This window comes from Streptomyces sp. NBC_00154, from assembly GCF_026342835.1.
Taxonomy (GTDB): domain Bacteria; phylum Actinomycetota; class Actinomycetes; order Streptomycetales; family Streptomycetaceae; genus Streptomyces.
On record NZ_JAPEMI010000001.1, the window covers coordinates 5,135,126 to 5,250,468 of the forward strand.

Genomic DNA, 115,343 nt, shown 5'->3' on the forward strand with positions numbered 1-115,343 from the left:
TCGACGCGCTCGACGAACACCCGGGGGGAATGCCTGGGGATCCAGTAACTGACCGGGTTGTTCAGGGTGTTGACGGGGGCGCCGCGTACGCCGAGCAGCTGGCGGGTGGGCTGTTCCCAGTCGCCGATGCAGGAGATGTTCTGGTTGCCGAACCGGTCGATCTGGCCGGCTCCCATCATCACGTGGCGCCTGCCGCCGGTGACCATGGTGAGGTGCAGGCGGTACGGCAGCCAGCCCTCGGGCGTGCCGTCGAGGCCGACGATCATCGCCTCGCCGTCGGTCAGCAGCAGTTCGGGCGAGAAGGTGCGCTTGGCGAGGCGGGCGCCGACGGACGGGATCAGGCCCATCGGGCTGGCGAGCACCTCGCCGTTGTCGCGCCAGGCGTCGGCGCAGGCGATCACGCAGTACTCGGCGCGGGTGACGGTCCGGGTACCGGGGGCCGTGGTCTCAGGGGTCGTCACTTCTGCTCCTCGTGCCAGGTCCGGACGGCCGATTGGTAGTTCTTCTCGCTGCCGTCCACGGGCAGGAACCGGGCGGTGAACGCCGCCCAGGCGGCCGGGTCGGCGGCCGCGGTGGCATACGCCTTCTGGAACGCCTCGTCGCGCGGGTAGTCGGGGGCGCAGGAGGTGAAGTGCGCGCCGTTCGGGGTCTCGACGACCCCGGTGACCGAGTGCCGCTTGACGAGCAGGGTCTGCGGGGCGGCCCGCGCGGTGAGTTCGGTCGTCTCGACGAGCCGTTCGCAGGAGACGTACGCGGTATCGGCGGCCTCGCAGAACAGGTCGTCGAAGTACGGGTCGGGCCCGAGGTACTGGCCGTTGCCGGCCCGGTCGGCGCGGTTCAGGTGGACCAGCGCCGCGTCCATCCGCAGGGCCGGCATCGCGACGAACTCCTCGCCGTCCGCGTACGGCGAACGCACCGTACGCAGACCGGGGTTGACCCGCATGACGTCCGATCCGATGCCGGCCCGGACGGGCAGGAACGGCAGCCGGTTCGCGGCGGCGTGCAGCCCCCACATGAACATCGCCTCGTCGACCTCCGTCAGTTCGAAGCAGCCGCGCTGGCGGGCCGCTCTGAAGTGCGGTTCGAGCGGGATCGAGTCGAGAGTGGCGAAGGCCGCGACCAGTTTGCGGATCCGGCCGGCGGCCGCGAGCAGGCCGACGTCGGGGCCGCCGTACGAGACCACGGTGAGATCGGTGATCCGGGACCGGAGCAGCGCACGCACCAGCGCCATCGGCTTGCGGCGTGAGCCCCAGCCGCCGATGCCGATCGTCATGCCGCTGCTGAGCCGGGAGACGACCTCGTCGACCGTCATGGTCTTGTCGGTCACCGTCATGCCTCCTTGCCGAAGGTGTCACGGACGCGGTCGGCGGCTCCGCTGAGGTTGGCCTCGAAGGTGAAGCCCTGCTCGAAGCGGTAGCTGCGGCGGACGTCCACCGGATCGATGCCGTTGATGGCGGCCTTGGCGAGCCGGATCAGATACCCGTCCTTCCGGGCGATCTCGCCCGCCAGCTCCAGCGCCGCTTCGTGGAGTTCGGCGCGCGGGACGACCCTCCAGACCGAACCGTGGGCGTGCAGCTCGGCGGCCGTGACGGTGCGTGAGGTGTAGTACAGCGCGCGCATCAGATGCTGCGGGACGAGCCGGGCGAGATGCGTCGCGGCGCCGAGTGCGCCCCGGTCCAGCTCGGGCAGGCCGAACGTCGCGTCGTCGCTCGCCACGATCGCGTCGGCGTTGCCGGCCAGTCCGATGCCGCCGCCGAGGCAGAAGCCGTGCACTGCGGCGACGACCGGCACCTCGCACTCGTACACCGCGGCGAATGCCTCGAAGCAGCCCCGGTTGGCGCCGATCAGGGTGTCGTGCCCGGAGTCGCGCTGCATCTCCTTGATGTCGACGCCCGCGTTGAACCCGCGCCCGGCGGCGGCCAGGACGACACAGCGGACCTCGGGGTCGCGGCCCGCCGCGCGGACTGCGTCCGCCAGGTCGTACCAGCCCTGCACGGGCAGGGCGTTGACGGGCGGGTGGTCGACGGTGACGACGGATACGCCCTTGACGGGGCTTGCGGTGGAGACACCCATGAGCGGATCAGCTACCTTTCCACCAAACATTTGTTAGGTGTGGAAGGTAGCAGCCTGCCCCCGCATCGCCAACAAGGAGATGTGAGATGACCGCAAGCAGCGACGGACACGGCACGGGGCTCTGCGCGGGCCGTGTGGTGATCGTGACGGGGGCCGGGCGGGGGCTCGGCCGGGCCCACGCCCTCGCGTTCGCCGCCGAGGGCGCGAAGGTCGTGGTCAACGACCTGGGTGTCGGACTCGACGGGGCCGGCGGGTCGTCCCCCGGACCGGCCCGGCAGGTGGTCGACGAAATCGAGGCGGCGGGCGGCGAGGCGGTGGCCCACGGCGGTGACATCGCGACCGGGGCGGGCGCGGCCTCGCTGATCGGGGCCGCGCTGGACACCTACGGGCGGCTGGACACCCTGGTCAACAACGCGGGCTTCCTGCGCGACCGGATGCTCGTCAACCTGGACGAGGACGACTGGGACGCCGTGATGCGCGTCCACCTCAGGGGTCACTTCCTCACGCTGAAACACGCGGCGGCGCACTGGCGGGCCGAGACCGGGGAGGGCCGCACCCCCGTCGCCCGGGTGATCAACACCAGCTCGGGTGCGGGGCTGCTCGGCAGCGTCGGCCAGGGCAACTACTCCGCCGCGAAAGCCGGGATCGTCGGCCTGACACTGGTCGCCGCGGCGGAGATGGGCCGGTACGGGGTCCAGGTCAACGCGATCGCTCCGGCGGCCCGCACCCGGATGACCGAGCGGACCTTCGCGGAGACGATGGCGGCGCCGGGGGAGGGGACGGGGGCGTTCGACGCGATGGCGCCCGAGAACGTGTCACCGCTGGTGGTGTGGCTGGGCTCGGCCGCGAGCGACGGGGTGACCGGAAGGGTCTTCGAAGCGGAGGCGGGCCGGATCACGGTGATGAACGGCTGGCGCCCGGGCCCTTCCGTGGACCGGGGCGCGCGGTGGGCGCCGGCGGAGGCGGGGGAGGCGACACGGAAACTGCTGGCGGAGGCGAGGGCGGGGCGGCCGGTGTACGGGGTGCGGTGACGGGCGGAAGGGTGCCCGGCAACGGTGGGAGAATCAGCCCCTCCGGCGATCGATGAGCGGGGGTCCGGGGCAGCGCACCCGGTTTCGGGAAGAGGTGAGTGGAGGACACCACCCGCCACGGGCGCGGCGCACCGACCTCACCGCCCAAGCTCACGTGTCGCAGTCCAGCACCGTGCGGCAGAGCCCACACCGCACCCGCACCCGCCCCCGCACCGCAACCCGGATCCGCTGAAGGCACGTCGGGCACGCGAACGAGACCCGCAGCCCGTCCGGTCCGTCCTCGAAGGCGTACGGAACACCGGAGGCAGGGGCCGCAGCCCCGCCCGGATGGTCCCGGGCGTACCGGCGGACCTTCGCGTAGCGCCGTCGGCCCGCCCAACCGGCCGCCACGAGCGGTGGCTGCCGGGCGTCCTGCTCCGCCCGCGCCCGCCCCGCTGCGAACGCCTCGTAGGCCTGCGGGCTGGTGAACCACGGTGAGGGATCCTCGTCGAAGGCGAACGCCCGCTTGGCCAGGACGTACCCGAACTCCTCCGGGGTGAGGTAGCCGAGTTTCTGGCTGGACGTGCCGTCCTCCCGGAACGCGTCGAGCAGCAGCCAGCCCGCGCCCAGATACGTCGTCGCGGTGTCGGTGAGGATCTCGTTGTCGCGCGTACCGGGAAACTCCAGGCCGAGCCGGTGCAGCAGCACATGCATGACCTCGTGCGAGAGCGCGGCGCCGATGTCCCTGCGGTGGGTACGGAAGCGGTCGTTGAGCTCGATGAAGTACTCGGGACCCGCCGCGAGTTCGACACTTCCCGCATGCTCCATCGCCCGGAACGCGACGATCATGCGGGCGTTCGGCAGATGCAGGTGCTGGACCATCGCCCGCGCCACCCGCTGCGCGCCGAGATGCAGATCGTCCTGGTCGGAGAAGGCCGCGTCGGCGGGCGCGAGGCTCGGGGCGTAACTGCGGACACCGTCGTACGACAGCCTCCGGTACAGCGCGGTGATCGCGGACCGGACGGTGTCGAGATGAGGGAAGCCGTGTACCACCGGACTGTCGTTTGTCACGTCCGCACCCCCTCCGTGACGCTCAACCGGCCTCCACTGTAAGCGGATGCGGGCCGATCGGTGGCGAGGACGGGGGCGAGGACCGTCCGCGACATTGGCCGAAAAGTGGACCTTGTGGGGTCGGTGATCGCTTCCCGATAATCCGGCCATGCCCTTGTCGGGTACATGACGACTTCGGGCACGTGCCGACCCGCCCCCACGCACCCCCCCCACGAAAGAAGGCACTTCGTTGAAGCAGCTTCTGCGCACCCTGAAGAGATGTTCCGTCATAGCCGCGGTGGTCCTCGCCGCCGTCAGCCTGCAGCCCGCCGGAGCGTCCGCCGCCCCGACGCCCGTCGTCGGCGGAACCCGCGCCGCCCAGGGTGAGTTCCCCTTCATGGTCCGGCTCTCCATGGGCTGTGGCGGTGCCCTCTACACCAAGAGCATCGTGCTCACCGCCGCACACTGCGTGAACGGCTCGGGCAACAACACCTCCATCACCGCCACGGCCGGCGTCGTCGACCTGCAGTCCGCCGGCGCCGTCAAGGTCAGGTCCACCAAGGTCCTGCAGGCCCCCGGCTACAACGGCATGGGCAAGGACTGGGCGCTGATCAAGCTCGCCAAGCCCATCGACCTGCCCACCCTGAAGATCGCCACCAGCACCACGTACAACAACGGCACCTTCACCATCGCCGGCTGGGGCGCCGCCACCGAGGGCGGCGGCCAGCAGCGCTACCTGCTGAAGGCCACCGTGCCGTTCGTCTCCGACGCCGACTGCCAGGACGCGTACGGCACCGACCTCGTCCCCGGCGACGAGATCTGCGCCGGGTACGTCGACACCGGCGGGGTGGACACCTGCCAGGGCGACTCCGGCGGCCCCATGTTCCGCAAGGACAACGCCGGAGCCTGGATCCAGGTGGGCATCGTCAGCTGGGGCCAGGGCTGCGCCGAGCCCGGCTACCCCGGTGTGTACAGCGAGGTCTCGACCTTCGCCGCCAACATAGCCTCCGCGGCAGCCACGCTCTGACGCCGCAGTATCAACTCCGAACAACCCCGGGTGTGCCCATCCGGACGGGCACACCCGGGCCCAGCTCCGCGTACGGAGCCCCCGCACCCTCCACCTCCAGCACCCACACCTCATTGGCGCCCTCCCGCAGCACCGGACCCGGCACGTACAGCGTCCGCTGCGGGCCCGCTGACCAGTAGCGGCCCAGGCAGAAACCGTTCACCCAGACGAACCCGCGTGTCCAGCCCGGCAGTTCGAGACCCGCATGATCCGCGTGACCCGGTTCCGTCAGTTCGAACGACCCCCGGTACAGCCCGGTGCGCCCCTCCACGACATCCCCGAACGGCACCCCGGCCACCGCGCCCGGCTCCTCGAACGCGGCCAGCCGCAGCGCCCTGGCCCGTACACCGTGCAGGTACTGCCGCTCGTGCAGCACCCCGCCCGTGATGCCCTTCGGCTCACCCAGCCGCGGCCCGTAGTTGACCCGGCCCAGCGACTCCACCCACAGCTCGACGGACGCAGGTCCGGCCACGGGCGTCTCGAGGGTGGCGTTCCCGTCGCCCAGCACGCCTTCCCGGACGCCGTTCACGTACACCACGGCCCGGTCCCGGAGCCCCGTCACCCCCAGCGTGTAAGGCTGCCGCGGACCCGGCACATCCACCTGATAGCGCACCAGGCCCCGGTCGACGCCAAGCTCCTCGAACGTCGGCGGAACACCGGACTCCGCCGGTTCCGGGTCGCCCAGCGCCTCCAGCACGCCGGACAGCGACACCCACCCGGTCAGCTCCGCCCGCACCGGCGCCGCGAGCCCGGCCGGCTCCGGCGGCAGATCAGGAAGCGGACCGTCCGCGAACTCGGCGAGGACCTCCCGGAACAGCCAGAACTTCTCCGTGGCCCGCCCGTACTCGTCGATCGGGGCGCCGTAGTCGTACGACGTCACCGTCGGCAGGAAATCCTCGTCCTGCAGCGAACCGGACCGATTGGCCCCCGCCCAGCCCGCGAAGTTCGTCCCCCCGTGCGCCATGTAGATGTTCACGGACGCCCCGCACTCCAGGATCTCCCGCAGCGCCTCGGCGGCCTGCGCCGGTTCCCGTACGACCGGCGGCGCACCCCAGTGCGCGAACCAGCCGCACCAGAACTCCATGCACATCAGCGGACCCTTCGGCTGATGCCGTCGCAGCACCTCGAACGCCTCACGCGCCCCCGATCCGAAGTTCGCCGTGGCGAGCAGACCGGGCACGGAGCCGCCCGTCAGCATGTGGTCCTCCGGCCCGTCGGACGTGAACAGCGGCACACTCACCCCCTGTTCGCCCAGCAGGTCCGCGAGTCGTCGCAGATAGACGGCGTCGGTGCCGTAGCTGCCGTACTCGTTCTCCACCTGAACCATGATCACCGGGCCGCCGCGGTCGATCTGCCGTTCCACCACTTGCGGCAGCAGCTGCGCGAACCACCGCTCGACCGCCCCCAGATACCCGGCATCACGGCTTCGCACCCGCCGCCCGAACCGTCCCGTCACCCAGACCGGCAGCCCACCGTTCTCCCACTCGGCGCAGATGTACGGACCCGGGCGGACGATCGCCCACAGTCCGGCGCGGTGCGCCGCGTCCAGGAACCGGCCCAGCGCCGCCACGTCCCGGAACACGCCTGGCTCGGGCTCATGGACGTTCCACGGAACGTACGTCTCGACGCAGTTCAGGCCCATGGCCCGAAGCATCGAAAGCCGGTGATCCCACTGCGCCTCGTGCACCCGGAAATAGTGCAGGGCCCCCGACAGCAGGCGTACGGGGTTCCCGTCGAGCCGGAAGTGGTCGTCCCCCACGGTGAAGTCAGCCATCGTGCTCGTACTCTCCTGTTGCGCCGGTCCCACCCCCGAAGCCGCGCGCCCCGAGGCCGCACGACGGTACGTACCACGGAGCGCGCGGACCCGGGAGGAATGCTGCAGCCACCCTCACCCCCTGGCGTGCGGCCGGTCCATGGACAAAGATCGCTGCTGTTTGGACACAATGCGCAGATCACCGAACCGGCCCCGGACGAGCCGAGCGGAGGAAGGAAAGCCGATGTCGACGTACCACACCTGGATGCGCTTCTTCACGCCCAGCCCGCTCCACCACCGGCTGGGCCTCGTCTGCCTGGGCGTCGGCCTGCAGCACGGCGCGCTGCCTACGGTCGGCCCCCGCACCCTGGACCACCATGTGGCCGTCGTGATCCATTCGGGCAGTGGCTGGTTCGCCGGCCCCGACGGCCGTCGGCTGCCCGTCACCGCCCCCAGCCTGATCTGGCTGACCCCCGGCACCCCGCACCACTACGGCGCCGACCCGGGCACCGGCTGGGACGAGAGTTTCGTCGACTTCACCGGCCCCGCCACCGCCACGTACACCGAACTCGGCTACATCGAACCGGACCGCCCGCTCGTCCCCCTCGCCGACACGGCGGGCCCGCGTGCCGCGGTGAGCCGGATCGTCCGCGCGGCCCGACGCGGCAACCCGCTGCTGGAGGTCGAGACCGGCGCCGCCGTCCATGAACTCCTGGTCGCCCTGCGCCGGGCCCGCGCCGATGTCAGCCCCGACGGCGATCCGGTCCTGCAGGCCCTCGCCCGCGACGCGTTCCAGCCGCTCTCGGTCGCCGAACACGCCGCCCGGCACAACATGACGCCCGCCGAACTGCGCACCGCGGTTCGACGCGGCGCCGGCTGCAGCCCCAAGGACTACCTCCTGGGCATCCGGCTCGGCCGCGCCAAGGAACTCCTCGCCGCAACCGAACTGCCCGTCGCCGCGGTCGCCCGCCGCGTCGGCTACGACGACCCCGCCTACTTCTCCCGGCTGTTCGCCCGTCGCGTCGGCACCGCCCCGGTCCGCTTCCGCGAACAGCAGGGCCGCGCCGTACCGGGCGGCTGGAGCGACACGATCCCCGACCCGGACCACCCACCGATGATCAGCCCCTGAGGGCTGTCCCCTGGCAGGGCCCCGGAACCGGCCGTCTAAGCTCGTCGACCATGACCACCAGCGACACCGACGAGTCCGTACGCGCGGAACTGAACCGGCTCCGCGAAAGCATCGACAACATCGACGCTGCTGTTGTCCACATGCTCGCCGAGCGCTTCAAGTGCACCCAGCAGGTCGGCCATCTCAAGGCGAACCACAAACTGCCCCCGGCCGACCCCGACCGCGAAGCCGAGCAGATCGCCCGCCTGCGCCGCCTCGCGGAGAACGCGAAACTGGACCCGGCCTTCGCGGAGAAGCTCCTGAACTTCATCATCGCCGAAGTGATCAGGCACCATGAGCGGATCGCCGGCGACCCTCCGGCCGGCGACGCAGTCTCCGAGGGGTGACCCCTCGCGTCTCCCCGCCGGCCTCGCCGCCGGGGCTGCCGAGCGGGACCTTCCCGTCGGGGCGCCCGGCAGCCGGTTGCTCGCTCGGCAGGGCCCGGTCGGCGCACCTGCGGCCCGGGCCGTTGGACCCCCGAACCACGATGGCGTTGGCGAGGACCGTGATGAGAAAGATCATCCTGATGATGTCGGTGTCCCTCGACGGATTCATCGAGGGGCCGGACCGCGACATCGCCTGGCACCTGGTCGACGACGAGCTGCACAGCCATTTCAACGACGAACTCGCAGCGATGGGCGGCTTTCTGAGCGGTCGCGTCACCCACGAGCTGATGGCGGGTTCTGGCCGACGGCCGACGCCGACCCCTCGAATGCCGGGCCGATGGCGGAGTTCGCCGGTATCTGGCGGGACATGCCCAAGCTGGTGTTCTCCAGGACCCTGGAGCGGGCCGACTGGAACACCACCGTGGTGCGGGACGTCGTCCCCGAGGAGATCATGGCGCTCAAGGCACAGCCGGGCGGGGACCTGTCCCTCGGTGGCGCCGATCTCGCCGCGGCCTTCAGGGAGCACGATCTGATCGACGAGTACCGCGTCTACGTCCATCCGGTCCTCATCGGCCGGGGCAAGCCGCTGTTCCGGCCGACGGACGCGAAGAGCGATCTGCGACTCGCCGGGACCCGGAGCTTCGGCAACGGGGTCGTCCTGCTCCACTACCGGCGTGCCGAGGAGATCTCCGCGGCAGGGTGATGACCTCCCGCGCGGACACCCGTCTGCGGGGAGACACCGCGCGCCGGCACCGCGGCCCGGGCACTGATCGCACCGCACAGCACCGGGCGGGCGGCCGGCGACGTCGCGAGCGCGGTGCGCGGGGCGGTCAGGGGGAGATCTCCTCCAGCGGCCGGTTGGCCGTCTCCTCGGCGAGGACGCCCGCCACCACCGCACCGGCCAGCGCCACCGCACCGAGCATCACGAAGACCGCGGCGACGTTGTTCCCGGCGCTGTAGACCGCGCCGACCAGGATCGGGCCCAGGATCACGCCGAGGCGATTGACCGCGCCACCGACACTGCAGCCGAGGGCGCGCATCCGCGTCGGGTACAGCTCCGGCGTGTACAGGTACAGGCAGATGTTGGAGCCGAAGAAGCCGACGGCCGACAGCGAGGTCCAGATCAGGACCTGGGCGGGGCTGTGGGCGCCGAGTGCGGCCAGGGTGAGCAGAAGCGCGGCGGAGCCCCCCAGGAAGGTGGCGAAGATCTTGCGGCGGCCGAGGATGTCCACAGTGAGCGCCACCAGCAGGCAGCCGAGCAGTCCGGCGACCGAGGTGACCGTGGAGTAGAGCAGGGCGTCGGAGAGCGTGAGGCCGTACCCGTCCTTGTAGATACTGGGCAGCCAGGACGTCACGCCGTAGTTGACGAAGTAGCCGGTGAACCAGATCGCGCCCACCACCAGGGTGCGGCGGCGGTAGCGGCCGGTGAACAGGGAACGCAGTCCGGTGGCGGTGCGCTCCGCATCGGTGGCCGCCCGCGCCGTCGGGGGCCCGGGGAGTGCCGGGGGGCCCGGGGAGTACCGGACCGGTGGCAGCGGTTCGCCCGTGGCGGCGGACACCTTCGCCTCGATCTCGTCCATGACCGCCTCGGCCTCCGCCGTCCGCCCCCGGTCCGCCAGCCAGCGCGGCGATTCGGGAACCGTGCGCTGGACGAGGAACGCGAGCAGTCCGGGCACGGCCGCGACCGCGAACATCACGCGCCAGCCGGCCGCGGGCACCAGCCACGCGGCGGCCAGGGCGCCGACGGTCAGTCCGGCCGGGAAGACGAGTTCGTACAGCAGGACGAAGCGGCCCCGCTTGAAGCTCCGGGTGATCTCGCTGATGAACGCGGCGGCCACCGGCACCTCACCACCGATCGCGAGCCCCTGCACGAAGCGCAGCGCAAGGAACGGGGTGAGCGACGTGCAGGCGACGAGGGCGAGGCCGGCCAGCCCCGAGGCCGCCACGCAGTACGCGATCACCCGGACCCGGCCGAATCTGTCGGCCAGCCGGCCCGACAGCAGCGCGCCGATGAGCATGCCGACGGAGCCGACGGTGAGCACCGACGTGGCATCGCCGTCGGTCAGGTGCCACTCCTGCCGTAGCTCGGGCAGTGCGTACGCGATCAGCAGCTGGTCGAAGGCCTCGAAGAAGGTGACGACGCCGACGACGAGGCGGACGGTGACGTGCCAGCGGGAGGCCGGCAACCGCTCGAAGCGGGCGGCTATGGCGTCACGGGCGGTGACGGCTTCGCGGGTGGCGGCGGTGGGCCGGGTCATCGAGGGTTCCTCCTGCTCCGGGTGGGGACGGAGCGGTTGGGGAGCCAGGTGTGCGGGAGAGCAGGGGTGTACGGGAGTGAGCTGAGCGTACGGGGACGGGGTGGTGGTGCGGGGCTCGTGAGCTTGTGAGACCGCCCACCACTGCCGCCGACTGCTCTCTAAGGTGCCTAGCTTCTTAGGGCTTAAGTTTTATCGGTCCGAGGGTGGAGGTCGTCAAGACCTCCAGGGCAAAAGAGTTTTTACGAAGAGGCCTTGCGGTGAATTACTTAAGCGCTTAGATTTTTAGCTCTGAGGTAACCGTATCGACTGCAGGAGGCCAACTGATGCTTGCCGATGAAGTGTTGGTCGCAGGGCAGTGGCGGCAGGGCCGCGGTGCCCCCATCAGGACCGTCGACCCCGCCACCGGCCAGGTCATCGCCACCGTGCACGCCGCGTCCCTCGACGACGTCGAGGACGCCGTCACCGCCGCCGTCCACGCGGCCCACGACCCGGCCTGGCGTGAGCTGCCCGCCCATCTGCGGGCCCGGCTGCTGCACCGCATCGCCGACCTCGTCGAGCGCGACGCCGACCGGCTCTCCGCCCTGCAGACCGCTGACACCGGCAAGTGCCGTACCGAGACCCGTGCCCTCGTACTGAGCGCCGCGGGCACCTTCCGCTACACCGCCGCCGCGCTGGAGACCGCCGAGGACGCGATCACCCCGTCCCGCGGCCCGTACGTCACGATGAGCGTCCACGAGCCCATCGGCGTCGTCGGCGCGATCACCCCGTGGAACTCGCCCATCGCCAGCGACGCCCAGAAGCTCGCCCCCGCACTCGCCGCGGGCAACGCGGTCCTCCTCAAGCCCGCGGAGTGGACCCCGCTCGTCGCCCTCGCCCTCGGCCGCCTCGTCCACCAGGCACTGACCGAGGCCGCACTGCCCGCCGCACTGCTCTCCGTGCTGCCCGGCCGCGGCAGCGTCATCGGCGACGCGATCGTCCGCCACCCGGCCGTCGGGAAGATCACCTTCACCGGTGGCACGAACACCGGCCGCACTCTCGCGCACGCCGCCGCCGACAAGCTGATCCCCATATCGCTGGAGCTCGGCGGCAAGTCGCCGACGATCGTCTTCGACGACGCCGACCTCGAGCAGGCCCTCGCAGGCGTCATGTACGGCGTCTTCTCCTCCAGCGGCCAGAGCTGCATCGCCGGATCGCGGCTCTTCGTCGCCCGTTCGCGGTACGAGGAATTCGTCGGCGAACTCGTCGCCCGCACCGAGAAGTTGCGCGTCGGACCCGGCACCGACCCGGACACCCAGGTCGCCCCGCTCGTCCACCACAAGCACCGTGACAGCGTCGCCGCCTACGTCGACCTGGCCCGCGAAGAAGGAGCCACGGTCCGGTGCGGGGGAGCGGCCCCCGAAGGCGACACCTACCGAGACGGCGCCTACTACCTCCCCACCGTCCTCGACGGCCTCCCCAACACCGCCAGGGTCTGTCAGGAAGAGATCTTCGGACCCGTACTCGTCGCCCTGCCCTTCGACGACGAGGAGGACCTCGTCGCCCAGGCCAACGACAGCGTGTACGGCCTCGCCTGCGGACTGTGGACCCGGGATCACGCCAAGGCCTGGCGGGTCGCCCGCCGTATCGACGCCGGAACGGTCTGGATCAACACGTACAAGCAGTTCAGCATCTCCACCCCGTTCGGCGGGCTGAAGGACAGCGGCATCGGCACCGAGAAGGGCCGCGACCTGATCCGCGGCTACCAGCGGCAGAAGTCCCTCTACTGGGGCACCGGCACCACGCCGCTGCCCTGGGCCGCCAACTGATGCCGACAGACGAGGAGCCGGAGAACCACATGACTCACGAGAACCGCGGGGCGTACGAGAACCTCCACGCCCGCCCCACCGCCGTCCCGCTCGAACCCATCGCCCGGCTGCGCGCCCTGCGCTCCGTCGAGCTGCACACCCCCGCCTTCACCGAGTCCACCGACTTCTACACCGAGGTGTGGGGCCTGGAACCCGTCGAGCAGGACCGCGACGCCGCCTGGCTGCGCGGCACCGGTGAAGAACACCACGTCCTCGCCCTCACCCGCGGCGAACGCAACGGCCTCGGCCGCATCACCTTCGCCGTGGCCACCCCCGCCGAGATCGACGAGGCCGCCCGCCGCCTCCTCGCCAGGGGCATCGTCCCCGTCGCCGGACCCGGCCCCCTCGACCAGGTCGGCGGCGGATACGGACTCCGCTTCACCGACCCCGAGGGCCGGCTCATCGAACTCAGCGCCCAGACGCACGCCGTCACCCCGCGCGGCCGGGACGCCGCCGTCCCCGTCGGCGTCACCCACACCGTCCTCAACACCACCGACATCGACGCCGCCGTCGCCTTCTACACCTCGGTCCTCGGGCTGCGCGTCTCCGACTGGTCCGAGCACCAGATGGCCTTCCTGCGCTGCAACGCCGACCACCACTGCATCGCCTTCAACCAGGCCGCATGGGCGTCGCTGAACCACGTCGCGTACGAGATGACATCGGTGGACCACTTCATGCGCGGCCTCGGCCGGCTCCGCCACCACGGCATCAACCCCCAGTGGGGGCCCGGCCGGCACGGACCCGGCAACAACACCTTCTCGTACTTCACCGACCCCGCCGGACTCGTCTGCGAATACACCTCCGAGGTCGCCCAGATCGTCGAGGACGCCTGGATCGCCAAGGTCTGGCGGCGCACCCCCGACCTCTCCGACCTGTGGGGGACCGCAGGTCCGCCGTCCCAGAAGATCCGCTGCCACATGGCGGGCGAACCCGACCCCGGGCCACTGGCCCCCGCCACCGACGAGGTGTCCGCATGACCGCCACCACCACCCGCCCCACTCCCGTCGCACGCCCCACGCGACCCGTGCGACGCATCGGACTCGTCGGCTGGGGCGCCATCGGCCGCGTCGTCGGCACCGCCCTCGCCGAGGGCCACATCCCCGGCGCCGAACTGACCTGCATCGTCGACAACCGGCCCCTCGTCGACGCCCCCGCACCCCAACTGTCCTTCGAGGACGCCCTCACCGTCTGCGACCTCATCGTCGAAGCCGCAGGCCAGGCCGTCGTACGGGAGTGGGCCGAGCGGGTCCTCGACAGCGGCGCCGACCTGCTGATCGCCTCCACCGGAGCACTCGTCGACCCCGAACTCGTCGACCGGCTGCGCGCAGCCGGCCCCGGACGCGTCTACTTCACCGGTGGCGCCGTCGGCGGACTCGACCTCCTGCAGGCCGTCACGGGGCTGGGCGCCCTCACCTCCGTGCGCCTGACCACCACCAAACTGCCCGCCACCCTCCACCAGCCGTGGATGGACGCCGAGCTCACCGAACGGCTGCGGACCACCACCGAACCGGTGGAAGTGATGCGCGGCACCGCCCGCGACGTCCCGGTGAAGTTCCCCAAGTCCACCAACGTCGCCGCATCCGTGGCCCTCGCGACCGGCGACCCCGACCTCGTCGAGGTCGTCGTCGTCGCCGACCCGGCCGCCACCCTCACCCGGCACGTCATCGAGGCGGACGGCCCGCACGGCACCTACCGCTTCGAGGTCGCCCACCGGCCCGACGCCACGAACCCCGCCACCAGCCAGGTCGTGCCGCACTCCGTGCTGCGCAGCCTCGCAGCCGTCGTCGGCCGGGCAGGACAGATCCTGTGACCGCCACTCTCACCACCGAGCCCGTCCACACCCAGGAGACCGGGAACCCCGACGCACCGCTGCTGCTCTGCCTGCACGGCATCGGCTCCTCCTCCGCCGCCTTCGCCCCGCAACTCGCCGGACTCTCCGACCAGGTACGGGTCGTCGCGTGGGACGCCCCCGGGTACGCGGCCTCCGCCGACCCCGGCCGGGCCCCCGGCCTCGACGGCTATGCCGACACCGCAGCCGCGCTGATCCGTGACCGCGGCGGCCGCGCCCATGTCCTCGGCGTCTCCTGGGGCGGCGTCATCGCCCTGCGCCTTGCCGCCCGCCACCCCGACCTCGTCGAGTCCCTGATCGTCGCCGACTCCAGCCGCGGCTCCGGCACCAACCCGGACAAGGCAGCCGCCATGCGCGCCCGCGCGGCACAGCTCGCCGCCGAAGGCCCGGACGCCTTCGCCGCCGCCCGCGGCCCGCGCCTCGTCTCCGCCGACGCCCCGGCCGAACTCGTCGAACGCGTCGTGGCGACCATGGCCGCCTCCATCCGTACCCCCGGATACGGCTACGCCGCCGACGCGATGGCCGAGACCGACCTCACCGACGACCTGCCCACCATCACCGCACCGGCACTCGTCCTCTGCGGCGAACAGGACACCGTCACCGGAACCGAGGAGTCCCAAGCCATCGCGGGCGGCCTCACCAAGTCCGTGTACGTGACCCTCTCCGGCGCCGGACACCTCTCCAACCAGGAACGGCCCGAGGCCTTCAACGCCTGGGTCCGCGCCCACCTCCACGTCGTCGCCCGCACCCCCGCGTGACGACGGCCCGCCCCCACCCGCACCAACGAACCGAGGAGCAACCCGTGCCCATCGACAACACCCCCTACGAGACCGACGGCGACCTCGCGAAGTACACCGACTCGCTCATCGCCACCAAGGACTCCCGCGAGCCCGACTGGAACACCCTCTCCTTCCAGGCGAAGGCCGGCGACCAGTACAAGCGCGCCCAGATCCGCTACGTCGGCTCCGGCGCCACCGGCAACCACGAGAACGACAACCGCATCATCCCGTCCGGCGGCTTCACCTTCTCCAACATGCTGCTGCCGCCCGGCGCCGAAGGCCCCGAGCACACCCACCACGACGTCGAGGAAGCCTTCTTCGTCCTCGAGGGCCAGGTCAGGGTCGGCATCCACCGCGGCGCCGACGAGGTCGAGTACCGCACCCTCGGCTACCGCGACATGATCGTCGTGCCCGCCGGAGTGGCCCGCTCGCTGAAGAACGAGGGCGACATCGACGCCCTGTTCTGCGTCATCATCGGCACCCAGAAGCCGCAGGTCCCGACGTACCCCGAGCACTCCCCGATGCACGGCATCACCCGCGACTGATGGCCACCGACGACACCCCCCGTACCGCGGACAGCTCCCGTACGGTCGTCGTCACCGGCGCCGGCCGCGGCCTGGGACTGGCCGCGGCCCGCCGGATCGGCCGCGACGGCTACCGCGTCGTCATCGCCGAACTCGACGAACGGACCGGCAAGCAGGCCGCCGACGACCTGCGCGCCGACGGCATCACCGCGGACTTCCACCTGCTCGACGTCGCCGACCCGGACTCCGTCGACGCCCTCGCCACCACCCTCGCCGGCGACGGCACCAGGCTCCACGGCCTGGTCAACAACGCCGGTCTGGCCAACGCGGTCGGCGGAAAACCGTTCCACGAGATCGACGTGCAGGCGTGGGACCGCATCATGACGGTCAACGCCCGCGGCCCCTGGCTCGTCGCCCGCGCCCTCCTCCCGCTCATGACGGCGGGCGGCGGCCGGATCGTCAACCTCGCCTCGGACGCGGCGCTGTACGGGTCGCCCCGACTCGCCCACTACATCGCCTCCAAGGGCGCCGTCATCTCCCTGACCCGGGCCATGGCCCGCGAGACCGGAGACCTCGGCATCACCGTCAACGCGGTCGCCCCCGGACTGACCGAGGGGGAGTCCTCCGTCGACATCCCCGCCGAACGGCACGAGCTGTACCGGCTGAACCGGGCGATCTCCCGGCCCCAGCAACCGGCGGACCTGGTCGGCCTGATCGCCTTCCTCGTCGGCGACGAGTCCGGCTACATCACCGGCCAGACCTTCGCCGTCAACGGCGGCTTCACCATGCACTGACCCCACGGGCACACCGCCGCACCGGACCACCCCCACGGGGCCCCGGTGCGGCGACCGCCCCAGGACACCCCCCTCACACCAAGGAGTACGAGATGGACCTCGGCCTCGCCGACCGCAGCATCCTCGTCACCGGCGGCAGCTCCGGCGTCGGCCTCGCCACGGTCCGCATGCTGCTCGCCGAAGGCGCCCGCGTCGCCACCTGCGGCCGCCGCGCCGACGCCCTCACCGCCGCCCTCGACGGACTCGCCGGACCGGACAGGCTCCACCACGCCCCCTGCGACGTACGCGACGAAGCGGCAGTCGAAGCGTTCACCGAAGAAGCCGCCGACCGCTTCGGCGGCCTCGACGGACTCGTCAACAACGCCGGCGCCTCCCGGATGAAACCCTTCGCCGAGACCACCGCCGACGACTGGCGCGACGAACTCGAACTCAAATTCTTCGGCGTCCTCAACCCCCTCCACGCCGCCCTGCCCCACCTGCGCAAGTCCGGCAACGCCTCCGTCGTCAACATCAACGCCGTACTAGCCAAGCAGCCCGAGACCCGGCTCATGACCACCAGCGCCGCCCGCGCCGGCATCCTCAACCTCTCGACCTCCCTGTCGAAGGAACTCGCCCCCGACGGCATCCGCGTCAACTCCGTCTGCCTCGGCCTCGTCGACACCGGACAGTGGGAACGCCGCTACGCAGCATCCGGCAGCCTCCTCGACTACGCCGCCTGGCAGGCCGAACTCGCCGCCGACCGAGGCATCGCACTCGGCCGCCTCGGCAACGCCGACGAAGTCGCGTACGCCATCACCACCCTCCTCTCACCCCGGGCCTCGTACATCACCGGCACCACCGTCGACGTCTGCGGCGGCGTCAACCGATCCATCGCATAACACCCACCCCCCACCCCCGTTCACGTACCTCAGGAGCGCAACGACATGACCCAACCCAACGGCGGCGACCTGCTCGTCGAGACGCTGCGCGGACTCGGCGTCGACACGGTGTTCGGCATCGTCAGCGTGCACAACCTGCCGCTCGTCGAAGCCGTGGACCGCGACCTGCGCTTCGTCCCCGTGCGCCACGAAGCCGCCGCAGTCAACGCGGCCGACGGCTACGCCCGCGCCACCGGACGCCTCGGCTGCGCCCTCACCAGCACCGGCACCGGAGCGGGCAACGCAGCCGGCTCCCTCATCGAGTCCCTCAGCTCAGGCACCCCCGTCCTCCACATCACCGGCCAGATCGACAGCGAATACCTCGGCTCCGGACGCGGCTTCATCCATGAGACCAAGGACCAGCTCGGCATGCTCCGCGCGGTCTCCACCCACGCCGTCACCGTGACCGACGCCGCCGACGCGGGCGACATCCTCCGCGACGCCGCCGCCCGCGCCCTCACCGCCCCGCACGGCCCCGTCAGCGTCGAATGGCCCATCGACCTCCAGTTCGCCCCCCAGCAGCTGACCGGCACCCCCGTACCCGCCGGCTCACCCCCGGCCCTGCCCGACCCGGCACTCCTCGACGAGGCCGCGGCCCTCCTCGCCGCCGCACAGCGCCCCCTCGTCTGGGCCGGCGGCGGAGCCAACAGCGCCCGGCCCGAACTCGCCGCACTCCTCGTCGCGCTGAACGCCGGACTCGTCACCTCCAACTCCGGCCGCGGCTCCGTCCCCGAGTCCGACGAACGCGTCCTCGGCAACTACGCCACCGCCCCCGCCGGACGCGCCCTCCTCGCCGAAGCCGACGTGCTGCTCTCCATCGGCACCCACTTCCGCTCCAACGAGACCGCCGACTACAGCCTCGAACTGCCCTCGGTACACATCCAGCTGGACCTCGACCCGGCCGCCCCCGGCCGCGTCTACCCCGCCACCTGCGCCCTGCACGGCGACGCGGCCGCCGTCCTCACAGCCCTCCTGGAACGCATCAGCAGCAGCGGTACGGAGACGGACTGGCCGGCCCGCGTACGCAAGGCCCGTAACGACGCCCGCAGCGCACAGCGCCACGCGATCGGCCCGCAGGCCGCAGTCAACGACGCGATCCGCGACGCCTGCCCGCCCGCATCCGTCATCGCCCGCGACGTCACCATCCCCTCCTCCACCTGGGGAAACCGGCTGCTGGAAATCACCGACCCGGCGACCAACGTCTTCCCCCGCGGCGGAGGCATCGGACAAGGCCTCGCCATGGGCATCGGCGCCGCACTCGGCCGCCCCGACACCCCCACCGTCGTCATCGCAGGCGACGGCGGCCTCGCCGTCCACCTCGGCGAACTCCTCACCCTCGCCCAGGAGAAGCCCCGCCTCACCCTCCTCGTCTTCAACGACGGAGGCTACGGCGTCCTGCGCAACATGCAGGACACCCACTTCCCCCGCCGCTCCGGCGTCGACCTCACCACCCCCGACTTCGCCGCGCTCGCCGCCGCCGTCGGACTCCCGTACGCCCGGATCGCCACCGAAGCCGACGCCGGCCCCGTCATCAAGGAAGCCACCGCCTCCGACGGCCCCACCCTCGTCGAGATCGACCTCGCCGCACTCGGCCCGATGAACACGCCGTTCACCCCGCCCGTCAAGCTCCCCTCGACCGCCACCGGACAAGGAGGCAACCCGCGATGACCACCACCGGACAAGAACCTCAGCTCGACCTGCTCGTCCACCGCATGACCTGGGAAGCCGACGGCGTCCTCGGCATCGAACTCACCCACCCGGACGGCACCCCCCTCCCCGCCTGGCAGCCCGGTGCCCACATCGACGTACACACCGGCGGACACATCCGCCAGTACTCCCTGTGCTCCGACCCCGCCGACCCCACCCACTGGCGCATCGGCATCCTCAAGGAACCCGCATCCCGCGGCGGCTCCGCCCACATCCACACCCAGCTGCGGCCCGGCCAGACCCTCCGCGTCCAAGGCCCCCGCAACCACTTCGAACTCGACGCCGACAACAACGCCGGAAGTTACCTCTTCATCGCAGGCGGCATCGGCATCACCCCGATCCTCGCCATGGCCCGCGAAGCGACCCGCCGCGCCATCCCGTGGCGCCTCGTCCACGGCGGCCGCACCCGCACCTCCATGGCCTTCGGTGCCGAACTCACCGCACTCGCCGAACTCCCCGGCGGATCAGTCGAATTCGTCCCCCAGGACGAGCAGGGCCACATCGACCTCGACACCCTCCTCGGCGACCTCCCCGCAGACACCCAGGTCTACTGCTGCGGACCGGAACCCCTCCTCGCCGCCGTCGAGGAACGCTGCCCCACCGCCCGCACGGAACGCTTCGCCGCCCCGACGGCGGCCCCTCGCGACGGAGAGGACACCGGCTTCGACGTCGTCTGCTCCCGCACCGGAACCACCGTCCAGGTCGGCCCCGACACCTCGGTCCTGGACGCACTGGAAGGCGCCGGAATCTCCGTACCCTCCTCCTGCCGCGACGGCATCTGCGGCACCTGCGAGACCAAAGTCCTCGAAGGCACCCCCGACCACCGGGACTTCCTGCTCTCCGACAGCGAGAGGGCCGCCGGCGCCTCGATGATGCTCTGCGTCTCCCGCGCCTGCACCCCGCGCCTCGTCCTCGACCTCTGAACCACCCCCGAAGGGAGCCGACATGACCACCCCGCAGTACCTCAACCCCCACCAGGCACGCACCGCCGACCCCACCCCGTACGAGAAGAAACTCGCCGCCGTGATCGAGGACGTCTTCGGCAGCGGCGCCCACGACCTGCCCGGCCTCGTCGCCGGACTCAACGCTCGCGACCTGCCCGCCCCCGACGGCAACCCGTGGACCGAGGACACCTTCCGCACCGAGATGCGACGACTGGGAGCGTGAAACGACCATGACCACCGACACCGCAACACACACGGGCGAGACCACCCGGCCCTCCGAAGTCGCCCGCCCCGGCAACCGCACCGCCGACCGTCTCTTCGACACCGGCATACGCAACCAGTGGTACGCCGTCTGCCCCTCCGACTTCGTCCCCGCCGGCGGCATGAAGCGCCTCACCCTCCTCGGCGAGGAATGGCTCCTCTTCCGCCGCGCCGACGGCACCCTCCACATGCTGGAGGACCGCTGCCCCCACCGCGGCGCCCGCCTCTCGCTCGGCAAACACCTCGGCGACCGGATCGCCTGCTGGTACCACGGCGTCCAGGTCGACGGCACCGGCACCGTCGCCGCCGTACCCGGCCTGCCCGGCTGCAACCTCGAAGGCAAACAGCTCGTCGCCGCACCCCACGTCATCGAGGCCGGCGGCGCGATCCTCGCCTACTTCGGCGACAACGAAAACCCCGAACCGGCCCCCCTCGTCCTGCCGGAACAGCTCACCGACCCCGACGTCTCGGCCTTCCTCTGCTACGCGGAGTGGAACGTCAACTGGCGCTACGCCGTCGAGAACCTCCTCGACCCCATGCACGGATCGTTCCTGCACCGCGACTCGCACAGCATGTCCGAAGGGCAGACCACCGCCCGCTTCCGGATCCGCGAGACCGAACGCGGCTTCTTCTTCGAGAAGACCGACCAGAGCGGCGTGAACTTCGACTGGGTCGAACTCTGCCGCACCGGCATCGACTGGGTCGACCTGACCATCCCGTACCCGCCCACCGCCGGCCCCGGCGGCCCGTTCGGCATCGTCGGCATGGCCACCCCCATCGACGAGGACCGCTGCGCCGTCTTCTTCTGGCGCTACCGCCGCGTCACGGACTGGCAGCGCGACACCTGGCGCTTCCTCTACAAGACCGTGCTGGAGGACCGCCACTGGGACGTCCTCGAACAGGACCGGATCATGCTCGAAGAGCTCCGCAGCGACGCCGACCAGGCGGAGAACCTGTACCAGCACGACCTGGGTGTCGTCCGCGTCCGCCGCATGTACCGCACGGAAGCAGAGGCCCAGGCCCGGGCGAACGCCACCGGCTGAGCCGCCTCGAACACAAAGATGTCCTCGATCGCCGGACGGGCTCGATCACCGAACCCGTCCGGCGATCGAGGTTCACGCACGGGCCGGGTAATTCCCAACCTGTCCGGCAAATCGGTCTCGTTCCGCGATCGAGGACAAAGCGGCCACGGGCGGCCCCGCCCTACCCCTCCTCGCCCGCCCCCTCCTCCGCCGCCAGCACGGACCGCTCCAACTTCTCCAACAACCGCGCCAACTGCCGGCACTCCGCAGGAGTGAGCCCCGCCAGCATCCGCCGCTCGTTCTCCAAATGCTCCGAGAACAGCTCGTCGATCGTCGACAGACCCTCGTCCGTCAACCGCGAATGCACCACCCGACGGTCCTGCGGATCCCGCTCCCGCAGAATCAGCCCGTCCTTCTCCAGCCGGTCGATCCGCAACGTCACACCGGCCGAACTGATCAGCCCGGAGTCCGCCAGCTCACCCGCCGTACGACGGAACGGCGCACCCGCCCTGCGCAACGCGGTCAGCACATCGAACCCCGCCATCGACAGGCCCTTGCGCTCCACCGGCCGCGAAATCGCCGCGCTGTACCGCAGGAACGCCCGATGCAGCCGGCCGAACACCTCCAGCGGAGCCGTATCCAGATCCGGCCGCTCCCGCCGCCAGTCCTCGACGATCGACGCCACCGCATCCTGCCGCGTAGCGGAAGCCGTCTTCTTCGCCATCCCGGGCACCCTCCGTGCAGGAACACAATGGGTAAGAATCTTAGCCCTCAAAGGCCACCCGCGGCCGCGCAGCCACCCACCTGCACCGCACCCCGCCCACCGCGCACTCAGCCCTGCGAGAACCCCACTGCGCACCCCCCACGCCATGCGGCAGCATGGATCCATGTCCGTACTGACGCGCAACGAAGCGCAGACCCGAGCCCAGTTCCTCGACGTACACCGGTACACGATCGACCTCGATCTGACCACGGGTGAGGACACCTTCGACTCCCGCACCGTCATCCAGTTCACCGCCCTCGCGGCCGGAGACACCTTCGTCGAACTCAAGCCCGCCACCCTGCGCTCCATCAGCCTCGACGGACACCCCCTCGACCCCGCCGACCTCACCGAGAACCGGTACCCGCTCACCGCACTCACCGCCGGCCCGCACGAACTGCGCATCGACGCCGCCATGCGCTACTCCCGCACCGGTGAAGGCATGCACCGCTTCACCGACCCCACCGACGGCGAAACGTACCTCTACACCCAGCTCTTCATGGAAGACGTCCAACGCGTCTTCGCCGCATTCGACCAGCCCGACCTCAAATCCGTCTTCGCCCTCACCGTCACCGCCCCCGAAAGCTGGACCGTCCTCGGCAACGGCATCGCCGAACACACCGGCGACGGCCGGTGGACCATCGCCCCCACACCACTGATCTCCACCTACCTCGTCGCCGTCGCCGCAGGCCCCTGGCACTCCGTCACCACCGAGCACGCCGGACTGCCCTTCGGCATCCACTGCCGCCGCTCCCTCGCCCCCCACCTCGACGCCGACGCCGACGAAATCCTCGACATCACCCGCGCCTGCTTCGACCGGTACCACGAGAAGTTCGACGAGCCCTACCCCTTCGACTCCTACGACCAGGCCTTCGTCCCCGAATTCAACGCCGGCGCCATGGAGAACCCCGGGCTCGTCACCTTCCGCGACGAATTCATCTACCGCTCAGCCGTCACCGACACCGAACGCCAGACCCGCGCCATGGTCATCGCCCACGAAATGGCCCACATGTGGTTCGGCGACCTCGTCACCCTCGCCTGGTGGGACGACATCTGGCTCAACGAGTCCTTCGCCGAATACATGGGCTACCAGACCCTCACCGAAGCCACCCGCTTCACCGACACCTGGGTCGACTTCGGCGTAGCCCGCAAGGGCTGGGGATACGACGCCGACCAACGCCCCTCCACCCACCCCGTCGCCCCCGACCCCGCCGCCGTCCCCGACACCGCATCCGCCATGCTCAACTTCGACGGCATCTCCTACGCCAAGGGCGCATCCGCCCTGCGCCAACTCGTCGCCTGGCTCGGCGAAAAAGACTTCCTCACCGGCATCAACACCCACTTCGCCCGACACAAATTCGCCAACGCCACCCTCGCCGACTTCATCGACAACCTCGCCTCCGCCACCGACCGCAACGTCCACGCCTGGGCCGAACAATGGCTCCGCACCACCGGCGTCGACACCCTCACCCCCCACGTCGACGAATCCGACGGCGCCTGGTCCATCACCATCGACCAGCAGGGCCACCGCCCCCACCGCATCGCCGTCGGCGCCTACGACCACGCCCTCGACACCCAGCCGGGACCCGACCGCCTCACCCTGCGCGACCGCTTCGAACTGGACGTCCCCCACAACAACACCGCCAAGATCCACACCGGGCGCCGCCCCGCCCTCGTCGTCCCCAACGACAACGACCTCACCTACGCCAAGGTCCGCCTCGACCCCGAATCCTGGAGCACCGCACTCCACACCCTCTCCGGCATCCCCGACGCCCTCACCCGAGCCGTCATCTGGAACACCGCCCGCGACATGGTCCGCGACGGCGAACTCCACCCCGCCACCTACCTCCGCACAGCCCGCACCCACCTCCCGCACGAAACCGACCTGGCGCTCGTCCAAGGCGTCCTCACCTTCGCCGACACTCAGATCACCCGCCGCTACACCACCCCCGACAACCGCCCCGCCGCCCACGCCACCCTCACCGACCTCTGCCGCGACCTCATCCGCCGCACCGAGGACGGCACCAACCCCGGTCTCCGCCTCACCGCCGTACGCCACCTCATCGACGCCGCCACCCAACCCGACACCATCCAGGACTGGCTCACCAACGGCAGCGTCCCCGGCGGCCCCGAGCTCGACCCCGAACTCCGCTGGCGCATCCTCACCCGACTCGCCGTCCTCGGCGCCACCGACGAAACCACCATCACCACCGAACTCGAACACGACCCCAGCGCCACCGGCCAGGAAGGCGCCGCCCGCTGCCGCGCCGCCCTGCCCACCCCCGAAGCCAAAGCCACCGCCTGGCACAGCCTGTTCAACGACGACACCCTCTCCAACTACCTCTTCAGCGCCACCGCCCAAGGCTTCTGGCAACCCGAACAGGCCGACCTCGTCCACACCTACGTCCCGCGCTACTACCCCGAAGCCACCGCACTCGCCGCCCGCCGCGGCCCCGCCATCGCCGAAGCCGCAGGCCGCTACGCCTTCCCCCACTACGCCATCGACACCGACAACCTCCACCATGGCGAACAAGCCCTGAACGACCCCACCCTCATCCCCGCCCTCCACCGCAAACTCACCGACCAGATCGACGACCTGCGCCGAGCCCTCGCCGTACGCAACGCCCACTGACCCACCACACCGACACCCCCGCACACCGCAGCACCCGTGCCCGGCGCCACCCCACCACAAGGGGAGACGCCGGGCACAGCCATACCACCGGCACCCCCCGACAACCCCCCACCCCCCACCGCCCGTCCCCCTTTCGGGTTCAGATCACCGGGCTCACCGGCCGCGCCACCAGAAACCCGGACAAGCTGGCATGTCCACCCATGCGCGCACCCGAAGGGCCCCACCACCCATGCCCACCCCACCCCTCGCCGGATCCACCACCGGACCCGACGCCCTCCGCCCCCTCCTCGACACCGTCCTCACCGCACTCCACGACGGAGCCCACCAACGAAACGGGCCCATCCCCGCCGGCGGACCCCCAACCACCACCCCCCGCATACGCGCCGCCACCCACCCCGTCATCCCCGACCACGGCACCGGCCCCCACCACGCCCTACGCACCCTCATCACCGCACTCGCCCAAGGCTCCGCAGACCCCGCACACCCCCACTGCGCAGCCCACCTCCACACCCCACCCCTCGCCCTCGCCACCGCAGCCGACCTCGCCGCCTCCGCCCTCAACCCCTCCATGGACTCCTGGGACCAAGCACCCGCCGCCTCAACCCTCGAAGCCGACACCACCGCCGCACTCGCCCACGAGATCTACCCCCACCACCCCCACCCCGACGCCCTCATCACCACCGGCGGCACCGAAGCCAACCAACTCGCCCTCCTCCTCGCCCGCGAACGCCACGGCCCCGTACAGACCATCTGCGCCACCAACGCCCACCACAGCATCAACCGCGCCACCTGGCTCCTCGGCCTCCCCGAACCCCTCACCATCCCCGCCCCCACCGGCGTCATGGACCTCACCGCACTCGAAGAAACCCTCACCCGACACCACCACCAACGCCTCCTCGTCACCGCCACCGCAGGCACCACAGACACCGGCCGGATCGACCCCCTGAACGGCATCGCCGATCTCTGCACCACCCACGGCGCCGAACTCCACATCGACGCCGCCTACGGCGGCCCCCTCCTCTTCAGCCCCACCCACCGCACCAAACTCCACGGCCTCCACCGCGCCCACAGCGTCACCCTCGACCTCCACAAACTCGGCTGGCAACCCGCCCCCGCAGGCATCCTCGCCGTCCCCGACCACCACCACCTCCAAGCCCTCCACCACCAAGCCGCCTACCTCAACGCCGACGACGACACCGAAGCCGGCCTCCCCGACCTCCTCGGCCGCTCCCTGCGCACCACCCGCCGACCCGACGCCCTCAAAATCGCCGTCACCCTCCAAGCCCTCGGCCGCACCGGACTCGCCGACCTCATCGACCGCACCATCAACACCGCCCACCACCTCGCCGACCTCATCACCCACACCCCCACCCTCGACCTCTACGAACGCCCCACCATCACCACCGTCCTCTTCCGCCCCACCAACACCGACGACCACACCGTCGCCACCATCCGCCGCACCCTCCTCACCAACGGCCAAGCCGTCCTCGGCCGCGCCCACACCCACAACGGCCTCTGGCTCAAAGCCACCCTCCTCAACCCCCACACCACCCCCGACGACCTCCAAACCCTCCTCGACCACGTCACCCACCTCACCCACGACCTCAAGAAAGGCAACACACCCCGATGACCGACCGACCCAGCCCCAACCCCGACCAGCCACACGACCTCGTCGGCATCGGCATCGGCCCCTTCAACCTCTCCCTCGCCGCCCTCGCCCACGGCATCCCCGGCAACCCCCACCCCCTCGCCGCGACCTTCTACGAACAACGCCCCGCCTTCCACTGGCACCCCGGCCTCCTCATCGACGGCGCCAGCCTCCAAGTCCCCTTCCTCGCCGACCTCGTCACCCTCGCCGACCCCGCCAGCCCCTGGACCTTCCTCAACTACCTACGCAGCCGCGACCGCCTCTTCCCCTTCTACTTCGCCGAGCGCTTCCACATCCAACGAGCCGAATACGACGCCTACTGCCGCTGGGTCACCGACCAACTCCCCGGACTCCACTTCAGCCACCAGGTCGACGCCGTCCGCTGGAACCCCGAACGCCAACTCTTCGAAGTCGACTTCACCCAACTCGACACCCACGGCGAAGCCGAAGCCCTCGGCCGCGCCTACACCCGCCACATCGCCCTCGGCATCGGCACCGAACCCTTCATCCCCGACCCCCTCAAACCCCTCGCCGACGCCGAAACCGTCCCCGTCATCCACTCCGCCGACTACCTCCACCACCGCCGACAACTCCTCGAAGCCGAACACATCACCGTCATCGGCTCCGGCCAGTCAGGCGCCGAAATCTTCCTCGACCTCCTCCGCGCACGCCCCGCCGGACACGAAAAACTCCACTGGCTCGCCCGCACCCACGCCTTCGCCCCCATGGAGTACTCCAAACTCGGCCTCGAACACTTCACCCCCGACTACAGCCGCTACTTCCACGCACTCCCCGAACACGTACGCGACGAACTCGTCCCCCACCAATGGCAACTCCACAAAGGCATCGACGCCGACACCATCGCCGCCATCCACGACGAGCTCTACCGACGCACCCTCCACGGCGGCTGGCCCGACACCACCCTCACCCCCGGCGTCCACGTACGCACCGCAGGCCGCCTCGCCAACACCCGCGTCGAACTCCACCTCGAACACACCCAACAAGGCACCCGCACCCGCCTCACCACCGACGCAGTCGTCCTCGCCACCGGCTACCGCGAACGCCCCCTCGACCGCATCCTCACCGGCCTCGCCCCCCACATCCGCCGCGACACCGGCGGACGCCCCCGCATCGACGAGCACTTCCGCCTCGAACTCGACCCCACCGTCACCGGCAACGTCTACGTACAGAACGCCGAACGCCACACCCACGGAGTCGGCGCCCCCGACCTCGGACTCGCCGCCTGGCGCAGCGCCACCATCCTCAACAACCTCACCGACACCAACGCCTACCCCCTCCCACAACGCACCGCCTTCACCACCTTCGGCCTCACCCTCCAGAACACCCCCAAAATCCCCCACCAGCACCCCGGCCTCATCCCCCTCGTACAAGGCAACTGACCCACCGCACAAAACAGAAGCGGCCGCCTCCCGGAAAGGAGACGGCCGCTCAACCAGAGAACCGCTAGAACACCGGCTTACCGTCCCGCGTCAGCCGCCAGTCCACCGAAGCGAACTGCGAACCGTCCACCGAACCCTTCGCCTGCACCCACGCAATGATCGTGTTGCGGATCTCCTCCGAATTCGCCCACAACTGCTTCGCACCCGGCACATGCGGGAAGTTACCGCCACCGCTCGCCCGATAGTTGTTCACCGCCAGCACGAACTGAGCCGCCGGATCGATCGCCTTGCCCTCGAACGACAGATTCACAATCCGCGAACCATTCGGCTTCGCAATGTCGATGTCATACGTCAGACCCGACACCGCGTCATAGTTGTAGTCCGGTGTGTTGTCCGCATTCGTCAACTTCGCCGTATCCACCGGAACATCGGCCGCCGTCTGCACGTAATACCGCGCCGAGAACTCCAGGTAGTCCTTGATCTGCGCACCCGTCAACAACCGGGCCTCAAGCGTGTTCTCGAACGGATACAGCCCCGCCGCATCCTTGATCGTCACATCACCGGCAGGAATCTGCGCCGTACGCGAGAAGCACGACGCCTGGGACAGCACCGGAAGCGACGCATACTCACCACCAGCCAGAGCAGCCTTCACCGTCTCCCCCTGAACCACATTGATCAGATCAATGATCGGCTCGTCCTTCCACGCCGCCTCCGCCGTCGTCATCGCCACCGTCGACGAACCGATGACCTGATTGACGTACGCCACGACCTTCTTGTGCTCGTCGGCCAGCAGACCCGTGATCTTCGGGTCCTCCGCCACCGTGTTGGAGTTCAGCACCCGCGAACCCGCACGCTCCACCACCCAGCAGCCCTTCTCCCACACCAGATCGAAGTCGAACAGCGTCAACCGCTGCCCCCACTTCAACGGCTCGGAGAGCACCACCTTCTTGCCCGTCTCCTTGTTCTCCACGAAGTACTCGGGGATCTCCAGATGCGCATGGCCGACCAGAATCGCATCGATACCCGGCACCTGCTCCGCCACCAGAGCCGCCGCGTTCTCCACGTACGGAACCTGATCACCGTACGACGACGTCCCACTGGTCCCCGAATGCGCCGACACGATCACGACATCCGCACCCATGGACCGAAGCCTCGGCACAAACTTCGCCGCCTGCTCCTCCAACCCCGGGAACACCATCTTTCCACTGACGTTCGCCTTGTCCCAGATCGCGATCCCCGGATTCGTCAGACCCAGAATCGCCACCTTCACATCCGGACCGTGCGGCGTACGCATCCGCTTGATCACATACGGAGCGAACGCCGGCCGCAACGTCTTCGCATCCAGGGCATTCGCACCCAGCAGCGGGAAATCACACTGCTCCTCGAACTTCCGCAGCACCGGAATGCCGTAGTTGAACTCATGGTTGCCCAGCGCCGCCGCGTCATACCCGATCGCGTTCATCGCCTGCGCCATCGGATGCACCGGACCACGCTTCGCCGTGATCGGATCGATCTTCGCGTAGTAGTACGACAGCTGCGTGCCCTGGATCGTGTCACCCGCATCGATCATCAGGGTGTTGTGCCGGCCCTTCTCCGCACGGACCTGGTCCACCAGCGTCGAGATCTTGGCCAGACCCACATCGTTGTGCGCCTTGTCGTCGAACTCCTTGTCCGTGAAGTAGTCCCAGTTGAAGACATTCCCGTGCAGATCGGTCGTGCCCATCACCGTGAACGAATACCGCTTCGGGGGACGCCCATGACCACGACCGTCGGCCTCGGCAGGCACAGCCACACCCCCAGCCATCGCCACACCGGCCCCGGCCGCAGCCGATGTGCCCAGGAACGTCCTACGGTTCAGCGGCATCTCGTCTCCCACAGATCAGATCTCGCAGTACACAACGCGCGTAGATAATGACCCACCAGCCGCACCCGGCAACACCCCTCGCAGGTTTCTATCTGATGACCACACGAGTCACACCTCGATGCGACCGTGGGCCCATCGACCCCCACCAGCCCCTACGGGCCCCGCCCTCGACCCCGCGCCCCCAACGTCAGGCCCTCCGCGCCCAGGTGAACGCCCACTTCACCAAAGCACCCCCAAAACTCTGAACAGAATGCTCATCAGAGCGCCACCGTGCACAATTCAACACTTGTCAATAACCCTTCACCTAAAGGTTGTTGAGTCGACACGCAGACCCAAATCGCTACCCGTAGGTAAGGTCTAGGCTCAAACCATGCGCCGAGCAAAAATCGTCTGCACCCTGGGCCCCGCCACCGACACATACGAGCAGATCAAGGCACTCGTCGAAGCCGGAATGGACATCGCCCGCTTCAACCTCAGCCACGGCTCCTACGCCGAACACGAACAGCGCTACCGCCACGTACGCAAAGCCTCCGACGAAACCGGACGCAGCGTCGGCATCCTCGCCGACCTTCAAGGCCCGAAGATCCGCCTCGGCCGCTTCCGCGAAGGCCCCGTACTCCTTGAACGCGGCGACACCTTCACCATCACCGTCGAACCCACCGAAGGCGACCGCAACACCTGCGGCACCACCTACGAAGGCCTCCACACCGACGTCACCACCGGCGAACGCATCCTCGTCGACGACGGCCGCGTCACCCTCGAAGTCACCCACGTCGACGGCCCCCGCGTCCACACCACCGTCATCGAAGGAGGCATGGTCTCCGACAACAAAGGCCTCAACCTCCCCGGCGTCGCCGTCTCCGTCCCCGCACTCTCCGACAAAGACATCGAAGACCTCCGCTGGGCCCTGCGCACCGGCGCCGACATCATCGCCCTCTCCTTCGTACGCAGCGGACAAGACATCGACGACGTCCACCGCATCATGGACGAAGAAGGCCGCCGCCTCCCCGTCATCGCCAAAGTCGAAAAACCCCAGGCCGTCGAGAACATCGACGACATCGTCGCCGCATTCGACGGCATCATGGTCGCCCGCGGCGACCTCGGCGTCGAAATGCCCCTCGAACAAGTCCCGATCGTCCAGAAGCGCGCCATCAAACTCGCCAAGCGCAACGCCAAACCGGTCATCGTCGCCACCCAGATGCTCGACTCGATGATCGACAACTCCCGGCCCACCCGCGCCGAAGCCTCCGACGTCGCCAACGCCGTCATCGACGGCACCGACGCGGTGATGCTCTCCGGCGAGACCAGCGTCGGCAAATACCCCATCGAAACGGTCCGCACGATGTCCCGCATCGTCGAAGCCGCCGAGGAAGACATCCTCGCCAAGGGCCTGTCCCCGCTCACCGATCGCAACAAGCCCCGCACCCAGGGCGGCGCGGTCGCCCGCGCAGCCGCCGAGATGGGCGACTTCCTCGGCGCGAAGTTCCTGGTCGCCTTCACCCAGAGCGGCGACACCGTCAAGCGACTCTCGCGCTACCGCTCACCCATCCCACTGCTGGCCTTCACCCCGGACCCGGCCACCCGCTCCCAGCTGAACCTCACGTGGGGCGTCGAGACCTTCCTCGGCCCGCACGTCGACTCCACGGACGCGATGGTCGCCCAGGTCGACGAGGAACTCCTGCGGATCGGCCGCTGCGAGAAGGGCGACGTCGTGGTCATCACGGCCGGCTCCCCGCCCGGCGTCGCGGGATCGACGAACCTGGTACGCGTGCACCACATCGGCGAGGACGACAGCCCCAAGTAGATCGGTCGTCAGTGCTTCGGCCCGACGTGAGCGTCCATGAGCGCGACGGACGCCCGTCGGGCGACGGAGATGTTGAGCGGGTTGCCCCCGCGCGAGAGGGTCGTCCACTCGACCCCGACGGCGGTGAGGGTGTCGCTGAACAGCTTGCGGATGTCGTCCGACTTGTTGGTGAAGAAGTACCGGGGGTATTCGTAACGCTTCCGCTCACCGGCGATGAGTCGGGTGGTCCAGTTGGTGATGCGACATCCGTCGGAGTGGATCAGGCCGCGGATGAACTCCCACGGGTGGGCATCCACGATCTTCTGTTGCCAGGGTTCGAGAGCGATCTTGCGGTTGTGCTTCCTGCCCGGGCCGTGCTGGGGGAAGAAGCAGGGCCAGTGCTTGCTGTAGCAGGTCACGTTCTGGCAGCCTTGGCGCTGAACCCGGAACACCTTGTTGCCGGGACGCACGAGCTGCACGGCTTCGGCGCAGGCGTCGATGAGGCCTGGCCAGGCATCGGCGCAGGCAATACGTAGGAAGTACACGCCCCTTCTCGCATGGGTGATGTAGCCGTCACCGAGATAGAGGCCGAGTAAATAGGCGTACGCGGCGGGGTCTTCGGGATCGCTCGGCAGGCCGTCGCACCTTGGGCAGTCAGCGGCGCGGTTCCAGCCGAGGGGTTCTATTCGTATTTGCCACGAACGGATGGCAGCCCGGGAGATGCCGGTCTGTTTGCTTACGGAGTTCTGGCTGAAGCCTTGGGCGATGAGATCCAGAGCGCGTTTGCGCGTATCAAGGTCGTACACAAGGCCGAGCCTGTCTGGATCTTGATGGCCTCGCGTTGGAATGGATCAGTATTCACACGTTCACGTGAAGTTCTGATATTCCTTTGTGATCTTGGAATCGAAGGAAAAGTGCCCCGAGTCGGACTCGAACCGACACTGTATGGGTTTTGAATCCATTGCCTGCTGCCAATTGGGCTACCGGGGCTCGCAGAATCGAAGGTTCCCTTCGACCCCCTGCGCGACCACCATACCGCAGGTGGGTAGGCTCAAGGGAGCTGTACCTGCCCTGAATGAGGAGCCCCGTGACCACGCCCGAGTCGCCCCAGCCCGTCGCCGACGACGACAAGTCGCACGTCCCGCCGCTGACGACCCGCGTCGTCATCGCCGAGGACGAGGCTCTCATCCGCCTCGACCTCAAAGAGATGCTCGAAGAAGAGGGCTACGCGGTCGTCGGCGAGGCCGGCGACGGCGAGAAGGCGGTCGAGCTCGCCCGGGAGCACCGGCCCGACCTCGTCATCCTCGATGTGAAGATGCCGATCCTCGACGGCATCTCCGCCGCCGAGCGCATCGCCGAGGAGTCCATCGCGCCGGTCCTGATGCTCACCGCGTTCTCGCAGCGCGACCTCGTGGAGCGGGCGCGGGATGCCGGGGCGATGGCGTACCTCGTGAAGCCGTTCAGCAAGAGCGACGTGGTGCCGGCCATCGAGATGGCCGTGTCGCGGTTCGCGGAGCTGAAGGCGTTGGAGACCGAGGTCGCGGATCTTTCGCAGCGGCTGGAGACGCGGAAGCTGGTGGATCGGGCGAAGAGCATTCTGCAGACGGATTACGGGCTGTCGGAGCCGGCTGCGTTCCGTTGGATTCAGAAGACGTCGATGGATCGTCGTCTGTCGATGCAGCAGCTTGCCGAGGCGTTGATCGAGGATGCCGAGGAGAAGCGGCGGGGGTCGAAGGACGGCGAGTAGTCGCGTAGGTACGTACGGAAGAGGCCCGCACCCCGGATCGATCGGGGTGCGGGCCTCTTCCGTGTGAAGGGGTGGGTCAGTCCTCGCCGAGGTACGCCTTGCGGACGGACTCGTCGTGGAGGAGGTCCGCGCCGGTGCCGGAGAGGACGATGTTGCCGACCTCCATGACGTGGCCCTGGTCTGCGAGGGAGAGTGCGGCCTGGGCGTTCTGCTCGACGAGCAGGATCGTGGTGCCCGCCGCCTTGAGTTCGACGATGGTCTCCATGATCTTCTGCATCATGATCGGCGAGAGACCCATGGAGGGCTCGTCGAGCATGAGCAGTTTGGGCTGGGACATGAGTGCGCGGCCCATGGCGAGCATCTGCTGCTCGCCGCCGGAGAGGGTGCCTGCGGCCTGCTTCCGGCGCTCCCCGAGGATGGGGAAGAGGTCGTAGGCGCGCTGAATGTCCTTTTCGATGCCTGCCTTGTCGGAGCGCAGGAATGCTCCGAGTTTGAGGTTTTCGGCGATCGTCAGCCGGGGGAAGATGTGGCGTCCCTCGGGGGAGTGGGCGAGGCCCAGGGAGACGATCTTGTGGGCGGGGATGTTGGTGAGTGGTTTGCCCTCGAAGCGGATCTGGCCGCCGATGGGCTTGAGGAGGCCGGAGAGGGTGCGCAGGGTGGTGGTTTTGCCCGCGCCGTTGGTGCCGATGAGGGTGACGACCTGGCCGGCTTCGACGGTGAAGGAGATGCCTTTGACGGCTTCGATCTTGCCGTAGGCGACCTTGAGGTCTTCGACCTCGAGCAGTGCGGTCACTGGGCGTTTCCTTCCGTGCTGGTGTTGCTTTGTGCTCCGGAGGCTTCGGCGGCCTCGACTTCGGCGACTTCTTCGGCGCCGGGGGCGCCTTCGAAGGGGGTGCCGAGGTAGGCGGCGATGACGCGGTCGTCGCCCTGGACGACTTCCGAGGTTCCCTCGACGAGCTTTTCGCCTTGGACGAGGCAGGCGACGCGGTCGCACAGGTTGAAGATGAAGCGCATGTCGTGCTCGATGACGAGGACGGCGATGCCTTGGTCCCGGATGGCGAAGATGAGTTCTTCGGTGACGCGGGTTTCTTGGGGGTTCATGCCGGCGGTGGGCTCGTCGAGGAGGAGGAGTCCGGGGTCGCTGGCGAGGGCGCGGGCGATTTCCAGCTTGCGCTGGTCTCCGTAGGGGAGGTTGCGCGCGAGGTGGTCGGCCTTGTCCTGGAGGCCGATGAACTCGAGGAGTTCCATGGCGCGGGCGTGGGATGCGGCTTCGGCTTTTTTGAAGCCGGGGCCGCGCAGGAGGGCCGACCAGAGGCCTTCCTTGGTGCGGGTGTGGCGGCCGACGAGGACGTTTTCCAGGACGGTCATGTTGGCGAAGAGCCGGATGTTCTGGAAGGTGCGTGCGACGCCGGCTTTGGTGACCAGGTGTGGTTTGGGCGGGAGTACGGAGCCCTTGTAGCTGACGGTGCCTTCGGTGGGGACGTACAGCCCGGTGAGGCAGTTGAAGAAGGTGGTCTTGCCGGCGCCGTTGGGGCCGATGAGGCCGACGATTTCGCCTGCGTTGACGGTGAGGTCGACGTTGCGTACGGCGGTGAGTCCGCCGAATCGCATGGTGACTCCGGTGGCCTCAAGGACGGGGGTGCCGGTCTTGGGGGTGCCTTCGGTGATGGTGTCGGTGGTCATTTCGGCTGTCACGCCCCCGCCTTGGCGATGCCGGCGCCGGTTTCTTCGGACTGCCGTGGTTCTGGTACGTCGATGGGGTCGTTCTCGTGGTATTCGAGTTGCTGTCGCTTGTCGGCGACGACTCCTTCGGGGCGGAAGCGCATCAGGAGGATGAGCGCGAGGCCGAAGAAGAGCAGCTGGTAGTCGTTGAGGAACTGCAGCTTGGTCGGGATGACGTACAGCAGTGTGGCGCCGAGCAGGGGTCCGGTGATGGTTCCCATGCCGCCGAGGATGACGGCGGCGAGGAGGAACGCGGAGCTGGGCGGTACGGGTCCGGCGAAGACGTACATCTCGGGGACGACGGTGTGCTGTACGTGGGCTTGTACGGTGCCGGCGAGGCCGGCGAGGGTGGCTCCGAGTGCGAAGGCGATGAGTTTGACGCGGAAGCCGTTGATGCCCATGGCGGTGGCGGCTGTTTCGTCTTCGCGGATGGCGACCCAGGCGCGGCCGATGCGGGACTTGCCTGCGCGGGCGAAGATTGTGACGACGAGTGCCGTGCAGAGCAGCATCAGCCAGAAGTAGTTGGCGTAGGAGCCGAGGGTGAAGCCGCCGATGGTGTGTTCTGCCCCGAAGTCGTATCCGAAGAATTTGAGGTCGGGGATGTTGGGGACGCCGTTGGGGCCGTTGGTGACGCTGGGGCCGGAGGTGCCGTCGAGGTTGCCCATGGTGATTCGGAAGATCTCTCCGAAGCCGAGGGTGACGATGGCGAGGTAGTCGCCGCGCAGTCGCAGGGTGGGGGCGCCGATGAGGACGCCGAAGATCAGCGATGCGGCGGCGCCGGTGAGGGCGGCGGCCCAGAACGGGAAGTGGACGCCGAAGGTTGAGGCGGTCGATCCGGAGACGAGGGCGGCGGTGTAGGCGCCTACGCCGAGGAAGGCGACGTATCCGAGGTCGAGCAGTCCGGCGAGGCCGACGACGACGTTGAGGCCGAGGGCGACGGTCGCGAAGATCAGGATGCTGACGGCGAGGAGGGTGAACTCGTCGGTGTTCTGGGTGAACGGGAAGGCCGCGGCTGCCGCGAAGGCGGCGATGACGGTGACCTTGCGGTGTTGGGTGGTGAGTGCCTTGAGGCGGGCGCTCAGTCCGGAGCGGGAGAGCGTGGCGACGCCGAAGGCGGCGAGGATCAGGAAGCCGACGAATTGTTCGCTTTCGGCCTGGAGTCCGTAGGAGGCGACGAACAGGCCGATGGCGAATGCGGCGGCGATGACGAGGATTTGGGCCCAGGAGGGGAGTGCCTTGGGCCGGGCGAGCTTGGTGCCGCCGATGCCGAAGACCGCGGCGAGCGCCTTCTTGAGGCCGCTGCTGGCGGGGTCGGTGTCGCGGTGGAGCGGCAGTCCGAGTGCGGCGAGCAGGGTGATGAGGGAGGCTGCCGCGGCGACGAATCCGCCGGGTTCCAGGTTGGCGATGCCGCCGAGTTCCTGGGCGATGGCGATGACGGTGTACCAGGTGGTGCCGAAGGTGCCGAGTGCGATGAGCAGCAGGGCGTTGTTGCTGCCTGCGGGGTTGAGCCAGCCGAGGCCGCGTACTCCGTGGCCTGCGAGGGCGAACAGCAGGGTGAGGGCGGCGCCGACGAGGGTGATGACCTGGAGGCCGCCGGGGTAGCCGGTGACGGTGAGGTCGCCGGGGAATTCGTCGGTCCAGGTCCAGGCGAGGAAGGTGCTCGCGAGGGTGGCGATGGCTCCGACGGTGGTGGCGAGTCGTGCGCCGGTCTCGGGGAGCGGGATGACGGGGGTGGTCTCGTGAGTGTTTGTCATGGGTATCACGCCCTGTCCGCGACACGTTCGCCGAGCAGGCCTTGTGGCCTGACCAGGAGGACGACGATGAGCAGGACGAACGCCCAGACGTTGGCCCAGGCTCCGCCGCCGAGCTTGTCCATCCCGGGGATGTCCTGGATGTACTGGATGGAGAGGGCTTCGGCGAGGCCGAGTACGACGCCGCCGAGCATGGCGCCGTAGATGTTGCCGATGCCGCCGAGGACGGCTGCGGTGAAGGCCTTGAGGCCGGCGATGAAGCCCATCTCGTAGTTGATCTGGCCGTACTTGAGGCCGGAGGAGACCGCTGCGACTGCGGCGAAGGCGGCGCCGATGGCGAAGGCCATCACGATGATGCGGTTGGTGTTGATGCCCATGAGTTGGGCGGTGTCGGGGTCCTGCGCGGTGGCCTGCATGGCGCGGCCGGAGCGGCTCTTGGCGACGAAGACGCCGAGGGCCAGCATGCACAGGGGTGCGGCGACGAGGAGGAAGAGGTCTGCGCGCTGGATCTGCAGGTTGTCGGTGATCTTGAAGGCTTCGCCGGTGAATTCGGGGAAGCTGCGGGCCTTCTTGGCGTCGGGGTAGAAGCCCCAGACGATCTGCTGCAGTGCGATGGAGAGACCGATTGCGGTGATCAGCGGGGCCAGGCGGGGCGCGGTGCGCAGCGGCCGGTAGGCGAATCTTTCGGCGGCGGTGGCGATGGCCACCGAGGCTATGACGCCGCCGATGAGCATGAGCGGGATGGCCATCCACAGGGCTGTTCCGCTGGGAAGCCAGAGGTAGATGGTGAGGGCGCCGAAGCCCCCGATCATGAAGATCTCGCCGTGGGCGAAGTTGATGAGCTGGACGATCCCGTACACCATGGTGTAGCCGATGGCGATAAGGCCATAGAGGGCACCGAGGGTCAGGCCGTTGGCCAGCGTTTGCGGCAGTTCGTGCACCGCAGGCCTCCGATGAGCGTGTCGGATATGACACCGCGCGAGGGCGCTGTTTGCGCCCTCGCGCGGTCTGGTTCAAGTAGTGCGGGTCATGCGCCGGGTGCTGCGGTGGTCAGTCCTTGAAGGTCTCGCTCTTCACGGACACCCACTCGCCGCCCTTGACCTCGTACACGGTGAGCTGCTTGTTGGTGGTGTCGCCGTACTGGTCGAAGGCGACCTTGCCGGTCACGCCGTCGAAGGAGACCTTGGCCATGGCCGCGGTGATCTTGGCGCGGGCGTCGTCGGGCAGCTTGCCGTCGTTGTCGGCGACGACGGCCTTGACGGCCTGGATGATGGACCAGGCGGCGTCGTAGGAGTAGCCGCCGTAGGCCGCGTAGGGGTCCTTGTAGCCGCCTGCGGAGTAGTCGGCGATGAACTTCTTGGCGGTGTCGAGCTGCTCGACCGGGTAGCCGACCGAGGTGGCGAGGTCACCGTCGTTGGCGACGCCGGACGCCGAGATGAAGGCGGGGTCGTAGATGCCGTCGCCACCCATGGCGGGGATCTTTGCTCCGGCCTTCTTGATCTGGTCGGAGAGGAGGCCGCCCTCGGGGTACTGGCCGCCGAAGTAGACGGAGTCGGCGCCGGAGTTCTTGACCTTGTCGGCGGTGCTGGAGAAGTCGGTCTCCTTCACCGTGACGTGGTCGGTGCCGACGACCTTGCCGCCCAGGCGCTCGAACTCCTTGGAGAAGATGGCCGCGAGGCCGGCGCCGTAGGTCTGCTTGTCGTCGACGACGTAGACCTTCCGCTTCTTCGCGTCGTTGTAGTAGTACTGCGCGGCGAAGCGGCCCTGGATGACGTCCGTGGTGGCCGTACGGAAGTAGGTGTCGAAGGGGCGCTTGAGGTCGCCGGTGCCCCAGTTGTCGCCCTGGCTGAGCGCCGGGTTGGTGTTGGCCGGCGAGACCTGGGTGAGGTGGGCCTTGGCGAAGTCGCTCTGCATCGACTGCGATACGCCGGAGTTCAGCGGGCCGACGACGCCGAGGACGTCCTTGTTGGCGACGAGCTTCACGGCGTTCTGGTGGCCGGTGGCCGGTACGGCCTGGTCGTCCAGCTCCTGGATCTTGAAGGTGACGCCGGGGACTTCTTTGTTCTTGTTCGCCGTCTTGGCGGCGAGGTCCACGGAGTTCTTGATGCCCTGGCCGAGGGCGGAGAGCGAGCCCGTGAGCGGGGCGTCCACGCCGATGATCACGGTGGTGTTCTTGTCGCTGCCCTTGTTGTCGTCGCGCGAACCGCAGGCGGTCAAGGTAAGAGCACCGGTGGTCATCACAGCGGTGAGAATGAGCAAGGAACGGTGTCGCACGGTGAATCCTTTCCCAGGCGCGGCCCCCTCTGCTGAGGTGCCGTTGCACTCGCCGGGCCGTGCTGGTGCGTGGAAGCGCCGCGATCTCAGTCGCGCCCGGCGGCGCGGTGACTGGCCGTGACTCTAGGCGCAGGTGGCGGGGTCGGGGATGGGTCGGCGGAGGATGTGACTGTCTTGTTATGACGTTGAGGAAGGCTTGAGGTGGCTGTGCGGACATGTACGGCTTTTTACCGGACGGTGAAGTGACCGCATGCTGAGAACGCGCAGCTCTGCTAAGGGGCTTGAAGCGATCTTGGTGCTGTCGCGTCGCGGGGGCGGTGAGGGCGCGACGAAGTGCCCGGCGGCCGCGGGCCGGGTGCTGTGCGCCGCCCGGCGGCGCCCGGGTATTGCGTGCTTGTTACGCAGTGTTACGCCGGGGGGCGGTGTGGTCCACGCCCCGTGGTGTCCGTGGGGTGCGTGTGGCTGTTGAGTGGGCCATACAACGGGTTGTGCGGTCAAGAGTGTTGGGGGCGGAAGTTGCCCAACGCCCCTTCCTCGGCGGGGTGTTGTGGGTGGATATAACTCTGCCCGGCCTGGTTTGTGATCCGGGCCGGGCGGAGGGGTGGTGCGGTGCCGGTGCGTCAGGCGGCTGCGGGCTTGGGGGCGTCGCGGAGCATGCAGGTGAGGCGTGCGGTGCAGACGCGCTTGTCCTGTTCGTCCGTGATGACGATCTCGTACGTGGCGGTGGAGCGGCCGCGGTGTACGGGGGTGGCGACGCCGGTGACGAGTCCGCTCCGTACCCCTCGGTGATGGGTGCAGTTCAGGTCGACGCCGACGGCGAGCTTGGTGGCGCCGCCGTGGAGCATGCTGCCGACGGAGCCGAGGGTCTCGGCGAGGACGGCGGAGGCGCCGCCGTGCAGGAGTCCGTAGGGCTGGGTGTTGCCTTCGACGGGCATGGTGCCGACGACGCGGTCCGCGGAGGCTTCGACGATCTGGACGCCCATGCGTTCGCCGAGGTGGCCGGCGGAGAAGAGGGCGGGCAGGTCGACGCCGAGTGCGGCGTACTCGTCGATGATCTCCTGGGGGAACTTGGGTGCGGTGTGCTCGCCCATGGGGTCCGGCTCCGATCGTCTGCGGTGGTTCATAGCTTTATTGCTGTGTGCATCGTTCTTATCAGACGACTGAGCGAACGCTTAGTGGGATGTGGGTGCGGATTCTCCCTGTATGTCCCGCTCCTGGACGCTTCGGCTCTGGATGTTCTCGAAGCGGATGACGACGGACTTGCTGGCGGGGGTGTTGCTGGTGTCGGCGGTGGAGTCGAGGGGGACCAGCACATTGGTCTCGGGGTAGTAGGCGGCGGCGCAGCCTCGGGCGGTGGGGTAGTGGGCGATGCGGAAGCCGGGTGCCCGGCGTTCGGTGCCGTCCCTCCATTCGCTGACGAGGTCGGTGTATGCGCCGTCGGCGAGGCCGAGGGTGCGGGCGTCGTCGGGGTTGACCATGACGACGCGGCGGCCGCCCTTGATGCCGCGGTAGCGGTCGTCGAGGCCGTAGATCGTGGTGTTGTACTGGTCGTGGGAGCGCAGGGTCTGCAGCAGCAGCCGGCCTTCGGGGAGTTCGGGGTATTCGACGGGGGCCGCGGTGAAGTTGGCCTTGCCGGTGGCGGTGGGGAAGCGGCGGGAGTCGCGCGGTGGGTGCGGGAGGGTGAATCCTCCGGGGCGGGCCACGCGGGCGTTGAAGTTCTCGAAGCCGGGGACGACGCGGGAGATGTGGTCGCGGATCGTGGCGTAGTCCTTCTCGAACTCTTCCCAGTTGGTGGTGGATTCGGGGCCGAGGACGGCGCGGGCGAGGCGGGCGACGATGGCGGGTTCGGAGAGCAGGTGGGGGCTTGCGGGGGCGAGGTTGCCGCGTGAGGCGTGGACCTTGCTCATGGAGTCCTCGACGGTGACGAACTGCTTGCCGCTTGCCTGGATGTCCTTGTCCGTGCGGCCGAGGGTGGGCAGGATCAGGGCGCGGCGGCCGGTGACGGCGTGCGAGCGGTTGAGCTTCGTGGAGACGTGGACGGTGAGGCGGGCGCGGCGCATGGCGGCTTCGGTGACGTGGGTGTCGGGGGTCGCCCCGACGAAGTTGCCGCCCATGGCGAAGAAGATCTTTGCGTCGCCGTCGCGCAGGGCCTGGATGGAGCGGACGACGTCGTAGCCGTGGTGGCGCGGTGAGGTGATGCCGAATTCCTTGTCGAGGGCGTCGAGGAATTCGGGTGCGGGGCGTTCGAAGATGCCCATGGTGCGGTCGCCCTGGACGTTGGAGTGGCCGCGGACGGGGCAGACCCCGGCGCCGGGGCGGCCGATGTTTCCGCGCAGCAGAAGGAAGTTGACGACTTCGCGGATGGTGGCCACGGAGTGTTTGTGCTGGGTGAGGCCCATGGCCCAGCACACGATGGTGCGCTTCGAGGCGAGGATCATGGTGAGGGCCTGCTCGATGGCGGCGCGGTCGAGGCCGGTGGCGGTGAGGGTCTCGTCCCAGTCGGCGGCGCGGGCGGCGGCCGCGAACTCTTCGTAGCCGTGGGTGTGTTCGGCCACGAATGTGTCGTCGACGGCGCCTTCGGTCTCCAGGATCATCTTGTTGAGGAGCCGGAAGAGGGCCTGGTCGCCGCCGATGCGGATCTGCAGGAACAGGTCGTTGAGGGCGGTGCCCTTGATCATGCCGTGGGGTGTCTGGGGGTTCTTGAACCGCTCCAGTCCGGCTTCGGGCAGCGGGTTCACCGAGATGACCCTGGCGCCTGCGGCCTTGGCCTTCTCCAGGGCGGAGAGCATCCGGGGGTGGTTGGTGCCGGGGTTCTGTCCGGCGACGATGATCAGGTCGGCGTGGTGGAGGTCCTCGAGGGAGACGCTGCCCTTGCCGACGCCGATGGTTTCCATGAGAGCGGAGCCGGAGGACTCGTGGCACATGTTGGAGCAGTCCGGCAGGTTGTTGGTGCCGAATTCGCGGGCGAACAGCTGGAGCAGGAACGCGGCCTCGTTGCTGGTGCGGCCGGAGGTGTAGAAGAGCGCTTCGTCGGGGGAGTCGAGGGCGCGCAGTTCCTCGGCGATGATGTCGAAGGCGTGTTCCCAGGTCACCGCTTCGTACCGGTCGGCGCCTTCGGGCAGGTACATCGGCTGGGTGATGCGGCCCTGTTGGCCGAGCCAGTACCCGCTGCGGCCGGCGAGGTCGGCGACGGGGTGTGCGGCGAAGAAGTCCGGGGTGACGCGGCGCAGGGTGGCTTCTTCGGCGACGGCCTTGGCGCCGTTCTCGCAGAATTCGGCGGTGTGCCGTTTGTCGCCCTCGGGCCAGGCGCAGCCGGGGCAGTCGAAGCCGTCCTTCTGGTTGACCTTGAGGAGGGTCCGGGCGGTGCGGCGGATGCCCATCTGCTGTTGGGCGATGCGCAGGCTGTGGGCGACGGCGGGAATTCCGGCGGCCGAGCGCCGGGCCGGTTCGACGTGCGGTGCGTCCTGGACCGGGTCACCGGTGGGCGGCTTGGTGGCCATTGTGCTCCCCTTTGAGCCAGCTGCGAACCTGCGCGGTGTCGCTGCATGCGTTCCTGTGGTTGTTCCTGTCGTCGATCGTGTCACGCGGCGCGGGGCGCGTGCCGGGGGAGTGGTGTGCGGTCCGGATTGTCAGTGGTCCGTGGCAGGATCGGGGGCGTGGCTGAGACGGCATCGAAGAAGACGGCAGACAACCGACCGCGCCTGCTCCTGATGGACGGGCACTCCCTGGCGTACCGGGCGTTCTTTGCGCTGCCTGCGGAGAATTTCACGACGGGGGCGGGGCAGCCGACGAACGCGGTGTACGGCTTCGCGTCGATGCTGGCGAACACGTTGCGTGATGAGGCGCCCACGCATTTCGCGGTCGCGTTCGACGTCTCGCGCCGGACGTGGCGGTCGCAGGAGTTCCCCGAGTACAAGGCGAATCGTTCGAAGACGCCGGACGAGTTCAAGGGGCAGGTCGAGCTGATCGGCGAGCTGCTGGACGCGATGCACGCCGATCGTTTCGCGGTCGATGGCTTCGAGGCGGACGATGTGATCGCCACGCTGGCGACGCAGGCGGAAGCGGCCGGGTTCGAGGTGCTGATCGTCACCGGTGACCGGGACTCGTTCCAGCTGATCACGGACAACGTCACGGTGCTGTACCCGACGAAGGGCGTCTCGGAGCTGACGCGGTTCACTCCGGAGAAGGTCGAGGAGAAGTACGGGCTGACGCCGCAGCAGTACCCGGACTTCGCGGCGCTGCGCGGCGACCCGTCGGACAACTTGCCGGGTATTCCGGGCGTCGGGGAGAAGACGGCGGCTAAGTGGATCAACCAGTTCGGTTCGTTCGACGACCTCGTCGCGCGTGCGGACGAGGTCAAGGGCAAGGCCGGGCAGAACTTCCGGGACCACCTTGAGTCCGTGAAGCTGAACCGGCGGCTGACCGAGATGGTCCGTGACGTGGAGCTGCCGAAGACTCCGCAGGACCTGGAGCGCGCGCCGTACGACCGCTCGGCGGTCACGGGCGTGCTGGATGTGCTGGAGATCCGTAACCCGAGCCTGCGCGAGCGGCTGCTCGCGGTGGACCCCGGGGCTGCGGAGGACGAGGCTCCGGCGCCTGCCGCGGGCATCGAGCTGGACGGTGCGGTGCTGGCTGCGGGCGAGCTCGCGCCGTGGCTGGCCGAGCACGGCGGGCAGCCGCTGGGTGTCGCCACGGTCGACACGTGGGCGCTGGGCACCGGCAGTGTCATGGAGATCGCGCTGGCCGCGGCGGGCGGGGCGGCGGCGTGGTTCGATCCGGCGCAGCTCGACGAGGCGGACGAGCGGGCGTTCGCCGCGTGGATCGCGGACGCCGGGCGGCCGAAGGTCATGCACAGCGCGAAGAGCGTGATGCGGGTGTTCCCCGAGCACGGCTGGCAGGTCGAGGGCGTCACGATGGACACGGCGTTGGCCGCCTATCTGGTCAAGCCCGGCCGCCGTTCGTTCGCGCTGGACGCGTTGGCGGTGGAGTACCTGGGCCGGGAGCTGGCCCCCGCGGCGGCGGACGGGCAGCTGGCGTTCGGTGCGGACGACCAGGCGGAGGCCGATGCGCTGATGGCGCAGGCCCGTGCGGTCCTGGACCTCGGGGAGGCGTTCACCGCCCGGCTGAAGGAGGTCGGTGCGGCCGAGCTGCTCCACGACATGGAGCTGCCGACGTCCGCGCTGCTGGCCCGTCTGGAGCGGCACGGCATCGCGGCCGACCGTGAGCACCTCGAATCGATGGAGCAGCAGTTCGCCGGCGCTGTGCAGCAGGCGGTGAAGGAGGCGCACGCGGCGGTGGGCCGCGAGTTCAACCTGGGCTCGCCCAAGCAGCTCCAGGAGGTCCTCTTCGGTGAGCTGGGCCTGCCCAGGACGAAGAAGACGAAGACCGGTTTCACGACGGACGCGGACGCGCTGGCGTGGCTGGCCGCGCAGACGGAGCACGAGCTGCCGGTCATCATGCTGCGCCACCGCGAGCAGGCGAAGCTGCGGGTGACGGTCGAGGGCCTGGTCAAGACGATCGCGGCGGACGGACGTATCCACACCACGTTCAACCAGACGGTGGCGGCGACCGGCCGGCTCTCGTCGACCGATCCCAATCTGCAGAACATCCCGGTCCGCACCGACGAGGGCCGGGCGATCCGGCGCGGCTTCGTCGTCGGCGACGGGTTCGAGACGCTGATGACGGCCGACTACAGCCAGATCGAACTGCGGGTGATGGCCCACCTGTCGGAGGACGCGGGCCTGATCGAGGCGTTCACGTCCGGCGAGGACCTGCACACCACGGTCGCGTCGCAGGTCTTCGGCGTCGACAAGTCCGCCGTCGACCCGGAGATGCGCCGCAAGATCAAGGCGATGAGTTACGGACTGGCGTACGGGCTCTCCGCGTTCGGTCTCTCGCAGCAGCTGAACATCGAGACGGGCGAGGCGCGCGGCCTGATGGACACGTACTTCGAGCGGTTCGGCGGTGTCCGTGACTATCTGCACCGGGTGGTGGAGGAGGCCCGGGCCACCGGCTACACGGAGACGGTGTTCGGGCGTCGCCGCTACCTCCCGGACCTGAACAGCGACAACCGGCAGCGCCGCGAGACGGCCGAGCGGATGGCGCTCAACGCACCTATCCAGGGCACGGCGGCGGACATCGTCAAGGTCGCCATGCTGCATGTCGACCGGGCGCTGACCGACGCGAAGCTGACGTCGCGGATGCTGCTGCAGGTCCACGACGAAATCGTGCTGGAGATCGCCAAGGGCGAGCGCAAGCAGGTCGAGGAGATTCTGCGCTACGAGATGTCGACGGCGGTGCAGCTGCGTGCCCCGCTGGACGTCTCGGTCGGTGTCGGCGCGGACTGGGAGTCCGCGGCGCACTGACGCGGCCGTGACGGCGCCCGCACGGGCGCGGGGGTGTCCGGCAAGACCGGCCGGACACCCTCAGGGGCTGTCCGGCGGGCTTGTCATCAGGTCTGTCCGGTGGCCGGGTGGTGCGGTGGCGGTGGGTGGCTCGTCCCCGGGCCGGGTTCGCAGCCGTATCCACGTTCCGTACAGCACCAGGCCGACCGCAAGGCCTGCTCCGGCACCGAAGCAGGCGGTCGGGATGATGTCCAGCGGTGTGTCGATGTGCCCGAAGTAGGCGTACCAACGGGCGCACCGGTGGACGATGCCGAGCAGTACGCAGACGCTCAGCAGGGCGCCCGCGTACCACCGTGCCCGGCGGTCGAGCACCGGTACGGACGGTGGGACGGGCCGCGCCCCGGTGCGTCGCAGCCCGGACGCGGTGAACCAGGCGAGCACGGTCAGTGCCACCGCCGAACTGCCGTATTGCACGCACTGGAACACCGGAAAGCCGCCGACGTTCTCGTTGAGGACCGGCACCAACCGGGTGCCCCACCGGTCGTGATGGGTGAACGCGTCCCACACCACGTGTGTGCCCGCCCCGATGACCGCCGACACGACGAACCACGCACCGTCCCGCACCCCCCACGGGCCCTGCCGCTCTCCGCGCACGAAGGTGTGCACGCGCCCCTGCCAGGGTCCCGGCAGCAGCGCCACCAGCGGTTCGCGCAGCAGCAGCCACAGCGCCACCACGGCCGCGGTGATCAGGACGTCCACCGTGAACACGCCCCACACGGCATGGGTGACCTGCCCGAACTCCATTGCGCCCGGGATCGCCGTATCCGCGTAGTACGTCATGTCGGGGGCGAACGAACCCGCGACGAGCGCCGAAGCGAACAGCGGCCCGCGCGCGGTGCCGTTGCGTCGGAAGACCGGCAGCACGGCAGCGGCATGGCTGAGGGTGAACGGCATGGCCGCAAGTATGCGCGAGCACTGTGGTGCGGATCCGAAGGACACCCGACACCCGCCGTTCAACTTGCAGTCCGGAACGTGAAATACCAATAAAAATCGGTCAGGCCACTGTGTTCGGGCGGCGCAAGTTGCCGTAGGGTCGCCTGAGTCCTCGCGCTGGGGAGCGCGGGCAGCCGTCGATGGGGAGGGACCAGACGTATGGCAGCGCAATTCGGTCGCCGACTGCGCCGAGGGGCGACCACTACTGCGGTGGCCGCAGTTGCTGTGGCGGCGCTCTCCGCGTCACAGGGCCCCGGGGCAGTGCTCGCATCGGACGGTGGCGGCGGTGACCAGCGCACAGCCGGCTCCACACCGTCCGACGACAGTGCGGCCACCGGCAACTCGCCTTACTACACGGACCTGCCGCCGCTGGTCACTCCCAACAAGCCCGGTACGTCGACCAATCTGCCGATCACCGGCAGTGCGGAGTCCGGCATACCGGCCTCGGTCCTGGCTGCGTACAAGAAGGCCCAGCAGTCCATCGCGAGCAGCGACGCGGCCTGCCGGCTGCCGTGGCAACTCCTCGCCGCGATCGGCAAGGTGGAGTCCGGCCAGGCCCGCGGCGGCCGGGTCGACGCGAACGGCACCACGTTCTCCCCGATCCTCGGCCCGGTCCTCAACGGCCAGGGCTTCGCGATGATCAAGGACACCGACAACGGGGCGTACGACGGGGACTCGACGCACGACCGTGCGGTCGGCCCGATGCAGTTCATCCCGTCGACATGGGCGACCTGGGGCCAGGACGGCAACGACGACGGCCGCAAGGACCCCAACAACATCTACGACGCTGCGCTCGCCGCCGGGCACTATCTCTGCGCCGGCTCCCGTGATCTGGCGATCGCGGCCGATCTCGACCGGGCGGTCCTCAGCTACAACCACTCGAACGAATACCTTCGTACGGTCCGCTCCTGGTTCGACTACTACAAGCGCGGCACGCACGAGGTCCCCGATGGCACCGGCGTCGTCCCGCCGCCCCTCGACGGTGGTACGGACCCGAGCCCGAACCCCGGAACCTCGCCGTCCCCGACCCCGCCCGCGAAGCCGAAGCCGGACTCGAAGCCGCCGAAACCGGGCGGCGGTTCGACCGACCCGAAGCCCTCCACCCCGCCGCCCACCCAGCCCCCCAAGCCGTCCCAGACGCTCGCCGGTGTGGAGAACGCGGGCACCGGTGCGCTGACCGCCACCGCGGGTGACGCGTTCGCCGAGCGGATCAAGGTGCGGGCGAAGAACAGCCTCGGCGGGCCGCTCGCCAAGGTGTCCGTGACGTTCACCATCGCCGGTGACACGGACGCCCGCTTCGAGGGCGGGAAGAACGCGGTCACCCTGGCCACCGGATCCGACGGCACGGTGACCGCACCGGTGCTGCAGGCGGGCGAGACGACAGGCGAGTTCACGGTCCGGGCCATCGCCACCGGCCGCTCGCTGCCGGCCGTCGCCTACACCGCGACCGTCACCGCCCGGCAGGCCGACGCCATAGCCCGGACCGACGACAAGGCGCTGACCGCGGCGCCGGGCGCCGAGTTCGCCGACGCAGTCGAGGTCAAGGCCACCTACAAGGGTGCGATCGCGTCCGGTGTCGCCGTCACCGCCACGATGATCACCGACGGAGACACACCGGCCGAGAACGACAAGGGCCCGTACTTCAAGGACGCGGACGGCAACACGGTCCGCGCCCTGACGGAGCTGAAGACCGGTGCCGACGGCACGCTGCAGCTCCCGAAGATCTACGCCGACGGCACCGCGGGCACGTACAAGCTCCGCCTGACCACCGAGGGCGGCGCCACAGTCGTCATCGAGCTCACGGTCGAGGCCCCCGCCGCCTGACGCCCCGCACCGCTTTCACCGAGCAGCCCCTGTGCCACCACCCGGCACAGGGGCTGCTCCACGTGTTCTCATCTCGCGCCCGCGTTGCTACGGTGCCCCAACCCTGACGACCCATCAGATCAGCGTTCTCCGGGAGGCCGAGCATGCGTGCCGTCATCGCCGCCGCCATCGGGCTGGCCGCGGCCCTCGCCCTCGTGTTCACCATCAGCGCGATCGGCGCCCCCCCCGGCGAGACCTCGCCCCAACCCCTGCTGACCACCGTCCCCGGCCCCAAGAAGTAGAGGGAGGGCGCCATGCGCCGCCGAGCCGGCCTCGTACTCCTGGCCTTCGCCGTGTTCTTCGCCGCCCTGTCACCCCTGCTGCGCTGGTACGCCTTTCCGAGGCTGGCGAAGATCCCCCCGAGCCAGTACCAGGAGATGGTGCTGGAGGCGAAGCCCGCCACCCTCCTCGACTACAACGACGGCATGAAGGTCAAGCAGGTCCCCAAGGTCACCATCGTGCAGACCCTCAAGGGCAATGTGGAGGCGTCCGAGAAGATCGAGCGCAGCGCCGGCCGCGACGTCGTCGTCTGGGACGGCCTCAGCTACGTCGTCGACCCGAACGGCAAGATGGTCTCGGAGATCCCGGAGCGCTACATCTTCGACGCGCACAGCCAGGCCCCCGTCCACGCCACCGGCGAGATGGTCGACGGCGACCCGGTCGAGCGCCAGGGCATCGAGTTCAAGTGGCCCTTCCTCACCCAGAAGCGCGACTACGAGTACTTCGACGCCCAGAGCCGCACCACCTCGCCCATCCACTACAAGGGCACCCGGAAGTTCCGCGGCATGGACGTCTACTACTTCGAGCAGACCATCCCGTGGACCGAGGTCCCGATGCCGAAGAAGATGCCGATCAAGGGCGTCACCGCCGAGCAGGTCGCCAAGACGGGCATGACCCGCTGGTACACCACCAAGCGGATGTTCTGGGTCGACCCGGTCACCGGCGCGCCCGTCAACGGCGAGGAGATCCACAAGGAGGAGCTCCGCAACGCGAAGGCGATGGGCATGCCCCAGGACACGGTCACCGCGTTCGCCGGGCACGTGAAGATGCGCGAGGACTACATCGATTACACCGTCGCCCTGGTGAAGTCCCAGCGGGTGCTGATCCTGCTGCTCACCTCGTACCTGCCGTGGGGCTTCCTGGTGCTCGCCGCCGGGCTGCTCACGCTCGCGCTGTGGCTGGAGGCGCGGTCCCGGCGGCCGGGCGGCCGGCAGCCGGAGCCGGCCGCCGCACCCGCGCCGGATCCGGCGCCTACTCCCGCCTGAGCCGTGCCGACGTGTACCGGGTCGCCTCCACCGTCGTCGGGTCCTCCGGCCACGGATGCTTCGGGTAGCGGCCGCGCAGCTCCGCCCGCACCGCCCGGTATCCGTCCCGCCAGAACGACGCCAGATCCGCGGTGACCGCCGCCGGGCGGCCCGCGGGGGAGAGCAGATGGACGAGGACGGGCACCCCGGCCACCTTCGGTGTCTCGGTGAGACCGAACAGCTCCTGGAGCTTCACCGCAAGTACGGGCTGTTCGCCGCCGTACTCCACCCGGATCCGCGACCCGCTCGGCACCTCGATGCGCTCCGGTGCCAGCTCGTCCAGCCGGGCCGCCTCGCCGGTCGCCCACGGCAGGAGCCGCCGCAGCGCCTGCCCGGCGTCGATCCTCGCCAGGTCGGAGCGGCGGCGGGCCCGGGACAGTTCGGGCTCCAGCCACTCCTCGGTACGGGCCAGCAGCGCACCGTCCGACACATTCGGCCACGGGGTGCCCAGCTCCCGGTGCAGAAAGGCGAGCCGCTCGCGCAGCTGCCCGGTCTCCCGGCTCCAGCGCAGCAGCCCGAGCCCCTCGCGCCCGAGCCCGTCCACCAGCGCCGCCCGCACCAGCTCGGGCCTCGGCTGCTTCAGCGCGCGCACCGACAGTTCGACGGCGCCCAGCCGTTCCACCGAGCGCGCCACCACATCGCCGTCCACCCAGCGGACCTCTTCGCCGGAGAACCGCAGATGACCGGCGGCCAGCCGCGCCGTGTCCTCGTCGATGACGGCGGCGAGCCGCACCCGGGCGGAGGCCGCGTGCGCCGGCCGGTCCGCGACCGCGACGGCCAGCCACGGCGCACTGCGCAGCCGGGACCCGTCCCGCAGCTCCGCGCCGGTTCCCGACGCCATCAGGAAGGCCCCTTCGCCGCGGGCCCGCGCCACCCGCTCCGGAAACGCCAGCGCCGCCACCAGGCCGACGGCCGCATCGTCCGAACCACCCCGGCCGGATCCCTCGCCGCTGCTCCCGATGGACGACGACAGCCGCCGTACCTCCTGCCGCCAGCGCGCGGCATAGCCGTCCCCGCCCCGTCGTGCGGTACGCAGTGCGGCCGCCAGATCGTCCCCGTACTCCCGCGGCGGCTCCTCGCTCAGCAGCGCCACCACCTCGGCCACCCGGCGGCTGCCGACCTCGGCCGCACCGTCCAGGAGCGCCCGCGCGAGCCGCGGATGCAGACCCAGCCGGGACATCCGTACGCCCCGGTCGGTCACCCGGCCGTCCGCGTCCACCGCGCCGACCGCCGTCAGCGTCTCGCGGGCCGCGCCCATCGCTCCGGCCGGCGGCGGATCCAGGAGCGCCAGACCCGACGCGTCCGGATCGCCCCAGCACGCCGCCTGCAGCGCGAACGCCGCCAGATCGGCCACCTTGATCTCCGGCGACGGGAATCGCGCCAGCCGCCCGTCCTCTCCCTGCTCCCAGCACCGGTACACCGCGCCCGGTGCCTCACGCCCCGCCCGGCCCGCCCGCTGCCTCCCCGCCGCCTGCGAGGCCCGTACCGTCGTCAGCGCGCTCAGCCCGCGCGCATGATCGGTACGAGGCTCCCTGGCCAGGCCCGAATCGACGACGATCCGCACCCCCGGCACCGTCAGCGACGACTCGGCGACGGAGGTCGCGAGCACCACCCGGCGGCCTTCCGACGAACCCGCCAGCACGGCGTCCTGCACCGCCGCCGGAGCCCGCCCGTGCACCTGCAGGACCTCTGCGGGCACCCCCGCCAGCTGTCCCGCGACGCGGCCGATCTCACCGACGCCCGGCAGGAAACACAGCACATCGCCGTCCCGCTCGGCGAGCGCCCGGCGCACCACCGAGGCGACATGCGTCAGCAGCGCCGGGTCGACCCGCATCCCGTGCGGCGGCCTGACCGGCCTCACCGGCGGGGCCCACACCACCTCCACCGGGTGCGACACGCCCTGCGCCTCGACCACCGGTGCGTCACCGAGCAGCCGGGCCCAGCCCTGCGCGTCCGTCGTCGCCGACGCGGCGACCAGCCGCAGATCGGGCCGGATCGTCTCCCGTACATCGAGGAGGAACGCGGCGACCGTGTCCGCGTCCAGATGCCGTTCGTGGCACTCGTCGATGATCACCGCATCGACCCCGGCGAGCTCCTGGTCGCGCTGGAGCCGTTGCAGGAGCACGCCGGTGGTCACGACCTCCACCACCGTGTCGCGCCCCACGACACGCTCCCCGCGGACGGTGAACCCGACGCGCCGCCCGGTCTGCTCGCCGAGGAGCCACGCCATCCGCCGCGCCGCCGCCCGGGCAGCGATCCGGCGCGGCTCGGCGACCACCACACGGCGCGCGGGCCCGCCGCCGACCAGGCCCGCGAGGACCAGCGGGACCAGCGTCGTCTTGCCGGTGCCGGGCGGTGCGCAGAGCACCGCGACACCCCGGTCGTCGAGCGCCTGCCGGAGCGCGGGGACGGCGGTACGGACGGGCAGCCGGTCGAGGGCGTCGGTACGGATCACGCCCCCAGTCTCGTACGACCGGCGCCCGGTACCGCACGGCGGGCGCTCGGTCCCGCAGTACCCGGTCGGCGCACGGTCCCGTACGCCGTGCGGCAGGAATGCTCAGTCGCGTACGCAGACGAAGATTGCCGTGCCCGGGATCAGGTTTCCGCGCAGCGGGGACCAGCCGCCCCACTCCTGGTCGTTCCAGGCCGGCCACTCCGGCTCCACCAGGTCGACCAGCCGGAACCCGCCGGCCACCACGTCCCGCACCCGGTCGCCCACCGTCCGGTGGTGCTCGACGTACACGGCGTTGCCCTGCTCGTCCTGCTCGATGTACGGAGTGCGGTCGAAGTACGAGGCGGCGACCGACAGGCCCTCGGGGCCCGGCTCGTCGGGGAACGCCCAGCGGATCGGGTGCGTCACCGAGAAGACCCAGCGGCCCCCCGGGCGCAGCACCCGGTGCACCTCGCGGAAGACCTGGACCGGGTCGGCGACGAACGGCACCGCACCGTAGGCGGAGCAGGCCAGGTCGAAGGAGCCGTCCCGGAACGGCAGCACCCCGGCATCCGCCTCCACGAGCGGCACCCCGCCGCCGATCCGCAGCGCGTGCTGGAGCTGGCGGTGGGAGAGGTCGAGGGCGACGGGGCGGGCGCCGCGGGCCGCCAGCCAGCGCGAGCACTGCGCCGCGCCCGCGCCGATCTCCAGGACGGCCAGGCCGCTCAGCGACTCGGCGGGTCCGAGCAGACCGGCGTCGGCCTCGTCGAGACCCTCCGGACCCCAGACGAAACGGTCGTCGCCGAGGAAGGCGCCGTGGTCGCTCTGGTACTCGTCGGCGTGCCGGTCCCACCAGCCGCGACTGGCCCGGCTGCTCTCCGCTTTCCCGGCGCTGCGGCGTGTCGCTTCGGGTTCGGCGGTGTAGATCTCTTGGCTCATCGTGTCCGTCGTTGTAGTTTGCCTTCACCCCGTTGCACGCGGTACGTACCTTGGGGGTACTTGTGAGTACGGAACCGTACTCACGCAACACGGCCGGGGCCGATGTGGCCTCGGAGAACAAGAATTGTGTCGGGTTTGGGCCTTTGTGCCCCGGGTGTGCGCCTTCGCGCATTGACCCTGCCCGGCTGCCCCCGTATGCTACAAGTTGCGCTGCGAGCCTGCGCGCCTCAGACCTAGCAGGCCGCGCTTGCGTCTGTTGTATGTCCCCTCGGTTCACGAGGCGCCTCCCGCTCGCGGGTCGGGCGCTTCCCAGGCTGTCCGGCTTCTGCAGAGGCGATACGGGCTCACGGCGTAGCAGTACCTACGACTCACTGTCCGTACCGGAGCCCTTTCCCACATGACGAGCAGCACCGAGACCACCGCCACCACTCCGCAGGTTGCGGTCAACGACATCGGCGACGCGGACGCGTTCCTCGCGGCGATCGACGAGACGATCAAGTACTTCAACGACGGCGACATCGTTGACGGTGTCATCGTCAAGGTTGACCGGGACGAGGTTCTCCTCGACATCGGTTACAAGACCGAAGGCGTCATCCCGAGCCGCGAGCTCTCGATCAAGCACGACGTCGACCCGAACGAGGTCGTCAAGGTCGGCGACGAGATCGAGGCCCTGGTTCTCCAGAAGGAGGACAAGGAAGGCCGCCTGATCCTCTCGAAGAAGCGCGCTCAGTACGAGCGTGCCTGGGGCACCATCGAGAAGATCAAGGAAGAAGACGGCATCGTCACCGGTACCGTCATCGAGGTCGTCAAGGGTGGTCTCATCCTCGACATCGGCCTCCGCGGCTTCCTCCCGGCGTCGCTCGTCGAGATGCGTCGTGTCCGCGACCTTCAGCCCTACGTGGGCAAGGAGCTCGAGGCCAAGATCATCGAGCTGGACAAGAACCGCAACAACGTGGTCCTGTCCCGCCGTGCCTGGCTCGAGCAGACCCAGAGCGAGGTCCGTCAGACCTTCCTCACGACCCTGCAGAAGGGCCAGGTCCGCTCCGGCGTCGTCTCCTCGATCGTCAACTTCGGTGCGTTCGTGGACCTCGGTGGCGTCGACGGTCTCGTGCACGTCTCCGAGCTCTCCTGGAAGCACATCGACCACCCCTCCGAGGTTGTCGAGGTCGGCCAGGAAGTCACCGTCGAGGTTCTCGACGTAGACATGGACCGCGAGCGCGTCTCGCTGTCGCTCAAGGCGACGCAGGAAGACCCGTGGCAGCAGTTCGCCCGTACGCACCAGATCGGGCAGGTCGTTCCCGGTAAGGTCACGAAGCTCGTTCCGTTCGGTGCGTTCGTGCGCGTCGACGAGGGCATCGAGGGTCTGGTCCACATCTCCGAGCTGGCCGAGCGCCACGTGGAGATCCCGGAGCAGGTCGTCCAGGTCAACGACGAGATCTTCGTCAAGGTCATCGACATCGACCTCGAGCGTCGTCGCATCAGCCTCTCGCTGAAGCAGGCCAACGAGTCCTTCGGTGCCGACCCGGCGTCGGTCGAGTTCGACCCGACCCTGTACGGCATGGCCGCGTCCTACGACGACCAGGGCAACTACATCTACCCCGAGGGCTTCGACCCCGAGACCAACGACTGGCTCGAGGGCTACGAGACCCAGCGCGAGGCGTGGGAGACGCAGTACGCCGAGGCGCAGCAGCGCTTCGAGCAGCACCAGGCCCAGGTCATCAAGTCCCGCGAGGCCGACGAGGCCGCTGCGGCCGAGGGCGCTGCTGCCCCGGCCGGCGGTACCCCGGCTGCCTCCGGTGGCACCGGTGGCGGCGGCTCGTACTCCTCGGAGTCCGCGGACAACGCCGGCGCCCTGGCGTCGGACGAGGCCCTGGCTGCCCTGCGCGAGAAGCTGGCGGGCGGCCAGAGCTGACGCTCTGACCCTCCGGTCGGTCATCGACTGCAGTAGCTGACAAGTGAGGCCCGCTCCCTTCGGGGAGCGGGCCTCACTCGTTTTCGCGGCCGGGGTTACGGCGTGACCGTGATGTTGGTCAGGCCGTTGCCGCCGGTGACCGTGTTGCTGCTGTAGACGGTGGTCGGGCAGCTCGTGCTGTAGTTGGTGACGTTGAAGGCGATCCGCTTGTCGCCCGTGGAGCCGGACAGGTCCGAGGCGTTGTCGCGGAACACGGTGCCGCAGCCCCAGCCGCTCTGCTGGGTGTGGGTCTCGTAGCCGTTGTCGGTCGTACGGGAGCCCGTGTTGCCCTCGACCAGGACGTCATTGCCCTTCACGTCGACCCAGGAGTCGTCGTAGTTGGCGCCGGTCAGCCCGCTGCCGTCGAAGGTGTTGCCGATGATCTTCGCTCCGGTGGTGCCTTCCTTGATGTCGACGTTCTCCCCGCCGACGCCCGGCCCGATCGTGTTGTTCAGGATCTGCACCTGGTCGCTCCGGTCCGTGAGATCACCGGCCGTGCCGACGTAGACGCCCTCGCCCATGCCGCGGCCGTCGTGCCCGGTGTCGTAGATCCGCGAGTTCCTGATGACGCCGTTCGTGCTGGACTTGCGGAAGTGCACGCCCTCCATGTCCAGGTCGTGCACGGTCACCGAGTCGATGACGACGCCGTTGGCGGCGTCGGCCATGATGCCTTTCTGGCCGCCGGTGACGGTGACGCCCTGGACGGTCCAGTAGGAGGCACCGTTGAGGTGGAGCCCGTAGCCGCCGCCTGCGGTGAGGACCGCCCCGGCCGAGCCGGTGAGGGTGATCCGGGCGGAGGCGGTGCCGGGGACGGTCGCCTTGAAGTTCCCGGTGTACGTGCCGTCGGCGAGCCGGATCGTGTCGCCGGGGACCGCTGCGGCCAGGGCCGTCCTGAGCTGGGCGGCGGTGCTCACGTCGATGACCGTGGCGGCGCCGGCGGCGGTGGCGGAGGCGAGAGTCAGGCCTCCGGCGGCGAGCGCCGTGGCCAGCAGGGCGGGGAACAGCGTGCGGGTACGCATGGGGGTGCCTTCCCGTCGAAGGAGTGCGAGCCGTTCTTCTACATGAATATGGGGCGTATCTCTGAACGTGCTGCCCAGCGACGGTAGGGATGGGGCGTGCCCCTGTCAAGGTCTGGACCATTGTTCGCCGACTACCGCCGCGCGGTGAACAGAGAGAAACGTGCGGGATACACGAGTAACTGACGGGCCGTAACACGCGCTTGTCAGGATCCCGGCAACGTCAAGATCTGAACGGGAGCCGGGACATGACGCACACTTCGAACAACTCGCCCGTGGCGACGGGCGCGAGCCGCCGCAGCTTTCTGCGCCAGGTCGGGATCACCGGTGGGGCGGGCGCGATGTTCGCGACCATGGGGGCCCTCGGCCTCGCCCCCACTGCCCAGGCCGCACAACGTGAACCCGCCTTCCACGCCCCGAGCAAGGGCGACTTCACGCTGAAGGGGAAGGGGGCGGCCAAGGTCGTCGTCGTCGGCGGTGGCATCGCCGGACTCGCCGCCGCATACGAGCTGGGCAAGGCCGGCTACGACTGCACGGTCCTGGAGGCGCGGAGCCGTACCGGCGGGCGCAACTTCACCGTGCGCGGCGGCGATTCCACCACCGACATCTATGGCAACCGGCAGACCGCCCGCTTCAGCGACGGGCAGTACATGAACGCGGGACCCGCCCGGATTCCGCAATGGATGGTCACCCTCGACTACTGTCGCGAACTCGGCGTCCCCATCGAGGTGTTCACCAATGTGAACGCCAACGCCTATATCTTCAACGAGAAGGCCGGCATGAAGGCGCCGGTCCGCTACCGCACCGCCAAGGCCGATGTGTACGGCTATGTGGCCGAACTCCTCGCCAAGGCCACCGACAAGGGCGCCCTCGACCGGCAGATCAGCGTGGACGACCAGGAGCGACTCCTGGAATTCCTCAAGGACTTCGGAGACATCGGCGACACGCTCGACTACACCGGCAGCGCCCGGCGCGGATACCGCGTGGACCCCGCTGCCGCCGGAACCCCCGGCGAGGAACTCGGCTCCGTACCGTCCGCCTCCGAGGTCTTCGCGAGCGGCGTCGGACGCTACTTCTCCTTCGAGTTCGAGTACGACCAGGCCATGCTGATGTTCCAGCCGGTCGGCGGCATGGACCGGATACCCGCAGCCCTCACCCGGGCGATAGGTGAGCGCAGGATCCGCACCGGAGCCGCCGTCAGCAAAATCACCGACACGGCTCACGGCGTCACCGTCACGTACACCCAGGGCGGACACACCCGCACCATCGACGCGGACTACTGCATCGCCGCCCTGCCGCCCAACATCCTCGCCAAGACCGCCCACAACCTCGGCCCCGCCGTACAGACCGCGCTGGAGGCCTGCAAGCCGTCCTCGGCCGGCAAGATCGGCCTGGAGTACCGCAGCCGCTGGTGGGAGACCGACCACCGGATCTACGGCGGCATCACCGAGACCGACATGGACCTGTCGCACATCTGGTACCCGTCGTACGGTCACAACGGCGCGCGCGGCACTCTCATCGGGTACTACAACTACGGTGCGCAGGCCGACGCGTACGCCGCACTCACCCCCAGCGAGCGGGAGGCGCGTGCCGTCGCCCAGGGCGTGAAGATCCACGGCGAGAAGTACCGCACGGAACTTGCCTCGTCCTTCTCCCACCACTGGCGTCAGACCCCCCACCTGGAGGCCGCCTGGCACTCGCTGGCCGGTGGCCCCGACGCCCCCGTCTTCGCGCCGCTCAACCAGGCCGCCGGACGCGTCTACTTCGCCGGTGACTACCTGAGCTACGCCGATGCCTGGCAGCACGGTGCCTTCAGTTCCGCACGGAAGGCGGTCACCGCACTGCACACGCGCGTCCTGGCGTAAACACCCTGTGAAAGGGCACGTGCAGGGAATGCCCGTGCCCTTTCGGACGTTCTTCCCTAGGAACACGAGGAGGAGCGGTAACCGTGCCTGATCCGCAGAGTTTGTACGAATGGGAGCCGAAGGGCCTGGCCGTCGTTGACATGGCGCTCGCCCAGGAGTCGGCCGGCCTGGTCATGCTCTACCACTTCGAGGGATACATCGACGCGGGTGAGACGGGCGAGCAGATCGTGGACGGCCTGCTCGAATCGCTGCCGCACCAGGTCGTGGCCCGCTTCGACCACGACAGGCTCGTCGACTACCGCGCACGGCGCCCGCTGCTGACGTTCAAGCGCGACCGCTGGTCGGGGTACGAGACCCCGACGCTGGACGTCCGGGTGGTCCAGGACGCCACCGGGGCGCCCTTCCTGCTGCTGTCCGGGCCCGAGCCGGACGTGGAGTGGGAGAGGTTCGCCGCAGCCGTCGAGCAGATCGTCGAGCGGCTGGGCGTCCGCCTCTCCGTCAACTTCCACGGCATCCCGATGGGCGTCCCGCACACCCGCCCGGTCGGTATCACCCCGCACGGCAACCGCACGGACCTGATGCCGGGCCACCGCAGCCCGTTCGACGAGGCGCAGGTCCCCGGCTCCGCCGAGGCCCTGGTGGAGTACCGGCTGATGCAGGCCGGACACGACGTCCTCGGTGTCGCCACCCACGTGCCGCACTACGTCGCCCGCTCCGCCTACCCGGACGCCGCGCTCACCGCGCTGGAGGCGATCACGGCTGCGACCGGACTGGTCCTGCCGAGCATCGCCCACTCGCTGCGCACGGAGGCGCACCGCACACAGACCGAGATCGACCGCCAGATCGACCAGGGCGACGAGGAGCTCGTCTCGCTCGTCGAAGGGCTCGAGCACCAGTACGACGCGATCGCGGGCTCCGAGACGCGCGGCAACCTGGTCGCGGAATCGGTCGACCTGCCGTCCGCCGACGAGATCGGCCTCGAATTCGAGCGGTTCCTCGCCGAGCGGGAGGGCGACGCCTGACGGATCGGCGCGGGCGATGCCGTGACCTGGCGGGCGGGTGCGCCGTGACCGGGCCATGACCGGCCGGGGGCCGCACATTAGGCTGCCGACCATGCTGAAAGTGGGCCTGACCGGTGGTATCGGCGCCGGCAAGAGCGAAGTGTCACGGCTGCTGGTCTCGTACGGGGCCGTGCTGATCGACGCCGACAGGATCGCGCGCGAGGTCGTCGAGCCCGGGACCCCCGGACTCGCGGCCGTCGTCGACGCGTTCGGCGAAGGCATCCTCACCGCCGACGGCACCCTGGACCGGCCGAAGCTCGGCTCGATCGTCTTCTCCGACGCGGACCGGCTCGCCACCCTCAATGCGATCGTCCACCCGCTGGTCGGTGCACGCTCCGCCGAGCTGGAGCGTGCCGCAGGCCCCGACTCCGTCGTCGTCCATGACGTCCCCCTCCTCACCGAGAACGGCCTCGCCCCCCTCTACGACCTGGTCGTGGTCGTGGACGCCACCCCGGAGACCCAGCTCGACCGGCTCGTACGGCTGCGCGGAATGACGGAGTCCGAGGCCCGCGCCCGGATGGCAGCGCAGGCCACCCGCGAGCAGCGCCGCGCCGTCGCCGATCTGATCATCGACAACGACGGGCCGCTCGAGGCGCTGGAGCCGCAGGTCCGCAAGGTCTGGGCGGAGCTGACCCGGCGGGCGGCGGCCGGCTGATCACCGGACCGGAATACCGGTACCCGGCCGGACGTTGGAAAGCCGGAAGCGAAGGGAAGGATGCGAGCGTGCCCGAGAGGACCCCGGAAACCCATGTCATCGACTTCCGCGCGGCCGAACGCCTGCTGGCCGCGCGTGATCCACGGGGTGCGGTCAAGCTCCTGGACTCGGTGATCGCAGCCCATCCGGAGAACACGGCCGCCCGTCTGCTGCGAGCCCGCGCCTTCTTCGCCGCCGCCCAACTGCGCCCCGCCGAGCTCGAATTCGAACTCGTTCTGGAGCGCGAACCGGACAACGCGTTCGCGCACTTCGCGCTGGCCCGAACCTTTCAGCGCTCCGGCCGCTCGGAAGCAGCCGTGCGCCACTTCCGGCTGGCCGCCGCCCTCGACCCGAACCCGGAGTACCTGCGGGCGGCCCGCTTCGACGCGGGCGCCTGACGGCCTCGGCCCGTCGCGCGAAGCTGCGCCGGAACCGATGCGTACACGCGCTTCAGTGTCCGTACCGGCGGCGTCCGCCGTGGTCCGGCTCGTACGGGGGGATGTTGCGGCCCGGCTGGTAGTGCGGGCCCTGGTGGATGTGGTGGATGATCACCGCAAGATCCACCAGCGTCAGCAGGAGCAGCAGTCCGCAGGCCACGGCCCAGCCCGGACGGTCGACCAGGGAGAAGGCCGTCAGGCCGAAAAGGGCCCAGGCCATGCCCCATAGACTCAGGCACAGCCGCAGTCGCAGGGGGCTGCGTGCAGTCATCGGTTCGTTACCGGTACGCATGGCGATCGCCTCTCCTACCAGGATGGACCCACGACTGCGGTTTTGAGGCACGTCGAGACAGATTGTGGGGGACCGTCCGTGAACGGCACACCATGGCGGAACAGCGCCGCCCGCAGGGCCCGGGTCCGCGGGTCGCTGCTGGGCGGTGCGATCGGGGACGCACTGGGCAACCCGGTGGAGTTCCTCTCGCTCGCCGGCATCCGCAGGGCTTACGGAGAAGACGGCGTCCGGGGACTCGTCGCGGACGCGGACGGGGCCGTCGGCCGGATCACCGACGACACGCAGATGACGCTGTTCACCGCCGAAGGGCTGATCAGGGCGCACTCCCGGGCGATGTCGAAGGGCATCGGCGGCGCCGAGACCGCCCTCGTGCGCAACGCCTATCTGCGCTGGCTCGACACCCAGAACCACCCCGCACCACCGGCCCGCGGCGGGGACGACCCCGTGCGGACCGGGTGGCTGCGGCAGCAGCGTTTCCTGTACGCGCGCCGTGCCCCCGGCAACGCCTGCCTGACCGGGCTCGCCGCCGAGCACATCCCCGACCCGGCGGGTCCGCTCGGCCGCCCCGGGCCGGTCAACACCGGGTCCAAGGGATGCGGCACGGTGATGCGGTCCGCGCCCTTCGGCCTGATCGGTGAGGGAGCGGAGACCGGCTTCGGGCTGGCGTACCGGTGCGCGCAGATCACTCACGGGCATCTGACCGGTGCGTACGCGGCCGGTGCGTTTGCCGCGATCATCGCCCATCTGATGGAGGGCGACTCGATGGCGGGTGCCGTGCTCCGGGCCATGGAGCTGCTGGCCCGCCACCCGGGACACGAGGAGACGACGGTGGCGCTGCGCGCGGCCGTCGACCTGGCCGCGCAGGGCGCGCCGACCGCCGAGAAGGTGGAGTCACTGGGCGCGGGCTGGGTGGCCGAGGAGGCCCTCGCCATTGCCGTGTACTGCGCCCTGGTACTGCCGGACGCCGACCAGGTCGCTCGGGCGCTGCTGCTCTCGGTCAACCACTCGGGCGACAGCGACTCCACCGGTTCGGTCTGCGGAAATCTGCTCGGCGCCCGCCACACGGACGTGCAACTCCCGCCGTCCTGGCTGGTGCTGACGGAGGGGCGGGGAGTGATCGCCGAGTTGGCCGACGATCTGTGTCTGGAGTTCGAGCAGGCGGTGGGGTGGCCGCGGGAGCGCTATCCGGTGTGCTGACGGGACTTCCCCCCCGCCCCCACCCGGACCGGGAACGGTGCCCAACGGCCGTTCGTTCGGATGTACATGAGCGGATCACTGGTGCGTGAGGGATATTCGGGGACGGGGCCCGGCTCGATCACACCGGACGGCTGCGCGGTCGAGCTGTACGCGCGGCTGTCCGTCGGGGCCGAACCGGACGTGATCGAGGCGGCGGTACCCGCCGGTGCGAGCATTCTGGAGCTCGGCTGCGGGGCGGGCCGGGTGACCCATCCGCTGGTCGCACGCGGCTTCGAGGTCACGGCCGTGGACGAGTCGGCGCAGATGCTGGAACACATTCAGGGCGCGCGCACGGTGCGGAGCCCCATCGAGTCGCTCGAGCTCGGCGACGAGACGTTCGACGTGGTCATGCTGGCGTCGTTCCTGGTGCACACGAGCGAGCACCGGGTGCGCGACGCCATGCTGCGGACCTGCCGGAGATACGTCAGGGACGGCGGCGTCGTACTCCTTCAGCGCGAGGGCGCCGACTACCACACCGATCTGCCGCGGGAGCGGGTCGATCCGGCTGGATACACCGTGCGGATCGTCTCGGCGGTCCCCGTCGGCGACGGGGTGAACTCGGTGCACGCGGAGTACATCTTCGACGATGCGCGATGGACCCAGACCTTCCTGTCGCGGGAGCTGACGAAGGAACAGTTCGAGGGACACCTGGAGGCGGCGGGACTCTCCGTCGACCGCTATCTGACGGAGGACGGGGTGTGGGTAAGTGCCGTGCCCAGGTAGTCGCCGGGGCGACGGGAACCGAGAGGATCGGCCGTCCGGGATGCGATGAGTTCCGGACCGCTGCGGGGTCTTTCCTTGCGTACGCAGCACCGCGCGACGCTTCCCGAGGAGACCCAGATGTCCGAGACCACGACGAACACCAGCACCACCACCGGGACGACCGCGACCGCGGCACGCAGCCGGGGTGCGGTCGCGCTCACCGTCGCACGGGTCGTGCTCGCCCTGTTCTTCGCCTTCAGCGCGTTCGCCAAGCTGATCGCCCATGAGTCCGCGATCGAGTCCTTCGACCGGATGGGCTGGAGCCATGGTGCGATGTACCTCATCGGAGCCCTGGAGATGGCGGGCGCCGTCGCCCTGCTGGTGCCCCTGCTGTCCGGGGTGGCGGCGATCGCCTTCGTCGGGCTGCTGGCCGGAGCGTCCGTCGTCCAGCTCACGCTGCTCGACCCGGTGAACGCGATCATGCCGGCGCTGCTCATCGTGCTGGTCGTCCTGATCGCCCGGGACCGGCAGGAGAGCACGGCACGGCTGATCGCGCTCGTGCGTCGGCGCGCTTAGGGACATCGGCGGGGCGTGGGCCCCGCGCCCCTCAGTGGACCGTGCTGAAGCTGCGCCAGGGGAGAGCGCTCGGCGGATTGACGTCGGCGAGCGTCGTGGCGACATACGTCGTCCCCGGACCCGTGCAGTTGGGCGTGCGGTACAGGATGATGTCGATCAGGGTCCCGTTCAGCACTTCTTTGGCGCCCGCCGGAGCGAGCCGGTGGCAGCCCTTCACGGAGGGGCTGTTCAGCATGATCACGGCGTCCCGCTCGGTGACGTAGGTGACCGGCCCGACCGCGGTGCGGCCGAGGCCGGAGCAGCCCGCGACGGTGAGGGTCAGGAGCGCGGTCCCGGCGGCGATGCCGAAACGGCGGCGTCGGTGATCGATCACGGGCATGGGCGGGTCCTCGTCTGTGTCGTCCGGCTCATCTGTACCGCTAGTCACGCTGCCCGCTCGCGGCCGCCCCGGCATCCGGTGCGCGGCCTGCCGGGTGACCGTGGATCGGACCCATGTTCGCCTGGTGTTCATATGGGGCATAACGTGGTAATAGCGGCAAGAGTCGCATGTGTCCGGCTGGCAGGGGGCCGTCATGGTCCAAGAACTGATGGTCGCCGTAGTGGCGGTGGCGTCCGTGGGGGCGGTCTATGTGGTCGCGGCTGCGAAGGTCGTCAAGCAGTACGAACGGGGCGTCGTGCTGAGGCTGGGCAGGCTGCGCAACGATGTGCGCGGACCCGGATTCACCATGGTGCTTCCCGGTATCGAGCGGCTGCACAAGGTCAACATGCAGATCGTGACGATGCCGGTGCCCGCACAGGACGGCATCACGCGGGACAACGTGACGGTGCGGGTGGACGCGGTCATCTACTTCAAGGTGGTCGACGCGGCCAGCGCGGTCGTGGAGGTCGAGGACTACCGGTTCGCGGTGTCGCAGATGGCGCAGACATCCTTGCGCTCGATCATCGGCAAGAGCGACCTGGACGATCTGCTGTCCAACCGGGAGAAGCTGAACCAGGGGCTGGAGCTCATGATCGACAGTCCGGCCGTGGGGTGGGGCGTCCAGATCGACCGGGTGGAGATCAAGGACGTATCGCTGCCGGAGACGATGAAACGCTCCATGGCGCGGCAGGCCGAGGCCGACCGGGAGCGGCGCGCGCGTGTCATCAACGCGGACGCGGAGCTCCAGGCATCGAAGAAGCTGGCCGAGGCGGCGAAGGAGATGTCCTCCCAACCGGCCGCGCTCCAGCTACGACTGCTGCAGACCGTGGTCGCGGTCGCCGCGGAGAAGAACTCCACGCTGGTGCTGCCGTTCCCGGTGGAGCTGCTCCGCTTCCTGGAGCGGGCCCAGCAGCCCGTATCGACGCAGCAGCAAGCGCAGCTCCAGCCACAGCCTCAGCAACAACAGCCCGAGCAACAACCGTCGCAGCAGCCACAGCAGCCGCCGCCTGTGACGCCTGCGCCCGCCGCCGCACCCACCCCCTCCGGGCCCGCGCGGGTCACTCGCTCCAAGCCGCTGGCCAGGCACTGACCTACGCGAATACCGGTGTGAGACCGGTTGTCACACCCCCCGCCTAGACTCGCAGAGACGGAGAGATCGAGAGGATCGGGCGATCAAGGGCGGGACGGGAGGGGAGCGATGACCTCGGCACCACACGTACAGCAACAGACGCAGGACGCGGCAACTGTCGGCCTCCTGCGTTGTGCTGCCGTCTTCCTGCCCGCCCCACTGCCGAGAGAGGGACGCGTCGCCTTCTGGGACCCGGACGGCGGACCGCTACCGGCGATCGGCGGCGCCCACGAACAGACTGCGGCCGAGACCGCCGAGATCACGGTGGTACGACGCCACGGAGAGCAGGACGACGTCCGCCGCCGGACGGTACCCGCCGTGCTGCTGCCCGTCGCCGATGCCGTGCCCCTGCTGGCCCGCGCCCGGCATCAGCAGTCCGCCCACCCGGCCGCGCGCTGCTGGGGCGCGGCCGCGCTCCATGCGCTCAACCTGGTGGCGCGCGGCAGGCTGGTCCCCGGCCTGACGGCCCACGACCACGACGCCTGGCGGGCCGGACCGCGCGACGCCGAGGACATCGCCCATCTGCGGGCGGTCGCCGCCGCCATGCCGCCCGAGGCCTACGCCGTCCCGCTTCCTGACCGCACACCGCTCCGGCTCCCCGACCCCGAGTCGCTGCTCGGCGCCTTCCTCGACGCGGTCGCCGACACCCTGCCCCGGACGCCCGCTGCGGCGTACGCGACGGGTGCCCCCTTCGCGGCCCGCGAGGCCCAGCATCTGCCCCGGGCCCGAGACTGGGCCGTCGAGGTCGCGGCCGGTCTGGACGCGGGGGTACGGGTGTCGCTCCGCCTCGACCTGTCGGCGTACGAGCTCTTCGACACGGCCGACACCTACGGCAACCCCGACGCCGAGGACGCGGCCGACGGAACCGCTGCCGGTGCCGACGGGCCCGAGGCCTCCGGTAGCTCCGCGGAGGTCCACCCGGGCGCCGCCCGGCACGCCGCCGCGGCGATCACGCAGGTGCACAGCCTGGCCGACCCGACGTACGTCATCGACGCCGCCGCACTGTGGAACGGCGGCGGAGGCGAGCCGTTCGGTCCCCGGGCCAGGATCGACGCCGTGCTCGCGCTGCGCCGTGCCGCCCGCGTCTGGGCGCCGTTGGAACGGCTGCTGGACCAGCCGGTCCCCGATGTGCTCGCCCTGACCGAGGACGAGCTGTACGAGCTGCTGAGCGACGCCGGGGCGCGGCTGGCGCAGGCCGGGGTGAGCGCCCACTGGCCGCGTGAGCTCGTGCGTTCGCTGACCGCCGCCGCCGTGGTCCGGCCCGCACCCGGCTCGGCCACCGACGGCACCTCGTTCTTCGACGCCGAGCAGCTCTTCGCCTTCAACTGGCAGTTGTCCCTCGGCGACGAACAGCTCACCGAGCGGGAGATGGACATCCTGGCGGAGGCCCACCGGCCGGTGGTGCGCCTGCGGGACCAGTGGGTCGTCGTCGACCCCGCGCTCGTACGCAAGGCGCGCAAGCGGGAGCTCGGGCTGCTCGATCCGGTGGACGCCCTCGCCGTCGCGCTGACCGGCAGCGCGGAGGTGGACGGCGAGCAGGTCGAGGCGGTGCCGGCCGGTGCCCTCGCCGAACTCCGTACCCGCATCCTCGCCGACGACACGGCCGTCGCACCGCCGCCCGGGCTCGACGCCACGCTCCGCGACTACCAACTGCGCGGCCTGGCCTGGCTGGACCGCATGACATCGCTGGGCCTCGGCGGCTGCCTCGCCGACGACATGGGACTCGGCAAGACCATCACCGTCATCGCCCTCCATCTGCACCGCGCGCACCCCGCACCCACCCTGGTGATCTGCCCCGCCTCCCTCCTCGGCAACTGGCACCGCGAGATCAACCGCTTCGCCCCCGGTGTCCCCGTGCGCCGCTTCCACGGCACCGGCCGCACGCTCGACGACCCCGACGGCGGCTTCGTCCTCACCACGTACGGCACGATGCGCTCCAGCGCGACCCAACTCGCCGCCCACAGCTGGGGACTTGTCGTGGCCGACGAGGCGCAGCATGTGAAGAACCCGCACTCCTCCACGGCGAAGGCGCTGCGCACCATCCCGGCACCGGCCAGGATCGCCCTCACCGGCACCCCCGTGGAGAACAACCTCTCCGAGCTCTGGGCCCTGCTCGACTGGACCACCCCCGGACTGCTCGGCCCGCTCAAGGCGTTCCGTGCCCGGCACGCCCGGATCGTCGAGAACACCGGCACCGCGGCAGGACTCGGTAACGACGACGCGGTCGAGCGCCTTTCCCGGCTGGTCAGGCCGTTCCTGCTGCGCCGCAAGAAGTCCGACCCGGGCATCGCCCCGGAGCTGCCGCCCAAGACGGAGACCGACCACCCCGTCTTCCTCACCCGCGAACAGGCCACGCTCTACGAGGCGGCGGTGCGCGAGACCATGGCGTTCATCGAAGCCTCGGAGGGCATCGCCCGCCGCGGCCTGATCATGAAGCTGCTGGCCTCGCTCAAGCAGATCTGCAACCACCCGGCGCAGTATCTGAAGGAGGAACCGACCCGCCTCATCGGCCGCTCCGGCAAGCTCGCCCTGCTCGACGAGCTGCTCGACACGATCCTCGCCGAGGACGGTTCCGTGCTGATCTTCACCCAGTACGTGACGATGGCCCGGATCCTCTCCGCGCACCTCGCCTCGCGCGCCGTCCCCTCCCAGCTCCTGCACGGCGGAACACCGGTGGCCGAGCGGGAACGGATGGTGGACCGCTTCCAGTCCGGCGAAGTACCCGTCTTCCTGCTCTCCCTCAAGGCGGCCGGCACCGGGCTGAACCTCACCCGCGCCGCCCATGTCATCCACTACGACCGCTGGTGGAACCCGGCCGTCGAGGAACAGGCCACGGACCGTGCGTACCGCATCGGGCAGACACAGCCCGTCCAGGTTCACCGGCTGATCGCGGAAGGCACCGTCGAGGACCGGATCGGCGAGATGCTGGCGGCCAAGCAGGCCCTGGCCGACGCGGTCCTCGGCACCGGAGAGACCGCGCTGACCGAGCTCAGCGACCGCGACCTCGCCGATCTCGTCGCGCTCCGGAGGCCGTCATGAGCCCCCGCTCCCAGCCCTCGTCCCCGTCGCAGGTCAGGGCCCGCCCCGGCCCCGACGACCTGCGGCGCACCTTCGAGGCGGTTCCGCCCCGCACGTCCCACGGCGACGAACCGTTCGCGGACACCTGGTGGGGGCGGTCCTGGGTGGCGGCGCTGGAGTCCCTGTCGATGGACGAGGGCCGGCTCGCCCGCGGCCGTACCTACGCCGACAGCGGTCATGTCGCCGCGATCACCGTCACCCCCGGCCGCGTCGTCGCCTACGTCCAGGGCAGCCGCCCCCGTCCGTACCGCGCCGAGCTGCGGCTGCGCCCCCTCACAGACACCGGCTGGGACACCTTCCTCGACGCCGTCGCCGCCCGGCCCGACCATCTCGCCGCGCTGCTCGCCAAGGAGATGCCGCACACCCTCGTCGACACGGCGGCCGAGGCGGGCACCGGACTGCTGCCCGCCGCGAACGACCTCGACCCGAGCTGCTCCTGCCCCGACCACGGCTGGCCCTGCAAGCACGTCGCCGCCCTCTGCTACCAGATGGCCCGCCTGCTGGACACCGACCCGTTCGTCCTCCTGCTGCTGCGCGGCCGCGGCGAGCGCGAACTCGTCGAGGAGCTGGGCCGGCGCAGCGCGGCGCACGGTGCCCGGGAACGCCCCACGGCCCCCACCACCCCCTCCGTGCCGGCGCGCGAGGCCCTGGTCGGCCGCTTCCTCCCGCCGCTGCCCGCCCCGCTCCCGGTACCGTCGCAGCCCGGCCAGCCACCCTCGTACCCGCCGCTGCCCGGCGCCCGCGACCCGCTCTCCCTCGACCACCTCGCCACGGACGCGGCCGCCCGCGCGCACGCCCTCCTCACCACCGGCCAGGACCCCCTCTGCGGGCTCACGCCCTGGCAGGACGCCGTCCGGCTGGCCGCGGCCCGACCCACCGCCGGACTCACCGCCACCACCCGCGCCCTCTACCGGGAACTGGCTTTCGCCACCGGCCGTACCACCACCGACCTGGCACGCGCCGTCGCAGCTTGGCGCCAGGGCGGCGCCGAGGGCCTGGAGGTCCTGGAAATACCCTGGGACCCCCCGGCCGGCCCCTTCGACCGGGCCCGCCCCGCCCTCGCGGCCGCCGACTTCCCCCGCTTCCACCCCTGGCGCAACCACCTCACGCACCCCGCCGGAACAATTCAGCTCCGCTTCGGCCACGACGGCCGCTGGTACGGCTATGAATCGGACCCGGGCAAGGACGACTGGTGGCCCCGTGCCATGCCGGACGTGGACCCGGTGGGCACTCTCACGGCGCTGCTCGGCCGCTGACCACCGGCGCCCCCTGGCCCCGGCAGCCGGCGTTCAGGTGGGCGGCGGCCCGTGGGGCCGGCTCGGGTCCCGTCAGAAGTCGGCGGTCGTGCGCTCTTCCAGCCGGGCCACCGAGTCCTGGGCGTAGGCGTTCTCGTACGCGTTGCGGATCCGCTCGATCTGCTGGTCGCGAAGGCGTGCCTCGGTCGCCGGGTAGAGCAGGATCAGTTCGTAACTGCGCTCCCGCTCGATCACCCCGTGGGAGTCCCGCCACTGACCGCGGCCGTCCTGGATGGTCAGGCCCCTGGGGAAGCGCGGGGTGATCTCCTCGTCGACGAAGGCCAGGAACTGCTGATCGGTCACATCGGGTCCGCCGTCGGGGCGTTCCGTACCGAAGAAGAGCCTGGTCTCGATGTAGGCCTTGCCGCGGGCGGCGACACCCGATGGAGCGGACCGCGAGGCGGCGGGCGATCCGTTGCCCAGTGTGGCGTAGGCGACGGGTGTGCCCACGGCCAGCACGGCGAGGGCGGTGGCCGCCGCGGTCAGCGCGGTGTGTTGCTTCAAGCCGCGTCGGCTGTCACCGGCGTCAGTGCTGTCGTTGCTGTGGCGGCCGGTCGAGTGGGGGAGGAGCGGCACCGGAGGGGCCTTTCGGAGGGGGTGGGCGCGAACTGCGCGCGGCTCACTGTGGCAAGCGGCCCCCGCCCGGAGAGCGGCAGGACATGGGCATCGGGTGGAAACCACCCGTACCGGTGAAGGCAGCTGCGCGGGAGGCGGAGTACGGCCGCAAAAACCCTTCGTACGGGGCGGATTGCCGGTGCTAACTTCCTCGATGTGGCGAAACTCAATCAGATCATCGCAGTGGAGAAAGGTGTCAAGTCCAAGGCTCACCAGGACCTGACGGCGGCGCATCACGGCCTCCAGAAGGCCGGGCTGCTGGCCGGGATCTCCCGGACCTATCAGCCGAAGGACGAGGAGGGTGAACAGCTTCCGCCGGAGTCGACACTGGTGCAGATCAAGGCCGAGGACGTGCTGCGGGACACCGCGGCGACGCTGACCCGGCTCTTCGATGTGACCGCCACGAAGGACTGGGCGAACTGTGCGGCCCGCGCCGACGTGAAGGTCGACGGCCGGGTGCTCGTCGCCGATGTGCCGGTGTCGTATCTGCTCTTCCTGGAGAAGCAGCTGACGGACATCAACACGTTTGTGCGCAAGCTGCCGGTGCTCGACGCCGCCGAGGCGTGGACGCAGGACCCGTCGACGGACTCATGGAAGACCGAGCCGGTCCGGACGCTCCGTACGAAGAAGGTGCCCCGCAACCATGTGAAGGCGGAGGCCACCGAGAAGCACCCGGCGCAGGTCGAGGTGTACTACGAGGACGTTCCGATCGGTTACTGGACGACCGTGAAGTTCTCCGGGGCTCTTCCGGCGCGGCGCATCAATGAACTCCTGGACCGGGTGGAGAAGCTCCAGCAGGCCGTGAAGTTCGCCCGCGAGGAGGCCAACGGCGTGGAGGTCACCGACCAGCGGGTGGGTGACGCGGTATTCGGCTACCTCTTCGGGTAGCCGACCATGGATTCCCCGGCCACATTGTCACGGCCGGGGTGCGCGAGGAGCGCAAGCTGAAACTGAAGCTTGTCGTGACGACGCGGTTCCAGTGGAGGTTCGAGTCCTCCCCCCGGCATTCGGGCCGCACCGATTCGGTCGGTGCGACCACACGGGCCGGGGTGGCCCAAATGGCAGAGGCAGACCGCGATCAATCTCAGACTCTTGCTCCAGACTCAGCATTCGCCGCCGATCGCCGGATCAAACGGGCTCGGGCCCATGCGCGTCGAGATGTTGGTTCGACTCCAACCCGCGGAGCTTCGATCTGCGGTCGTCTAAAGGAAGGACGCGGCGACATTACGACTGACCCGGGCTCTTAAAAGTGCCGGCGTGCCGAATGGGCGGCATCACTCAGGGCCCGGGGGCCGGCTACGCCCCCGGGTCCGCTCCCGTTTCCGGCCCCTGCCGCGCGTCGCCGGCGAGCGATACCCCGCGCCCGGCGAAGAAGCGCTCGAAGTCCGTCAGGGGCAGTTCCGCGGCCCGAGTCGTGGCCGTCGTGCCGGACGGGTTGTGGAAGTGGACGCCGTCGCCGTCCGGTGTGCGGGACGTCACCAGCACCAGATGACCGCCCCGGCCCGGAGCGGGCCGCTCCGGATGCCGGATCCCGTAGTGCACCGACGCCATCACCGTCCGCCTCTGGTCCAGCAGGGCCACGATCTCGTCCGTCGACAGGTGGCGGTGGACGGTGGCTTCGAGGCCGTGCACCTCCCGCACGTACTCCGCGAAGGGCGCGTAGACCAGGCCCCGGATCTCCCCCTCCGCATCCTCCGTGTACGCGCCGTACTTGAGCGCCCCGTCACGCAGGGCGAACAGCGGCGGGGCGCCGGCGCCGAGCGCCATGCGCAGACAGGTCACACCGCACAGGTGACCTGCCCAGCGCGCGTACTCGGCGGGTGAGTCCGCCCCGGAGTCCGCCCAGCCCGGGTCGTCGGCCGGATCGAGGCCGCCCTCGACGATCGGGCCGACGAGCCCGGGCGAGGCGAACTGCGTATGGACGGGCAGCCGGCAGGCGGGGCAGGTCACTGACGGTATCCGTTCAGGAAGCGGCCGATGCGGCTGATGGCCGCGTCGAGATCGTCAGCGTACGGGAGCGTCAGGATCCGGAAGTGGTCGGGACGCGGCCAGTTGAAACCGGTGCCCTGCACCACCTGGATCTTCTCGCGCAGCAGCAGATCGAGGACGAACTTCTCGTCGTCGACGATGTTGTGCACCTTCGGATCGATGCGCGGGAACGCGTACAGCGCCCCCTTCGGCTTCACGCACGACACCCCTGGGATCTCGTTCAGCTTCTCCCAGGCCCGGTTGCGCTGCTCGTACAGCCGACCACCCGGTGCCACCAGCTCACGGATGGACTGCCGGCCGCCGAGCGCGGCCTGAATGGCGTACTGGGCGGGCGCGTTCGGGCACAGCCGCATGGAGGCGAGCATGGTCAGGCCCTCCAGATAGTTGGCGGCGTGCTGCTGCGGACCCGACACCACCATCCAGCCGGAGCGGAACCCTGCCACCCGGTACGTCTTGGACAGACCGCTGAAGGTGAGGCAGACCAGGTCGGGGGCGAGGACCGCCACACTGTGGTGCTCGGCGTCGTCGTAAAGGATCTGGTCGTAGATCTCGTCGGCGAGGACCAACAGACCGTGCCGGCGCGCCAGATCGAGGATGCCTTCGAGGATCTCGCGCGGATAGACGGCGCCGGTCGGGTTGTTCGGGTTGATGATCACGACGGCCTTGGTGCGGTCGGTGATCTTCGACGCCATGTCGGCGAGGTCCGGGTTCCAGTCCGACGCCTCGTCGCAGGTGTAGTGCACGGCCTTGCCGCCCGCCAGGGTGACCACCGCGGTCCACAGCGGATAGTCGGGCGACGGGATCAGCACCTCGTCGCCGTCCTCCAGCAGTGCCTGCACGGACATGGAGATCAGCTCGGACACCCCGTTGCCGAGGAAGATGTCGTCCACCCCGACATCGGTCAGGCCCATCGCCTGATAGCGCTGCGCCACCGCGCGGCGGGCGGAGAGAATGCCGCGCGAATCGCTGTAGCCGTGGGCCTGCGGGAGCATCCGGATCATGTCCTGGACGATCTCCTCCGGCGCCTCGAAACCGAAGAGCGCGGGGTTGCCCGTGTTGAGGCGGAGCACGCTGTGGCCCGCCTCCTCCAGGGCGTTGGCGTGCTCGATGACCGGACCCCGGATCTCGTAACAGACCTCGTTGAGCTTGCTGGACTGCCGGAATTCCATGCGGTGGCCTCCCCGACCTGATTGCGATACTTGGTTTTACCAAGCTCGGGCTTGGAAAGTCCAACAACATGTCTAGACTGCGTCGCATGCCACGTCAGCAGCAGCCGCCCGCACGCTCCGCGCGCCGCCGAAGTTATGACCAGTTCTGCGCCACCGCCCGGGCCCTCGACTCCGTCGGAGACCGGTGGACCCTGCTGATAGTCCGTGAACTGCTGGCCGGACCACGCCGCTACACCGATCTGCACGCCGATCTTCCCGGCGTCAGTACGGACGTCCTCGCCTCCCGCCTCAAGGACATGGAGCAGAGCGGCCTGGCCACCCGACGGCGGCTGCCCCCGCCCGCCGCCGCCTCGGTGTACGAACTGACCGAGCGAGGCCACGGGTTGCTGCCTGTCCTTGCCGCGCTCGCCGAGTGGGGCGCGCCCGCGATCGGCGAACGACGGCCGACGGATGCGGTGCGGGCCCACTGGTTCGCGCTTCCGCTGTTGCGGGTGCTGGACGGGCTGGCTCACGAAGGAGTCGTCGAAGTCCACCTCGATGAGGGGGAGTTCCATGTGCGGGTGGGTCGGTCGGCCGATGGTGAGGGGGTGTACGGGGACGGGCCCGCCGCTCACGCCGACGCCCGGATCACGCTCGACGTCGAGCTCTGTCTCGCGCTCGGGCGGGGCGAGTGCACGCTCGCCGAGGCCGTGAAGGACGGACGGATCGAGGTCGTGGGCGTGGGGCCGCTGGCCGGGGAGCTCCGGGGCGAATGACCATCGTGTGACTGTCGTACGACCGTCGTGTCCAGATGATTCCGCGTATCAACTTCCGGGTAGCGTGGGGGCATTTGGGATGTCCTGGACGTCGAGGCGGAGAGGGTTCGCATGAGGATCGGCAGACAACAGGAACGGCGGGAACGGCAGGAGCAGCACGGACAGCAGGTGCGACTCGGCAAGGCCCTGGTCGTCGGTGGCTGCGTGGCCGCGCTCGGCTTCGCACCGTCTGCGGCCGTCGCCACCCCCGGCAGCGGGGTGAGTGGCACTGTGGTCGCGAAGGGCACGTCGACCGGGAAGTTGAAGGTCAAGACGCCGAGGGGCCGTACGGATGTGACCTTCCGGACGATCACCGTGGAGCCGGGCGGCTCCACCGGCTGGCACACCCACCGCGGTCAGTTGATCGCCGTCGTCAAGTCGGGGACGCTGACGCGCACACTGGACGACTGCTCGGTCGAGGTGACGCCCGCGGGCACATCGTTCATCGAGCCGGCCGGCGCCCACCACCGCCACATCGGACGTAACCTCGGCACCGAGCCGGTCGTGCTCTGGGTGACCTATCTGCTGCCCGAGGGCAGTGCTCTCTCCGACGACGCCGATGCGGTGGACTGCGGCGCGAAGAAGTGACCCGGCGCGAGACGCTCGCCCACCGCCGTCGCCGGCCGTCGGTCGGCGAGCGTCTCGCCGTGCGCCTCCGGAACCGGGGATGCTGCGCGCTCGGCGCCGACGCGCGGGTGCCGGGAGCGATGATGGACGGGTGCGACTTGAACCGATCACCTGGGAACGGCTGGCCGAAGCGTTTGCCGCGCACGCCGACGGGCTGAGGCCGGCCGACGGCGGGCCGTGGCTCAAGGTCGCCGTCGACGGCGCTCCGGCCGCCCGCACCGGGGAGCTGGCGGAGCGTGTCGCGGAGGCGCTGCGGATCCGTGGTCGTGCGGTGTTCGTCGTGTCCACCGAGTGGTTCCTGCGCCCGGCGAGTCTGCGGTACGAGTACGGCAAGGAGGACCCCGACTCGTACTTCGACAGCTGGTTCGACACGGGTGCGCTCTGGCGCGAGGTCTTCGGGCCGCTGGAGGCGGGCGGCAGCGGGCGCGTGCTGCCCGATCTCTGGGACCCGGTGACGGACCGGGCCACCCGCAGCCCGTATCAGCAGCTCCCGGAGGGCGGTGTGCTGGTGGTGCACGGGCCGCTGCTGCTCGGGCACTGGTTCCCGTTCGACGCGAGCGTCCACCTGCGGCTCTCGCCGGGCGCGTTGCGGCGGCGTACCGAGGAGAGCGAGCGGTGGACCCTGCCCGCCTTCGCGCGCTACGAGGACGAGGTGGCGCCTGCCGGGCGCGCGGACGCGGTCGTCCGGGCCGACGATCCGCTCCACCCGGCCTGGACCGGTCTGCCCCGGGAGAGTTAGAGGCTGTCCTGCCGGGAAAAGGCCTCTGCGTCACGTACCGGGGCGGCCGCCGACCGTCGTGACCGCTTCGGCCCCCGACCGGCAGCCCGCCGCCGCGGCTGTGGCATCGTCCGCCCCGGCCAGCCGCGCCGCAAGGAACCCTCCGGTGAAGGCGTCGCCCGCCCCCGTCGAGTCGACCGCTCCTCGCACCGGGACGGCCGGAACGCGCCCGGTCACCGTCCCTTCGGTGGCCAGCAGGGCCCCCTCCTCGCCCAGGGTGACGACGACCTTCGGAACCAGAAGGCTCAACTTGGCGGCGGCATCGTCTGTTTCGGGGAGGCCGGTGAGCAGCCGGGCCTCGTCCGCATTCGGCAGCAGCAGCTCCGTCCCCTCCACGGCCGTCAGGAACGGGCCGACGCCGAGCTCGGCGAGGAAGCCCGCGGAGGCGGGGTCCACGCTTGCCGGGATGGAACGCCGCCGTGCCTCCCGCAGGGCGAGCAGTGCCGTCGCGCGACTCGTGGCGGCGAAGAGGAGGTAGCCGGAGACATGAAGATGCGCGATGCCGTCGAGCATCGAGGGCGACCAGTTGTCGGGGGACAGACGCAGAACGGCGCCGCTGTCGGTGAGGAAGGTGCGTTCGGCAGCGGAGTCGACGAGCGCGACGACGATGGCGGTCGGTGCCTCGTCGTCCACGGACAGCAGCGGACGTACCCCCGCCCGGCGCAGCACATCCTCGTGCCAGGCCGCGGAGTCGGCGCCCACCCGCGCCAGCAGCCGTACGTCCCGGCAGCCCGAACGCACCGCCCAGCAGGCGACATTGGCACCGGCCCCGCCCGGCAGCGTGCTGATCCGGGCCACCGTGTCCGTGCCGTGCACGAGAGGTCCCCCGTGCCGCGCCACCACATCCGTGACCACGTCCCCGACGACGAGAAGGCCGCCGTCGGTCATCGGGCGGCCGCCGTCTTCGGCCCGGCCGTTCCGTGTTCCGCGGCGGACCGGGCAACCGCGATCCGCGCGGCAAGGGACACGTTCCCGCGCACGGCCGCCAGGTTGGCCTCCAGGGAGGCCCCTCCGGTGTGCTGCATCAGGTGGTCCAGCAGGAACGGCGTGACGGCCTGCCCCACGATGCCGTGCTCCCGGCACGCGTCCAGCGCCTGGGCCAGCACCCGGTCGTGCAGGGCGGGATCCAGCTGATCCTTCTGCGGTACGGGGTTGGCGACGATCAGCGCCGCGGCGGGCCCGCCCAGGGTCTCCCTGGCCCGCATCACCTCCACGACCTCCTCGGGCGTACGCACCGTCCAGTCGACGGGCTCGCCCGAACTGCTCAGATAGAAGCCGGGGAAGTGCTCCGTGCCGTAGCCGAGCACCCCCACCCCGAGGGTCTCCAGGCGCTGCAGCGTGGCCGGGACGTCCAGGATCGACTTCACGCCGGCGCACACCACCGTGATGTCGGTGCGGGCGAGCAGCCGGAGATCCGCGGACTCGTCCTGGGTCGCGGTCCAGTCCCGGTGCACGCCGCCGAGGCCGCCGGTCGCGAAGACGCGCAGGCCCGCGCGGGCCGCGAGGAACGCGGTCGCGGACACGGTCGTCGCCCCGCTCGCACCGGCCGCCAGCGCCGGTGCGAGGTCGCGGTGCCCGAGCTTCCGCATCGACGGATCCTCGGCGACCCTTTCCAACTCGTCCTTGTCCAGGCCGATATGGCCTCGTCCGTCCAGTACGGCGATGGTCGCGGGGACGGCGCCCGCGGATCGCACGAGCTCCTCCAGCTCTTCCGCGACCTGCCGATTCCGGGGGCGCGGCAGGCCGTGGGCGATGATCGTCGACTCCAGGGCCACGACGGGGCGGTGCGCGGCGAGGGCTTCCTGTACCTCGGCGGAGAGGACCGGTTCGTACGGGTGGGCGCTGTCCGGCGCATTCAGTGACATGTCCACATCCCTGTCGCGGCCGGGCTCCCCTCAAACGTGACCCAGGACCCGAACGGCCGCCGGACCGTGCGGCGCCGGCCGGACGAGTCCGACTCCCTCCGGCCGGTCCTGATCGCGAGACGTCCTGGGCCGGTCGCTAGGGTGACCGGCCATGACCACATTTGATCAAGCTCCCGCCTCCTTCGCCGTGCACATCCCCGACGCCGAGCTCGAACCGGAGCCGCTCGACCCCGAGCAGATCGTCTCGGGCGAGCCCGTGGTGACCGGCAAGGTGCTGTGGGAGTCCGCCGACGGCAAGCAGGTGCGGGGCATCTGGCAGATCACGCCGGGCGTGGTCACCGACACCGAGGCCGACGAACTGTTCGTGGTCGTCAGCGGACGTGCGACCGTCGTGGTCGAGGACGGCGCGACGCTGCAGATCGGTCCCGGTGACGCCTGCGTGCTGCGCGAGGGCGACCGTACGACCTGGACCGTGCACGAGACGCTGCGCAAGGCGTACCACATCAGCCTCTGAAGCCCGGGGCTCGTGCCTGGCCCGGGCCTGGGCCGCCTTGCCTCGCGGACCTCGTCCCGCGATGTCGGTCCTGCGGATCCCGTCCGGTCAGGCGGCGGCGGGCCGGGTCAGCGCGCGGCGCAGCGCCAGTGCCGCCATCGGCAGCAACAGGCACGCGCCGACCGCGTTCAGCCAGCCGTAGCTCGCCTGGGAGACGATCACCCCGGCGACCGCACCGCCGATGCCCGCCGCCGTGTTCATGGTCAGGTCCGACAGACCCTGCACGGCGGCGCGGGCGGGCTGCGGTACGGAGTCGGTGAGGAGCGCCGAACCGGCGACAAGCCCCGCCGACCAGCCGAGACCGAGCACGAACAGGCCGGCGGCCGTGCGGCCGTGGCTGGGGCCCGCGGTGCCGGCCAGTAGCGCGGCGCACGACAGCAGCCCGGCCGCCAGTCCGATCACAGTGAGCCGTCCGAACCTGTCGGCGAGCCACCCCATCACCGGCGAGAACGCGTACATGCCCGCGATGTGACCGCTGATGACCAGGCCGATCAGCTCGAGGTCCGCGCCGTGGTGGCCCAGGTGTACCGGGGTCATCACCATGATCGAGACCATCGCGGTGTGCGACACGGCCACCGTCAGCAGCGCCAGCCGGGCCATCGGCGAAGCCCGCACCGCCGCCAGGCCCGCAGGCAGCGAACGGCCGCCCGCCGACCGGCCGTCCTGCGGCGCCAGCGCACGCGCGGTGAGCAGGGGATCGGGCCGCAGCAGCACCCCGACCACCATCGCGGCGAGCAGGAAGATGGCCGCCGCCATGAGGAACGGTCCGGCCGTCTCGGATATGGATGTGCCACGGAAGACATGGCCTGCCGGAGCCGCGATGTTGGGACCGAGGACCGAACCGATCGTGGTGGCCCAGATGACGGTGGAGATCGCCCGTCCTCGGCGGTCCGGCTCGGCCAGATCGGCGGCGGCGAAGCGGGCCTGCAGATTGGCCGACGAACCGGCACCGAACCCGGCCATGCCGAGCAGCAGCAACGGGAAACTGCCCACGACGGTGGCCAGGACCACCAGGGCCGCGCCGAGCGCACCGATCAGATAGGCCAGTACGAGGCCGGGGCGCCGGCCCCGCGAGGTCATCAGTGCGGCCAGCGGAAGCGACAGCAGTGCGGTGCCGGTCACCGATGCCGTCGGGGCGAGACCGGACAGCGCCTCCGAGCCGCTCACCTCCGTCGCCAGTACAGGGGCCAGGGCGATGCCGATGGGCACGCCGAGCCCGCCGAGTATCTGGCTGGCGATGAGCACCGCCGACGTTCTGCGCCGCAGGGCGGGGAGTTCCGCCGCGGTGACGGGAGAGCCGGGCCCGGCGGGGGTGTCGGATGCGTCGAGGGCGTTGGTCACCGACAGAGTGTGCCAGCTGGCACGAGGGTACGAAAACGGGTCCGGGGAGGGCGGCCGTGGCGAGCAGCCTCAGAACAGCGGCTGCGGCAGTACCCCCTCCAGCGCCAGCAGCTGCCGCTTGGTCTCCAGACCGCCGCCGAACCCGCCGAGCCTGCCGTCGCTCTCCACCACCCGGTGGCACGGAACCACCACTGGCAGCGGGTTGGACCCCATGGCTGCCCCGACCGCCTGGGCCGCTCCCGGCTGCCCCACACGCCTGGCGAGATCCCCGTACCCGACGACCGTTCCGTACGGCACACCCGCCGCGAGCTCGCGGAGCACCTGACGGTTGAAGCCGGACGTCAGCGACCAGTCCAGCAGGAGGGAGAACTCCCGCAACGAACCCGTGAAGTACTCCGCGAGCTGGCGTATCGGCTCGGTGAGGCGGGCGGAGCCGGGCGTCTCCACCGGCTCCGCGCCGAGCCGGGCCCGCAGCTGCCCGACCGCCCTGTCCCGCACTGCGGGGCCGGCGTGGAAGACGACACCCACCAGCCCCGCGGCCGTCGCGGCGAGCAGCAGCGGCCCGATGTCGCTGCCGACGACGGCCCACTCGACAGTCCCACCGGTGCCACCGTCGGCATCCCCGTTGCTGTTCATGGAAACCACCGTACGGGCGGCCACTGACAGCGGGGGAGGAGAAGCTCCGGCCGGCTGTCAGTCGGTTGCCCTGCGCACCACGTCAGGGGTGTTGGTGATGATCCCGTCGACCTGGAACCCGTCCACCTTCCTGGCGGTGGCCGCGTCGTTGACCGTCCATGTGTTGACCCGGAGCTTCCTGCCGTGCGCGCCCTTCAGCGCGTGCGCGGCCGCCACATAGCGGGTGCTGATCGACGCGTACGACGGGTTGATCTGGTCGGTGAACGCCGCGTACGTCTTCAGATCGGCGATCGCGGGGGTGCCGAGGAAACCGGTGGTGACGTCGGGACGCTGCTTGTGCACCTTCTTGATGCTGCCCGCGCTGAAGCTCTGGATCACCAGCCTGTACCTGACGTGAATGGGGTCCAGCCACCCCTTCTGGCGCAGCACCCGCAGCGTCTCCTTCTCGATGCCCGGGTAGATCTGCGGGTTCTTGATCTCCAGCAGCAGGTTCTGGTCGTTGCGCTCGATCCGGTCCAGGTACTGCTTGAGCGTGGGGATCCGGGTCCCGGCGTACCGGGCGCCGAACCAGCTGCCCGCGTCCAGCCGGGCGATCTCCGCAGCCGTGAAGTCCTTGACCGCCCACGGTGCGCGCTTCGGAAAGACCTTCTCGACGTTGGTGGTCCGCTTCAGATCGGGGTCGTGGATGACGACCAGCACTCCGTCCTTGGTGAGCTGGACGTCGTTCTCCACCCAGTCGAAGCCGAGGTGGTTGGCCCGGTCGACGGCGGCCAGGGTGTTCTCCGGCGCGTATGCCGATGCACCCCGGTGGGCGAGGACGACCGGGGCGCCGGGTGTCGGAATGGCCCGCGTGTTCACGACGGTCCGAATGACTTTCTCCGTGCTCGTGCCCATGCGCGCACCCGTGTCCGTGCCGGAGTCCGTGGCCTGCGAGTGGGGGATCAGCAGCAGCGCGCCGGCGCCCAGCAGGGCGACGGCGGCGAGGGAGGCGGTAGCGGTGCGTGCGTACACGTGTACTCCTTGCGTCAGAGTTCCGTCCGGGCCGAGAGTGACAGCCGCCCCCGAACGACGGACCGGCGAAGGATGGCCACCACATGAACGGAAGAGCTGAGACCGGGTCTCTGGCCGATTGAGCTGCCGATAAAATGCAGTCCTTCTGTTTGTTTGCCGGGCAGCGCGCCTTAGGGTCACCCCGAACCCGGGCTTCACTCGAAGGGCGTACGAGCATGCAGGGCACAATGGACGGCTTCAGCTATGGGATGGTGACGCCCGCTGCGGCTTTCCTCATGGCGTGCCTCGGCGCGGCCCTGGGGTTGCGTTGCACGACGCGGTCGCTGCGGACCGAGCGTTCCTTCAAGGCCGGCTGGCTGGCTCTCGGGGCGACGTCCATAGGCTCCGGCATCTGGACGATGCACTTCATCGCGATGATGGGATTCAGCGTCGAGAGGGTGCCGATCGAGTACGACATCCCGATCACCTTCGCCAGCCTGGCCGTCGCGATCGTCATGGTCGGCATCGGCATCTTCATCGTCGGGTACCAGGGCGCGACCTGGATGGCCATGGTCACCGGCGGCACCATCACCGGTCTCGGCGTGGCCACCATGCACTACCTCGGCATGGCAGGAATGCGCCTCCAGGGGCAGTTCGAGTACGACACGCTCACCGTCGCGCTCTCCGTCGTCATCGCCGTCGTCGCCGCGACGGTCGCGCTCTGGGCGGCCGTCTCCATCCGGGGCTTCCTGCCCAGCCTCGGTGCCAGCGTGGTGATGGGCGTGGCGGTGAGCGGAATGCACTACACGGCCATGGCCGCGCTCAGTGTCCATCTGCACCCGGGCGTCACCGGCAACGCGGTCGAAAGCCCGCCGACCGCACCCCTGATCCCGCTGCTGATCGGCCCCGGCTGCTTCCTCCTGCTCGCCGCGGTGGTCGTGATGTTCGACCCCTTGATGGTGATGGGCGACCCGGACTGGGCCGACCCGGCGGGACACGGCACCCACGGCATCGGCCGGGCCCCCGGCATCCCCGTCCAGCGGCAGGTCCCGCGGTTCGGCACCTACGCCGACCCGGCGTCCTTCCAGTCGCAGCGTCAGCACACCCCGCCGTCGCGGGACCGGTGACCGGACCCCGGTTGTCAGTGGGGGGTCGTACGGTGGTTCCATGCGGCCCGTTTCGAAGATCGAACGTTCGGTGGCGCCTTTCGAGGTCGTCAGTTCCTACCAGCCCAGCGGCGACCAGCCCGCGGCCATTGCCGAGCTGGAGCGGCGCATCCGGGCAGGTGAGAAGGATGTCGTGCTGCTCGGCGCGACCGGCACCGGGAAATCGGCGACCACCGCCTGGATGATCGAGAAGCTCCAGCGCCCCACGCTGGTGATGGCGCCGAACAAGACCCTCGCGGCCCAGTTGGCGAACGAGTTCCGCGAACTGCTCCCGAACAACGCCGTCGAGTACTTCGTCTCGTACTACGACTACTACCAGCCCGAGGCGTACATTCCGCAGTCGGACACGTACATCGAGAAGGATTCGTCGATCAACGACGAGGTCGAGCGGCTGCGCCACTCCGCGACGAATTCGCTGCTCACCCGCCGTGACGTGGTCGTGGTCGCCTCGGTCTCCTGCATCTACGGCCTCGGTACGCCACAGGAGTACGTGGACCGCATGGTCCCGCTCAAGGTGGGCGACGAGATCGACCGCGACCAGTTGTTGCGCCGCTTCGTGGAGATCCAGTACACCCGCAACGACATCGCGTTCACCCGGGGCACCTTCCGGGTGCGCGGCGACACCATCGAGATCTTCCCGGTCTACGAGGAGCTCGCTGTCCGCATCGAGATGTTCGGCGACGAGATCGAGGCGCTCTCCACCCTCCATCCGCTCACCGGCGAGGTCATCAGCGAGGACAACGAGCTCTATGTCTTCCCCGCCAGCCACTACGTGGCGGGACCGGAGCGCATGGAGAAGGCGGTCAACGGCATCGAGCAGGAGCTGGAGCACCGCCTCGCCGAGCTGGAGAAGCAGGGCAAGCTGCTGGAGGCCCAGCGGCTGCGGATGCGCACCACGTACGACATCGAGATGATGCGCCAGATCGGCACCTGCTCCGGTATCGAGAACTACTCGATGCACATGGACGGCCGCGAGCCCGGCACCGCCCCCAACACCCTCCTCGACTACTTCCCCGAGGACTTCCTGCTCGTCATCGACGAGTCGCATGTCACCGTGCCGCAGATCGGCGCCATGTACGAGGGCGACGCCTCCCGCAAGCGCAGCCTCGTCGACCACGGCTTCCGGCTGCCGTCCGCCCTCGACAACCGCCCCCTGAGGTGGGAGGAGTTCGTGGAGCGGATCGGCCAGACCGTCTATCTCTCCGCCACTCCGGGCAAGTACGAGCTGTCCCGCGGCGACGGGTTCGTGGAGCAGATCATCCGCCCCACCGGCCTCGTCGACCCGGAGGTCGTCGTCAAGCCCACCGAGGGCCAGATCGACGACCTGGTGCACGAGATCCGCAAGCGCACCGAGAGGGACGAGCGGGTCCTGGTCACCACCCTCACCAAGAAGATGTCCGAGGACCTCACGGACTACTTCCTGGAGCTGGGCATCCAGGTCCGTTATCTGCACAGTGACGTCGACACGCTGCGCCGCATCGAGCTGCTGCGTGAACTGCGCGCCGGTGAGTACGACGTGCTGGTCGGGATCAACCTCCTGCGCGAGGGGCTCGACCTGCCCGAGGTGTCCCTGGTGGCCATCCTCGACGCCGACAAGCAGGGCTTCCTGCGCTCCGGGACGTCTCTCATCCAGACCATTGGCCGCGCGGCCCGCAATGTGTCCGGCCAGGTCCATATGTACGCCGACAAGATCACCCCGGCGATGGAGAAGGCCATCGACGAGACCAACCGCCGCCGGGAGAAGCAGATCGCGTACAACACCGAGCGCGGCATCGACCCGCAGCCGCTGCGCAAGAAGATCAACGACATCGTCGCGACGATCGCCCGCGAGGAGATCGACACCGAGGAGCTGCTCGGCACCGGCTACCGCCAGACGAAGGGCGACAAGGCCCCGGTCCCCGCGCTCGGCGGCAAGGCGGGCAAGGCGGGCAAGGCGGCCGGAGCCAAGAAGGCCGGCGCGGTGGTCACCGACCGGCCCGCGACCGAGCTCGCCGGGATCATCGAGGAGATGACCGACCGGATGCGGGCAGCCGCCGCGGACCTGCAGTTCGAGGTGGCCGCCCGACTGCGCGACGAGGTCGGCGAGCTGAAGAAGGAGCTGCGCCAGATGCGCGAGGCGGGCCTGGCCTGACCTGCCGTACCGGCGTGTGTTGCAGGACCGACACAAAAACGGTCCAAAGCTGCTGCGCCTTCGGCGTGACTGCGTAGGGTGCTGGGAAACCGCGCACGGACGGTTGCGGGGCAAGGGGAGAGGGGACAGCGCGTGACGGTCAACATGACCAAGGGTCAGGCCATCAGCCTGCAGAAGAGCGACGGGGGGACCCTGACCGCGGTACGGATGGGACTCGGCTGGCAGGCGGCGCCGCGCCGCGGTCTGTTCGGCTCGCGCACGCGGGAGATCGACCTGGACGCGTCGGCGGTGCTGTTCGCCGACAAGCAGCCGGTCGACGTGGTCTTCTTCCGCCACCTCGTCAGCGACGACGGGTCGGTCAAGCACACCGGCGACAACTTGGTCGGCGGTGCCGGTTCGGGCGGCGACGACGAGGCGATCCTCGTCGACCTGCAGCGGGTGCCGGTCCACATCGACCAGATCGTCTTCACGGTGAACTCCTTCACCGGCCAGACGTTCCAGGAGGTGCAGAACGCCTTCTGCCGCATCGTCGACGAGACCAACGGCCAGGAGCTCGCCCGCTACACGCTCGACGGCGGCGGTCAGTACACCGCCCAGATCATGGCCAAGGTGCACCGCGTCGGCGCCGGGTGGCAGATGACGGCCCTCGGTAACCCGGCCAACGGCCGTACGTTCCAGGACCTGATGCCGGCGATCCTGCCGCACCTGTAGGCAAGGCCGGACCGATCGGGTCCGTATCGGTACGCGCAGCTCCCGGAGGCATCGGCCGCCGGGAGCTGCACCACATGCACCCCACCAACATGGCACGGCATCGCGCGGCACGGCGGATCGTGGCAGCGGACCGCGCATCATCAACTCGTCGAGGGGACAGGGCAATGACGGCCGAGCTGGTCCGGGGGCAGAACCACACCTTGCCCCAGACCCGTCTGGAGATCCGGGTATCGGCCGGTACACCTGTCGTGGCCGGTGCCACGCTCGGCGACGAGCGGGGCACCGTGCACGGCATCGAGTGGATCGCCCACCCGGGCTCGCCCCAGCTGCCCGGACTCGAAGTGTCCAGGCAGGCCGCCGCCGACCACCGGCTGGCCGTGGACCTCGACGCCGTGCCCGCCGCGGTGCACCGCGTCACCGTGCTGCTGGCGCTGCCCATGGAGGCCGGCGGGCCGGTCAGATTCGGCGCGGTCGCCGCACCCTTCGTCGCCGTCACCGGCCTCGAAGGCACCGAGATCGCGACCTTCACCCTCACCGGCCTGGATGCCGAGTCCGCGGTCGCCGCCCTGGAGCTCTACCGCCGGCAGGGCGACTGGAAGGTCCGCGCGGTCGGCCAGGGATATGCGGGTGGCCTGGCCGCGATGCTCGCCGACCAGGGGGTGACCGGAGCGGCGGAGCTGGCCCGGTCGATCCACGAGGCGGTCGCCCGGGGCATGGCCCGCTCGGTGGCGCCGCCCCCGCCCCGCACCCCGGAGGGGGACCGGGTCCGCCACACGGCGGCGATCGGCGATCCGGCTCCGCCCGTCAGCCCGCCGGCCGGCCACACGCCTTCCCGGCCCACAGCCGCCACGGACTCCACCGCGGGCGGCCCCACTGCGGGGGCGAGCACGGGTCCCATCAACTACGCGCACCCACGCCGCGAGGCGACTGCGCCCCCGCCGCCCCCGCCCACCGCACCGCCCGCCGAACCCGGCCGGCCCGCGCAGCCCGTCGCCGGGGACGCGACCGGCTGGTCCATGGAGGAGCGCCTCTACAACCAGGTCTGGGGCATGTTCGAGGACCTGGCCCGCACCACCGCCGCTTACCGCAGCGCCGTCGACTTCGCCGAGTCCCGCATGGACCAGGAGCTCGACCGGGCCCTGTCCGATCCGCGCAACAGGATCGGCGGGGCGGGCGACCGGGCCCGCGAGGAGGCCCGCGCCAAGCGTGACCAGCTGACCGACCGGGCCCGTGAGGCGCTCGACCGCGATCTCGCGCAGCTCGCCGCCGAGTCCGCCGTCGTCGAGCCCGCGCTCCCCGCCGCGTTCGCAGGCTGGGACAACCCCGTGTGGCACGCCTACCGCGTCCCCATGGAGATCCCCATGGCCCTGCGGATCGGCGACCTCCATCTGCCCGAGAACCCCGACCTGCGCATCCCCTTGCTCGTACGGCTGCCGCTCGAACGCGGCATCTGGGTCGACAGTGGGCGCACGGCATCCGAAGCCGCGGCTCTGACCGATACGGACCGGCTCCGCCGCCTCGCCATGGACAACGCGGTCGCGCACGCCGCCCGGCTGCTCGCCGTCTACCCCGCGGGCGAGTTCTCCGTCCACGCCATCGACCCCGCGGGCTCGGCGGCGGCAGCGCTCGCGCCTCTGGTGAACTCCGGGGTGCTCGCCGGGCCGCCCGCCTCCGGTGCCGGGGGAGTGGCATCGGTCCTCGCCCAACTCACCCGACGGGTCGATCTGGTGCAGATGGCCATCCGGGCCGGCGCCGCCGACTCGCTCCCGCCGGAGCTGGACACAGCCGAGCAACTGCTGATCGTCAACGACTTCCCGCACGGCTTCGACGACCGGGCCGTCACCCAGTTGCGCTATCTGGCCGACGAGGGGCCCTCGGTCGGCGTCCATCTGCTGATGGTCGCGGACCGGGAGGACGCGAGCGCCTACGGGCCGGTGCTCGATCCGCTGTGGCGGTCCCTGCTGCGGATCACCCCGGTCGCCGACGACCACCTGGCCGATCCCTGGGTCGGCCATGCCTGGACGTACGAGCCGCTGCGGACGCCACCCGGCAGCCGGGTGCTGGAGCAGGTCCTGGCCCAGGTGGCCGCTGCCCGGCGGACCGGCCGACGACCATAAGGCAATGCCCCCTCAGGCAACCCCTGACCTGGCGTTTTGAGCGATCTTTACCCTGCGCTTTACCTTTTTTTGGTATTCCCTGTACTGTTCCTTGGACGGAGGGGAGTACTCCCATACGCGACGTTCCCGTCAGTACGGACTGTGACCGGTCCCGGGGCGTCGGCCCGTGGTGCGCATCCCGTGCGCCCGGGTGGAAGAGACCTCCGGCAGCGACGACGCTGATCAGTAGCCGTAGCGAACTGCCGGAGGCGCAGTGGACGTTTCAGGAACCCTCTGGGTACTGACCATTCTTGGTCTGTCAGCCCTTATTGCCATCGACTTCTTCATCGGGCGCAAGCCCCATGACGTGACGACGAAGGAAGCCGGAATCTGGACGATCGTCTGGATCGCGCTGGCCGCCCTCTTCGGGCTCGGCCTGCTGGTCTTCGGCGAGAGCCAGGCGTCGGGCGAGTTCTTCGCCGGCTTCATCACCGAGAAGTCCCTCAGCGTCGACAACCTCTTCGTGTTCGTCCTGATCATGGCGAAGTTCTCGGTGCCTTCCCACCTCCAGCAGCGCGTGCTGCTTGTCGGTGTGCTGATCGCCCTGGTGCTGCGAGCGATCTTCATCGCCGCGGGCGCCGCGGTCATCGCCAACTTCTCGTGGGTCTTCTACATCTTCGGCGCGTTCCTGATCTACACCGCCTGGAAGCTCATCCAGGAGGCGCGGGCCGACGAGGAGGAGGACGAGTTCGAGGAGAACCGCCTCCTCAAGTCGATCGAGCGCCGCTTCGGCGTCGCCGACAGGTATCACGGCACCAAGCTCTTCATCAGGAGCAACGGCAAGCGAGTCCTGACCCCGCTGATGGTCGTCATGCTCGCCATCGGCACCACAGATGTGCTGTTCGCGCTGGACTCGATCCCCGCGATCTTCGGCCTGACCCAGGACCCGTACATCGTCTTCACCGCCAACGCCTTCGCGCTGATGGGGCTGCGGCAGCTGTACTTCCTGATCGGCGGTCTGCTGAAGAAGCTGGTGCACCTCAGCTACGGGCTCTCGGTCATCCTCGGCTTCATCGGCGTCAAGCTGGTGCTGCACGCGCTGCACGAGTCCGGGGTGCATGTCCCCGAGATCTCGATCCCCGTCTCGCTCGGCTTCATCTGCGGGGTGCTGGTGATCACCACGATCACCAGCCTCATCGCCAACAAGAAGCAGGAGGCGGCCGAGGCCGCGGAGGCCGACCGGGCGGCGCAGGAGAGCTCCAGCATCGACGCCTGATCCGGTCGGGGGGCAACGGGGGCGGGCGGCGGAGCCGCCCGCCCTTTCCTCACCAGCCGCGTGCGCGCCACTCGGGCAACTGTGGCCGCTCGTCACCGAGCGTGGTGTCGTGGCCGTGGCCCGGATAGACCCAGGTCTCGTCGGGCAGCTGGTCGAAGAGCTTGGTCTCCACATCGTGGAGCAGGCTCGCGAATGCCTCGGGGTCCTTGTGTGTGTTGCCGATTCCGCCGGGGAAGAGGCAGTCCCCGGTGAACAGGTGCGGAGCACCGTGCGGATCGTCGTAGACCAGCGCGATGGAGCCCGGGGTGTGGCCGACCAGATGGCGGGCGGTCAGCGTGACCTGCCCCACCCGGATCGTGCCGTTGTCGTCGACGAGGACATCGGTCGGGACCGGGATGCCCGCGGCGTCGTACCGCCCGGCGTAGGTACGCGCACCGGTGGCCGCCACCACCTCGGCCAGTGCCTGCCAGTGGTCGCCGTGCTGATGGGTGGTGACGACGGACGCGATGGAGTCGTCACCGATCAGCCGCAGCAGGGTTCCGGCCTCGTTGGCCGCGTCGATCAGGAGCTGCTCGCCGGTGGCCCGGCAGCGCAGCAGATAGGCGTTGTTGTTCATCGGGCCGACGGCGACCTTGGAGATCATCAGATCCGTCAACTCGTGTACATCCGCACGTCCGCCGACCTTGACCGCTCCGCTGTACGTCATACGCCTCAGCCTATAGCGGGGGCAGCGCGGGGAGGCGGCCACCGTCCACGGTGAGTGCGGACCCGTCGCGGCGCCCGGAGAGCCAGCCCAGCAGCTCCGGCGCGGTGCCACGGACCACGACAGGGCTGCCTTCCGCGCCGCCGCCCGTGGTCCAGAACCTGCCGTCGTCGGCGGCCACACCCGTGGACACGACCTCCGGGTGCCGGCCGAACCGCTCCACGAGGAAGTCGATTTCGCGGACCACGAACTCGTCCGGCAGGTCTTCCAGCTCGTAGCCGATGCCCAGGTCGACATGGTGCAGCTCGACCTCGATCCAGCGGCGGAAGGGGACGCGGGACGCCGAGGCCGTCACGCCGTTGCGCATCGTGATCGTGCGCGACCAGTCGGCCGGCTCGGCGGCCGCGGCCAGGAAGCGGGCCGCGCTCTCGCGCACATCGGCCAGTTGTTCGGCGAGCGGCCGGGGTGCGTCGCGCTCGATGTCACGCTCGCGGGTTTCGCTGTCTGCGTACATCGGGCGGCTCCGGAGAACATTTACGAGCGCGTCGGCGTTACGAGAGAGGTGCGCAAGAACATGGCCCCGGCTCCAGCCGGGCAGCCGCGACGGCTCGGCGACTGTGACGTTGTCCAATTTGCCCGTTGCGCTGAGGAGCCGATCGGTCGCTTCACGTACGGCTTCCAGGTCGCGCGCATGATCAATCATGTGGCCGAGCCTAGCGTCGCCACTCATTCGGGTGAAGGGGATGTCAGCCGTCCGTAAATCGAATGCGCGTGCTATACGCTCGGACTCGAAAGCTTCGTACATCGCTGTGGCGCCCCCCATACCCTGGGACGGGGGCTCAGTTCCCCCACTTCTCCTCTAGAAAGGTGCGGACAGGCGTGGTCGACCGTCTCATCGTCCGTGGCGCTCGCGAGCACAACCTCAAGAACGTCTCGCTCGACCTCCCCCGCGACTCCCTCATCGTCTTCACCGGGCTCTCCGGGTCGGGCAAGTCATCGCTGGCGTTCGACACGATCTTCGCCGAGGGCCAGCGGCGATACGTGGAGTCGCTCTCCTCGTACGCCAGGCAGTTCCTCGGCCAGATGGACAAGCCGGACGTCGATTTCATCGAGGGCCTGTCGCCCGCCGTCTCCATCGACCAGAAGTCGACCTCGCGCAACCCGCGCTCGACGGTCGGCACGATCACCGAGGTCTACGACTACCTCCGGCTGCTCTTCGCCCGGATCGGCAAGCCGCACTGTCCCGAGTGCGGCCGGCCGATCTCCCGCCAGTCGCCGCAGGCCATCGTCGACAGGGTGCTCGCCCTGCCCGAGGGCAGCCGCTTCCAGGTGCTGTCGCCGCTGGTGCGCGAGCGCAAGGGCGAGTTCGTCGACCTCTTCTCCGATCTGCAGACCAAGGGCTACAGCAGGGCCAGGGTCGACGGTGAGACCATCCACCTCGCTGAGCCGCCCAAGCTCAAGAAGCAGGAGAAGCACACCATCGAGGTGGTCATCGACCGCCTCACGGTGAAGGACAGCGCCAAGCGCCGGCTGACCGACTCGGTCGAGACCGCGCTCGGTCTCTCCGGCGGCATGGTCGTGCTCGACTTCGTCGACCTCCCCGAGGACGACCCCGAGCGTGAGCGGATGTACTCCGAGCACCTCTACTGCCCGTACGACGACCTCTCCTTCGAGGAGCTGGAGCCGCGCTCCTTCTCCTTCAACTCGCCCTTCGGTGCCTGCCCCGACTGCACGGGTATCGGTACGCGGATGGAGGTCGACCCGGAGCTGATCGTCCCCGACGAGGAGAAGTCCCTCGACGAGGGCGCGATCCATCCCTGGTCGCACGGCCACACCAAGGAGTACTTCGGGCGGCTGATCGGCGCCCTCGCCGACGCCCTCGGATTCCGTACGGACATCCCGTGGGCCGGACTGCCGCAGCGCGCGAAGAAGGCCCTGCTGCACGGCCACAAGATCCAGACCGAGGTCCGCTACCGCAACCGCTACGGGCGCGAGCGCGCTTACACCACCCCGGCCTTCGAGGGTGCGGTGCAGTTCGTCAAGCGGCGGCACTCCGAGGCAGAGAGCGACTCCAGCCGGGAGCGCTTCGAGGGCTACATGCGCGAGGTGCCCTGCCCGACCTGTGAGGGCACGAGGCTGAAGCCGATCGTCCTCGCGGTGACGGTGATGGAGAAGTCCATTGCCCAGGTCTCCGCGATGTCGATCAGCGAGTGCGCCGAATTCCTCGGCCGGTTGAAGCTGAACGCCCGCGACAAGAAGATCGCCGAGCGAGTGCTGAAGGAGGTCAACGAGCGGCTGAGGTTCCTGGTCGACGTCGGCCTCGACTACCTCTCGCTCAACCGCGCGGCAGGCACCCTGTCCGGCGGCGAGGCGCAGCGCATCCGGCTCGCCACCCAGATCGGCTCCGGCCTGGTCGGCGTGCTGTACGTGCTGGACGAGCCGTCCATCGGACTGCACCAGCGGGACAACCACCGGCTGATCGAGACCCTGGTCCGCCTCCGTGACATGGGCAACACACTCATCGTCGTAGAGCACGACGAGGACACCATCAAGGTCGCCGACTGGGTCGTCGACATCGGCCCCGGTGCCGGTGAGCACGGCGGCAAGGTGGTCCACTCCGGATCGCTCAAGGAGCTGCTGGCCAACGACGAGTCGATCACCGGTCACTATCTGGTCGGCAAGAAGTCCATCCCGATGCCCGACATCCGGCGCCCGGCCGACCCGACGCGCCGGCTCACGGTGCGCGGAGCCCGGGAGAACAACCTCCAGGACATCGACGTCTCGTTCCCGCTCGGCGTACTCACCGCGGTCACGGGTGTCTCGGGCTCCGGTAAGTCGACGCTGGTCAACGACATCCTCTACACCCACCTGGCGCGCGAGCTGAACGGCGCCAAGTCGGTCCCCGGCCGGCACACCCGCGTCGACGGTGACGACCTGGTCGACAAGGTGGTGCACGTCGACCAGTCGCCGATCGGCCGGACACCCCGGTCCAACCCGGCGACGTACACCGGCGTCTTCGACCACGTCCGCAAGCTGTTCGCCGAGACGATGGAGGCGAAGGTGCGCGGTTATCTGCCGGGCCGCTTCTCCTTCAACGTCAAGGGCGGCCGCTGCGAGAACTGCTCCGGCGACGGCACGATCAAGATCGAGATGAACTTCCTGCCGGACGTGTACGTCCCGTGCGAGGTCTGCCACGGGGCGCGGTACAACCGGGAGACCCTGGAGGTCCACTACAAGGGCAAGTCCATCGCCGAGGTGCTGGACATGCCGATCGAGGAGGGCCTGGAGTTCTTCGAGGCCGTACCGACGATCGCCCGCCACCTCCGTACGCTCCACGAGGTGGGCCTCGGATACGTCAGGCTCGGCCAGTCCGCGCCGACGCTCTCCGGCGGTGAGGCACAGCGCGTGAAGCTCGCGAGCGAGCTGCAGAAGCGCTCCACCGGCCGCACGGTCTATGTCCTGGACGAGCCGACCACCGGACTGCACTTCGAGGACATCAGCAAGCTGATCAAGGTGCTGTCCGGGCTGGTCGACAAGGGCAACTCGGTGATCGTCATCGAGCACAACCTCGATGTCATCAAGACCGCGGACTGGGTCATCGACATGGGCCCCGAGGGTGGCAACGGCGGTGGTCTGGTCGTCGCCGAAGGCACGCCGGAGCAGGTCGCCATGGTCCCGGCGAGCCACACCGGCAAGTTCCTGCAGGGCGTCCTGGACCCGGTCCGGGTGAGCGAGGCGGCAGTGCCGGCGGCGCGCAAGCCGGTACGGAAGGCGGCGGCGAAGACGGTGGCCGCCAAGTCGTCCCCGGTGAGGAAGACGGCTACGGCGAAGACGGCTTCGGCCACGGCGGCTGCGGCGAAGAAGCCCGCGGCGAAGAAGGCGACCCGCACGCGCAAGGCCTGACCCGCACGGCGTCGAGAGGGCGGTTCCCGGAGGGGAGCCGCCCTCTCGCGCGTACCGCTGTGACCAGGCGCGATCGTCCAGGACCGGCCCGGCCGCAAGGCTGTCCTTCTCCGCCGGTATCGTCGCTTCTGTCACCGATGCCCGTGGTGCCTGTGGTGCCTGTGGTGCCCCTGGTATCCCGGGAGTCTCCTGGTACCCCGGTACCCGGCGCTTCCCTGACGCCCCTCGTCCTGCCCCTCACACCCTGTGGAGTCCGCATGTCCGGCCAGCCCGCCCGCCGTACCGTGCTGAAGGGGGCCGCTCTCGCCGGTGTCGCCGGGCTGGGAGTGGCCGCCTGTTCGACCGAGTCGAAGCTCGGGCACGCCGAGACACCCACCCCCACCGCCCCCGTGGAGCTCGGGGCCGCGGACGAGGTGCCGGTCGGCGGATCCAAGCTCTACCGCGAGCAGCGGGTCGTGGTCAGCTGCCCGGCCAAGGGCCAGTACAAGGCGTTCAGCGCCCAGTGCACCCACGCGGGCTGTCTGCTGGACAAGGTCGAGAAGAACGAGGGGAACTGCCCCTGCCACGGCAGCCGCTTCGACACGACGACCGGCGAGGCGGTGCACGGCCCGGCGACCGTGCCGCTGCCCTCCGTCCCGGTCAGGGTCGAGGGCGGAAAGCTGATAGCCGGTCCTGACGCCTGACGCCTGACGCCTGACGCCTGACGCCTGACGCCTGACGGGTGACGCGCCGGGCGCACGGGACCAGCGGTCGTCACTCCCAGTCCCAGTCGATGCCGACCAGGCCGGGCCGCACCCCCTGCTCCACCAGGTGCACGGTCCGATGCCGGCCGGTGAGTGTGAGGTCCGTACGGCCGCCGCGCGGAGCCCCCACCGAAACCTGGGCGAACCGCCGGCACCGTACCGGCAGCGCGTCCTCGTCGAAGTGCACCTGCAGCACGTACTGTCCGCCGCCGAAGCTGAAGCCGCGCACGTACTCGCCGCACGGGCCGCCCGTACCGTCGTCGAACCCGTAGCCGAAGAGGTACGTCTCACCCGCCCGCAGCCGGGTGTCGAAGAGCAGCTCGGCCATGAGCACCCCCGCCTCCCGGTCCCAGCGGACCCGGCCGGTCCGGCAGTTCTCCCGGGCCGCCACCTCCACCCGCGCGGGGTCGCAGCCCGGATCGCCGCGGTACACGGCGAGATAGCGGTCGATCCCGTCGCGGTGCGCGCGCACGACGTGCTGCGAGTCCCGGCGCCGCAGCTCCCGGCCGGACCCGATCCGTACCCGCTCCTGGTGCCCCACCGTGTGCAGCCCGCCGTCGGCCGGTGACTCCAGCGCGTCGAGCAGCCGCTCCACCGCGCCGGACGCCTCCATCAGGGAGCGGTACGAACGAGCGGCCGGTCGCTCGGCGTCCGCGCGGGCATCCCCGGCGTCGAGCAGCCGGAGCAGCGAGTTCCCCGGCAGTTCCAGCACCTCCTCCAGCGCCTTCACCGCCCGCAGGGACTCGGCGCGCTGCGGGCGCCGGGCCCCCTGCTGCCAGTAACTCAGGCTGGTCACGCCGACCTTGACCCCGCGGTGTGCGAGATGGTGCTGCACCCGCTGGAGCGGCAGCCCACGCACCGAGAAGGCGGTGCGCAGCGCCAGATGGAACGGGCCGGTGTGCAGCATCTGCGCCAGTTCGGCCTCGGTGCGCTGCATGACGTGCCTCCAGTGAACGTTCACGGCACGGGGCGGGGAGACCGCGCCGGTGGGAGCGGGACGGCAGGTGGCCGGGGGCGGACCGTTCACGCGTCCGCCACACCGTTCACACCGCGCTGTTCCCCCGCATTGAAGCGTGTTGACCCGTTCCCGACAACGGTCGATGCTCCTTGAACGGTGACGGCGCCCGCTGACCCCGTGCTCCGGGGCGCGCTCCCCCACCCCGCACCCCGGAGCACGGCATCGCCCCCGAGGACACCGCACTGTCACCGCCCGCAAGTAGGGTGGGCACCATGGCAGACCCCTCCAGCTACCGCCCCAAGCCGGGACAGATCCCCGACTCCCCGGGGGTCTACAAATTCCGCGACGAGCACCGCCGGGTGATCTACGTCGGGAAGGCGAAGAGCCTGCGCCAGCGCCTGGCGAACTACTTCCAGGACCTGGCCAATCTCCACCCGCGCACCCGCACGATGGTCACCACGGCCGCCTCCGTCGAGTGGACCGTCGTCGCCACCGAGGTCGAGGCGCTGCAGCTGGAGTACTCCTGGATCAAGGAGTTCGACCCCCGGTTCAACGTCAAGTACCGCGACGACAAGAGCTATCCGTATCTCGCGGTCACGCTGAACGAGGAGTTCCCGCGGGTCCAGGTCATGCGCGGCGCCAAGAAGAAGGGCGTGCGGTACTTCGGTCCGTACGGGCACGCCTGGGCGATCCGCGAGACCGTCGACCTGATGCTCCGGGTCTTTCCCGTCCGCACGTGCTCCGCCGGTGTCTTCAAGAACGCCACGCGGACCGGCCGCCCCTGCCTCCTCGGCTACATCGGCAAGTGCTCGGCGCCCTGCGTCGGCCGGGTCACCCCCGAGGAGCACCGAGAATTGGCGGATGGCTTCTGCGACTTCATGGCCGGCCGCACGGGCACGTACATCCGCCGGCTGGAGAAGGACATGATGGCGGCGGCCGAAGAGATGGAGTACGAGCGGGCGGCCCGGCTCCGCGACGACGTGGAGGCCCTCAAGCGTGCCATGGAGAAGAGCGCCGTCGTCCTCGCCGACGCCACCGACGCCGACCTGATCGCGGTCGCCGAGGACGAGCTCGAGGCCGCCGTGCAGATTTTCCACGTCCGCGGCGGCCGGGTACGCGGCCAGCGCGGCTGGGTCACCGACAAGGTCGAGGCGGTCGACACCTCGGGCCTCGTCGAGCACGCCCTGCAGCAGCTGTACGGGGAGGAGACAGGCGACTCCGTCCCCAAGGAGGTACTCGTCCCGGCCCTTCCGGAGGACCCCGAAGCGGTCTCCCAGTGGCTCGCCGACCGCCGGGGCTCCCAGGTCAGCCTGCGCATCCCGCAGCGCGGCGACAAGAAGGACCTGATGGTGACGGTCCAGCGCAACGCCCAGCAGGCCCTGGGGCTGCACAAGACCAAGCGCGCCTCCGATCTGACGACCCGCTCCCGCGCCCTGGAGGAGATCGCCGAGGCGCTCGGCCTCGACACGGCTCCGCTGCGCATCGAATGCTTCGACATCTCCCATCTCCAGGGCGACGACGTGGTCGCGTCCATGGTCGTCTTCGAGGACGGTCTGGCCCGCAAGAGCGAGTACCGCCGCTTCCAGATCAAGGGCTTCGAGGGGCAGGACGACGTCCGCTCGATGCACGAGGTGATCGGTCGCCGCTTCAGGCGCTACCTCCAGGAGAAGGAGCGGACGGGGGAGTGGGAGGAGAGTCCGGCACCCTCCGGAGCCGTACCGGCCCCGGACCCCGCCGCCGGGGACGGCGACCCCTTCGACAACGAGCCCCGCGAGGACGACGGCCGCCCCAAGCGGTTCGCCTACCCGCCGCAGCTCGTCGTGGTCGACGGCGGCCAGCCGCAGGTCGCCGCGGCCAAGCGGGCCCTCGACGAGTTGGGGATCGACGACATCGCGGTCTGCGGCCTCGCCAAGCGCCTCGAAGAGGTATGGCTGCCCGACGACGACGACCCCGTGGTCCTGCCCCGCTCCAGCGAGGGCCTCTACCTCCTGCAGCGCGTCCGCGACGAGGCCCACCGCTTCGCCATCACTTATCAGCGGGCCAAGCGCGCCAAGCGCATCCGCTCCAGCCCCCTGGACGCCGTCGCAGGCCTCGGCGAGACCCGGAAACAGGCGTTGATCAAGCATTTCGGCTCCGTGAAGAAGCTGAAGCAGGCGACAATCGACGAGATCTGCGAGGTTCCGGGGATAGGCCGCAGGACGGCGGAATCAGTGGCTGTCGCCCTCGCCTCGACCACCCCGGCCGCGCCCGCCGTGAATACGGCGACAGGAGAGATCATTGAAGAGGACGACGGGGGCAGCACGACATGACTGAGCACGAACACGAGCAGGAGCGCGCGCACGACGGCGCAGACCGCGTGCACGGCAGCACGGACCGAGCAGACGGAGCAGGACACGTGAGTACGGGCACCACGACCGAGACGGGCGATGCCACCCCGGCCATCCCCGAGCTGGTGATCATCTCCGGCATGTCGGGCGCCGGACGATCCACCGCCGCCAAGTGTCTGGAGGACCTCGGCTGGTTCGTCGTCGACAACCTGCCGCCCGCCCTGATCCCCACCATGGTGGAGCTCGGCGCCCGGTCCCAGGGCAATGTGGCCCGGATCGCCGTCGTCGTCGACGTGCGCGGCCGCCGTTTCTTCGACAACCTGCGGGAGTCCCTCGCCGACCTCGCGGCCAGGCACGTCACCCGGCGGATCGTCTTCCTGGAGTCCTCCGACGACGCGCTGGTCCGCCGCTTCGAATCGGTCCGCCGCCCGCACCCCCTCCAGGGCGACGGCCGCATCGTCGACGGCATCGCCGCCGAGCGCGACCTGCTGCGCGAGCTCCGCGGCGACGCCGACCTGGTGATCGACACCTCCAGCCTCAATGTGCACGAGCTGCGCGCCAAGATGGACGCCCAGTTCGCCGGTGACGAGGAGCCGGAGCTGCGCGCCACGGTGATGTCGTTCGGCTTCAAGTACGGCCTGCCGGTCGACGCGGACCTGGTGGCCGACTGCCGCTTCCTGCCCAACCCGCACTGGGTCCCCGAGCTGCGCCCGTTCACCGGACTCAACGAGGAGGTCTCGGCGTACGTCTTCAACCAGCCGGGCGCCAAGGAGTTCCTCAACCAGTACACCGAGCTGCTCCAGCTGGTTGCCGCGGGCTACCGCCGTGAGGGCAAGCGCTATGTGACGATCGCCGTCGGCTGCACGGGCGGCAAGCACCGCTCCGTCGCGATGTCCGAGAAGCTGGCCGCCCGGCTCGCCGCCGAAGGGATCGAGACCGTTCTCGTCCACCGGGACATGGGGCGCGAGTGACCAGCCGCAATCTGCGCCTGCGGCGGCTGCGCAGAGCCACCTCTGCGCTCTCCGCCCGCAAGCGTGGCGCCCAGCCCAAGGTCGTCGCGCTCGGCGGCGGCATGGGCCTGTCCGCGTCGCTCGCCGCGCTGCGCCGGATCACCGGCGATCTCACCGCTGTGGTCACCGTCGCCGACGACGGCGGCTCCAGCGGCCGGCTCCGTGAAGAGCTCGGCGTCCTGCCGCCCGGCGACCTCCGCAAGGCGCTCGCCGCACTCTGCGGCGACGACGACTGGGGCCAGACCTGGGCGCAGGTCATCCAGCACCGCTTCCAGTCCAAGGGCGATCTGCACGAGCACGCGGTCGGCAATCTGCTGATCGTCGCCCTCTGGGAGCAGCTCGGCGACCATGTACAGGCCCTGGACCTGGTCGGCAAGCTCCTCGGCGCGCACGGCCGGGTGCTGCCCATGTCCGCCGTGCCGCTGGAGCTCCAGGCGCTCGTACGGGGCCACGACCCGGCCCGTCCGGACGCCGTGGACACGGTGCGCGGCCAGGCGACGGTGGCGCTGACCCCCGGTGAGGTGCAGTCCGTGCACCTTGTCCCGAACGACCCGCCGGCCGTCCCGGAGGCGGTCGAGGCGGTCCTCGACGCGGACTGGGTGGTGCTCGGCCCGGGATCCTGGTTCTCTTCGGTGATCCCGCATCTGCTCGTACCGGAACTGCTCGACGCGCTCGTCACGACGAAGGCCCGTAAGGTCCTCTCACTCAACCTGGCACCGCAGCCCGGCGAAACTGATGGCTTCTCTCCGCAGCGTCATTTGGAGGTTTTGGGACGACACGCCCCTAAACTCGCCCTGGACGTGGTGCTGGCCGACGAAGCCGCCGTGCCCGATCGCGAGTCCCTCGCCGATGCCGCCAAGCGGCTCGGTGCCGCGGTCGAGCTGGCGCCGGTGGCCTCACCCGACGGCGTTCCGATCCATGATCCGGAGCTGTTGGCCGCCGCGTACGACCGTATTTTTCGGATGCATGGAAGGATCGGCCCATGGCGATGACGCCAGCGGTGAAGGACGAAATCTCTCGGCTTCCCGTGACCCGGACCTGCTGCAGGAAGGCAGAGGTTTCGGCGATTCTTCGGTTCGCGGGCGGGCTGCACCTGGTGAGCGGCCGGATTGTGATCGAGGCGGAGCTGGACACCGCAATGGCGGCGCGTCGGCTGAAGCGGGACATTCTCGAAATTTTCGGGCACAGCTCGGAGCTGATCGTGATGGCCCCCGGCGGGCTGCGCCGCGGCTCCCGCTATGTCGTACGGGTGGTGGCGGGCGGCGACCAGCTGGCCCGCCAGACCGGCCTGGTGGACGGTCGCGGCCGGCCCATCCGCGGGCTGCCCCCGCAGGTGGTCTCGGGGGCCACCTGCGACGCCGAGGCTGCCTGGCGCGGTGCCTTCCTGGCCCACGGCTCGCTCACCGAGCCGGGCCGCTCCTCCTCGCTGGAGGTGACCTGCCCGGGCCCGGAGGCGGCGCTCGCACTGGTCGGCGCGGCCCGCAGGCTCTCCATCGCGGCGAAGGCCCGCGAGGTACGCGGCGTGGACCGGGTCGTCGTCCGCGACGGCGATGCGATCGGCGCCCTGCTCACCCGGCTCGGTGCCCATGAGTCGGTGCTGGCCTGGGAGGAGCGGCGGATGCGCCGCGAGGTCCGGGCCACCGCCAACCGGCTCGCCAACTTCGACGACGCCAACCTGCGCCGCTCGGCACGGGCCGCGGTGGCCGCAGGCGCCCGGGTGGGTCGCGCCCTGGAGATCCTGGGCGAAGAGGTGCCCGAGCACCTCGCGGCGGCCGGACGGCTGCGCATGGAGCACAAGCAGGCCTCCCTGGAGGAGCTGGGTGCGCTCGCCGACCCGCCGCTGACCAAGGACGCGGTCGCCGGCCGGATCCGCCGGCTGCTGGCCATGGCCGACAAGCGGGCCCAGGACCTCGGTATCCCGGGGACGGAGTCCACGCTCAGCGAGGAGCTCGCCGACGGCCTGGTGGGCTGAGGTGAAACGGCGTCGAATCCCGGCCGAAGGCGGAACGTGCCTTGCCCCCGGGGATGTTGACACTCCGTAATCGTCACTGCATGTGAGGCCGAGCAACCGGAGGCCCGTACTCCTACCGGGGAGTACGGGCCTTCGCGGCGCTTCCGGCCCCGCACGATGTCACTCCGGAGCCCACGGAGAGGTAGGGTCGGAGGCGGTCGGGGACATCCCATACAACTCGCCGGCGTCGAAACCCGGCGTACCTAACGAGGAGATCGGTTCGTGACGATCCGCGTAGGCATCAACGGCTTTGGCCGCATCGGTCGTAACTACTTCCGCGCGCTGCTGGAGCAGGGTGCGGACATCGAGATCGTGGCTGTCAACGACCTGGGTGACACTGCGACCACGGCCCACCTGCTGAAGTACGACACCATTCTGGGTCGTCTGAAGGCAGAGGTCAGCCACACCGCCGACAGCATCACTGTCGACGGTCACACCATCAAGGTGCTCTCCGAGCGCAACCCGGCCGACATCCCCTGGGGTGAGCTGGGCGTCGACATCGTCATCGAGTCGACCGGCATCTTCACCAAGAAGGCCGACGCCGAGAAGCACATCGCGGGCGGCGCCAAGAAGGTCCTCATCTCGGCTCCGGCCAAGGACGAGGACATCACCATCGTGATGGGCGTCAACGAGGAGAAGTACGACGCGGCCAACCACCACGTCATCTCCAACGCCTCCTGCACCACCAACTGTGTCGCGCCGATGGCCAAGGTTCTGGACGAGAACTTCGGCATCGTCAAGGGCCTCATGACGACGGTCCACGCGTACACGAACGACCAGCGCATCCTGGACTTCCCGCACTCCGACCTGCGTCGCGCCCGCGCCGCGGCGGAGAACATCATCCCGACCACGACCGGTGCCGCCAAGGCCACCGCTCTGGTGCTCCCGCAGCTCAGGGGCAAGCTCGACGGCATCGCGATGCGCGTCCCGGTCCCGACCGGCTCCGTCACCGACCTGGTCATCACGCTGGAGCGCGAGGTCACCCGCGACGAGGTCAACGCCGCGTTCCAGAAGGCCGCCGAGGAAGGCCCGCTCAAGGGCAAGCTCGTCTACACCCAGGACCCGATCGTGTCCTCGGACATCGTCTCGGACCCGGCTTCCTGCACCTTCGACTCCCTGCTCACCATGGCAGAGGGCACGCAGGTCAAGGTCATCGGCTGGTACGACAACGAGTGGGGCTACTCCAACCGCCTCGTCGACCTGACCGTCTTCGTCGGCAGCCAGCTCTGACCGTCGGATCGGCAGGCACCTCGATGTGAGCAAGGGGCTCGGACAGCGCAACGCAGCGCCGTTCGAGCCCCGTTGCATGCTTCCCCGCCCTCCAAGGAGTCCAGCAAGATGAAGACGATCGACGAACTTCTCGCCGAAGGGGTCACCGGCAAGCGCGTATTCGTCCGCGCCGACCTCAACGTGCCGCTGAGCGGCACCACCATCACCGACGACGGCCGCATCCGCGCCGTCCAGCCGACCGTGGAGAAGCTGGCCGCGGCCGGTGCCCGGGTCATCGTCGCCTCGCACCTGGGCCGCCCCAAGGGCGCCCCGGACCCGGCCTTCTCCCTGGCCCCCGCCGCCGCCCGGCTCGGCGAGCTGATCGGCGCCGACGTGGCCTTCGCGACCGACACGGTCGGCGAGTCCGCCCGTGCCACGGTCGCCGCGCTCACCGACGGCAAGGTCGCCGGCATCGAGAATCTCCGCTTCAACCCCGGAGAGACGTCGAAGGACGACGCCGAGCGCGGCGCGTTCGCCGATCAGCTCGCCGAGCTCGCCGATGTGTACGTGGGCGACGGCTTCGGAGCCGTCCACCGCAAGCACGCCTCGGTCTTCGACCTCCCGGCCCGGCTGCCGCACGCCGCGGGCGACCTGATCGCCACCGAGGTCGGCGTCCTGAAGAAGCTCACCGAGGACGTCGCGCGCCCGTACGCCGTCGTGCTCGGCGGCTCCAAGGTCTCCGACAAGCTCGGCGTCATCGACCACCTCCTGGAGCGGGCCGACCGCATCCTCATCGGCGGCGGCATGGCGTACACCTTCCTCAAGGCCCAGGGCCACGAGGTCGGCAGCTCCCTCCTGCAGGAGGACCAGATCCCGGCGGTGCTGGAGTATCTGAAGCGGGCCGAAGAGAAGGGCGTGGAGTTCGTGCTCCCCGTCGACGTCGTGGTCTCCGAGCAGTTCCCCGACCTCAAGACCAAGGCCCCGAGCCGGCACACCACCGTGCCCGCGGATGCCATCCCGGCCGGTGTGATGGGTCTGGACAACGGACCCGAGACCAACAAGCTGTACGCCTCGAAGCTCGCCGACGCCGTCACCGTCTTCTGGAACGGCCCGATGGGCGTCTTCGAGCACCCCGATTACGCCGAGGGCACCCGGGCAGTCGCCCAGGCCCTCGTCGACTCCGAGGGCTTCAGTGTCGTCGGCGGTGGCGACTCCGCCGCGGCCGTCCGCATCCTGGGCTTCGACGAGAACGCATTCGGCCACATCTCGACCGGTGGCGGCGCCAGCCTCGAATACCTCGAGGGCAAGACGCTTCCCGGCCTCGCCGCACTGGAGGACTGACCTTTCATGAGCACCCGTACCCCGCTGATGGCGGGCAACTGGAAGATGAACCTCAACCACCTCGAGGCCATCGCACACGTCCAGAAGCTCGCCTTCGCCCTGGCCGACAAGGACTACGACGCCGTCGAGGTCGCCGTCCTGCCGCCCTTCACCGACCTGCGATCGGTGCAGACGCTGGTCGACGGCGACAAACTGAAGATCAAGTACGGCGCCCAGGACATCTCGGCACACGACTCCGGCGCGTACACCGGTGAGATCTCCGGTCCCATGCTCGCCAAACTGAAGTGCACCTATGTGGCCATCGGCCACTCCGAGCGCCGCCAGTACCACCACGAGACCGACGAGATCGTCAACGCCAAGATCAAGGCCGCGTACAAGAACGGCCTGACCCCGATCCTGTGCGTCGGCGAGGAGGAGTCGGTCCGCGAGGAGGGCCGCCACGTCGCGCACACCCTCGCGCAGGTCGACGGCGCGCTCAAGGACATTCCGGCCGAGCAGGCCGAGTCCATCGTGATCGCGTACGAGCCGGTCTGGGCCATCGGGACCGGCAAGGTCTGCGGCGCCGACGACGCCCAGGAGGTCTGCGGGGCCATCCGCGGCCGGCTCGCCGAGCTGTACTCCCAGGAGCTGGCCGACGCGGTCCGCATCCAGTACGGCGGCTCGGTGAAGTCGGGGAACGTCGCGGAGATCATGGCAAAGCCCGACATCGACGGTGCGCTGATCGGTGGCGCCGCTCTCGACGCGGACGAATTCGTCAAGATCGTCCGCTTCCGCGACCAGTGAGTATGCGGTAGCGCGGATCCGTCGTACCCTTGCGGGGGCCGAGGAGGTGCGTCCTCCCGGCCTCCGTTGTCCGTCAGATCCGTTAGAGCAGTCCAAGGGAATTCCGGAAAGTAGGGACCAGCCGTGGTTATGGGGTTCTCGATCGCCCTGATCGTCTTCAGCCTGCTGCTGATGCTGCTGGTGCTGATGCACAAGGGAAAGGGCGGCGGCCTCTCCGACATGTTCGGTGGCGGTATGCAGTCGTCCGTCGGTGGCTCGTCGGTCGCCGAGCGAAACCTCGACCGGATCACCGTAGTGGTCGGTCTGGGATGGTTCGCGTGCATTATTGTGCTTGGTCTGCTGATGAAGCTGGACAACTGACCCGCCGTCCGCGATTCCCGGTGAGGGTGTAACTCCTTTCACTGGACGCGCGTTGGGCCTTACGTAGACTGGGGCATCTTCGAGCACCATCACGCAGGGAGTTACGACCGTGGCAAGTGGCAACGCGATCCGGGGAAGCCGGGTCGGAGCGGGGCCGATGGGGGAGGCCGAGCGGGGCGAGTCCGCGCCGCGCCTCCGCATCTCCTTCTGGTGCTCGAACGGGCACGAGACGCAGCCGAGCTTCGCCAGTGACGCGCAGACACCGGAGACTTGGGACTGCCCGCGCTGTGGTTTCCCGGCCGGCCAGGACCGGGACAACCCGCCGGACCCGCCGCGCACCGAACCGTACAAGACGCACCTTGCGTATGTACGCGAGCGGCGCAGCGATGCGGACGGCGAGGCCATCCTCGCCGAGGCCCTCGCAAAACTCCGGGGCGAAATCTAAGAGTTGTTCACCGGCCGGTCACCCCCAGGGTGCCCGGCCGGAGTGCATTTGTCGGCGCCGCAGCTCTCTGTCGCCTCGCCCACCCCTCTGATCAATTAAGTTGGAGGGGCAGCGGGGCATGTGCAGGCACGAGAAGAAGTGGGCTGATATCCGGGATGAACGCACAAAGCCGAACCAAGCTCAATCAGACGCCCGAATGGACCGCTCTCGGCAAGCACCGTGAGCAGCTCGGCCAGACCCATCTGCGGCAGCTGTTCGCGGACGATCCCGAGCGCGGCACCGGATATACCCTCCGGGTCGGCGATCTGTATCTCGACTACTCCAAGCACCTGGTCACCGACGAGACGCTCCGGCTGCTGCGCGAGCTCGCCGACGCGACCGGTGTCGCCGAGCTGCGGGACGCCATGTTCCGTGGCGAGAAGATCAACACCACCGAGGACCGCGCTGTCCTGCACACCGCGCTGCGTGCCCCGCGCGACGCGGTCATCGAGGTCGACGGCGAGAACGTGGTGCCCGCCGTGCACGCCGTGCTCGACAAGATGGCGGCCTTCGCCGACCGCATCAGGTCGGGGGAGTGGACCGGTCACACCGGCAAGCGGATCAAGAACGTCGTCAACATCGGCATCGGCGGCTCCGACCTCGGTCCCGCCATGGCGTACGAGGTGCTGCGCTCCTTCACGGACCGCTCGCTCATCGTCCGCTTCGTGTCCAACGTCGACGGGGCCGACCTGCACGAGGCCGTCCGCGACCTCGACCCGGCCGAGACGCTCTTCATCATCGCGTCGAAGACGTTCACCACGATCGAGACCATCACCAACGCCACCTCCGCCCGCGACTGGCTGCTGACCGGTCTGCGCGCCGACCAGGACGCCGTCGCGAAGCACTTCGTGGCACTGTCGACGAACGCCGAGAAGGTCGCGGACTTCGGCATCGACACCGCCAACATGTTCGAGTTCTGGGACTGGGTCGGCGGCCGCTACTCGTACGACTCCGCCATCGGCCTCTCGCTGATGATCGCCATCGGCCCGGACCGGTTCCGCGAGATGCTCGACGGCTTCCACCTCGTCGACGAACACTTCCGCACCGCTCCGCCGGAGGCCAACGCCCCGCTGCTGCTCGGCCTGCTGGGTGTCTGGTACGGCGCGTTCTTCGATGCTCAGTCGCACGCCGTGCTGCCGTACAGCCACTATCTGTCCAAGTTCACCGCCTACTTGCAGCAGCTGGACATGGAGTCCAACGGCAAGTCCGTGGACCGGGACGGCCATCCGGTCGAGTGGCAGACCGGACCGGTCGTCTGGGGCACGCCCGGCACCAACGGGCAGCACGCCTACTACCAGCTGATCCACCAGGGCACCAAGGTCATCCCGGCCGACTTCATCGGCTTCGCCGAGCCGGTCGCCGATCTGCTGCCCGGACTGGTCCCCCAGCACGATCTGCTGATGGCCAACTTCTTCGCCCAGACCCAGGCGCTCGCCTTCGGCAAGACGCCGGACGAGGTCCGTGCGGAGGGCGTCGCCGAGGAGCTCGTGCCGCACAAGACGTTCCGGGGGAACCACCCCACGACCACGATCCTGGCCGACCGGCTCACGCCGTCCGTCCTCGGTCAGCTGATCGCGCTGTACGAGCACAAGGTCTTCGTCCAGGGTGCCATCTGGAACATCGACTCGTTCGACCAGTGGGGCGTCGAGCTCGGCAAGGTCCTCGCCAAGAAGATCGAACCGGTGCTGACCGAGACGGCGGCGGCGGGGGGCGGCGAGCAGCTGGACAGCTCGACCGCCGCACTGGTCGCCGCGTACCGCACGCGCAGGGGTCGCTGAGCCGGATGACCCCGGGGGAGAGGGCGGTACGGCTCCGGCCGCCGAACAGCACGCCGGACCCGAGCGCCGTCACCCGGTGGCGGCCGAGCGGCCGCCGACCGCGGCGGTCCTCGGCGTGGCGTGTGCCGTCCTCTTCCCCGTCGGTGGCTCGTACGGGGCCGCGGCCCCCGGCATCGGCTTCGCCTGCGAGGCCGTACCGGGGCTGCTGGAGGCCTTCCTGGGGAGTGCCCGACCCGGTCAGCCGTGCGTCGTGTCGATGACGCAGAAGCGGTTGCCCTCGGTGTCCGCGAGCACCACGAAGTCCGGGTCCTGCGGATACAGCTGCCAGTCGACCTGGGCCGCCCCGAGCGTGAGCAGCCGCTCCACCTCGGCGTCCTGCTCCTCCGTGTACAGATCCAGGTGGACCCGGGGGACCTCCTGCACGGGGGACTCGCTCAGCCCCAGGGACAGCCCGACGCCCTGCCCGTCGGCCGGCACCAGCACCACCCAGTCGCCCGTCGCCGGCTCACGCTCCACATGGCCGAGCGCCGCCGTCCAGAAGGCGGCCGCCCGACGGACGTCCGACGCACCCATCACCACGGTTCCGATACGCACCATGGCCGGAGCCTTTTACGGCGAAGGCCCGGTCCGCTCCTGAGAGCGGACCGGGCCCGACGTACCGCAGTACTGACGACCGCTCAGGGAGAGGCCGGCGGATACAGTGCGCGCGGCAGCCGGGAGGCCGCCGCAGCATCCAGCAGCCACAGGGTGCGGCTGCGTCCGTACGCGCCCGCCGCCGGGGCCTGGATCTCCCCGGCGCCCGACAGCGCGATCTCCGCGGCCTCCGCCTTGTCCTCGCCCGCCGCGAGCAGCCACACCTCGCGCGCGGCCCGGATCGCGGGCAGCGTCAGCGAGACCCGGGTGGGCGGCGGCTTGGGAGCGCCGTGCACACCGACGACGGTGCGCTCGGTCTCCCGTACCGCGGGCAGCTCCGGGAACAGCGAGGCGACATGCGTGTCCGGGCCCACGCCCAGCATCAGCACATCGAACGTCGGTACCGGGCCGTGGTCCTCCGGACGGGCCGCGGCGGCCAGTTCGTCGGCGTACGCGGCCGCGGCGGCGTCGGCGTCGTTGCCGCAGGGGCCGTCCGACGCGGGCATCGCATGGACCAGGGACGGGTCCAGCGGCACCGAGTCCAGCAGGGCCCGGCGGGCCTGCGTGACATTGCGCTCCGGATCGCCCTCCGGCAGGAACCGCTCGTCGCCCCACCACAGTTCGAGCCGCGACCAGTCGATCGCGTCCCGGGCGGGCGCCTCGGCGAGAGCGGCCAGCAGGCCGTTGCCGTTGCGTCCGCCGGTGAGCACCACCGAGGCGTGACCGCGCGCGGCCTGGGCGTCCACGATCTTCGTGATCAGCCGGGCGGCGGCGGCCTGCGCCATCAGCTCCTTGTCGCGGTGCACGACAAGTTGAGGGGCACTCACTTCGCTGCCGCCTTCTTCGCCGCAGTCTTCTTCGCGGCTGCCGGTGCGGCGGCGGTGGCGGGCTTCTCCGGCTCGGCGGACTTCGGCTCCGCCGCGCCGCCGAGCCGGTCCACGCCGAACTTCACCGCGGACGCGTAGATGTTGTCCGGGTCGAGACGCCGCAGTTCCTCGGCGAGCAGTTCGGCGGTCTCCCGTCGCTTGAGCGCCACCGCACGGTCCGGCTGCCCCTCCATGCAGAGCGTGGCCAGCGAACCGTCGGGCCGGTCCAGGACGATGGTGCCGCCCTTGGTCTGCATCCGTACGGCCGTCAGACCGGGACCGGCGGAACGCGTGCGCTCCACCGGCACGCCCAGCCGGTCCGAGAGCCACATGGCGAGCAGCTCACAGCTCGGGTTCTCGGACTCGCCCTCGACCGTCGCCGAGAGGACCTCGACGGGCTTCTGGTCGAGTGCGGCCGCGAGCATCGAGCGCCACGGCGTGATGCGGGTCCAGGACAGATCGGTGTCGCCCGGGGTGTACGACTTGGCGCGCACCCCGAGTTCGGCGCTCGGGTGCTCCGCCGAATACGCGTCCGTGATCCGGCGCTGGGCGAGTGCGCCCAGCGGATCATTGGCCGGGTCCTCGGGCGCGCCCTCGGGCCACCACACCACGACCGGGGCGTCCGGCAGCAGCAGTGGCAGGACGACCGACTGGGCGTGGTTGGCAAGTTCACCGTGCAGTCGCAGCACGATGGTCTCGCCGGAGCCCGAGTCGGAACCGACCCGCACCTCGGCGTCGAGCCGCGCGTCGCGCCGGCTGCGCGGCGAGCGGCTGACCCGCTTGATCACCGCGATGATGCGCGAGGGGTGCTCGCGCGAGGAGTCGCCGGCCGCCTTCAGGGCGTCGTACGCGTTCTCCTCGTCGGTGACGACCACCAGGGTCAGCACCATGCCGACAGCCGGCGAGCCGGCGGCACGCCGGGCCGACACCAGCGCCTGGTTGATCTTGCTGGAAGTGGTTTCCGTGAGATCGATCTTCATGGCCGACGCCAGCTCCGTCCATCTCGTGCGAGCATCTCGTCCGCCTCGGCCGGACCCCAGGTGCCCGCCGCGTACTGCGCGGGCTTGCCGTGCTTGTCCCAGTACTCCTCGATCGGGTCGAGGATGTTCCAGGAGAGTTCGACCTCCTGGTGGCGGGGGAAGAGGTTGGCGTCGCCGAGCAGCACATCGAGGATGAGCCGCTCGTACGCCTCCGGGCTGGACTCCGTGAAGGACTCGCCGTAGGCGAAGTCCATCGTGACGTCCCGGACCTCCATCGAGGTGCCGGGGACCTTGGAGCCGAAGCGCACCGTGACGCCCTCGTCCGGCTGCACCCGGATGACCAGGGCGTTGCCGCCCAGCTCCTCCGTCGCACCGGACTCGAAGGGCAGGTACGGCGCGCGCTTGAAGACGACCGCGATCTCGGTGACCCGGCGGCCGAGCCGCTTTCCGGTCCGGAGGTAGAACGGCACGCCCGCCCAGCGGCGGTTGTTGATCGTCAGTTTGATCGCGGCATAGGTGTCGGTCTTCGACTTGGGGTCGATACCGTCCTCCTCGAGGTAGCCGAGCACTTCCTCGCCGCCCTGCCACGCGTGCGCGTACTGGCCGCGCACGGTGTGCTTGCCCAGGTCCTCCGGCAGCTCCACCGCCGTGAGCACCTTGAGCTTCTCGGTCACCAGGGCCTTCGGGTGGAAGGAGCCGGGCTCCTCCATCGCCGTCAGCGCCAGCAGCTGGAGCAGGTGGTTCTGGATGACGTCACGGGCTGCCCCGATGCCGTCGTAGTAGCCGGCCCGGCCGCCGATGCCGATGTCCTCGGCCATCGTGATCTGGACATGGTCGACGTACGACCGGTTCCAGATCGGCTCGAACATCGTGTTGGCGAAGCGCAGCGCCAGGATGTTCTGGACCGTCTCCTTGCCCAGGTAGTGGTCGATCCGGAAGACCTCGTTGGGCGGGAACACATCGTGCACGAGCTGGTTGAGCTCCTGCGCGCTGGCGAGGTCGTGGCCGAACGGCTTCTCGATGACGGCGCGCCGCCAGGAACCCTCCTTCTGGTCCGCCAGCCCGTGCTTCTTGAGCTGCTGGACGACCTTGGGGAAGAACTTCGGCGGCACGGACAGGTAGAAGGCGAAGTTGCCGCCCGTGCCCTGTTCCTTGTCGAGCTCCTGGATGGTGGCCTTGAGGGTCTCGAAGGCGTCGTCGTCGTCGAAGTTGCCCTGGACGAAGCGCATCCCCTGGATGAGCTGCTGCCAGACCTCCTCACGGAACGGCGTACGCGCGTGCTGCTTGACCGCGTCGTGGACCTCCTGCGCGAAGTCCTCGTCGTGCCACTCACGGCGCGCGAAGCCGATGAGCGAGAAGCCCGGCGGCAACAGACCGCGATTGGCCAGGTCGTAGATGGCGGGCATCAGCTTTTTACGGGACAAATCGCCCGTGACGCCAAAGATGACCAGGCCCGACGGCCCCGCGATACGCGGGAGCCGGCGGTCCTGGGCGTCACGGAGCGGGTTGGCTCCGGGAACACCAGACAAAGTGGTCAGCCCTCCGAAGGGGCGAGGCGCTTGAGCTCCGCCTCGGTGGAGTTGAGCAGGTCGATCCAGGACGCCTCGAACTTCTCGACGCCCTCGTCCTCGAGGAGCTGTACGACGTCGTCGTAGGAGATCCCGAGCTTTGCGACGGCGTCGAGCTCGGCCCGCGCCTGGGCGTAGGTGCCGGCGATGGTGTTGCCGGTGACCTCCCCGTGGTCGGCCGTGGCCTCCAGGGTGGCCTCGGGCATGGTGTTCACCGTGCCGGGGGCGACCAGGTCGACGACGTACAGCGTGTCCTTGTACGCGGGGTCCTTCACGCCGGTGGAGGCCCACAGCGGACGCTGCCTGTTGGCCTGCGCCTTGTCCAGGGCGGCCCAGCGGTCGGAGGAGAAGACCTCCTCGTACGCCTCGTAGGCCAGCCGGGCGTTGGCGAGCGCCGCCTTGCCCTTCAGCGCCTTGGCCTCGTCGGTGCCCACCGCGTCGAGCTGCTTGTCGATCTCGGAGTCCACGCGGGACACGAAGAACGAGGCCACCGAGTGGATCTTGGAGATGTCCAGGCCCGCGGACTTCGCCTTCTCCAGGCCCGCCAGGTAGGCGTCCATGACCTCGCGGTAGCGCTCCAGCGAGAAGATCAGCGTGACGTTGACGCTGATGCCCCTGCCGATGACCTCGGTGATGGCCGGCAGACCGGCCTTCGTCGCCGGGATCTTGATGAGCGTGTTCGGCCGGTCCACCAGCCAGGCGAGCTGCTTGGCCTCGGCGATCGTGGCGTCGGTGTGGTGGGCCAGCCGAGGGTCGACCTCGATGGAGACCCGGCCGTCCTGACCGTCCGTGGCGTCGAAGACCGGCCGCAGGATGTCGGCGGCGTCACGGACGTCCGCCGTCGTGATCATGCGGATGGCCTCGTCGACCGTGACCTTGCGGGTCGCGAGGTCGGTGAGCTGCTGCTCGTAACCGTCGCCGTGCGAGATGGCCTTCTGGAAGATCGACGGGTTGGTGGTGACGCCCACGACGTGCTGCTGGTCGATCAGTTCGGCGAGGTTGCCGGACGTGATCCGCTTGCGCGACAGGTCATCGAGCCAGATCGCCACGCCCTCGTCGGAGAGGCGCTTGAGTGCGTCTGTCATGAGAATTGCATCTCCTACTAGTCGTATAACGGCGTCAGCGCGTGACGTCGGCGAGGGATTCCCGGGCTGCGGCGGCGACGTGCTCGCCGGTGAAGCCGAACTCGCGGAAGAGGACCTTGGCGTCGGCCGAGGCACCGAAGTGCTCCAGCGAGACGATCCGGCCGGCGTCACCGACGTACCGGTGCCAGGTCAGGCCGATGCCCGCCTCGACGGCGACGCGGGCCTTCACGGACGGCGGCAGAACGCTGTCCTTGTACGCCTGGTCCTGCTCCTCGAACCACTCGACGGAGGGCATCGACACGACCCGGGTCGGGATGCCGGCCGCCTGCAGCTCCTCGCGCGCCTCGACGGCGAGGTGCACCTCGGAACCGGTACCGATCAGGAGGACCTGCGGCTCCGCGCTCTGCCCGTCGGTCCCTTCGGAGTCGAAGAGCACATAGCCGCCCTTGGCCGCGTCCTCGTTCGCCTCGTAGGTCGGCACGCCCTGGCGGGTCAGCGCCAGACCGTGCGGGGCGCCCTTGCCGAACACCTTGGTGTAGCGGCGCAGGATCTCGCGCCAGACGATGGAGGTCTCGTTGGCGTCGGCCGGGCGGACGATGTTCAGGCCCGGGATGGCGCGCAGCGAGGCCAGGTGCTCCACCGGCTGGTGGGTCGGGCCGTCCTCGCCGAGACCGATCGAGTCGTGCGTCCACACGTACGTCACCGGCAGGTGCATCAGCGCGGACAGACGCACGGCGTTGCGCATGTAGTCGGAGAACACCAGGAAGGTGCCGCCGTAGATGCGGGTGTTGCCGTGCAGTGCGATGCCGTTCATCGCCGCGGCCATGGCGTGCTCGCGGATACCGAAGTGGATCGTTCGGCCGTACGGGTCCGCGCCCGGCAGCGGGTTGCCCGCCGGGAGGAACGACGACGTCTTGTCGATCGTGGTGTTGTTCGAGCCGGCGAGGTCGGCGGAGCCGCCCCACAGCTCGGGGATGATCTCGCCGAGCGCCTGGAGCACCTTGCCGGAGGCGGCGCGGGTGGCGACCGCCTTGCCCGGCTCGAAGACCGGAAGCTTGTCCTCCCAGCCCGCGGGCAGCTCGCCCGCCGAGATCCGGTCGAACTCGGCGGCGCGCTCCGGGTTGGCGGTACGCCACGCGGCGAACTTCTTCTCCCACTCGGCCTTGGCCTCACGGCCGCGGTCCAGCGCCTCACGGGTGTGCGAGATGACCTCGTCGGAGACCTCGAAGGTCTTCTCCGGGTCGAAGCCCAGGACCTTCTTGGTCGCGGCGACCTCGTCGTCGCCGAGCGCCGAGCCGTGCGAGGCCTCGGTGTTCTGGGCGTGCGGGGCCGGCCAGGCGATGATCGAGCGGGCCGCGATGAACGACGGACGCTCGGTCTCGGCCTTGGCCGCCTGCAGCGCGTCGTAGAGACCCGCCGGGTCCAGGTCGCCGTTGGGCAGCTGGGCGACGCGCTGGACGTGCCAGCCGTACGCCTCGTACCGCTTCAGGGTGTCCTCGGAGACCGCGGTCTCCGTGTCGCCCTCGATGGAGATGTGGTTGTCGTCCCAGAGCAGGACCAGGTTGCCCAGCTTCTGGTGCCCGGCCAGCGAGGACGCCTCCGCGGAGATACCCTCCTGCAGGCAGCCGTCACCCGCGATGGCCCAGACCATGTGGTCGAAGGGGGAGGTGCCGGGGGCCGCCTCCGGGTCGAACAGACCGCGCTCGTAGCGGGCGGCCATCGCCATGCCCACGGCGTTGGCGACACCCTGGCCCAGCGGGCCCGTCGTCGTCTCGACACCGGTGGTGTGGCCGTACTCCGGGTGCCCGGGGGTCTTCGAACCCCAGGTACGGAACGCCTTGAGGTCATCGAGCTCCAGGCCGTACCCGGCCAGGTAGAGCTGGATGTACAGGGTCAGGCTGGTGTGGCCCGCCGACAGCACGAACCGGTCGCGGCCCGTCCAGTCCGCGTCGGCGGGGTCGTGCCGCATCACCTTCTGGAAGAGGGTGTACGCGGCGGGAGCCAGGCTCATCGCCGTACCCGGGTGGCCGTTTCCGACCTTCTGTACGGCGTCGGCGGCAAGGACGCGGACAGTGTCCACGGCCCGCTGGTCCAATTCGGTCCACTGGAGGTCTGTGGTGGTCGGCTTGGTGCTCACCCTGAGTCAGGGCTCCTCTCCACTGTTGTAAACCGGTGACTGTGACCGCACCGGACATTGTCGAGCCTACCCCCGACGGAACCCGCAATTTCCGGGTGCTTTCCAGGGTGCAGGCGACCCGCGAAGTTCGCCTCCCGTATGAGCGGGAGGGCTCACTTCTGCGCTACTCCAATGAGCGCGACCAGCTACTTCTGCGCCACTCCGATGAGCGTCACTCCTTACTTATGTGCCTCTCCTGCGCGGCGCTTCTGCACCGCTTCCCTACAGCACTTCTGTGCCACTCCAACACGACCCCACCCCCGCGAAGAACGGCCTGTCCCCAACGTCTACAGTGGTCTGGTTCGCGCAAGTCTTTACTGGGCCTTCATGTCCGGAGCTTGCTGGGATTTCTCTGTCAGGGGTGTGCGTGACGGCCGTCGAGTCCCGACCCGCAGGGGTCGCCTTGACTCCGAGCCCAGGGGGCCATCGCCCGTTCGGGGCCCGTGTCAAGGCATTTGTGGCGCTGACCAAGCCGCGGATCATCGAGCTGTTGCTGATCACCACTGTTCCGGTGATGTTCCTGGCCGCTCAAGGTGTGCCCGACCTGTGGCTCGTGCTCACCACCACCATCGGCGGATATCTCTCCGCGGGCGGTGCCAATGCGCTCAACATGTACATCGACCGCGACATCGACGCGTTGATGGACCGTACGTCGCAGCGCCCACTGGTGACCGGCATGGTGAGTCCGCGCGAATGCCTGGCCTTCGGCATCGCCCTCGCGGTGATCTCGACGCTCTGGTTCGGACTGCTGGTCAACTGGCTGTCGGCGGCGCTGTCGCTCGGCGCGCTGCTCTTCTACGTCGTCGTCTACACGATGCTGCTGAAGCGCCGCACCGCGCAGAACATCGTCTGGGGCGGCATCGCGGGCTGCATGCCGGTCCTCATCGGCTGGTCCGCCGTCACGAACTCGGTGTCGTGGGCCGCCGTCATCCTCTTCGCCGTCATCTTCTTCTGGACGCCGCCGCACTACTGGCCGTTGTCGATGAAGGTGAAGGACGACTACGCCCGGGTCGGCGTTCCGATGCTTCCGGTCATCGCCTCCAACCGGGTGGTGGCCCGCCAGATCGTCATCTACAGCTGGGTGATGGTGGCCGTCTCGCTGCTGCTGACCCCGCTCGGCTACACCGGCTGGTTCTACACCTCGGTGGCGCTGCTCACCGGCGGGTTCTGGCTCTGGGAGGCACACGGCCTGCAGAACCGGGCCAAGGCCGGGGTGTCCGGTGCCAAGCTCAAGGAGATGCGACTGTTCCACTGGTCGATCACCTATGTTTCGCTGCTGTTCGTCGCTGTCGCGGTGGACCCCTTCCTGAGGTGACCCCCGCTTCTGCTCCTGCCGACGGGCGGGTGACGTGGCCCATGCCACGTCACCCGCCCGTCGCCAGTTGATCTACCCGTCGGTAGCATCCGTTGCATGGCAGAGACGGCAGAAACCCAGCAGGTTGACGACAGCAAGCAGGCCGCCCGCGCGGAGCGCAGGGCAGCCAGGCTCGCCAAGCAGATCGGCGCCTTCGCCAAGGCGCACGGCGGCGCCGAGGGGCAGCTCGCGTACATCGGGCAGATGGGCGCCCGCATCGTCCTGGTCGGCGCGGACGGCGGCTGGGGCGACCTGGTCGCACCGTCGTACGCGGTCGCCGAGAGCGCCACCGCGAAGGCCGGGATCACGATGCACGAGTCCTTCGACGGCGAGTTCGCCGCCAGGGTCCGCACCGGTCCCTACGAGTGGACGCGGATGGCCGGGATCCAGGTCGGCGGCCCGTCCAACAAGGCCTGACCGGACGCCGGGGCCGCACCCGAGGGCGTGCGGGGCGCGTATCCAGGTGGCGCAGGAGCAACACCTCGCACCGGGTTCACCCGTTAGGACGTGTACACACACGTCGTCGCAGGGAGCCCCGGATGACCGACATACTGCCCGTGGCGGATCTGGTCGACCAGCACTGCCACGGGGTGCTCCGGACCGAGCTGGGCCTCGGCACCTTCGAGGCCCGGCTGGCGACGGCCGCCGCCACGGCCGGCGCCGGGCAGCCCGCCCCCGGCACCACCTTCTTCGACACCCAGACCGGCTTCGCCGTGCGCCGCTGGTGCCCGCCGCTGCTGGGCCTCGAACCCCACTGCCCACCGGCCGGCTATCTGGCCCGCCGCCGGGAACTGGGCGTGGTGGAGACCGGCCGACGGCTGCTGCGCGCCACCGGGGTCTCCACCTATCTCGTCGACACCGGGCTCCCCGGTGACCTCACGGGCCCCGCCGAGATCGCCGTCGCGTCCGGGGCCGACGCCCGCGAGCTCGTCCGGCTGGAGTCGCTGGCCGAGCAGGTCGCCGACACCTCGGGCACCGTCGAGAGTTTCCTCGCCAACCTCGCCGAGGCCGTGCACACCTCCGCCGCCTCCGCCGCCGCCTTCACCTCCGTCGCGGCCGCACGCCACGGCCTGGATCCCGACCCGGGGCCGCCCGGGCCGGGCGCGGTGCGCGGCGCGGCCGGGCGATGGCTCGCCGGGCGGGAGGCGGAACGCAGAGCGGCACGCACCGGCGGGGGCGGCCCGCGTGCGCCGTACGCGGCCCCCGACGACCCGGTGCTGTTGCGGCATCTGTTGTGGACCGCCGTGGCCTGCGGGCGGCCGCTGCAGCTCGATCTGCACTCCACCGACCCACGGCGGCTCGCGGGCTTCGCCGCCGCCACGACCGGGCTCGGCAGCGATCTGGTGCTGCTGCACAGCTACCCGTACCACCGACACGCCGCGCAGCTCGCGAGCGTCCATCCGCATGTGTACGCCGACGTGGGAGCCGCCCTCGCCCGGACGGGGGCGCGCGCCGCGGCCGTCCTCGCCGAGGTCCTCGAGCTGGCCCCCTTCGGCAAGCTGCTCTTCTCCAGCGGCGCCGAGGGGCTGCCGGAACTCCATGTGGTGGGCGCGCGGCAGTTCCGCGAGGCGCTCGGCCGGGTGCTGGGCGGCTGGGTGGCGGACGGCGCGTGGTCGCGCGCCGACGCCACGCGGGTCGCCGCGATGATCGCCTCCGGCAATGCGCGCAGGGTGTACGGGCTGACGTGAGGGGGGCTCAGCCCTTGTCCTTCTTGTCCTTGTCGG

Annotated in this window: 100 protein-coding genes, 1 tRNA gene and 2 pseudogenes (2 of these 103 running past the window's edge); 62 read left to right on the forward strand and 41 right to left on the reverse strand. The window is 69.8% G+C overall.

Going from position 1 to position 115,343, the window contains the following annotated elements; all coding sequences use genetic code 11:
- The 3 genes in view from OHA03_RS23020 to OHA03_RS23030 are tightly spaced (each overlapping or abutting the next) and all read right to left on the reverse strand, a layout consistent with a single transcriptional unit that may run on beyond the window.
- On the reverse strand, positions 1-461 hold the 5' portion of the coding sequence (locus OHA03_RS23020; RefSeq protein ID WP_267005685.1) for a CoA-transferase subunit beta. It extends 304 nt beyond the left edge of the window; the window shows 461 of its 765 coding nt (coding positions 1-461); its start codon is at positions 459-461; the stop codon falls past the left edge of the window.
- The gene (locus OHA03_RS23025) at positions 458-1,333 is read right to left on the reverse strand and encodes a CoA transferase subunit A (RefSeq protein ID WP_267005686.1); all 876 of its coding nucleotides are present in this window, start codon (positions 1,331-1,333) and stop codon (positions 458-460) included. Before OHA03_RS23025 ends, OHA03_RS23020 begins: the two co-directional genes overlap by 4 nt.
- The gene (locus OHA03_RS23030; RefSeq protein WP_267005687.1) at positions 1,330-2,073 is read right to left on the reverse strand and encodes an enoyl-CoA hydratase family protein; all 744 of its coding nucleotides are present in this window, start codon (positions 2,071-2,073) and stop codon (positions 1,330-1,332) included. The genes OHA03_RS23025 and OHA03_RS23030 overlap by 4 nt, the downstream gene beginning before the upstream one ends.
- Positions 2,074-2,159: 86 nt before the next feature.
- Between OHA03_RS23030 and OHA03_RS23035 the strand changes: the two genes are divergently transcribed.
- Positions 2,160-3,104 carry an SDR family oxidoreductase gene (locus tag OHA03_RS23035; protein WP_267005688.1) on the forward strand — a complete coding sequence of 315 codons (945 nt, stop codon included), beginning with the start codon at positions 2,160-2,162 and terminating at the stop codon, positions 3,102-3,104.
- 150 nt (positions 3,105-3,254) lie between these two features.
- On the opposite strand, the gene OHA03_RS23040 is transcribed toward OHA03_RS23035, so the two are convergent.
- Complete coding sequence (locus tag OHA03_RS23040) at positions 3,255-4,154, reverse strand: hypothetical protein (protein WP_267005689.1); 900 nt, start codon at positions 4,152-4,154, stop codon at positions 3,255-3,257.
- A 229-nt stretch (positions 4,155-4,383) separates the two neighbouring features.
- On the opposite strand from OHA03_RS23040, the gene OHA03_RS23045 reads away from it, so the two are divergent.
- Positions 4,384-5,160, forward strand: a complete 777-nt coding sequence (locus OHA03_RS23045; protein WP_267005690.1) for a serine protease — start codon at positions 4,384-4,386, stop codon at positions 5,158-5,160.
- 10 nt (positions 5,161-5,170) lie between these two features.
- On the opposite strand, the gene OHA03_RS23050 is transcribed toward OHA03_RS23045, so the two are convergent.
- Positions 5,171-6,973: a glycoside hydrolase family 35 protein gene (locus OHA03_RS23050; protein ID WP_267005691.1), complete on the reverse strand. Its 1,803-nt coding sequence runs from the start codon at positions 6,971-6,973 to the stop codon at positions 5,171-5,173.
- Between the two features lie 223 nt (positions 6,974-7,196).
- Between OHA03_RS23050 and OHA03_RS23055 the strand changes: the two genes are divergently transcribed.
- The 3 genes and pseudogenes from OHA03_RS23055 (at position 7,197) to OHA03_RS23065 (ending at position 9,209) form a co-directional block, all read left to right on the forward strand.
- Positions 7,197-8,081 (forward strand): AraC family transcriptional regulator, encoded by an 885-nt coding sequence (locus OHA03_RS23055; protein ID WP_267005692.1) that lies wholly within the window; start codon positions 7,197-7,199, stop codon positions 8,079-8,081.
- A 50-nt stretch (positions 8,082-8,131) separates the two neighbouring features.
- Complete coding sequence (locus tag OHA03_RS23060) at positions 8,132-8,467, forward strand: chorismate mutase (RefSeq protein ID WP_267005693.1); 336 nt, start codon at positions 8,132-8,134, stop codon at positions 8,465-8,467.
- Positions 8,468-8,628: 161 nt separating this feature from the next.
- Positions 8,629-9,209, forward strand: a pseudogene (locus OHA03_RS23065) (dihydrofolate reductase family protein).
- Positions 9,210-9,336: 127 nt separating this feature from the next.
- On the opposite strand, the gene OHA03_RS23070 reads toward OHA03_RS23065, so the two are convergent.
- On the reverse strand, positions 9,337-10,764 hold the full coding sequence (locus OHA03_RS23070; RefSeq protein WP_267005694.1) for an MFS transporter: 1,428 nt from the start codon (positions 10,762-10,764) through the stop codon (positions 9,337-9,339).
- Between the two features lie 323 nt (positions 10,765-11,087).
- Between OHA03_RS23070 and OHA03_RS23075 the strand changes: the two genes are divergently transcribed.
- From OHA03_RS23075 to OHA03_RS23125, 11 genes are all read left to right on the forward strand, one after another.
- Entirely contained in the window at positions 11,088-12,569 is a 1,482-nt protein-coding gene (locus OHA03_RS23075; protein ID WP_267005695.1) for an aldehyde dehydrogenase, read from the forward strand.
- Between the two features lie 29 nt (positions 12,570-12,598).
- Entirely contained in the window at positions 12,599-13,585 is a 987-nt protein-coding gene (locus tag OHA03_RS23080; RefSeq protein ID WP_267005696.1) for a VOC family protein, read from the forward strand.
- Complete coding sequence (locus OHA03_RS23085; protein WP_267005697.1) at positions 13,582-14,418, forward strand: aspartate dehydrogenase domain-containing protein; 837 nt, start codon at positions 13,582-13,584, stop codon at positions 14,416-14,418. Before OHA03_RS23080 ends, OHA03_RS23085 begins: the two co-directional genes overlap by 4 nt.
- Complete coding sequence (locus OHA03_RS23090; RefSeq protein ID WP_267005698.1) at positions 14,415-15,215, forward strand: alpha/beta fold hydrolase; 801 nt, start codon at positions 14,415-14,417, stop codon at positions 15,213-15,215. Before OHA03_RS23085 ends, OHA03_RS23090 begins: the two co-directional genes overlap by 4 nt.
- Positions 15,216-15,265: 50 nt before the next feature.
- Positions 15,266-15,781, forward strand: a complete 516-nt coding sequence (locus OHA03_RS23095) for a cupin domain-containing protein (protein WP_267008131.1) — start codon at positions 15,266-15,268, stop codon at positions 15,779-15,781.
- Positions 15,781-16,554, forward strand: coding sequence for an SDR family NAD(P)-dependent oxidoreductase (locus tag OHA03_RS23100; protein WP_267005699.1), 774 nt, complete (start codon positions 15,781-15,783; stop codon positions 16,552-16,554). Before OHA03_RS23095 ends, OHA03_RS23100 begins: the two co-directional genes overlap by 1 nt.
- Before the next feature lie 92 nt (positions 16,555-16,646).
- Positions 16,647-17,432, forward strand: coding sequence for an SDR family oxidoreductase (locus tag OHA03_RS23105; protein WP_267005700.1), 786 nt, complete (start codon positions 16,647-16,649; stop codon positions 17,430-17,432).
- A gap of 45 nt (positions 17,433-17,477) precedes the next feature.
- On the forward strand, positions 17,478-19,139 hold the full coding sequence (locus OHA03_RS23110) for a thiamine pyrophosphate-binding protein (protein WP_267005701.1): 1,662 nt from the start codon (positions 17,478-17,480) through the stop codon (positions 19,137-19,139).
- Positions 19,136-20,101, forward strand: coding sequence for a PDR/VanB family oxidoreductase (locus OHA03_RS23115; protein ID WP_267005702.1), 966 nt, complete (start codon positions 19,136-19,138; stop codon positions 20,099-20,101). Before OHA03_RS23110 ends, OHA03_RS23115 begins: the two co-directional genes overlap by 4 nt.
- Before the next feature lie 22 nt (positions 20,102-20,123).
- On the forward strand, positions 20,124-20,345 hold the full coding sequence (locus tag OHA03_RS23120; RefSeq protein ID WP_030972714.1) for a recombinase-like helix-turn-helix domain-containing protein: 222 nt from the start codon (positions 20,124-20,126) through the stop codon (positions 20,343-20,345).
- A 7-nt stretch (positions 20,346-20,352) separates the two neighbouring features.
- Positions 20,353-21,426, forward strand: coding sequence for an aromatic ring-hydroxylating dioxygenase subunit alpha (locus OHA03_RS23125; protein ID WP_267005703.1), 1,074 nt, complete (start codon positions 20,353-20,355; stop codon positions 21,424-21,426).
- Between the two features lie 160 nt (positions 21,427-21,586).
- Here OHA03_RS23125 and OHA03_RS23130 read toward each other — a convergent pair whose 3' ends face one another.
- Positions 21,587-22,129 carry a MarR family winged helix-turn-helix transcriptional regulator gene (locus OHA03_RS23130; RefSeq protein ID WP_267005704.1) on the reverse strand — a complete coding sequence of 181 codons (543 nt, stop codon included), beginning with the start codon at positions 22,127-22,129 and terminating at the stop codon, positions 21,587-21,589.
- 163 nt (positions 22,130-22,292) lie between these two features.
- Between OHA03_RS23130 and pepN the strand changes: the two genes are divergently transcribed.
- The 3 genes from pepN (at position 22,293) to OHA03_RS23145 (ending at position 27,845) form a co-directional block, all read left to right on the forward strand.
- Positions 22,293-24,797, forward strand: coding sequence for an aminopeptidase N (gene pepN / locus OHA03_RS23135; RefSeq protein ID WP_267005705.1), 2,505 nt, complete (start codon positions 22,293-22,295; stop codon positions 24,795-24,797).
- A 229-nt stretch (positions 24,798-25,026) separates the two neighbouring features.
- Positions 25,027-26,427, forward strand: a complete 1,401-nt coding sequence (locus OHA03_RS23140) for an aminotransferase class V-fold PLP-dependent enzyme (RefSeq protein WP_267005706.1) — start codon at positions 25,027-25,029, stop codon at positions 26,425-26,427.
- Positions 26,424-27,845, forward strand: coding sequence for a lysine N(6)-hydroxylase/L-ornithine N(5)-oxygenase family protein (locus OHA03_RS23145; protein WP_267005707.1), 1,422 nt, complete (start codon positions 26,424-26,426; stop codon positions 27,843-27,845). The genes OHA03_RS23140 and OHA03_RS23145 overlap by 4 nt, the downstream gene beginning before the upstream one ends.
- Before the next feature lie 64 nt (positions 27,846-27,909).
- On the opposite strand, the gene OHA03_RS23150 is transcribed toward OHA03_RS23145, so the two are convergent.
- Entirely contained in the window at positions 27,910-29,709 is a 1,800-nt protein-coding gene (locus OHA03_RS23150; protein ID WP_267005708.1) for a bifunctional UDP-sugar hydrolase/5'-nucleotidase, read from the reverse strand.
- Between the two features lie 370 nt (positions 29,710-30,079).
- Here OHA03_RS23150 and pyk point away from each other — a divergent pair, with 370 nt between their 5' ends.
- Positions 30,080-31,513, forward strand: coding sequence for a pyruvate kinase (pyk, locus tag OHA03_RS23155; RefSeq protein ID WP_267005709.1), 1,434 nt, complete (start codon positions 30,080-30,082; stop codon positions 31,511-31,513).
- Between the two features lie 8 nt (positions 31,514-31,521).
- On the opposite strand, the gene OHA03_RS23160 is transcribed toward pyk, so the two are convergent.
- Both OHA03_RS23160 and OHA03_RS23165 read right to left on the reverse strand, forming a co-directional pair.
- Positions 31,522-32,298, reverse strand: a complete 777-nt coding sequence (locus tag OHA03_RS23160; RefSeq protein ID WP_267005710.1) for a transcriptional regulator — start codon at positions 32,296-32,298, stop codon at positions 31,522-31,524.
- Positions 32,299-32,407: 109 nt separating this feature from the next.
- Positions 32,408-32,482: transfer RNA gene (locus OHA03_RS23165), tRNA-Leu, on the reverse strand.
- A 97-nt stretch (positions 32,483-32,579) separates the two neighbouring features.
- On the opposite strand from OHA03_RS23165, the gene OHA03_RS23170 reads away from it, so the two are divergent.
- Positions 32,580-33,239 carry an ANTAR domain-containing response regulator gene (locus tag OHA03_RS23170; protein WP_267005711.1) on the forward strand — a complete coding sequence of 220 codons (660 nt, stop codon included), beginning with the start codon at positions 32,580-32,582 and terminating at the stop codon, positions 33,237-33,239.
- Positions 33,240-33,315: 76 nt separating this feature from the next.
- Here OHA03_RS23170 and OHA03_RS23175 read toward each other — a convergent pair whose 3' ends face one another.
- From OHA03_RS23175 to OHA03_RS23205, 7 genes are all read right to left on the reverse strand, one after another.
- On the reverse strand, positions 33,316-34,032 hold the full coding sequence (locus OHA03_RS23175; RefSeq protein WP_267005712.1) for an ABC transporter ATP-binding protein: 717 nt from the start codon (positions 34,030-34,032) through the stop codon (positions 33,316-33,318).
- Positions 34,029-34,922, reverse strand: coding sequence for an ABC transporter ATP-binding protein (locus OHA03_RS23180; protein ID WP_267008132.1), 894 nt, complete (start codon positions 34,920-34,922; stop codon positions 34,029-34,031). Before OHA03_RS23180 ends, OHA03_RS23175 begins: the two co-directional genes overlap by 4 nt.
- Positions 34,923-34,930: 8 nt before the next feature.
- Positions 34,931-36,715: a branched-chain amino acid ABC transporter permease gene (locus tag OHA03_RS23185; protein WP_267005713.1), complete on the reverse strand. Its 1,785-nt coding sequence runs from the start codon at positions 36,713-36,715 to the stop codon at positions 34,931-34,933.
- A gap of 5 nt (positions 36,716-36,720) precedes the next feature.
- The gene (locus OHA03_RS23190) at positions 36,721-37,653 is read right to left on the reverse strand and encodes a branched-chain amino acid ABC transporter permease (RefSeq protein WP_267005714.1); all 933 of its coding nucleotides are present in this window, start codon (positions 37,651-37,653) and stop codon (positions 36,721-36,723) included.
- Between the two features lie 109 nt (positions 37,654-37,762).
- Positions 37,763-38,986: a branched-chain amino acid ABC transporter substrate-binding protein gene (locus OHA03_RS23195; RefSeq protein ID WP_267005715.1), complete on the reverse strand. Its 1,224-nt coding sequence runs from the start codon at positions 38,984-38,986 to the stop codon at positions 37,763-37,765.
- A gap of 620 nt (positions 38,987-39,606) precedes the next feature.
- The gene (locus OHA03_RS23200) at positions 39,607-40,077 is read right to left on the reverse strand and encodes a PaaI family thioesterase (protein WP_267005716.1); all 471 of its coding nucleotides are present in this window, start codon (positions 40,075-40,077) and stop codon (positions 39,607-39,609) included.
- Between the two features lie 81 nt (positions 40,078-40,158).
- Complete coding sequence (locus OHA03_RS23205; RefSeq protein ID WP_267005717.1) at positions 40,159-42,486, reverse strand: FdhF/YdeP family oxidoreductase; 2,328 nt, start codon at positions 42,484-42,486, stop codon at positions 40,159-40,161.
- Positions 42,487-42,642: 156 nt separating this feature from the next.
- On the opposite strand from OHA03_RS23205, the gene polA reads away from it, so the two are divergent.
- A complete protein-coding gene (gene polA / locus OHA03_RS23210) occupies positions 42,643-45,351 on the forward strand; it encodes a DNA polymerase I (protein WP_267005718.1) in 2,709 nt (902 codons plus the stop codon).
- 60 nt (positions 45,352-45,411) lie between these two features.
- Here polA and OHA03_RS23215 read toward each other — a convergent pair whose 3' ends face one another.
- Positions 45,412-46,284, reverse strand: a complete 873-nt coding sequence (locus OHA03_RS23215; RefSeq protein WP_267005719.1) for a DUF4184 family protein — start codon at positions 46,282-46,284, stop codon at positions 45,412-45,414.
- A gap of 198 nt (positions 46,285-46,482) precedes the next feature.
- On the opposite strand from OHA03_RS23215, the gene OHA03_RS23220 reads away from it, so the two are divergent.
- The 3 genes from OHA03_RS23220 (at position 46,483) to OHA03_RS23230 (ending at position 49,451) form a co-directional block, all read left to right on the forward strand.
- Positions 46,483-48,147, forward strand: coding sequence for a lytic transglycosylase domain-containing protein (locus OHA03_RS23220; protein ID WP_267005720.1), 1,665 nt, complete (start codon positions 46,483-46,485; stop codon positions 48,145-48,147).
- Between the two features lie 143 nt (positions 48,148-48,290).
- Positions 48,291-48,428 carry an SPW_0924 family protein gene (locus tag OHA03_RS23225; RefSeq protein WP_107055348.1) on the forward strand — a complete coding sequence of 46 codons (138 nt, stop codon included), beginning with the start codon at positions 48,291-48,293 and terminating at the stop codon, positions 48,426-48,428.
- Between the two features lie 12 nt (positions 48,429-48,440).
- Complete coding sequence (locus OHA03_RS23230; protein ID WP_267005721.1) at positions 48,441-49,451, forward strand: DUF3068 domain-containing protein; 1,011 nt, start codon at positions 48,441-48,443, stop codon at positions 49,449-49,451.
- Here OHA03_RS23230 and hrpB read toward each other — a convergent pair.
- Positions 49,438-51,945 (reverse strand): ATP-dependent helicase HrpB, encoded by a 2,508-nt coding sequence (gene hrpB, locus OHA03_RS23235; protein ID WP_267005722.1) that lies wholly within the window; start codon positions 51,943-51,945, stop codon positions 49,438-49,440. The two genes, OHA03_RS23230 and hrpB, sit on opposite strands and share 14 nt — an antisense overlap.
- Positions 51,946-52,047: 102 nt before the next feature.
- Positions 52,048-52,860 (reverse strand): class I SAM-dependent methyltransferase, encoded by an 813-nt coding sequence (locus tag OHA03_RS23240; protein WP_267005723.1) that lies wholly within the window; start codon positions 52,858-52,860, stop codon positions 52,048-52,050.
- 397 nt (positions 52,861-53,257) lie between these two features.
- Between OHA03_RS23240 and rpsA the strand changes: the two genes are divergently transcribed.
- Complete coding sequence (gene rpsA, locus OHA03_RS23245; protein ID WP_267005724.1) at positions 53,258-54,772, forward strand: 30S ribosomal protein S1; 1,515 nt, start codon at positions 53,258-53,260, stop codon at positions 54,770-54,772.
- Positions 54,773-54,867: 95 nt separating this feature from the next.
- On the opposite strand, the gene OHA03_RS23250 is transcribed toward rpsA, so the two are convergent.
- On the reverse strand, positions 54,868-55,830 hold the full coding sequence (locus tag OHA03_RS23250) for a right-handed parallel beta-helix repeat-containing protein (RefSeq protein WP_267005725.1): 963 nt from the start codon (positions 55,828-55,830) through the stop codon (positions 54,868-54,870).
- Between the two features lie 338 nt (positions 55,831-56,168).
- Between OHA03_RS23250 and OHA03_RS23255 the strand changes: the two genes are divergently transcribed.
- From OHA03_RS23255 to OHA03_RS23270, 4 genes are all read left to right on the forward strand, one after another.
- On the forward strand, positions 56,169-57,692 hold the full coding sequence (locus tag OHA03_RS23255; protein ID WP_267008133.1) for an FAD-dependent oxidoreductase: 1,524 nt from the start codon (positions 56,169-56,171) through the stop codon (positions 57,690-57,692).
- Between the two features lie 83 nt (positions 57,693-57,775).
- On the forward strand, positions 57,776-58,714 hold the full coding sequence (locus OHA03_RS23260; protein WP_267005726.1) for a PAC2 family protein: 939 nt from the start codon (positions 57,776-57,778) through the stop codon (positions 58,712-58,714).
- Between the two features lie 91 nt (positions 58,715-58,805).
- Complete coding sequence (coaE, locus tag OHA03_RS23265) at positions 58,806-59,408, forward strand: dephospho-CoA kinase (RefSeq protein ID WP_267005727.1); 603 nt, start codon at positions 58,806-58,808, stop codon at positions 59,406-59,408.
- Between the two features lie 68 nt (positions 59,409-59,476).
- The gene (locus OHA03_RS23270; protein ID WP_267005728.1) at positions 59,477-59,845 is read left to right on the forward strand and encodes a tetratricopeptide repeat protein; all 369 of its coding nucleotides are present in this window, start codon (positions 59,477-59,479) and stop codon (positions 59,843-59,845) included.
- Between the two features lie 52 nt (positions 59,846-59,897).
- Here OHA03_RS23270 and OHA03_RS23275 read toward each other — a convergent pair whose 3' ends face one another.
- Positions 59,898-60,176, reverse strand: coding sequence for a DUF6343 family protein (locus tag OHA03_RS23275; RefSeq protein ID WP_267005729.1), 279 nt, complete (start codon positions 60,174-60,176; stop codon positions 59,898-59,900).
- Between the two features lie 78 nt (positions 60,177-60,254).
- Here OHA03_RS23275 and OHA03_RS23280 point away from each other — a divergent pair, with 78 nt between their 5' ends.
- The 3 genes from OHA03_RS23280 to OHA03_RS23290 all read left to right on the forward strand — a co-directional run bounded on the left by OHA03_RS23280 (position 60,255) and on the right by OHA03_RS23290 (position 62,690).
- Positions 60,255-61,373, forward strand: coding sequence for an ADP-ribosylglycohydrolase family protein (locus OHA03_RS23280; RefSeq protein WP_267005730.1), 1,119 nt, complete (start codon positions 60,255-60,257; stop codon positions 61,371-61,373).
- Between the two features lie 66 nt (positions 61,374-61,439).
- Positions 61,440-62,135 carry a bifunctional 2-polyprenyl-6-hydroxyphenol methylase/3-demethylubiquinol 3-O-methyltransferase UbiG gene (locus OHA03_RS23285; RefSeq protein ID WP_267005731.1) on the forward strand — a complete coding sequence of 232 codons (696 nt, stop codon included), beginning with the start codon at positions 61,440-61,442 and terminating at the stop codon, positions 62,133-62,135.
- Positions 62,136-62,252: 117 nt separating this feature from the next.
- A complete protein-coding gene (locus OHA03_RS23290; protein ID WP_267005732.1) occupies positions 62,253-62,690 on the forward strand; it encodes a DoxX family protein in 438 nt (145 codons plus the stop codon).
- Between the two features lie 31 nt (positions 62,691-62,721).
- Here the strand turns inward: OHA03_RS23290 and OHA03_RS23295 are convergent, their stop codons facing one another.
- On the reverse strand, positions 62,722-63,069 hold the full coding sequence (locus OHA03_RS23295; protein WP_267005733.1) for a hypothetical protein: 348 nt from the start codon (positions 63,067-63,069) through the stop codon (positions 62,722-62,724).
- Positions 63,070-63,262: 193 nt separating this feature from the next.
- Here OHA03_RS23295 and OHA03_RS23300 point away from each other — a divergent pair, with 193 nt between their 5' ends.
- The 3 genes from OHA03_RS23300 to OHA03_RS23310 all read left to right on the forward strand — a co-directional run bounded on the left by OHA03_RS23300 (position 63,263) and on the right by OHA03_RS23310 (position 68,571).
- A complete protein-coding gene (locus tag OHA03_RS23300; RefSeq protein WP_267005734.1) occupies positions 63,263-64,198 on the forward strand; it encodes a slipin family protein in 936 nt (311 codons plus the stop codon).
- A 108-nt stretch (positions 64,199-64,306) separates the two neighbouring features.
- A complete protein-coding gene (locus OHA03_RS23305) occupies positions 64,307-67,276 on the forward strand; it encodes a DEAD/DEAH box helicase (RefSeq protein WP_267005735.1) in 2,970 nt (989 codons plus the stop codon).
- Entirely contained in the window at positions 67,273-68,571 is a 1,299-nt protein-coding gene (locus OHA03_RS23310; RefSeq protein WP_267005736.1) for an SWIM zinc finger family protein, read from the forward strand. The genes OHA03_RS23305 and OHA03_RS23310 overlap by 4 nt, the downstream gene beginning before the upstream one ends.
- A gap of 72 nt (positions 68,572-68,643) precedes the next feature.
- Here the strand turns inward: OHA03_RS23310 and OHA03_RS23315 are convergent, their stop codons facing one another.
- On the reverse strand, positions 68,644-69,114 hold the full coding sequence (locus OHA03_RS23315; protein ID WP_267005737.1) for a DUF3574 domain-containing protein: 471 nt from the start codon (positions 69,112-69,114) through the stop codon (positions 68,644-68,646).
- A gap of 267 nt (positions 69,115-69,381) precedes the next feature.
- Here OHA03_RS23315 and OHA03_RS23320 point away from each other — a divergent pair, with 267 nt between their 5' ends.
- Together OHA03_RS23320 and OHA03_RS23325 are read left to right on the forward strand one after the other, a co-directional pair.
- On the forward strand, positions 69,382-70,113 hold the full coding sequence (locus tag OHA03_RS23320; RefSeq protein WP_267005738.1) for a hypothetical protein: 732 nt from the start codon (positions 69,382-69,384) through the stop codon (positions 70,111-70,113).
- 32 nt (positions 70,114-70,145) lie between these two features.
- Positions 70,146-70,231: pseudogene (locus tag OHA03_RS23325) on the forward strand.
- 290 nt (positions 70,232-70,521) lie between these two features.
- Here OHA03_RS23325 and OHA03_RS23330 read toward each other — a convergent pair.
- Together OHA03_RS23330 and OHA03_RS23335 are read right to left on the reverse strand one after the other, a co-directional pair.
- Positions 70,522-71,175 (reverse strand): peptidase, encoded by a 654-nt coding sequence (locus OHA03_RS23330; RefSeq protein ID WP_267005739.1) that lies wholly within the window; start codon positions 71,173-71,175, stop codon positions 70,522-70,524.
- Positions 71,172-72,383 (reverse strand): pyridoxal phosphate-dependent aminotransferase, encoded by a 1,212-nt coding sequence (locus OHA03_RS23335; RefSeq protein ID WP_267005740.1) that lies wholly within the window; start codon positions 72,381-72,383, stop codon positions 71,172-71,174. Before OHA03_RS23335 ends, OHA03_RS23330 begins: the two co-directional genes overlap by 4 nt.
- A gap of 86 nt (positions 72,384-72,469) precedes the next feature.
- On the opposite strand from OHA03_RS23335, the gene OHA03_RS23340 reads away from it, so the two are divergent.
- The 3 genes from OHA03_RS23340 to OHA03_RS23350 all read left to right on the forward strand — a co-directional run bounded on the left by OHA03_RS23340 (position 72,470) and on the right by OHA03_RS23350 (position 74,543).
- Positions 72,470-73,138, forward strand: coding sequence for a helix-turn-helix domain-containing protein (locus OHA03_RS23340; RefSeq protein ID WP_267005741.1), 669 nt, complete (start codon positions 72,470-72,472; stop codon positions 73,136-73,138).
- 111 nt (positions 73,139-73,249) lie between these two features.
- The gene (locus OHA03_RS23345; RefSeq protein WP_267005742.1) at positions 73,250-73,765 is read left to right on the forward strand and encodes a cupin domain-containing protein; all 516 of its coding nucleotides are present in this window, start codon (positions 73,250-73,252) and stop codon (positions 73,763-73,765) included.
- 130 nt (positions 73,766-73,895) lie between these two features.
- Positions 73,896-74,543: a uridine kinase gene (locus OHA03_RS23350; RefSeq protein WP_267005743.1), complete on the forward strand. Its 648-nt coding sequence runs from the start codon at positions 73,896-73,898 to the stop codon at positions 74,541-74,543.
- A 30-nt stretch (positions 74,544-74,573) separates the two neighbouring features.
- On the opposite strand, the gene OHA03_RS23355 is transcribed toward OHA03_RS23350, so the two are convergent.
- Together OHA03_RS23355 and OHA03_RS23360 are read right to left on the reverse strand one after the other, a co-directional pair.
- Positions 74,574-75,470, reverse strand: coding sequence for a carbohydrate kinase family protein (locus tag OHA03_RS23355; protein WP_267005744.1), 897 nt, complete (start codon positions 75,468-75,470; stop codon positions 74,574-74,576).
- A complete protein-coding gene (locus OHA03_RS23360) occupies positions 75,467-76,447 on the reverse strand; it encodes a pseudouridine-5'-phosphate glycosidase (protein ID WP_267005745.1) in 981 nt (326 codons plus the stop codon). The genes OHA03_RS23355 and OHA03_RS23360 overlap by 4 nt, the downstream gene beginning before the upstream one ends.
- 151 nt (positions 76,448-76,598) lie before the next feature.
- Here OHA03_RS23360 and OHA03_RS23365 point away from each other — a divergent pair, with 151 nt between their 5' ends.
- Positions 76,599-76,961: a cupin domain-containing protein gene (locus tag OHA03_RS23365; protein ID WP_267005746.1), complete on the forward strand. Its 363-nt coding sequence runs from the start codon at positions 76,599-76,601 to the stop codon at positions 76,959-76,961.
- A gap of 87 nt (positions 76,962-77,048) precedes the next feature.
- Here OHA03_RS23365 and OHA03_RS23370 read toward each other — a convergent pair whose 3' ends face one another.
- The 3 genes from OHA03_RS23370 to OHA03_RS23380 form a co-directional block, all read right to left on the reverse strand.
- Positions 77,049-78,341: an MFS transporter gene (locus tag OHA03_RS23370; protein ID WP_267005747.1), complete on the reverse strand. Its 1,293-nt coding sequence runs from the start codon at positions 78,339-78,341 to the stop codon at positions 77,049-77,051.
- Between the two features lie 69 nt (positions 78,342-78,410).
- Positions 78,411-78,977, reverse strand: coding sequence for a methylated-DNA--[protein]-cysteine S-methyltransferase (locus tag OHA03_RS23375; protein ID WP_267005748.1), 567 nt, complete (start codon positions 78,975-78,977; stop codon positions 78,411-78,413).
- 57 nt (positions 78,978-79,034) lie between these two features.
- On the reverse strand, positions 79,035-79,988 hold the full coding sequence (locus OHA03_RS23380; protein ID WP_267005749.1) for a glycerophosphodiester phosphodiesterase family protein: 954 nt from the start codon (positions 79,986-79,988) through the stop codon (positions 79,035-79,037).
- A 215-nt stretch (positions 79,989-80,203) separates the two neighbouring features.
- Here OHA03_RS23380 and OHA03_RS23385 point away from each other — a divergent pair, with 215 nt between their 5' ends.
- The 5 genes from OHA03_RS23385 (at position 80,204) to OHA03_RS23405 (ending at position 87,347) form a co-directional block, all read left to right on the forward strand.
- Complete coding sequence (locus OHA03_RS23385; RefSeq protein WP_267005750.1) at positions 80,204-81,094, forward strand: MHYT domain-containing protein; 891 nt, start codon at positions 80,204-80,206, stop codon at positions 81,092-81,094.
- Between the two features lie 40 nt (positions 81,095-81,134).
- A complete protein-coding gene (gene uvrB / locus OHA03_RS23390; protein ID WP_267005751.1) occupies positions 81,135-83,264 on the forward strand; it encodes an excinuclease ABC subunit UvrB in 2,130 nt (709 codons plus the stop codon).
- 132 nt (positions 83,265-83,396) lie between these two features.
- Positions 83,397-83,975 carry a TerD family protein gene (locus tag OHA03_RS23395; protein WP_030919738.1) on the forward strand — a complete coding sequence of 193 codons (579 nt, stop codon included), beginning with the start codon at positions 83,397-83,399 and terminating at the stop codon, positions 83,973-83,975.
- 164 nt (positions 83,976-84,139) lie between these two features.
- Positions 84,140-86,092 (forward strand): TerD family protein, encoded by a 1,953-nt coding sequence (locus OHA03_RS23400; RefSeq protein WP_267005752.1) that lies wholly within the window; start codon positions 84,140-84,142, stop codon positions 86,090-86,092.
- 253 nt (positions 86,093-86,345) lie between these two features.
- A complete protein-coding gene (locus OHA03_RS23405) occupies positions 86,346-87,347 on the forward strand; it encodes a TerC family protein (protein ID WP_267005753.1) in 1,002 nt (333 codons plus the stop codon).
- Between the two features lie 49 nt (positions 87,348-87,396).
- Here OHA03_RS23405 and OHA03_RS23410 read toward each other — a convergent pair whose 3' ends face one another.
- Together OHA03_RS23410 and OHA03_RS23415 are read right to left on the reverse strand one after the other, a co-directional pair.
- The gene (locus OHA03_RS23410; protein ID WP_267005754.1) at positions 87,397-88,053 is read right to left on the reverse strand and encodes an MBL fold metallo-hydrolase; all 657 of its coding nucleotides are present in this window, start codon (positions 88,051-88,053) and stop codon (positions 87,397-87,399) included.
- A 10-nt stretch (positions 88,054-88,063) separates the two neighbouring features.
- A complete protein-coding gene (locus OHA03_RS23415; protein WP_267005755.1) occupies positions 88,064-88,753 on the reverse strand; it encodes a maleylpyruvate isomerase family mycothiol-dependent enzyme in 690 nt (229 codons plus the stop codon).
- A 176-nt stretch (positions 88,754-88,929) separates the two neighbouring features.
- Between OHA03_RS23415 and uvrA the strand changes: the two genes are divergently transcribed.
- On the forward strand, positions 88,930-91,953 hold the full coding sequence (gene uvrA / locus OHA03_RS23420) for an excinuclease ABC subunit UvrA (protein ID WP_267005756.1): 3,024 nt from the start codon (positions 88,930-88,932) through the stop codon (positions 91,951-91,953).
- Between the two features lie 257 nt (positions 91,954-92,210).
- Positions 92,211-92,636, forward strand: coding sequence for a Rieske (2Fe-2S) protein (locus OHA03_RS23425; RefSeq protein ID WP_267005757.1), 426 nt, complete (start codon positions 92,211-92,213; stop codon positions 92,634-92,636).
- A 70-nt stretch (positions 92,637-92,706) separates the two neighbouring features.
- Here the strand turns inward: OHA03_RS23425 and OHA03_RS23430 are convergent, their stop codons facing one another.
- Positions 92,707-93,633: a hypothetical protein gene (locus OHA03_RS23430; RefSeq protein WP_267005758.1), complete on the reverse strand. Its 927-nt coding sequence runs from the start codon at positions 93,631-93,633 to the stop codon at positions 92,707-92,709.
- A 293-nt stretch (positions 93,634-93,926) separates the two neighbouring features.
- On the opposite strand from OHA03_RS23430, the gene uvrC reads away from it, so the two are divergent.
- From uvrC to pgi, 10 genes are all read left to right on the forward strand, one after another.
- Positions 93,927-95,963 (forward strand): excinuclease ABC subunit UvrC, encoded by a 2,037-nt coding sequence (uvrC, locus tag OHA03_RS23435; RefSeq protein ID WP_267005759.1) that lies wholly within the window; start codon positions 93,927-93,929, stop codon positions 95,961-95,963.
- Positions 95,960-96,952: an RNase adapter RapZ gene (rapZ, locus tag OHA03_RS23440; protein ID WP_267005760.1), complete on the forward strand. Its 993-nt coding sequence runs from the start codon at positions 95,960-95,962 to the stop codon at positions 96,950-96,952. The genes uvrC and rapZ overlap by 4 nt, the downstream gene beginning before the upstream one ends.
- A complete protein-coding gene (yvcK, locus tag OHA03_RS23445) occupies positions 96,949-97,983 on the forward strand; it encodes a uridine diphosphate-N-acetylglucosamine-binding protein YvcK (protein WP_267005761.1) in 1,035 nt (344 codons plus the stop codon). Before rapZ ends, yvcK begins: the two co-directional genes overlap by 4 nt.
- Entirely contained in the window at positions 97,974-98,963 is a 990-nt protein-coding gene (gene whiA, locus OHA03_RS23450; RefSeq protein ID WP_030919772.1) for a DNA-binding protein WhiA, read from the forward strand. The genes yvcK and whiA overlap by 10 nt, the downstream gene beginning before the upstream one ends.
- A gap of 261 nt (positions 98,964-99,224) precedes the next feature.
- Positions 99,225-100,232, forward strand: coding sequence for a type I glyceraldehyde-3-phosphate dehydrogenase (gap, locus tag OHA03_RS23455; protein WP_030919775.1), 1,008 nt, complete (start codon positions 99,225-99,227; stop codon positions 100,230-100,232).
- Positions 100,233-100,340: 108 nt separating this feature from the next.
- Positions 100,341-101,552, forward strand: coding sequence for a phosphoglycerate kinase (gene pgk / locus OHA03_RS23460; RefSeq protein WP_267005762.1), 1,212 nt, complete (start codon positions 100,341-100,343; stop codon positions 101,550-101,552).
- A 6-nt stretch (positions 101,553-101,558) separates the two neighbouring features.
- Entirely contained in the window at positions 101,559-102,335 is a 777-nt protein-coding gene (tpiA, locus tag OHA03_RS23465) for a triose-phosphate isomerase (RefSeq protein WP_267005763.1), read from the forward strand.
- Positions 102,336-102,464: 129 nt separating this feature from the next.
- Positions 102,465-102,695 (forward strand): preprotein translocase subunit SecG, encoded by a 231-nt coding sequence (gene secG / locus OHA03_RS23470; RefSeq protein WP_030919783.1) that lies wholly within the window; start codon positions 102,465-102,467, stop codon positions 102,693-102,695.
- Between the two features lie 109 nt (positions 102,696-102,804).
- Complete coding sequence (locus OHA03_RS23475; protein WP_078852825.1) at positions 102,805-103,140, forward strand: RNA polymerase-binding protein RbpA; 336 nt, start codon at positions 102,805-102,807, stop codon at positions 103,138-103,140.
- 155 nt (positions 103,141-103,295) lie between these two features.
- Entirely contained in the window at positions 103,296-104,957 is a 1,662-nt protein-coding gene (gene pgi / locus OHA03_RS23480; protein WP_267005764.1) for a glucose-6-phosphate isomerase, read from the forward strand.
- A 237-nt stretch (positions 104,958-105,194) separates the two neighbouring features.
- On the opposite strand, the gene OHA03_RS23485 is transcribed toward pgi, so the two are convergent.
- The 6 genes from OHA03_RS23485 to tkt form a co-directional block, all read right to left on the reverse strand.
- Positions 105,195-105,554, reverse strand: a complete 360-nt coding sequence (locus tag OHA03_RS23485) for a VOC family protein (RefSeq protein ID WP_267005765.1) — start codon at positions 105,552-105,554, stop codon at positions 105,195-105,197.
- Between the two features lie 80 nt (positions 105,555-105,634).
- A complete protein-coding gene (pgl, locus tag OHA03_RS23490) occupies positions 105,635-106,417 on the reverse strand; it encodes a 6-phosphogluconolactonase (RefSeq protein WP_267005766.1) in 783 nt (260 codons plus the stop codon).
- The gene (gene opcA / locus OHA03_RS23495) at positions 106,414-107,436 is read right to left on the reverse strand and encodes a glucose-6-phosphate dehydrogenase assembly protein OpcA (RefSeq protein ID WP_267005767.1); all 1,023 of its coding nucleotides are present in this window, start codon (positions 107,434-107,436) and stop codon (positions 106,414-106,416) included. The genes pgl and opcA overlap by 4 nt, the downstream gene beginning before the upstream one ends.
- A complete protein-coding gene (gene zwf / locus OHA03_RS23500; protein ID WP_267005768.1) occupies positions 107,433-108,965 on the reverse strand; it encodes a glucose-6-phosphate dehydrogenase in 1,533 nt (510 codons plus the stop codon). Before zwf ends, opcA begins: the two co-directional genes overlap by 4 nt.
- Before the next feature lie 5 nt (positions 108,966-108,970).
- Positions 108,971-110,089: a transaldolase gene (gene tal / locus OHA03_RS23505; RefSeq protein ID WP_267005769.1), complete on the reverse strand. Its 1,119-nt coding sequence runs from the start codon at positions 110,087-110,089 to the stop codon at positions 108,971-108,973.
- 34 nt (positions 110,090-110,123) lie between these two features.
- Positions 110,124-112,226, reverse strand: a complete 2,103-nt coding sequence (gene tkt / locus OHA03_RS23510; protein ID WP_267005770.1) for a transketolase — start codon at positions 112,224-112,226, stop codon at positions 110,124-110,126.
- 400 nt (positions 112,227-112,626) lie between these two features.
- Here tkt and OHA03_RS23515 point away from each other — a divergent pair, with 400 nt between their 5' ends.
- The 3 genes from OHA03_RS23515 to OHA03_RS23525 all read left to right on the forward strand — a co-directional run bounded on the left by OHA03_RS23515 (position 112,627) and on the right by OHA03_RS23525 (position 115,307).
- Entirely contained in the window at positions 112,627-113,580 is a 954-nt protein-coding gene (locus OHA03_RS23515) for a heme o synthase (protein ID WP_267005771.1), read from the forward strand.
- 96 nt (positions 113,581-113,676) lie between these two features.
- Positions 113,677-114,036, forward strand: coding sequence for a hypothetical protein (locus OHA03_RS23520; protein ID WP_267005772.1), 360 nt, complete (start codon positions 113,677-113,679; stop codon positions 114,034-114,036).
- A 122-nt stretch (positions 114,037-114,158) separates the two neighbouring features.
- A complete protein-coding gene (locus OHA03_RS23525; protein WP_267005773.1) occupies positions 114,159-115,307 on the forward strand; it encodes an amidohydrolase in 1,149 nt (382 codons plus the stop codon).
- Positions 115,308-115,314: 7 nt separating this feature from the next.
- Here OHA03_RS23525 and OHA03_RS23530 read toward each other — a convergent pair whose 3' ends face one another.
- A protein-coding gene (locus OHA03_RS23530) for a hypothetical protein (protein WP_267005774.1) crosses the window boundary here: on the reverse strand, positions 115,315-115,343 show its 3' portion. It continues 403 nt past the right edge of the window; 29 of the gene's 432 nt are visible here — the last part of the coding sequence; the start codon falls outside the window, past its right edge; it ends in the stop codon at positions 115,315-115,317.

Bases quoted from the DNA above. Each gene is read 5' to 3' on its own strand.
- OHA03_RS23225 (WP_107055348.1), top strand. From the start codon at position 48,291: ATGCGTGCCGTCATCGCCGCCGCCATCGGGCTGGCCGCGGCCCTCGCC.
- OHA03_RS23185 (WP_267005713.1), bottom strand. From the start codon at position 36,715: ATGACAAACACTCACGAGACCACCCCCGTCATCCCGCTCCCCGAGACC.
- OHA03_RS23355 (WP_267005744.1), bottom strand. From the start codon at position 75,470: ATGACCGACGGCGGCCTTCTCGTCGTCGGGGACGTGGTCACGGATGTG.
- OHA03_RS23375 (WP_267005748.1), bottom strand. From the start codon at position 78,977: ATGAACAGCAACGGGGATGCCGACGGTGGCACCGGTGGGACTGTCGAG.
- OHA03_RS23060 (WP_267005693.1), top strand. From the start codon at position 8,132: ATGACCACCAGCGACACCGACGAGTCCGTACGCGCGGAACTGAACCGG.
- OHA03_RS23345 (WP_267005742.1), top strand. From the start codon at position 73,250: ATGAGGATCGGCAGACAACAGGAACGGCGGGAACGGCAGGAGCAGCAC.
- OHA03_RS23070 (WP_267005694.1), bottom strand. From the start codon at position 10,764: ATGACCCGGCCCACCGCCGCCACCCGCGAAGCCGTCACCGCCCGTGAC.
- coaE (WP_267005727.1), top strand. From the start codon at position 58,806: ATGCTGAAAGTGGGCCTGACCGGTGGTATCGGCGCCGGCAAGAGCGAA.
- OHA03_RS23285 (WP_267005731.1), top strand. From the start codon at position 61,440: ATGAGCGGATCACTGGTGCGTGAGGGATATTCGGGGACGGGGCCCGGC.
- uvrB (WP_267005751.1), top strand. From the start codon at position 81,135: ATGCGGCCCGTTTCGAAGATCGAACGTTCGGTGGCGCCTTTCGAGGTC.
- opcA (WP_267005767.1), bottom strand. From the start codon at position 107,436: ATGAAGATCGATCTCACGGAAACCACTTCCAGCAAGATCAACCAGGCG.
- OHA03_RS23230 (WP_267005721.1), top strand. From the start codon at position 48,441: ATGCGCCGCCGAGCCGGCCTCGTACTCCTGGCCTTCGCCGTGTTCTTC.
- OHA03_RS23300 (WP_267005734.1), top strand. From the start codon at position 63,263: ATGGTCCAAGAACTGATGGTCGCCGTAGTGGCGGTGGCGTCCGTGGGG.
- OHA03_RS23385 (WP_267005750.1), top strand. From the start codon at position 80,204: ATGCAGGGCACAATGGACGGCTTCAGCTATGGGATGGTGACGCCCGCT.
- OHA03_RS23075 (WP_267005695.1), top strand. From the start codon at position 11,088: ATGCTTGCCGATGAAGTGTTGGTCGCAGGGCAGTGGCGGCAGGGCCGC.
- rapZ (WP_267005760.1), top strand. From the start codon at position 95,960: ATGACTGAGCACGAACACGAGCAGGAGCGCGCGCACGACGGCGCAGAC.
- OHA03_RS23360 (WP_267005745.1), bottom strand. From the start codon at position 76,447: ATGTCACTGAATGCGCCGGACAGCGCCCACCCGTACGAACCGGTCCTC.
- uvrC (WP_267005759.1), top strand. From the start codon at position 93,927: ATGGCAGACCCCTCCAGCTACCGCCCCAAGCCGGGACAGATCCCCGAC.
- OHA03_RS23025 (WP_267005686.1), bottom strand. From the start codon at position 1,333: ATGACGGTGACCGACAAGACCATGACGGTCGACGAGGTCGTCTCCCGG.
- OHA03_RS23485 (WP_267005765.1), bottom strand. From the start codon at position 105,554: ATGGTGCGTATCGGAACCGTGGTGATGGGTGCGTCGGACGTCCGTCGG.
- OHA03_RS23205 (WP_267005717.1), bottom strand. From the start codon at position 42,486: ATGGCCACCAAGCCGCCCACCGGTGACCCGGTCCAGGACGCACCGCAC.
- OHA03_RS23180 (WP_267008132.1), bottom strand. From the start codon at position 34,922: ATGACCACCGACACCATCACCGAAGGCACCCCCAAGACCGGCACCCCC.
- pyk (WP_267005709.1), top strand. From the start codon at position 30,080: ATGCGCCGAGCAAAAATCGTCTGCACCCTGGGCCCCGCCACCGACACA.
- secG (WP_030919783.1), top strand. From the start codon at position 102,465: ATGGGGTTCTCGATCGCCCTGATCGTCTTCAGCCTGCTGCTGATGCTG.
- OHA03_RS23220 (WP_267005720.1), top strand. From the start codon at position 46,483: ATGGCAGCGCAATTCGGTCGCCGACTGCGCCGAGGGGCGACCACTACT.
- OHA03_RS23415 (WP_267005755.1), bottom strand. From the start codon at position 88,753: ATGATTGATCATGCGCGCGACCTGGAAGCCGTACGTGAAGCGACCGAT.
- OHA03_RS23150 (WP_267005708.1), bottom strand. From the start codon at position 29,709: ATGCCGCTGAACCGTAGGACGTTCCTGGGCACATCGGCTGCGGCCGGG.
- OHA03_RS23120 (WP_030972714.1), top strand. From the start codon at position 20,124: ATGACCACCCCGCAGTACCTCAACCCCCACCAGGCACGCACCGCCGAC.
- OHA03_RS23125 (WP_267005703.1), top strand. From the start codon at position 20,353: ATGACCACCGACACCGCAACACACACGGGCGAGACCACCCGGCCCTCC.
- OHA03_RS23130 (WP_267005704.1), bottom strand. From the start codon at position 22,129: ATGGCGAAGAAGACGGCTTCCGCTACGCGGCAGGATGCGGTGGCGTCG.
- OHA03_RS23290 (WP_267005732.1), top strand. From the start codon at position 62,253: ATGTCCGAGACCACGACGAACACCAGCACCACCACCGGGACGACCGCG.
- OHA03_RS23115 (WP_267005702.1), top strand. From the start codon at position 19,136: ATGACCACCACCGGACAAGAACCTCAGCTCGACCTGCTCGTCCACCGC.
- OHA03_RS23240 (WP_267005723.1), bottom strand. From the start codon at position 52,860: ATGAGCCAAGAGATCTACACCGCCGAACCCGAAGCGACACGCCGCAGC.
- OHA03_RS23400 (WP_267005752.1), top strand. From the start codon at position 84,140: ATGACGGCCGAGCTGGTCCGGGGGCAGAACCACACCTTGCCCCAGACC.
- OHA03_RS23525 (WP_267005773.1), top strand. From the start codon at position 114,159: ATGACCGACATACTGCCCGTGGCGGATCTGGTCGACCAGCACTGCCAC.
- OHA03_RS23430 (WP_267005758.1), bottom strand. From the start codon at position 93,633: ATGCAGCGCACCGAGGCCGAACTGGCGCAGATGCTGCACACCGGCCCG.
- pepN (WP_267005705.1), top strand. From the start codon at position 22,293: ATGTCCGTACTGACGCGCAACGAAGCGCAGACCCGAGCCCAGTTCCTC.
- OHA03_RS23140 (WP_267005706.1), top strand. From the start codon at position 25,027: ATGCCCACCCCACCCCTCGCCGGATCCACCACCGGACCCGACGCCCTC.
- pgk (WP_267005762.1), top strand. From the start codon at position 100,341: ATGAAGACGATCGACGAACTTCTCGCCGAAGGGGTCACCGGCAAGCGC.
- OHA03_RS23085 (WP_267005697.1), top strand. From the start codon at position 13,582: ATGACCGCCACCACCACCCGCCCCACTCCCGTCGCACGCCCCACGCGA.
- OHA03_RS23215 (WP_267005719.1), bottom strand. From the start codon at position 46,284: ATGCCGTTCACCCTCAGCCATGCCGCTGCCGTGCTGCCGGTCTTCCGA.
- OHA03_RS23295 (WP_267005733.1), bottom strand. From the start codon at position 63,069: ATGCCCGTGATCGATCACCGACGCCGCCGTTTCGGCATCGCCGCCGGG.
- OHA03_RS23305 (WP_267005735.1), top strand. From the start codon at position 64,307: ATGACCTCGGCACCACACGTACAGCAACAGACGCAGGACGCGGCAACT.
- OHA03_RS23105 (WP_267005700.1), top strand. From the start codon at position 16,647: ATGGACCTCGGCCTCGCCGACCGCAGCATCCTCGTCACCGGCGGCAGC.
- OHA03_RS23335 (WP_267005740.1), bottom strand. From the start codon at position 72,383: ATGGAATTCCGGCAGTCCAGCAAGCTCAACGAGGTCTGTTACGAGATC.
- OHA03_RS23145 (WP_267005707.1), top strand. From the start codon at position 26,424: ATGACCGACCGACCCAGCCCCAACCCCGACCAGCCACACGACCTCGTC.
- OHA03_RS23110 (WP_267005701.1), top strand. From the start codon at position 17,478: ATGACCCAACCCAACGGCGGCGACCTGCTCGTCGAGACGCTGCGCGGA.
- OHA03_RS23100 (WP_267005699.1), top strand. From the start codon at position 15,781: ATGGCCACCGACGACACCCCCCGTACCGCGGACAGCTCCCGTACGGTC.
- OHA03_RS23275 (WP_267005729.1), bottom strand. From the start codon at position 60,176: ATGCGTACCGGTAACGAACCGATGACTGCACGCAGCCCCCTGCGACTG.
- OHA03_RS23050 (WP_267005691.1), bottom strand. From the start codon at position 6,973: ATGGCTGACTTCACCGTGGGGGACGACCACTTCCGGCTCGACGGGAAC.
- OHA03_RS23035 (WP_267005688.1), top strand. From the start codon at position 2,160: ATGACCGCAAGCAGCGACGGACACGGCACGGGGCTCTGCGCGGGCCGT.
- OHA03_RS23055 (WP_267005692.1), top strand. From the start codon at position 7,197: ATGTCGACGTACCACACCTGGATGCGCTTCTTCACGCCCAGCCCGCTC.
- OHA03_RS23410 (WP_267005754.1), bottom strand. From the start codon at position 88,053: ATGACGTACAGCGGAGCGGTCAAGGTCGGCGGACGTGCGGATGTACAC.
- OHA03_RS23255 (WP_267008133.1), top strand. From the start codon at position 56,169: ATGTTCGCGACCATGGGGGCCCTCGGCCTCGCCCCCACTGCCCAGGCC.
- rpsA (WP_267005724.1), top strand. From the start codon at position 53,258: ATGACGAGCAGCACCGAGACCACCGCCACCACTCCGCAGGTTGCGGTC.
- tpiA (WP_267005763.1), top strand. From the start codon at position 101,559: ATGAGCACCCGTACCCCGCTGATGGCGGGCAACTGGAAGATGAACCTC.
- OHA03_RS23080 (WP_267005696.1), top strand. From the start codon at position 12,599: ATGACTCACGAGAACCGCGGGGCGTACGAGAACCTCCACGCCCGCCCC.
- pgi (WP_267005764.1), top strand. From the start codon at position 103,296: ATGAACGCACAAAGCCGAACCAAGCTCAATCAGACGCCCGAATGGACC.
- OHA03_RS23310 (WP_267005736.1), top strand. From the start codon at position 67,273: ATGAGCCCCCGCTCCCAGCCCTCGTCCCCGTCGCAGGTCAGGGCCCGC.
- OHA03_RS23365 (WP_267005746.1), top strand. From the start codon at position 76,599: ATGACCACATTTGATCAAGCTCCCGCCTCCTTCGCCGTGCACATCCCC.
- OHA03_RS23250 (WP_267005725.1), bottom strand. From the start codon at position 55,830: ATGCGTACCCGCACGCTGTTCCCCGCCCTGCTGGCCACGGCGCTCGCC.
- OHA03_RS23030 (WP_267005687.1), bottom strand. From the start codon at position 2,073: ATGGGTGTCTCCACCGCAAGCCCCGTCAAGGGCGTATCCGTCGTCACC.
- OHA03_RS23520 (WP_267005772.1), top strand. From the start codon at position 113,677: ATGGCAGAGACGGCAGAAACCCAGCAGGTTGACGACAGCAAGCAGGCC.
- OHA03_RS23200 (WP_267005716.1), bottom strand. From the start codon at position 40,077: ATGGGCGAGCACACCGCACCCAAGTTCCCCCAGGAGATCATCGACGAG.
- tal (WP_267005769.1), bottom strand. From the start codon at position 110,089: ATGACAGACGCACTCAAGCGCCTCTCCGACGAGGGCGTGGCGATCTGG.
- OHA03_RS23340 (WP_267005741.1), top strand. From the start codon at position 72,470: ATGCCACGTCAGCAGCAGCCGCCCGCACGCTCCGCGCGCCGCCGAAGT.
- whiA (WP_030919772.1), top strand. From the start codon at position 97,974: ATGGCGATGACGCCAGCGGTGAAGGACGAAATCTCTCGGCTTCCCGTG.
- OHA03_RS23425 (WP_267005757.1), top strand. From the start codon at position 92,211: ATGTCCGGCCAGCCCGCCCGCCGTACCGTGCTGAAGGGGGCCGCTCTC.